The following is a 109,121-nucleotide window of genomic DNA, read 5'->3' as shown; positions in this document are numbered from 1 at the left end:
TAACTATTTTAACAACTCGTCTGTCGAGACGCTTAGTGCGCGTGCAATTTTTTCAATGGTAGCAAGTGTAGGATTGCCTTTTCCTGCTTCAATATTGCTCATCTGGGCGCGGTCAAGCCCGACCGCGCGGCAAATGTCGCCCTGCGACATTTTTCTATACTCGCGTAATCGCTTGATGTTTCTTCCTAATTTTATTGATGGTGCTTTCATAACTACAGGATTAATATTAACAGTTTGTTGTATTGCATAACAATAATGTAATATATTACAATTCATATATGGACAAGGCGAAGCAAAACCAAAAATTTCCTTTCCATTTCTTTTTCCGCTTCGCGGTGGAGGGGTGGGGGGAGGAGACGCGAGAAAAATGCAAGGAAATTTTTTGGTTTTTGCACACGCGAGTCCGCGAGCGTGTCCGAGGCGCATTGGTTCGCTTCACCACGCAATCGGAGCGTACGATTCAGTTTCAAGTCACCACGCGCTCCGCGCGTGCGAAGTGGGTTCGAGCAAAGGCTAATACATCACCGCAGAAAGAAACTTCCGAATCCGAAAGGTGGGAAGAAGCCCGCGCCGAAGGCGCGGGAGTGGGCAAAAGAGCCCGTCGCTTCGCGACGAATTGGGATGGGGCGGGCGTGGCGAAATGCGCGGATTTGTCTCTTGTTTCGTATCTAAAAGCAATATGAATATCAAACCAAAATATTTTCTATACGCGCGGAAATCGTCGGAAGATGACGACCGACAAGTGATGTCCATTGAGGCACAGCTTTTTGAATTGCGAGAATTGGCGCGTAAAGAAAATCTTGAAATCCTAGCGGAGTTTCAAGAGTCAAAAAGCGCAAAGACACCAGGACGCGAGGTCTTCGGCGAAATGTTTGCGAAAATTGAAAAGTTAGATGGGGTCGGCATATTGGCGTGGCATCCTGATCGCCTCGCGCGTAACAGTATTGACGGTGGACGAGTAATTTACGCCGTGGACACTCGCAAGGTTGTGTCTTTGCGCTTTCCGACATTTTGGTTTGAACCAACCCCGCAAGGGCTCTTTATGTTGCAAGTGGCGTTCGGGCAATCTAAATATTACAGCGACAATCTTTCCGACAATATCAAGCGCGGCGTCCGCCAAAAATTGAGACGAGGCGAATGGTTGAATTTAGCTCCCTTTGGCTACATCAATAATCCGAAGGTGAGAAATATTGAGCCTCATCCGACAAATGCTCGCGTGGTTACTCTAGCGTTTCAAGAATACGCCAAAGGGTCGCATACTTTTATTTCCCTCGCTCAATTTTTGGCGGACTTGGGCGTGGTGACGCGGAACCAAACGCCACTTGCCAAAGTTTCCATCAAACGGCTACTTACTCATCGGGCGTATCTCGGCTTCGTCAAACATGGTGACGAATGGTTTGATGGAAACTTTGAGCCAATTGTTACTCCCGCATTGTTTGAAGCCGTGCAGAAAGTATTGCAAACGAAAGAAAGGCCGCGCAAAAGGAAAATCAAGCATGATTTTCCTTTCACTGGACTTTTTCGATGTGGCGAATGTGGCAGTATGATTTCCGCACAGTGGGCTACTGGAAAATCTGGCGGTCGTTATCGCTATTATCGGTGCTCGAAAAAGCGCGGCCACTGTTCGCAAGCGTATGTGCAAGAAAGCGAGCTTACACGACAAATCTGTGCACGGCTTCAAACAATCTCGCTTTGCGATCGCTATACAAACTGGATGTTGGACAAAGTGAAAATGTTGGAACGCGAGGAAATTGGAGCGTCGCAAAGCGAGGTTCAAAATCTTTCCAGTGGAATCAAAGCGAACGAGGAGCGCATGGAAAAACTGCTCTCGGCGTATCTTGACGGTGATGTGCCGAAAGATGTTTACTTGAAGCGAAAAGATGTTCTCATGCGCTCTCTCGCTGCTTTGAAGGAGAAAATGAAAGATTTTGAACGCGGGAGAAACAATTGGGTCGAACCCTTGCGGGAATGGATTTTAGATACGAAACAAGCCAATTTTTTGTCCTCCTCCTCTGATTTGTACCAAATCAAGTCGTTCGTCCAAAAAATCGGAACGAACCCCTTGGTTCGTGACAAATCCGCGCATTTCGCCACGCCCATTCCGTCCCAATTCGTAGCTTCGCGACGGGCTCTTTTGCCCACTCCCGCGCCTTCGGCGCGGGCTTCTTCCCACCTTTCGGATTCGGAAGTTTCTTTCTGCGGAGGGGGTGAGATTCGAACTCACGGTGCCTTGCGACACTCTTGTTTTCAAGACAAGCGCGTTAGACCACTCCGCCACCCCTCCGTGCGCTTTGTTGTACCACAGTACGTTCATCTGCGCATGCAAACCATAGTAAAATGACGTTTATGCCCGAAGAAATTTCGGCCCCTTTGCGTTGGAGTGCCTACGAGCACGAGCACATCGAGCGTGGCTCGGATTGGTTTTGGGCACTCGGAATCATCGCGGTTTCCGCGGCCCTCACCAGCATCCTCCTCGGCAATGTCCTTTTTGCCGTTCTCATCGTGGTCGCCGCAGCCACGATCGGCCTCATCGCGAATCATCCGCCACAGCTCCATGAATTCGAACTCACCGAGAAAGGCATCCGCACCGGTGTCACGATGCATCCGTACGAGAACATCATTTCATTCTGGGTAGATGAGGAAGTCGATGAACCGGTTCTTCTTATCGACACGATCGCATTCATGGCACCCAATCTCATCATCCCTCTCGGGGAAACGAAACCGGAAGCGGTGCGTGAATTCCTCAGCCAATACGCACAAGAGGTCCCGATGAAGGAACCTCTCGCGCACAAGGTCATGGAATTCTTCGGGTTCTAATCAACGGTCACTTCGGTTTTTGCACTCTTCGTGTCTCCTGATTTCGAGACACAGGTAAGCTCGAATTCGGTGTCTTCGACAAGTGTCGGCGTCTTCGCGACACCGGAGACCGCGGTGTTCCCTGCATTCTCGGTGGTGAAGCTCGCGAGTGTCGGGCTTGATACGGTGCACTTTTCCATACCGCTCGTGATCCAGCCGATGTTCGCCTGCCTGCCGCTCTCGACATTCTTCGGATTCGCGATGAGTACGATGGATGTCTTATTGATAGCCACGGTGCATTGTGCCGTATCGGTCTTCCCTTCCTTCGAGCAGGTGACGCCGAAGATGACGTTCGTCGTACCGATCGTCGGCGCTTCGATGGTCGGCGTTGCCGAACCACTGAGCTGGTTGTTCGTCGAGAAACCGCTACCCGCGCTTACCGATGAATTCGCACACGCGAACGACACTGCGACTTTCATTCCTACGTCGGCAACTTCCGGGCGGCACGAGATTTCTGCCTTAGGCGCACCGGTTCCGCCGCCCTCTCCATCGACGATCACCTGGGTGCTGCACTCGCTGCGCAGCTGTTCACCCGTGCGACTGTGTACCGCGCCGTTGACTTGAAGCGTATACGTCGTCGTAGTTTCTGGATTCACCGTCTTGCTGCCGCTCGGCGCGACTGAACCGGTGCTCGAAAGCGTCGCGGTATACGCACGCTGCGATTCCCACGAAAGCGTGACTGCTTGCCCTTTTCCTATGGTACGCGGCGTTGCCGTGATGGTACATGATGGCGTCGGCGCATCACTGCCATTACCGTTACATCCCCCATTAGTATTCCCGCCGATGCCACGCATCACGAGCGAGATGATGGTGCCGAAGATTCCGCCGCCACCGCCCATGCCTTGATTTGAGTTACATCCTGACTGACCGCCAGAAGGGCGTGCGCCATAAGCGCCGTAGGCTCCGACGCCACCAATGCGCGCGCATGCGGCTTGGTCATTGTTGTACTGACATGCATACGTATCAGCTGAATTCTGATCCGGCTGTCCTGCTTGTCTTTTTAACCAACAATCAAGGAGGCCATTACACGCTGGCGGAGGCGGTGCCTGCCTGTCGTCGGTAAATGTTGGACCTCGCGGAAGCGCTTTCTGGCATTCTGCATCGCAATACCCTTGCCCAAATTTTTTCTCTATGTTCCCCTGATCTTCAGGACTTATAGGTCTCAACTGACTCTCCTGTCCCTGCAAGGTCTGGGCATATTTCTGCAGTTGGAGTTTTTGCTGATCGAGTTTCTGCTGCGCTGTAGTAACCGCGGTCATCTTGCTCTCGCATGATGACGGATCAACGAATGAAGTTTCGCCCTGGCACTCCTGTAACTCGAACATCTTCCTATCAAGATCAGCCTGAGCATCAACTACGCTTTTATTTAGAGTGGTCACTTCATTATTCGACCCCGCGAGAAGTGCCTGCGAGAACTGAGACTCTCCCGTCGCCACACCAAAGGTTTCGCCACCCGATGATTTAGAGGCTATTCGTGAAAAATCCTCCGCAGTCAATTCAGATGCCGCTTTTGTGATTACTTTTTTAGAACCGAACGCTTCTCCCTCCTTGGCGCTTCCCATAAGACGACAACCCTCTTTGTATGCATCCGAACAATGATAGAATTTGCACTCCCAATTCGCCTTTTCGAATACGCAGGATCGTCCGTGAGGGTTAAGAGACGAGGAGAGCTTGTCTGCGTATTGTTTCGGCACATCGGTATCACATTTCACCAACGATGTCTTTCCGTCCGCTCCAGGAGTAGTCAACACGGGAAGGACAGCGTTCGTATCGTATCCCGAGCATTGCGACGTCGCCTTACACGCAATCGAGACCTTACCCTCCTTTTCGTACACCGCAAAATCATACCCCTTGAGACACTTGGTGGTGATTTCCCCGCTCGAAGTAGTCTGTGCAGGTTGAGAAGCTGCGGTCTTTTCTGCGGTCGCACTCACCTGTGCAAATTGCGCATCGGTCAGCACCGATGATGAATCAATCATCACCGCGGCCGCGCTGAGAAGCGCCACAACAAGCACGGCGCCGACGACGGAACCGCCGCGCATGAAAAAGGAACGGCGCGAATGCATGTGCACATGATGCGCCCCAGATGACGCCGTGGCAATGCGGGCTTTGTGGAGAGTCAGGAATTTCTGCACTCACGGATTCGTCGCGCCAGCATTATGCGGAAAAACCAGCCGCAGGGCTGGTTTTTACCGTCTCTGTGCTCTCGGCAGGAATCGAACCTACATTACATCCTCCGCAAGGATGCGTCCTATCCGTTGAACGACGAGAGCGTGCGACTCACGATAACCGGAAAACTATTTCGTCGCCACCTGGCGTGCGAGGCGAGCCTTCATACGCGAGGCGGTGTTCTTCTTGATCAGGCCGCGCTTTGCTGCCTTATCGATCGCCTGCTGCGCCTTGGAGAGGACTTTGACGTCCTTGGACTTCATCAGCTCCTTCACTGCATCCTTCATAGCCTTCGCGCGGCGCGCGTTGAACACGCGGCGGCGGAGCTCGACGCGGTGGGCTTTCTTAGCTGACGATGTGTTTGCCATCGCGACGGATACTACTGTAAATGCCGCAATCTGGCAAGTATTCCCTTGCTGGATGGGCGGTCGGCCTCCATACTTACCCAATGATCGGCTTTCTCGAAGGGGTTGTCCGGGCGCATCACTTGGGCAGCCTTATCCTCCTTATTAATGGAGTCGGTTATAAGGTGGCCGTCACCAAGGAAGCCCTCCTTAAGTACTCCCCCGGCAAGGAGGCAGCCCTCTTCGTCCACACGGTCGTCCGCGAGGAAGCGCTCGATCTCTATGGCTTCGAGACGAGCGACGAACTACGCTTCTTCGAGATGCTCCTCACGGTTTCCGGCGTCGGCCCGAAGTCCGCACTTGCCATCCTCGACATCGCGTCGACGGAAACGCTGCGCACGGCGATCGCACGAGGAAATTCCGAGTACCTCACGAAAGTCTCCGGCATCGGCCGCAAGACCGCCGAGAAGATCGTCATCGAACTGCGCGAGAAAGTCGGCGCATCCAGCGAAGAAAGTTCGCAGGCCCTGAAGGGTGATGAGGAAGCGCTCGAAGCGATGCGTGCGCTCGGCTATTCTCAGAACGAAGCGCGCGATGCGTTGCGCAAAGTTTCCCACGAGATAACGGGGGGCACCGCGCGACTGCGCGAAGCGTTAAAGATCCTCGGCGGCGCTTGATATGCTCACTTCTCTCAAGAACTCAGTACCCGCTCCGATACGCACGGCGTATCACTTCGTGATGTCGTTTCTCTCCGCGCTTCTGAGTGGCTTCCCTTCTCGTCGCATCATCGTTGTTGGAGTCACCGGCACCAAGGGAAAATCTTCAACGCTCGAATACCTCAACGCCATTTATGAAGCCGCGGGATGGAAGACGGCACTTCTTGGCACCATTCGCACCAAGATTGGCGACAAATCAAAACCAAACCGCTCTCGCATGACGATGCCGGGCCGATTCGCGATCCAGAATTTCCTCAAGAACGCAGCCGACAACGGATGCCGCATCGCATTCATCGAGATGACGTCCGAAGGGGCACGCCAGTATCGCCATCGATTCATCGAGCTCGACGCGCTTCTTTTCATCAACCTCGCCCCTGAACACGTCGAATCTCACGGCTCTTTTGCCGCATATTCGGATGCGAAATTCGAACTCGGCAAACAATTGGCACGCTCAAAGAAGCGTCCGCGCTACATGGTCGCCAACGCCGATGATCCAGAGAGCGGTCGCTATCTTACGCTCGCCGTCGAACACCTTCTCCCCTTCTCGCTCGCACATGCGCAGCCATGGAAGGCCGGAGAAGATGGCGGCACATTCACCTTCGACAATCTGACGATGCAGATCAATCTGCCCGGAGAATTCTCCCTGAAGAATGCACTCGCTGCCGCGATGCTCGCGCACGCAATGGAAATACCCACGCAATCGATCGCTCGCGGGCTCTCGGCACTTACAACCATTGCCGGCCGCGCGGAAGAGATCGATGAAGGCCAATCATTCACGGTCGTCGTCGATTATGCGCACACGCCGGACTCGTTGCGCGCGATTTATGACGCCTATCCGACACGCCGCAAAGTATGCGTCCTCGGTTCGACCGGTGGCGGTCGCGACACCTGGAAGCGCGCGGTCATGGGCTCTGTCGCCGAAGAGAAATGCGACGCAATCATCCTCACCAATGAAGACCCGTATGACGAGGATCCGCAATCGATCGTGAATATGATCGCGAGCGGCATCAAGGCGAAGACGCCCGAGATCATCATGAATCGTCGCGATGCGATCAATCGCGCGCTCTCCCTCGCCCGCGCAAGCGATGTCGTGCTCATTACCGGGAAAGGCACCGATCCCACCATGCAGGGGCCGCGCGGCACGAGCGTGAAGTGGAATGACGCACAAGTCACTCGCGAAGAAATCCGCACGTTGCTCGGAAAGTAAGACGCTGAGCGCGAAAAAGATACTATAATCCAAGCATGTTTCGTCAGGTGATCCTCGCGCTCGTCGCGTTCATCGTGATCGTGCTTCTCGTCATGTGGATCATCGGTGGGGGTCCGCGCCGTGCGTACGAGGACGTGACCTCGGTCGAATTCTTCCCCTTCTCCCACGACACCGCAACTGGTTTCCGCCTCCCCTGGCAGCCAGCCCAGCTATTCCCCACGATCGACATCACCGGCGCATTCCAGGTCACCGAGGGTGATTACTCGAGTTCTGAATACGAACTTGCAGAACTTGAAGCAGAGTACGAACGCCTGAGCCGCGAAGCAGCCACGTCGCGCACCATCGGTACGCCATCACCGTATCGCGGAAGCGTGTCCATCGTCTCGGATGTCTCCGGCGTCCGCGGAGAGAGCGCCAATGATGAATACGTGCAGATCGCCGTGAGCTACGAGGCTAAAGAATCCGTGGATATGACCGGCTGGGTGTTGGAGAGCGCGCTTTCAGGCTCGCGCGCATACCTTCCTGCGATCGCATCGCCATTCTATATGGGTGCAGCAAACGTATCGAGCAATACCCTCGTCGCACCAGGGGGTCTGGCAATCGTGACGACCGGCGCATCACCTGTCGGCGCGTCATTCCGCGAAAACATGTGCAGCGGATACCTGGACCAATTCCAGCAGTTCCAGCCGCAACTCGGTAACGAATGCCCTTCTCCTTCGACGGTATTGCCACTCACACAGGAGAATCTCGTACAGTACGGCGATGCATGCTTTGACGTCATCCAGAATCTTTCATCGTGCCGCTTCCCACAAGACATCCCCGATACCGTGAATTACGCGTGTCGCGCATTCATTACCGATGCCCTCTCCCACAACGGGTGCGTGAACCGCAATCGCACGAACCGCGGATTCGAGACGAACCGCTGGAGACTCTTCCTCGGCGGGCAGGCTGAAATCTGGCGCAACTCACATGACGCCATCCGTCTCCTTGACCGAGAAGGACGCACGGTCGACGTGTACGTGTACTAATTAGTCCCGAAAAGCACGATCCCGGCAGTCACGGCAACATTAAGGGACTCCTTCTTCCCTCGCATCGGTATCTCAATAAGAGAATCGCACGCATCGCGCAGCGATTTGGATACCCCGCGCACCTCATTGCCGAAGATGTAGAGCGTCTTCTCCACTGCTTTAAATGTACGAAAATCAACAGCACGGGCATCCTGTTCGACACCAACGATATGCCAACCCTCGCTGCGCAATCGACGAATGAGTCGCATCGGAGATGTGTGTTGTTCCCACGGAATAAAACTTTCAGCACCAAGTGCGGTCTTCGCGATCTCTTTATTCGGTCGCTTGAACCGATCGAGTGGCGTGGGTGTATATCCTGTGAGATATACCTGCGAGACTCCCGCAGCATCGGAGGTGCGGAAGATGGAGCCCACGTTATGCGAACTCCGGACGTTATGTAAAAGCACAGCCCTCATGTGCAGTGAGGCTACCACCTTGATATACTCTGCGCCATGTCATCCTTTTTTCGCGAGATTCTCTTCCTCGCTCCGATGGCCGCATTCATCCTCCGCATTGCCGCCGGCTCCGCACTCGGACTCATCGCATATCGTCACGTCTTCGTGCCCCAAAACTCGTTCCGAATGATAGGAATCGTCGAAGGAGTCATCGCGGTCTTGCTCATCGCCGGCGCCTACACGCAGCCAGCTGCGCTTATAGGAGCGATCGTGCTCGCGATCATTCTCAGCATTCCCGCGTACCGCGCGCTGCCGCGTAGTACACTCGCACTCCTCATCGTGATGTGCCTTTCGCTCGTGCTCACGGGAGCGGGCCCATTTGCGTTCGATTTGCCGCTCTAGAAACGACGATGCTATAGTGCGCGGAATATCCGCCCATATTCCATATGGACGGGTCAGTCGGGGGACGTGTAGAGAAGCTCCACGTCGCCCCTCGTTTCCGCCCATAGCTCAGTCGGTAGAGCAGCTCCCTTTTAAGGAGAGGGTCGTTGGTTCGAATCCAACTGGGCGGACATGTAAAGAAAAACGGTGCCAAACGGCACCGTTTTCCTGTATGCGCTTTTGTAAGGTTAAATCGCTATCTGCACAGTCACACTGTCCTTGATGGTCGTGCTCGCCGTCGAAAGACACTCGATAGTGAACGTGGTCGGGCCGGTGATCGGAACCGTCGACGCACCGCCCGAGAGCGTATTCTGCGAGAAGCTCGGACCCGATCCCTTGCAGGACGCGACACCGCGAGCGTTCCAGAAGATGTAGGTACGCGTACCGAGGCGTACCGATGCCGGCTCAGCCCAGATATCAACCTCAGGAGGAACGTTCGATGCACTCGGTTGCAGCGAGATTCCCTGCTGCTGCGATGCAGTGCTTCCGGATGTCGGCGTGATGGTCGAGGTTTTCGACGTATTGGTCGGCATTGCGACACCCGCCTGATACCCACGCCATTCGCAGAGACCATCGAAGAACGAGGTCGGGATCACATTGGAGACGAATGACCCTGCCCACGGACGCGAGGCACACAACTTTCCCGCAGCAGAGAGCGCCTGCGATGCACCGCCGGTGGAACCCCCGAAGAAGCCGGCCACTTCACTCATACCCTGACGCAAGTTCGCGATGATGGTTGCTCCTGCGGAACCGATGCGCACATCACCCGAAAGCCCCGGAGCCGCCGCCTTCACGCTTGAAGATGCATTAGTCGTGGCTGCCGGAGTCTTCGTCGCGGTATTCGTCTGCGTCCCGCCGGTGGTGTTCTTAGTCGTATCGAGCAGCTTGTCGCTCACGTTCGATGGATTCTGCGATCCGCTTCCGCCGAGCGCATCGAGAAGTCCGTCAGCGACGCCCGATGAACCACCGGATCCGCCAGCAGCGTCAAGAACGCCGCTCGGATTGTAGATAGCGCACGGATCACTCGACGGAACCGTCACCTGATAGTAGGTCGTGCAGCCTGTCGCGCCTGAATCAGTTGGTGGCATACCACCCCCGCCGCCTCCGCCACCTTTCATTGCCCCCATGAGCTGATCGACAATTCCCTTGAGCATTCCAAGGCTTTCGGCACCCATGCCGCCGCTCGCAACATCGCTCTGGAAGGTCATACCTTCACATTTAAATTGCGCACCACACGTTCCGGCAATTTTTCCGCCATTTACCGTCTCAGAACACGGACAGAGATGCATATTTGCTCCACCCACACACTTGCCGTCGCTAGGAACCCTTCCACACGGACACTGTTTAAAAACTGGTGTACACATAGCATTCGCATCCCCCGGCGCCGCAGTCACGAACATCGGCACGCTTAACGCCACCAAAATACCGACACCGATAAAAAGGAGGGTCAATGAGATTCCCTTGTTGCTCATTTGCATGTCGTAATGATGCATTACTTCACTGAAAGCACAAACCGCTCGAGTGCATATTCGAGATCCTCTCCCCTGCGACGGGCTTCATGAGGAAGTTCTGCCAGAGCTGCTACTAGTTTCCCTGCACGCATATCCTTTCCTCCTGATTTCGTGAATGCATCTTTTGCTCCCCAGAAAAGAACTCCATGGATTGCTTCCGGCGCTCCGCCCTTGCCGATCTCCCGCATATACGAAACCCAGAGCTCCTTCTTATCTCCCGCACGCAGCGCATTGGCGATAGCGAAGATCGATGAATCACGCTCCTTCTTCGGCGCCTCAAAAACCTCTACCTTGTCTGCAAATTTCTCGTACTTCTTCTTATCTGCCGCAAGCAGCTTCTCCTCGAACAGGAAAACAGGATCTTCGATGCCTCGCCCGAGCGCCTCAAGCAGTATCTCGCGCATCTCGGCATTCGAATTCAGGTTTTCGAAGACAAGCACGCGCTTCGTCGCGAACATACCACCACCGCGCAACGCACTTACCAGATCCTCTCTCGAATGCGCGTCGGTGATGCGCACCACGTCAGCCCCCTTCGCAGCCTTCGCAATGTCGGATTGCATCTTAGCTCTCGCCTTTTCCCTGTCGCCGCCTATATAGAGGTGCATCATGCGCGTTTGATCTTCTCCATACTACCCCAGTCATTCCCGATTGCTGATTCTGCGAGAATAGGCACGCCCGCAAGCTCATTCGTTGGTGCGACGGATTCCATAACCTCCCGAATCTCTGCCGCCGCTTCTTCTGCAAGCCGTTTCGGCACTTCGTAGACGAGTTCGTCATGCACCTGCAGGAGCAGCTTCACCTCATCCCAGCCTTTTTCCGCAATAAGCTCATCCGCCCTTACCATCGCGAGCTTGATGATGTCTGCTTGTGTTCCCTGTATCGGCGCGTTCACGGCAAAGCGTTCTGCCTGCGCACGCAGGTGTGGGAGCACTGATTTGAAGCCGAGGAGGTATCGACGACGACCGAATACGGTCTCGGTGTATCCCTTGAGCGCCGCATCTCGTTTCGTGAACTCCACCCACTTGGCAAGTTGCGGATAATTCGCAAAGTAACTATCCAAGAAACTCGACGCCTCATCACGAGAGACACTCTCGCCGAGCGACGTGCGGAGTGCATTCACTCCCATGCCGTAGAGGATACCGAAGTTGATGATCTTCGCCCTGCGTCGCATCTCGCGGTCGACATGCTCCGGAGGAACGGCAAACACCTGCGCAGCAACCGCCGCATGGATGTCTCCGCCGCTCTTGAATACGCTGAGCAGCTTCTCATCGCCCGAGAGCCCTGCCGCGAGACGAAGCTCGATCTGCGAATAATCGAGCGCGATCAACACCTTCCCTTCCGGTGCAATAAACGCACTACGGATGCGTCGCCCGTATTCGGTACGGATCGGGATGTTCTGGAGATTCGGGTCCTTGCAGCCCATGCGCCCCGTCGTCGTACTCGCCTGCAGGAATTCCGCGCGTAGACGCCCATCCTTCTCCACGATCTCGATGATCTTCTCCACGTACGTTGAAAGCAGTTTCGCCAATTCGCGGTACGAAAGGATATCTTCGATGATCGGATGTGCGTCTTTCAGCTTGGCCAATTCCTCTTCTTTCGTCGTGCGCGCGCCGGTCGCGGTCTTCTTCTGCTTAGCTACGGGTATCTTCAGCTCGTCGAAGAGGACGACGGCGAGTTGTCGGGGAGAATTGATATTGAATTCGCGCCCCGCATGCTGGAAGATGCGCCCGGCGATCTCTCCGAGTTCCTTCCGGTATTCCTTTGCGAGCTTCTCGAGCGCTGCTTTGTCGATGCAGACACCGGTCGCATTCATCTTCTGGACGACGGGAAGCAATGGCTTCTCGATGGTATCGAACACCTCACGTAATCGCCCGGTCTCGTTCAGTTTCGTAAAGATGAATTCACGTGCCTTCTCGAAATCATTGGTCTGGGCGTACTGCACGATGTCTTCAAGTGACGGGTTCGGTATATCTGAATTAAGCAGCCACAGCGCGAGCGAAGTCTCCCGCAACGATTCGGCATCAACATCTGCCTCATTCGGTGCCGGCTCGATCACTTCCCCTTCCCCTTCTTCGACGACACTCGCGCCGGCACCGACGCGACGAATGCGCTCCTTGATAGAACGGAATTCGTAGCGATCGCACATCGCCTCGATAGAAGCCAGATGATCAGTGATGCGCCACTCCTTTTCAGGAAGGGAGAACACGATCGGCGCATCACAGTGGATGGTCGCCAGCTGTTTTGAGAAAAACGCATCCTGTTCCCCGCCCTTAAGCAGTTCCACGACCCTCTTCTTGATGCCCGCCTTCTCGAACTCTTCCGGATCTGATTTGAGCACATTATAGATATCCTCGATCGAACCGAATTCAGTGATGAGCGCTTCTGCAGTCTTCTCTCCGATACCTTTGATACCCTTGATATTGTCCGACGGATCGCCGCGCAGTCCTTTATAGTCAGCGACGTGTTCCGGCCCGAATCCGTATCGTTCGCGCACCCGGTCCTCGTCGTAAATGATAGTGTCCGTAATCCCCTGACGCAGGGTGAACACCTGCACCTTCTTTCCTGAGACGAGCTGTAGCGTATCGAGATCTCCCGTCGCGATAATGATCTCGATGTCATTATTGGTCTCAAGCTTCTTTACGATCGTGCCGATCATGTCATCCGCCTCGAAGCCCGGTTCAGAGTAGACCGGGATGCCGAACGCCTCGAATATCTCCGGAGCTGCCTTCAGTTGGGAGACGAGCGCATCATCTGCCTCGACGCGAGCGCCTTTGTATTCTTCGAACAACGAATGACGGAAGGTTCCCCCTGGAAGATCCCGCGCAGCGATGAGGTAATCGGGGGAAAATTGGTCGATCGTCTTCAACAGCATCGTCGCGAGTCCGTAGAGCGCACCGGTCGGTTCGCCTTTGGACGTCGCAAAATCCGGTATCGCATGGAACGCTCGATGCAGGATCGCATGCGAGTCCAAGAGAATAAGCCGTTTCGTGCCTTTCGTTTTCTTAGCCATACACTATTTCGCGGGAGTCATCTCCACTATACCGAAAGGTGATGGGTCGCGCGCTTGCCGGAATTCCTCCCTCGATCTTCTCCGGCCACTCGACGATGATGAGATTTTTCGGATCACGCAGCAGCTCATTCCAGCCGAGCGCCCTCAGGTGCTGGTCCCCTTTCAGGCGATACGCGTCCATATGCACGAGCCGATCAAATTTCTGACCCGCGAGGTCGTAGATTTTCATGATGACGAAGGTCGGACTGGTTACATGCTCCGTCACCCCAAGCGCCGCTGCTACGCCTTGGACGAACGTCGTCTTTCCCGCCCCTAAATCCCCCGAAAGGGCGACAAGCGTCGCCGAATCTGATGGCAAAAGCCCCTCGACGAACGCCGTCGCTTCCGTTGCCATTTCTCCTACCACCAGCCTCTTCTGCATGGACCGCATTGTACGTGCAGTGCGCTACAATAGATAGACATGCCTTCGCAATTCAATGAGAAGAAGCAGGAGGAACGCCTCGATGAACTGCATCGACGCGAAGAAGAGCAGCTCGCGGAGATGCTCGCCGGCAGATACGGCGTCGAATACGTCGATCTCACGTCGAAATCCATAGACACCGACGCCCTGCGTTTGGTTCCTGAAAAAGAGGCTCGCGAGGCAGAGGTTGCCCCCTTCCGTAAGGTAAATAAGAAACTCTTCGTCGCCATGCGCGCACCCGAAAGAGATAATTCTGTCCGCGCCGTCGAGAATCTTGCACGCCTCGGTTACGAGGTCCGCCGATTCATCGTCTCGCGCGCATCCCTTGATCACGCATGGGATCGCTACCACGACATCTCGTTCGCGACGGAAACCGAAGCCGGCGTCCTCACTCTCTCGAACGAGACCATCCAGCGCATGCTGGTCGAGATCAAGACGCTCGAAGACGTAAAAACACATATCAACGAGCACATGGGCTCGAAGGATACGCATCGCATCTCGCGCGCGCTCGAAGTCACCATGGCCGGAGCGCTCTCGCTTGGCGCATCCGACGTCCACCTTGAACCTGAGGAGAAAGGTGTCCGCATGCGCTATCGCTTGGACGGCGTTCTCCTTGAAGTCGTCATGTTCGATGCAACGACCTACGGCCTCCTCTCGTCTCGCCTCAAGCTTCTCTCGGGATTGAAACTCAACATCAAGAACGCCGCGCAAGACGGGCGCTTCTCAATCGTGGTGAATGAGAAAGAGATCGAGATCCGCACTTCGGTATTGCCGGGCGCGTACGCGGAAACGATCGTCATGCGTATTCTCGATCCATCGACCATCGCACTCCCGATGGAGAAACTCGGCTTTGATAAGTACTTGATGGATATCTTCGATAAGGAGATCGAGAAGCCGAACGGCATGATCCTCAACACGGGCCCGACCGGTTCCGGTAAGACGACCACGCTCTACGCGTTCCTACGAAAGGTATCGAACTCCGAAAATAAAGTCGTCACCATCGAAGACCCGATCGAATATCATCTCGACGGCGTCGTGCAGACACAGGTCTCGAAGGACTACACCTTCGCATCGGGACTGCGCTCAACACTCCGTCAGGATCCGGACATCATCATGGTCGGTGAAATCCGCGATGCCGAAGTCGCCTCGACGGCGGTTAACGCATCGCTTACCGGTCACTTGGTCTTCTCGACGCTTCACACCAACGATGCTGCCGGCACCTTCCCTCGCCTCATCGACATGGGTGTGAATGCCGACATCCTAGGAGCTGCACTCACGGTCTCGATGGCACAACGTCTCGTACGAAGATTGTGCGAACACTGCCGCGTCGAAGCGAAGATTGAAGGCGATGATCTGAAGACCATGCAGGCCCTTCTTGCGAACATTCCGCACCCTGAAGGAGTCCCGGAGAATCGCGAACGTATGTGGATCGCGAAGGGATGTGATAAGTGCGGCGGTATCGGCTACAAGGGACGCATGGGCGTCGTCGAAGTCATCCTCATGGATAAGGCCGTCGAAGAAACGATCCGTAAGACGACCAGCGAACGCGAGATCTGGAGAGCAGCGAAGCCGCAGCAGATCCGTCGCATGGCACAAGATGGCGCCGTGAAGGTGTTGCAGGGCGTCACTTCCCTTGATGAGCTCGGTCGCGTCGTCGATCTGCACGACGAAGTGATGTTGGAAACACTTTTGTAGTCAAAAATTTAGAATTACTCTTCGCAATAGACAAGAAAACTCTCGCTTGCGCGAGAGTTTTCTTCGTTGGGTGAATCAGGACACGAAAAAAAGTTGTCGATTCGTTTCCGAATGCTATCGTGAGTGTAGGAAATTTTTGTCGGAGCAGCACATCCCCAAGCGATGCTTTCAATGGATCATCGAAAGTCGGACAAGGCCTAAGGATAGGGACAGTAAAACTACCCGGAGGTGGCCACCACCACCGTCCTTGGAAGAGTCCTGGTATCGCTTGGAGATGTGCGTCCCTGACAAAAGAAAAATGGCGTCAGGACGCCACTTCTGCCAGCTACTCTAGCATGCCAGAGTGCCGTTGTCAATATGTCTGAAAAAACCGCAGAAACGCTGGGTAAATCAGCCCGTTCCCTCGATCAGGCCCTCCGACCAGGGCTGTGGGACGAGTATGTCGGCCAGCAAACCATCAAGGAAAACCTTCGCATCCTCCTCAGCGCTGCGAAGGGTCGTCAGCAACAGCCGGAACACGTTCTCTTGTATGGACCACCGGGTCTCGGGAAGACTACTCTCGCGCATCTCATCACCAAAGAGATCGGTTCGTCGCTGCGCTCCACATCCGGCCCCGCTATCGAGCGCGTCGGCGACCTTGCGTCCATTCTCACCAACCTCTCACCCGGGGATGTCCTCTTCATCGACGAAATCCATCGATTAAACCGAACCATCGAAGAGATCCTCTATCCAGCAATGGAATCCGGCGTCTTGGATATCGTCATCGGAAAGGGCCCTTCGGCGCGCACCGTGCAGCTTGAGCTCCCTCCTTTCACGCTGATTGCGGCGACAACCCGCATCTCAATGCTCTCTTCCCCACTACGATCACGCTTCTCGGGTGGAACCTTCCGTCTCACCTACTACACCGAAAGCGAGATCGCGACCGTACTCAAGCGCTCAGCGAAGATATTGAACATCGAGATAGACAATGATTCTGTGACCGAGATCGCACGCCGCTCGCGCGCAACACCACGCACGGCGAACTATCTCTTGAAGAGATGTCGCGACTTCGCGGAGGTGAGCAACGAGAAATTGGATCTCAAGACCGTGAAAAAGGCCCTCGCGCTTCTTGAAATCGATGAACTCGGTCTCAATCAGATCGACCGCGACATCCTCTCCATTCTCATCGATAAATTCAGGGGCGGTCCGGTCGGACTCAAGACCATCGCTGCCGCACTTTCCGAAGAAGAGGCGACCGTCGAGGAAGTCCACGAGCCGTATCTCATGCAGCTCGGCCTCCTCGAGAGGACGCCGCGCGGTCGCGTCGTTACCGAAAAAGGCTATGCGCACCTCGGTGAAGAGTTCCCCCAGGCGGAACAGCCGAAATTGATTTAGCGAATCCCGTGAGGTACAACATCTTCCTATGGCAGGTCATAACAAATGGGCACAGATCAAACGACAGAAAGGCGCGGCTGATGCGGCGAAGAGCAATCTCTGGGGCAAGCTCGGCAAACGAATCGCCGTCGAGAGCAAGAAGGCGAACGGCGATGTGAATTCCGCGAACCTGCGCTCCATCATCGAGACCGCGAAGAAAGCGAACATGCCGAAGGACACCATCGAACGCGCAATCGCCAAAGGAACCTCTGCGGATGCCGCCTCGCTTGAACAGGTCGTGTACGAAGCGTACGGTCCGGGCGGTGCGGCAGTCATCATTCAAGCGGTGACCGACAACACCAACCGTACCCTTCAGGAACTGAAGACCATCTTTGCGAAGCATGAGATCGCGCTCGCCGCACCAGGCTCAGCGCTTTGGGCATTTGATAAGACCGATGAGGGCTATATCCCCAAGACAACCATTCCCCTCCCCGAAACGGAAGACGCAGCGCTCATGAAGATCATGGAACTCATCGATGCCCTGGATGATGTCGAAGAGGTATACACAAACGCCGAATAGTGCGGCTTGGCGCCGGCGGGTTTATAGTATCGATAGCCAATAGTGGCACAGACGCGAGACCGAAAGGAGGTTCGCGATGATTAAAACTGGAGCGATACTCCTTGCTGTAGTAGGACTCTGCAGCACGCTGCAGGAGACGACATCGCCGGTATTGCGGACATATCACGAGGTGCTGCCGGCAGCTGCAGCGATCGAGTTCTGTGAGGAATTCCCCACCGAATGCATCGCTTCTCCGGTGACGTATATGCCGGTGAATTCAGTGCGGTTTGCCGAACTCAAGACGGTGAACGATACCGTGAATGCACAGATGCGATACGGTAGTGACCAAGAGCTTTTTGGTGTCGATGAGAAATGGACGCTCAATGAGACCGCAGACGACTGCGAGGGTTTTGCGTTCGTGAAGCGAAAGCGACTTATCGCACTCGGGTGGCCGGCGAGCACGTTGCTCGTAACGGTCGTTCGCACGCCTGAAAAAACAATGCATGCGATCCTGATAGCTCATACCGCGAGTGGCGATTTCCTACTCGATAAAACCACACACGGCTCCGACCGCATACGACGCTGGTACGAGATGCCGTATGAATACATCGCTCAGCAATCGAAGGAAGACCCCCATCGATGGGTGTCACTGACCAAACGTGATCCTGACTTTCAGACTACTCGCTGGATCACGAGCAAGTAATGGATTGGCCGCTCTCATGCGGCCAATTTCTTTTTTATACCTTCCGTCCTACACTGAAGATATGCGCGTCATTGCCATTGATCCCGGATACGGCCGCTGTGGCATCGCAATCATCGAGAAGAACAGCGGCAAAGAGACGTGGATCTATTCGGATTGCATCGAGACATATCCAAAAGACGGTTTCGTCGAGCGCCTCGCTCAGATCGTCGCCGAATGCGAGCGATTGATTGCCGAACACAAACCCGATGCGCTCGTCATGGAGCGACTCTTTTTCAACACCAACCGCACGACTGCCATGCAGGTGGCTGAAGTACGCGGCGCGCTCCTTAACGCCGCTGCAGTTGCCGGCCTCCCTACTTTCGAATACACGCCAAGCCAAGTAAAGAGCGCGACGACCGGCTTCGGTAAGGCAGATAAGAAACAGATCATCTCGATGCTGCACATGCTCGTTAAAATCGACAAAGCCGTAAAGCACGATGACGAATACGACGCGATTGCAGTCGGCATAACCCATCTCGCTCACATTCGGTAAGCAAATTTCATGAAGACGTCTGTAGAGGTGGGGCAACGCTTTCGATTGCTCCCACCGAACGAGCACGATACAATTCACGAGATATCCGACTCAGGTCGGCTTTTCCATGGACGAAGAACAGCAATTGCACAAACGTGCGCAACGGAAAGCCCGTAGCGGCCCCCTTCCCTCGTGGACGCATCCCACCATGCGCTTCATGGTACTTGCCGGTATCGCCTGTGCGGGAGTATTTACCGCATGGGCTATCTTCGCTTCCATCCCAGCTGTGGATACGATCGAAAATCGTATCGTCGGGGAGAGCACGAAGATTTACGACCGTACCGGCGAAGTCCTTCTCTATGATGTTCACGGATCGATGCGCCGCACCGAGATACCTTTTGAAGATATTTCTCCCTACATCCGCAACGCAACCGTCGCTATTGAAGACGCGACATTTTATGAACACAACGGTTTTCGTCCGATGGCGTTCTTGCGCGCGATTCTCGTAAATCTCGGTCTCAAGGAAGGCTTCCGCGGCCAAGGCGGTTCCACGATTACCCAGCAGGTTGTGAAGAACACCCTTCTCACCGCTGACAAGACGCCGATCCGTAAGGCGAAGGAGATCATCCTCGCCATGAAGCTTGAGAGGATCGCGACCAAGGAGGAGATTCTGAACATTTACCTTAATGAGACCAGTTACGGCGGCACCGTCTACGGTGTCGAAGAGGCATCGCGCTACTTCTTCGGCAAAGCCGCCAAGGAAGTCACTCTGGCTGAAGCAGCGTATCTTGCTGCGCTTCCCCAGGCCCCGACACGTTATTCCCCGTACGGAAACCACACTGACGAACTCGAAGAGCGTAAGAATCTTGTTCTCGCCCGCATGAAGAACGCGGGATACATCAACGAATCAGAATACGATGGCGCTCTCGCCGAACACGTGCAGTTCCGCGAAGAGCTGGAGGCCGGTATTAAAGCACCGCACTTCGTGTTCTATATCCGCGAATATCTCGAAGAGAAATACGGTGCTGACGTAGTCGCGAATGAGGGCCTTAAAGTCATCACGACGCTCGACTGGGACCTCCAACAGAAAGCAGAAGAGATCGTCCGACGACGAGCACTCGCGAATGAGAAGCAGTTCAACGCTGAAAACGCCGGTCTCGTCTCGATCGATCCAAAGACGGGACAGATCCTGGCAATGGTCGGCTCTCGTGGTTACTTCGATGAGGACATCGACGGCAAGGTGAACGTCACTACATCCGAGCGCCAACCGGGTTCGTCATTCAAGCCGTTCGTGTACGCGACCGCGTTCGAGAAGGGCTACACACCGGAGACCATGCTCTTCGATGTGCAGACGCAGTTCTCGACCGCCTGCTCCCCGACCGATGTGGCGAACTCGAATCCTCCCTGTTACAGCCCAGGCAACTACGATCACACGTTCCGTGGACCGGTGAGTATCCGGAACGCCCTCGCACAATCGCTCAACATCCCTGCAGTGAAGACACTCTATCTCGCGGGCATTCCTGATTCGCTTGAGACCGCGCATGACATGGGCATCTCAACACTGACTGATCCTGATCGTTACGGCCTCACGCTCGTCCTCGGAGGCGGTGAAGTGACCTTACTCGACATGACGGGCGCATACAGCGTCTTCGCGAACGACGGCCTACGCAACGCACCGACCGGAATCCTCAGCGTCGAAGATAACCGTGGCAACGTGCTCGAACAGTATGAAAAGTCTGAATCGCGCGCGCTCGATCCGCAGGTAGCACGTCAGATTACTGACATCCTTTCCGACAACGTCGCACGCACCCCGCTCTACGGAGCAAACTCCCCTTTGAATTTCCCTGGCAAGGATGTCGCAGCAAAGACCGGTACCACTAACGACAACAAGGACGCATGGGTCTTGGGTTATTCGACCTCCGTCGTGACCGGCGCATGGGCAGGAAACAACACTCCGAGATCAATGAACCAGATCTCAGGCCTCATCGTGACGCCGATGTGGCGAGAATTCATGGATATCGCTCTTGAAAAGTACCCGCCGGACGAGTTCCCTGCCCCATCTCCTGACCCTGAACGCGACAACCTCCCTCCGGTGCTGCGTGGTGAATGGAACACGAACCCGTCGCAAGGACTCCACGACATCCTCTTCTGGGTGAACAAGGATGATCCGCGCAACGGTCGCCCGAACTTCAGCGACTCGCAGCTGAATAACTGGGACTATGCCGTCTCGATATGGGCACAACAGGCGGTTGGCTCATCGACCTCAAGCGGAGGCAATGGATTCACGATAACTTCTCCTCAGGCAGGATCACAAGTCTCCAGCTCACAACCTTTCGATGCGTCGGTAAGCTTCGATGCTTCGCTCGGATTCCGCAGCGTCACCTATTACCTCAACGGACAGTTCGTGGGCGTCTCCGCGCTTCCACCGTATGTCATTGCCATTCAGCCACGCGGTAGCGGCGCACAGACACTACGTGCAGTAGCAGAAACCAATAACGGAGAGATCCAGACACAGATCACGTTCACCGCGAACTAAAACTACCGATTGAGGGGCATCGCGAGATACGTGAATGACGCGTCAGACACCCCCTTCACGACGACCGGCTTCCCCGGGCCGGCAAACCCCAGCACGATCGAATCGGATTGGATCGACTGAAGACAATCAGCGATGTAGCCGATATGGAAATTGACGTCGATATCATCCCCTGAGGTCGCTGCCTCCAACGAATCCGACATCTCACCAATGGCTGCACTCTGCGCAGTGATATCGAACACCTTTTTCTTCGGATATACATGGAAACCGACATGCTGGTCGGCACCAGAAAACACACGGGCCTTGCGAAGGGCTTCGGTAAAATCACTCTTAAGGATCGTCGCTTCGGTCGCGAAGCTTTTGGGAATGATCTCCTTATAGTTCGGGAAATTCCCATCCACTACACGCGAGACGAAACGGATCGAATCAGCTACAAGAAGCAGTTGTGAATCATCGATGGATAGAGAAACTTCTTCGGATGCCGTTTTTTCGAGCAAATGTACGATCTCCTGCACGTGCTTGAGCGGAATGAGGACTTCGTCATTTCCTTTTCCTGATGCGTCTGAGACCGTTTTTTCGGCCAATCTGAACGAATCGGTTGCAACCGCAGTGAGCTTCCCTTCTTCCACCTTCAGATACACGCTTCCTAATTCCGGACGGATCATGGAAGTCGATGCGGCGTAGGCAACAGAATGCAGTGCCTGCACCAAGGTCTCTCGAGAGAGTGAAAGACTACGGGTCGTCTCCTTGGTCGCAGGAATAGCAGGAAACTCGTCATGCGGCACTGCTTTTATGAGGGTCTTGGAACCACGCGACTCGATGAGCAGATTTCCACCCTCTGCCTTCAGCGTCACCTTATCCCCCGAAACGGCTCGCAGGGTTTGCGAAAGGATCGCCGCAGGTACGGCGATAGTCCCTGTTTCCACTACCTCACCCGGAACCTGGATGTCGACACCCGCCTCAAGGTTTGTGGAGCGCATCGCAAGATCACGTCCGACATCGAGAAGGATGCAGGAAAGAACCGGGAGAGATTCTTTCTTCCCCACGATCCTCTCCGCAACCAACACGGCATTCAGGATCCTTTCTTTCGGTGTCGTGAATTGCATACGGGTATTTTTATAATTCTTTCTAAATAAATACTTATTATTACTATTAGCAGCGTGGATAGGTGGATAAGCCTGAAATATCCATATCTCGTGCCGTTTTTTCGTACATACCTCCTGTGGAATACCCTGTCGATTGCCCGGGATAGGCGGTGGGGATTACTGCGGAAAAGTCTGTAATAACGATATCCCCGCGTCTGTCCTTCTTTCGCGCATCGCTTATCCCCATTACCGATCCTTCACCTGTCCACAGGTTACCCACACCGGTATGCGCCATGTCTTCCACCTCAGCGGCCCTGGAATGGTGAGCCTGCTGAAGGTCGGTGGAGTTCATACTGCTAGGCGTGGACAAGCGTGCGGATATGCTCGAGCTCCTGTTCAAGCGAGTTGTTCCGCTTGATCTCTTCTTTGATCTTTTCGCACGAGTGGATGACCGTCGTGTGGTCGCGGCCACCCAGTTTCTCCCCTATCGAAGGATACGACACGCTGAACTCTTCCCGCAAGACGTACATGATGATCTGGCGTGGTTTGACCACTTCCTTCTTCCGAGTCTTTTCGTAGATGCTTTTCTCGGCGACTTCGTAGTACTGGGCAATGCGACGCACCACCTCTTCGACGGAGACTCCCTTGTTCGGTCGGACATTGTGCTTGATGAGTGCACGGACATCCGGAAGCGAAATCGCCTTCCCTTTAAGCTGGGACTTGCAGACGATCATGTTGAGGATACCCTCGAGTTCGCGGATATTGCCACGAACGCTCTCGGCGATGTGGCCTACGATGTCATCGGCAAGGCTGAAGCCGAGCTGTTCGACTTTCGCTTTGATGATCGCGGTACGACTTTCCACATCCGGTTCAGGAATTTCCATGATGACACCTGCCGAGAGGCGGCCGCGGATTCGATCTTCGAAGCCCGGGAGCAGCATAGGGTGCTTATCAGACGAGAAGATGATCTGCTTGTTATTGTCGTGCATCGCATTGAAGAGGTGGAAGAGCTCTTCCTGGGTGCGCTCCTTCTCCGCCATGAATTGCACGTCATCCATGATGAGGACGTCATATTGACGGTATTGATCCTTGAACTCATTTGCGCGACCACGAGAGACCGCATTGATGAAGTCCACCGCGAAACGTTCCGAAGAGACGTAGAAGACCTTCTTGTTGGTGTGCATCTTCTTGAAATGGTTCCCGATCGCCTGGATGAGGTGAGTCTTGCCGTGGCCGCTTGAGCCGTAGACGAAGAACGGGTTATACGCGAGGCCCGGGCGCTCGATAACCGCCTTTGCCGCCGCGTGCGCGAGCTGATTGAAGGGGCCGACGACAAACGTATCGAAGGTATATCGCGGGTTGAGGTTATCCCGCTTGTCGATGTAGAGGGTTCCCAGATCTAAGGCAGCATTCTGCTGTTGTGGTTGTGGCTTCTCTTGGCGGCGAGGCTCCCCTGCTGAGCGATGGACTACGTATTCGACGGAGCGGATGGTGTTATCGAGCGAGCGAAGGGTCCCTAAGATGAGCTTATGGTGCTTATCCATGAGCCACTCTTTGACGATCTTGGAGGGAACGGCGATCTGGACGATATTGGCGTCTCTCGAGACGATGTCCGTATTACGGAACCAGGTACGGAATGAGGCTTCGGAGGTGCCAAGCTCTATCTGGACGAGGGCGTTCTGCCACAATTCTCGATTAGTCATCATAGGTGTGGATATCCAAACAACCTCCCTCTATCGAGACGCACGCACGCATATATAGAAGCATTATACGCTCTCGGTGTCTGTCGGGAAGCGGTAGGGGGTATTCATCCACATGTTTATAACCTGTGGATAACTCACTTCTCCCCCACTTTGCCGCTTGAAAGGCAAGGAAATACGTGCTATTTTTCCGCCATGAAGCGAAACTACCAGCCGAAGAAGATCAAGCGTGTCCGCACGCACGGTTTCCGTGCACGCCTCAAGACCAAGACGGGTAAGCGCGTCATCCAGCGCCGTATGCGTAAGGGTCGCGCCCGCTTGGCACTCTAATGCCGGCACACTATCGACTTTCCCGAGCCGATTTCACGCGGATGCGGGGCTTCAAAAGGGTGCATGGCACCCTTTTCTCGCTGTCGTTCGGTACCTTGCCGGACAGGAGTAGTCCTGGATTTGCCTGCGTGGTCTCGGCCAAGATCGCTCCCCGAGCGAATACGCGCAATCTCATCAAGCGACGTGCGCGAGCTGCTGTGCAGCGGGCACTCCCTCGCCTCTCTCCCGGGGTAGCTCTTGTTTTCTATGCAAAAAAGCCGGCAACTGAGGCTGACGCAGCTCGGATCCGGAGTGAAATCTTCGCTCTGGCACGTAAGAGCGGCAATAGTATCGATTGAGGCCAGCCTGGGGTAGAATGCCACAATGTTCAAAGCTGCTTTCTTCAATTTCATCTACGAGCCGCTCTATAACGGACTCGTGTTTCTGGTGGATATCGTGCCGGCGCACGACATCGGCATCGCGGTCGTCATTCTTACTATTTTCGTCAAATTGATCCTCCTCCCCCTCTCTCGACAGGCAATCCGTACCCAGGCCCTGATGCGCGAGATTGCTCCCGAGGTAGAACGACTCAAGGAGAAATTCAAAGACAAGCCTGAAGAGCAGGCTCGTGCCATCTTCGCGCTCTATCGCGAACGTAACATCCGTCCGTTTGCGACGTTCTTCCTTATTTTCCTCCAGCTCCCGATCCTGTTCGGTCTCTACTGGGTCTTCTGGAAAGGCGGTTTCCCTGCCATCAATGCGGATACGCTCTATGCCTTCGTTCCTGCGCCGGAGCGTGTGAACATGGAGTTCCTGGGCATGTTCGACATGTCTGAGCGCAGTTTCTTCTTGGCGGCGCTTACGGGCCTCACCCAGTATCTCTATACCCGTCTTTCCATGGGCAAGCGTAAGCCACGTGTAAAGGAGGAGAACCCGACGTTCTCGTCGGACATGGCCCACAGTTTCGATCTGCAGGCACGTTATGTCCTTCCTCTTCTTTTTGCCGGCATCTCATCGACACTTGCGGCGGCGCTCCCGCTCTACTGGACTACGAGCAACGTCTTCATGATCGCCCAGGAGTTCGTGATGGGTCGCCGGTTCCGCGAACCTGCGAAGGAAACGGCTTCCGAAACAGCGAAATAGTAAGCAATAAAGCCGTTTTGAAGGAAACTAGCCGCGCTCCCGCGATAGTGATACAGTCTTTCCTATGGAAGACGTTGAGAAGACGCTCACTGAACTCCTTGATGCGACTGGCGTCGCCTATGACAGCGTCTCTCGCATCGATGTTGCAGGACAGATCGTCTACAACATCAGCGTGCAGGATCCGAAAGCTCTGATCGGTGCGCATGGGGATACGGTGCATGCCATCGATCTCCTTCTCAAGAAGATCGTTGAACAGCGTCACTCGAAAACCGAGAGTGGCGAAGAACCGATGTTCCTCGTCGATGTGAATGAGTATCGCTCCCGACAGATCCGTGATCTTCAAGCGAAGGCCCTTATGATGGCGGAGCGCGCTCGCTCGTTTCAATATGATGTTGAATTGAATCCCATGAGTGCCTACGAGCGGCTCATCGTGCACACGACGCTTCAGGACGCGCCGAACGTAAAGACCGAATCCCAAGGAGAAGGACGCAACCGACGTGTCGTTATCCGCTACGCTCCGGCCGCCTAGATTCTACGAAGTCCGTACGCTGCGGAGGATATCGAGGTTAAGAAGGTCGGGATTGATCTGGAAGAGGATAACCCAGATCGCCAAGAGGACGATGAGTCCCAAGACGACATCGGCGATCATCTGACGCGCATTCTGCTTGCTGGTCACGAGGTCGGTCGTCATATAGACGACGCCTGCATATGCGAGCCGGAGAACCGCAAGGATGGCACCGATAGATATGGCGACCGTAAAGAGGATATTGAAGAATGCCTGCAGGTCCGTATTGTTCGGATTGAACAGGTTCGACATATATACGGTGCGGCTTTCTGCGACGGTCCCGCAACCTGAATTCCCGGGTGATGTTTCCTGACAAGGCATACCTATTCAATTATACGCAGTAACCAGAGCGATTTATCGCGGGCATTTATGAATGCGATGTAATTCCCTCCTTCGTCGGTGATCGGGCGCTCCACATCGATAGCATCATCCTCGCGGATCTCGAAGAATTTCTCCGTCTTCCCTGCTCCGACATCGACAAGGTGCCACGAATCGCTGGTGTGTATCGTCCCGCGATGCCAGTTGGTGAGATATCCAAGCGGTTGCAGCGTGCGCGGTACGGCGCAGTATGCGGTGAGACTGGTTCCCGGCATCCAGACACACTTATCGGCGACGGTCGCGAGATCGAGCGGTACGAGTGAAGCGTCCCGAGTCGGGCGCACCGCGAGGGAGAGCTTGGATCCGTCATCCGCACCTATGATGACTGCCGTTGAACTTGCTCGTGCTGCGAGCGTAAGTCCCGGTACTGCGCGGGCGAGCGGGATGAGTGTGGTGCCTGCTTCATACGCATATCCCGGAATGCCGCTTGCCGGACGTTCAGTGAGGATGGTGCGGCCATCGACGAGGCTCTCAAGCTTGAAATCACCCGCGGATAATAGTCGTTTTTCGACCGGCTTGGATCCATCGATCGCTGCTTCTATCAATTGCGTGGCGCCGCTCTCAGTTGCCGAGAGGAAGACGATGCCGGATTTGGTGAATCCGATGTCGCGCACATCAGGTCCGAGATCGGTGCCGGTGAGCGGAGTGAATCCGTCGACGGTCGTCGTCGCGAGTTGTCCTACGAAAGTCTCGCGTTCCCCGTCTGCGGTAATCGTACGATGAATCACGGCATCGTGCGGCCCCACGATCGCCTCGTATACTTTAGGAATCAGACGATTGGTTCTGCGGGTGATCGTGCCGGTCATCGGATTCACATCAAATACATGTCCGGTTGAGCGTTCTACGTAGCGCAGCACCGGAACGGAATCGATCATTACGAAACCAGCGCCTGCAATAGGACTGGTGCTTACGCGCCAGAAACGTGGCGCACGAGGTTCTTCCCCTTCTTGGGCAGAGGGTTGTTCAGAAGACGGAGCGAGTCCGAAACCTCCCTCGATATTTTCTGCGGTTGAACCACGAGTGCCGCCGAATGACGGTACGCCGATGTCGAAACCGCGGGACTCTCTCAGGGTCTCGAGATCTGCGGTCTGACGGGAGATAAAGAAGTACCAACCTGCGAGGCCGACGAGAAGAAGCCCGATGGCCGCAAAGCCGATATACATGAACGTGGTCTCGTGTTTTTTCATATCTATTCGGGTCGCGCAAACGGATCATCACTTCCTGATCCCGAGAACAATGCTGATTCGCTGAATACCAATTCCCAGCTTCCTCGCGCTTTCAAGAAAAGATCGCTCGCGCTCGTGAGATCAAGTTCGATGCGTGCGGGTCCGGCGTAGCCATTGGAAGTGACGGTGAGGTTTTGCGGTTCATCCGGATTTGGTCGAACCGGTCCTCCGGCGACGGACCACGAGTATGAAAGGGCTTTCTCTTCAGGGGTACTGACGTGCGCGAAATACGGGACTGCGGTGACGCGCTGCTCTTTCTCGGCGGTAACCACGCTGCCGGTAAGCGCGCGATGATAGAGGACGCCGAAAAGCGGATGGTTCTCGTAGAGCTCAAGCGTCGGATCGACCCCTGAGATGCGCACCGATGCTCTGCCCACATACGCACCGTCAGTAGATTGTGCGGATACCGTGACCTCCTCGCTGCTGAATAATGCAGGACCGGCGAATTCCACACTTGAACGGCCCCTTCCCTGCAGGATGCGTGTCGTGCCGCGATGCCAGGTATAGATGATTTCGTTTGAAGGTATCATCGTACCATCGGCGCGCGTGAAGCGTACCAGTGCTTCCGCGCGGATCCGAGCGCTGCTTCCCGCGAGCTTCCTTCCTTTGAAATACGGCGGCGCGTAGGAATCCGAGCTCCATATAAGATCGACTTCGGTCGGGCGGATCCGAGCGCTACCGCTGCCGATGAGTCCATCCGTTTCTTCTGCGACGACGGTGATATTTATGAGAGAGCCCAATTTGCCGGCGGTTACCTTTGTTTCTGTGGTATTCCGGGCGATCTCTTTCCCGTCCGCGTACCAGATGATGGCGCTGCGATCGAGATCCAGTCCGTAGCTTGAGACACTCAGCCGCACTTCTTCCCCTGCTGCGGGATATTGCGGAGTCATTGAGACATCAAGCGGTCGCTCGAGTCCGGTAAGAAGTTGTGCGTGCGTAAAAAACGGGACAATCAGAAGTACGAGAAGACCCCATGTGCTCCTCCGGAGAGAGACCATCCCGGATATTATACCTCCCGAGAAGCGCGGTTATGCGCGATGACCGCAAGAATGATGGTGATGGTCCAGAGCGGTAATGCGTCGAGGCCGGGAATGAATTCAAGCGCGATGGTCATGAGGCGGGGGTTCTTACGTGGATCCGGGCTCTCTCCTTCGTGGCGGGCAAACCATTTCCAGAATCCATAGGCGGCGCCGGCGCTGAGGAGTGGTGCAAAAAGGATGCCCACATACGATGCGGTGAGGGCACCCTGCGCTGCGTCGACTGCCGCTGCCGTCGCGATCATCTTAATGGCGGTGTGTCGGTCGATGTACTTCACACTACTGGACGCTGGTCGGTGGAAGCGGTTCCTGTGATGCCTGTTGCGCAGTGCCGCTCGCTTCCTTGAGAGCCATCGCCTTCAGTGCTTCAGCGGCGCTTGCGCGGGCCGCCGGTGCGGCAGGGCCACCGGGGATTTCATTCGATGCAGCCAGTTCCTGCTTCGCTTTCTTGATTGCAAGGATCTGGGACGGGTCTGACGTGATGATCTGGTCCTCGGTATACGAGGCGATCACCTTGATCGCGACATGTTTGAGACCGGCGAAGAAGATTCCTTCCCCCACATCCGACTCGAGGAGGAGATACTTCTCTTCATCGGAGAGTTTGAAGGTCTGCTGGACGAGATCGACTGATGTCGGTGACTGGCGCAGGAGGATCTGGATCGACGAGTTGGTGATCATGGCCGTTCCATAGGGCGAAGTGAGGAAGTCGTTCACGTCCTGGGTGATCGTCGAGAGGCCGAGATAGTACTTACGGCCGCGCTTTGCGATACCGAAGAGGAAGGAGGCGGTGTCTTGGGATTTCATCATCCACCACGCTTCATCGATGACGAGCAATCTTTTGCGGAGTTCCTTGCGGACGGTATTCCAGATGTGGTGGGTGATGATGTACATCGCGACCGGCTTCAGATCGTCTTCCATGTCGCGTACGGAAAAGACGACAAGCTTCTTGTTCATGTCCACGTTCGTCGGGCGGTTCATGAATCCCGACCATGTTCCCTTCGTGTATTTCGAGAGTCGTTGCACGAGCGATTCCGAACCCTCCATGCCGCTGAGGACGAGCTCGAAGTCAGAAAGAAGCGGTGGTTCGATCGAGGCGAAGTTCGCATCGGCGGTGATGTCCTTGAGGGCGTAGGTCTCCGTGATCGCCTTGTCGATGATCGCGTCCTCTTCCGGAGTAAGTCCGCCGAGCATGATGCGGAAAAGACCCACGAGCGTAATGATGTTGTTACGGAGCACATCCGACGGAGCTTCGTCTTCGCGTGGGATCGGAAGGTCGAACGGGTTGATATGGTGCTCAGACGAGAGTGAGATATTGAAGTAGCGGCCGCCGACGGTTTCCGCAAGGTATTCGTATTCTCGTTCCGGGTCGATGACGATGACTTCGGTATCGAACATGAGGCTTCGCAGGATCTCCAGCTTCGTCGTATACGACTTACCGGAGCCGGACTTCGCAAAGGTCACCGAGTTGTAGTTTTCGAGCGAGAACCGATCGAAGAGGATGAGGGACGAGTTGTGACGATTGATGCCATAGAGGATTCCCCTATCCGACGTAAGGTCGAAGGAAATGAACGGGAAGATCGAGGAAAGCGGTGCGGAATTAAGCTTGGTGTGCACGCCCAGCTCGTCGCCCGCGAGCGGGATGACCGAGCGGAAGCCCTGTTCCTGCTGGAAGAGTGCGGGGCGGATGTACACGAGGCGTGACTCCAAGATGCTGCGGATCTCGCTCTCCGTCTTATCGATCTCCTCACGGGTGGACCCGTAGATGGTGAGATAGAGCCCGACTTCGAAGATGCGCTCTTGTGCCTGCTGAAGGCTGTCGCGGAGCTTTTCGAGGTCTGAATAGGCGGTGTCCAGCACCGGATCACGCACCATCCCCTTCTCCTCGCGAGCGCTGATCTGGCTCTGTACCTCCGCGACTTTCTTCTGGAACTTACGAAGCATGTCGTTCGTATCCATCGGATGGACGTAAATCGAGACGTCGATCACCTTGTCCATGTTGATGATCGGCGCAAACCAGCCGGTCGTGAGGAAGCGAGGGTACGAGATGACGAAAAAGGTGCGGGCGATCTTCTCCCCCAGATCGAGTTCGCGCGGAGAGATCTTCAGTGCGTGCGGAGCGATGACGTCCTGCAGGCCAAGGACGCCGGTGCGATAGATTTCTTCCGGCAAGACCGGTAAGACCGCTGCCGGCTCGTCGCTCTTTTTCGTAAGGAAATCAAAAAGTCCCATATCACTGCGGCGTGATGTTATCCACTGGCATCGGCTTCCCTTCTTCGCCCGGGTTGAAGAGCTTGTAGAAGAGCTCGATCGCCTCCTCGGTGCCTAATTGTACGGTGCGGACGCCGCAACGCACCAATCCCTGCTGCACGATACCGACGCGCTGTTCGAGCTGCGAGACCTTCTCTTCAAAGGTGCGATTGGCTTCGGCGGCGCTGGGAGAGGTCTTCTGTCCGAACGGGAGCTTGCTCGCGATACCGCCGCTATTGAGCGATTGGAGCGCTGCGGGAGCGTATGGCACGACCACGAAGAAGTTCTTCGTCATGATATTCGCTGCCTCCGTGAAACTCTTGATGAACTCGATGTATTCACGGATCTGGATACGCATGAGGTCGTCCATCTGTTTCTTGTACGCTACTTCCAAGGTCGCGATGTACGGACGGATGTCCAACATGCGGGACTGGACGAAGATCTGGCACGAAAAGTCCAATGAGTTAAGGAAATTCTGGAACTGGACGATGAAGGCGGTCTGTTCGTCCTCCGATTTGAGGGCGAAGTTGATGGATGAAGCGAGAAGGATTGCACGCAGGCTCCCATCCTTGAGGACCACGATGCCGTCACGGACCTCGCTGATCGGGACGAACTCCTGTGTCGAACGGCTGCTGACCTTCGAGGAGGCAGATTGTGCGGTGTCTTGTGGCATATCAAATGAGAGCGTCCTTCGCGGTGCGTACCGGAGCGACCAAGTCCTTCAGAGGCGAGACCTGTTCCCTATCCTCCGCGTCGGCGGTGCCGGCGTTGATGCGCTCCTGGATATCCAAGCTCCACGAAAGGTCGTGCAGTTTGCTGTCAGAGAGGTGCGGTACGTAGGGAGTTGCCGAGGCGGTGGTGATAGTTGCCGCCTTCTTACGGGTATTGATAGCTTCTTCGTTGCTCCAAAGGTAGAGCTTGTTGCGGGTGAAGTAGAAAAAGGCATGCTCAAGGGATTGGATGAACGGTTGGCCGTTGTATTGGAAAAAGGCCAGTGAGATCCCGAGGCCGCCGAAGAGTGCGATGAATGGGACGGCGACGTAGATCGGAAGCGATCGCCAGAGCATGTAGGAAATACCGGCTCCGCCCGTGATATAGACGAACTGCTTGAACGTCAGCGGACCGAAGATCTTGTCCTCCACCTCGATGAATTGAGGAACCTGGAACTGCATCCCCAGCAGTATACCAAGTATTTGTGCGCCACTACTTCATCTTTCAGAGTGGCACTTCACGATATGGATCGTCGGTAACCGATTTTCGTTGTGCAGAGGTCTCCCCCGGTTTATATGCCCCCGAAGCAGGCGCTCGCGCAGCAGTGGCGTCAGGTTTTGGAGTGGGTGGAGTCGGTGCGGGAGCTGCCGCCGCCGCTTCTTGTGAAATCGCCTGTGCTCGTGCGGCTTCGGTGCCGCTTACGGCAGCTTCCTGGGCCGCCGGGTGTTGTAGTTCTCTCTCTAGTTCTTGTCGAATTGGTTCAAAGACGATGCGATTTACATCTACCGCAAGCACATGAGCTACTTCGGCGGTAACTCCAACCGACTTTACGAGGTTTTTTTCCAACTCTGCTACGGGCTTGAAGCCCAGTAAGGAGAACATGACCTCGTTTTCGAGTGCCTGCCATTGGTCCACATGTAATTTTTGACCATCTGCCATGGTGCGGAGATTCTTCTCAATATCTGAAGAGGTAATCGCTTTCTGGACGACCGGCGGCAATGCCTTGAATCGTTCGGCAATGTGTTTATTTAGTTCAGGATCTTGCCCGGGCATAATGATTATTTAAGACCATTTTGTCTTGCAATGCTCATAACTCGCCCAACGTTCGGATTCTGTTTTTCAACCAGCTTCATAGCAATTTTCGCTGTTGCTGCATTATCATTCCCGCTTCGGGAAAGAGAGTCTTGAATTGCGCTCTGTAGCATATCAATGGCACCTAACTGCGCATTCTGACTAGCTTCAATCGCCTTTTGATTTGTCTCGAACTGATTCATTGTCATCCGGTTAGTGGCATTTGTTACGTCTGCATCGAGCATAGAGAGCGGACCTAGGGCGGCCTGCGCGTCATTGATTTCCTGTGCGATATTTCGGTTCACGTCGGTCTTAACTTCGGCAATCTTGTTAGTAACCTGACCGATCTCAGCTTTTCGTTCGGCATCCACTTCGCGTTTGTGTTCGATCTGGCGCTGCGCAGCGTTAGCGCCCGAAGAGCTGCCATCTTCAACCGCCTTGCGGATGGTGTCGGTAATCTGTTTCTGTTCAGTCCTCGTACCCGAACCTGATCCGCCCGCGGCTTCTCGTCGTGCGACAGCCGCATCACGATCACCCTTGAGAGATTCTGCGAGCGCCTTATTCCCCTCTCGAACCTCGCTTGCCGCCGCTTTGCTTGCAGAAGCGAGATCTTGAGCCGAAGGCTGAAGGTTCTTGAGCTCCTTCGCTGTTTCTTTTGCCGCGGCAGTCGCGATACCAGCAGCTCCGCCCAATTTCTTTTCTCCGCCCAGCATGCTGGGAACGCCAAGTGATTTCGTGAGAAGCTTCGAAACATTGGAATTCATCGCATTAAAGTCACGAGATGCCATTTTCGCAGCCTTCGAATAGTCTTTCTGAAGAAGTGCTGCTTGAGACCAGTCGCCTCGCGCTTTCGCTCGCTTGATGTCATCTTCGTACTGAAGTTGTCGTTCAAGCGCAGGCTGGCCGACGAAGCGACGAAGTGCAGGAGCTGCTGCGAAGCGAGAACCGAGAGTGACCGGCAGTAGTGATGCTACAGTCGCCCAGTTGAAGCCGCCGATGGACGCTGCGAATGAACTTGATGCGCGTATGCCGATAAAGAGAACGCCGGTACCGATCATGAGGAAGATCAGCTGCTGCCACGCGTTCACATCCATCTTGGATGGGTCATTCGCGAGTTTGCCGAGAGCCGCTCCTGCGTTTGCCACGCTCCCCCGGGCGATTATCTGCATCGCGATCCAGAGGAACACCATGAATATCGGGCCGAACATCGCCGCCTTGAGGAGGTTTGACCACCAATTGTTCCAACCGATATATGCCTGGTTTGACCATGTGGGGATTAAGAATGATGCGAACGCGATCGGTGCAGTAATCATCATGAACACCAGAAGCAGCGCGCGAGCGCTGATGATGACTATCCCATAGAGAAAGACGAGTGCGATGACTAAGAGCACGCTGCCCGCGACGACTCCATAGATGAGTGCCGCCCAGCCGCTATCCGTTTCCGTTGCGACGCGGCGCGTAAGCTCGTAGGTGCCGCTGATCGTGCCGTCGATACCAAATGCCTGCAAGAAGCTCTGCGCAACCCCAGCGGTGAGCGCATTGTTCGGCATAGACCGCGCGAATTGAGCTGATACGAAATTGGTGCTTTCAATGACGACGCGTGTGAAAAGGAGGCTGAAATTGATCAGGATCGCTACGATGAGAACGCGAGAGACAAGCCGTTTGGTCCCATACTCTGTGCTGCCGAGGATGGTCATGATGGCGACGAAGACGAAGACGCCGATAATGACGACGTTGGTGATATCGCGGAAAAGCTGCCAAGCGATCTGAATGCCACCGAGTATGTTGAGTGAGACGAGTGTGTCCTGAAAAGAGACGACCAGCGCCGAGAGGAATTGATCGAAGATTGCTCCCAGCACCACGAGTACACTGATACTGAACGAAAGGAGTAAGGTTCCCAACGCGCTCATGAATGGGTACCAGATGCCACAGTTGAATCCCCAGGTTCCGTTCCAGATACTGCAAGAATCATTAGGCTCGATGGTTGCCTGTGCTGCCGCTTCCTGGCCGAGGGCAATATGCGGCGTAATTATGGCAGCAATGAAAAGTGCCGAGACGAGAAAGACGAGGGCGAGGCGGAATGTTCGGGATGCGATCATATCCTCCACTCGTTAAGCCACTTCGTAACCACCTCCTGATTATTGACGTTGCACCATCCGACGTTCGGATCGGTGCTATCCCCCCAGGCTTTGACCGTGTCCTCGACAAGCTTCGTAAGCGCGCTCGCCACGTTGTCGCGCTGCGTCGACGCGTTTGTTGCATCCGTAGCGGTATGAAGCTGGCGGTTTGCAACCATGGTGTCGAGACGAAGGAGTGCCTGCTGCTGGTTCGCTTGCGAAGCGCTGTTCGATACGCTTGAGATGAGCTCGTTGAGAAGCGCGATAGCTGCGTCGGAATTGCGGATATCGCGAATGGTGCTGGTGGCGAGCGGTGCGATCTGCGCATCGATGATCGGCTGCGAGAAACGGGTCGAGGTTGCGATATTGAGTTGTGTTCCTGTTCCTGCAGCTTCCTGTACTTTCGGGATAATGAGTCCCCAGCATTGATTCTCCGCTGCACGGAGCTGCTCGATGGAATTAGAGAGCGCGGTCGCGATTCCCTCTTTCGCTTGGCGATAGGTCGTCTCGATCTGGCGAGCGGCCCCGATAACGCTGAGGGCGGTGTTGGCCGCCTGTTGGCGGACGCTTGCGGCGGTCTGTGCCGTCATGCGATCGATGTATGACGGCTGTCCATTGACCGACTGTGTAAGGCCCGAAAGGCCTCGAGTATCGGCGACGAGCTGGGTCGTAAGACCTCCCCAGAGATTACCTACCACCTGATCGATCTCATCTGCGCTTTCAAGTTGACGGAAACCGGAGCCGAGCATCTGATCAAGCGAGCGTTGCACGATAGAGCCGGGCGTGATGATGTTCGAGTTCATCGGGTCCTCGTTGCTGCTCGTCGTGTCGTAGAAACCTCCCGATCGTTGCCAGCGTTCGCGTTGGTTGAATTCGTTATATGAAAGCGTTCGTCGTCGCAATTCGTCGACGATTCGATATGCGCCGTATTCGTTATTGCGCGGATCGCGCAGTGCCGCGAGGCGTTCCCAGTAGCTGCTTCCCTCTCCCGGCATGGTGCAGGTAAACGGAGAAGCAGCCTGGTTTGTGTTCAGGACATACTGGCGTGCAATAGTGCTTCTTACGGAACCACGGAATGCCGAGCAGACCGCATTGGTGTTATCGGCGTTCTGGAGCATGTTCACGACGAGAATGTTGTTCTGTTGCTTGATCTCGTTGCGCTCATTCACGACGTATTGAGGGTTACCGCCGCGACCGTTTCCGATTGCGTTAATAACCTGACGCGCTTGTTCGGATGTGGAATTTTCAGCGATCTTGCGCGCAACCGCATCGAGAACGCATTCCTTATATACGAGATAGCCGGTATTGAGCGTTACCGCTGCGTCGTTGACGGGAACATACACTCCGCCGATCGCGGAAAGCGTACCGACGTTTGCGATATTAGCTCCTTGGCCGCGGCATCCGAAGATACCGTCATTTGAGAGCGTCGGGCTCGGAGTCGGGGTTGGTGTAGGGGCCGGCTCTTCTGCCTCTTGTGCGAAGACCGGAACGATAGAGAGGAGAAACAGCACGAGCGCTGCGCAAAGTATCGCCCGCACGACACGATCTTCCCTAGTTCCCGCTAGTATTCTCAGCATAGAATTTCGCCAATGCATCAAACGCGAGAAGGTATTCTCGCTCAGACTCATTATACGTTCTCAAAAGCGCCATGGTTGCGAGTGGGTCTTTCGCAAATCGGACAAGTCGCTCCAGTGTCTGGGCATAGGTACCGGTCGCGTTCGTTGCACGGAGGTGAAGATATGCGGCGGTGTCCGGGACCGTAACTTTCATGAGATTTGTCTCGGCGGTGCGATAACGTTCAGCGGCTTTACCGAGTTCCGTAAGCCACTTAGGGTCATTGGTCTGGATGTAGCGCGCAAACAAAGAGAATTCCGGTTCCGCTTCGAGATCGACGAGGCCTGCAAGCGCCACACGCATGTCGCTGCGGTACTCTAGGATGGCGCCAGATGAGGTATCGGGATCGACCGTGAGTTCATCAATCGTATGGGCCACCGTGGTGTCGGGTGCTTTGAAGTTTGCGGCCAAGGTCGTAGCCAGCTTCTCTGCCTGTTCGTCTGAATACATATTGAACTCCTTAAGCGAGGAGTAACCGCTTGCGAGGGAGTTGATTAAGGAAGTGCCGAGAGCAGTTACGGGGTCGCGTGATTCGGTCGTTGAGGCGCTGGTCGTACTGAACGAGACGCCACCGCGCATCAATTCGTCCTGCCAATCCGGCAGGCCATTCTTGTCCGCATCTTCTACTGATGCATATCGCTGTTCTTGTGCCGCTGTCGGAGCCGCTTTGGGCGCTTGAGTAGAAGGTCGACGAACGTGATCACCGATATATGACCCGATTGCCGCGAGAAGAAGCGCAACGGAAAGTGCGGCTGCAGTGGCAATGGGAGAAACCCCACGAGAGCGTCCCGAGTTCACGCGAAAATTATATCACTGCGCGAGCGAGAGATTCGGACTAAACATGAAGATACTTCCCGGTTCCGACTGGGAGAATGACACCTCATTGGTGCCGAAGAGTGCGACAAGAAGCTGGAATTGCACTGAGAGCTTCTCGACGACCGCGTTGTACTTGGTTATTGCGTCGACGAACTGTTCGTCGCTGGAGGTGTCCGCTATCAAAATGAGATTCGCACCCGCAGCGAAGTATGCATTTGCGTAGGTGCGGTGCATGCCAGCAATATCAGCCGGCACTTCTGCTAAGTCTTTAAGGTCATTCCCCAATTGCTGCATGTCGGTCCCGAGGATCTTGAGCGCACGTATCTTATCCGGATTCGTGCGGTCCTCCACGTGGTCCTTGAGGATCTGTGCGGAGCCAGCGTGCGTATCCTCATATCCTTTTATGTGGGTACCGACGGCGTTTCCGTAGCTTTTGAGCCTCTCTTGTTCAGCGCTTAATTTCTTGGTGGTTGGTTCGGTGCTCACCAATCCTTGTGGGATGAATGAATAACTATCGGGTGTTGCCGGTTCTTGAGTGGAGGCTGGGGTAACCGGCGTGTGTTGCACTAATTGCGCAAGGAGCGACGCGATGTCGTCGACGCCGGCTGGCACGTCGGTTTGTTCCGTTGGCTTGTAAATCGGCACCGCGGCATACGCATCATCAGGTGACTGAAGCCGTACCACGACGTCGCTTGTATTAACCCCTGTAGGAATGGCGTTCTTAATTGTTCCAAAGAACGCACCGCCTGCACCGCCCCATGCGCCACTGGAACTCGCAGGATTTACATCGATGCGATTAGCGACCAGGGCAATGCCGAGAAACAAAAGTCCGACGATGCCGAGGATGGTTGCAAGAAACGGATGGCGATGGATCCACCCTTCCTTCTTCGTGTCTGCGTCATCGGTGATGACAACGCTTTTTTTCTCGGCTTCGATGCCGGCGATCATGTCTTGATAGTTCCCGCCTTCGTTGATCACCATATTCGTACACACAGTATAGCTGGTGCATCACTGCGCGATGTTAGAATGTGCACATGCGCGCGCTTAGCGTATCTTCCATCGTCGGGGTCATCCTGCTTGCGGTTCCCTTCACGACGTACGCGTTTCCTTTTGGTGGGCAGATCACGACGATCCGTCCGTGCTACAACAATGCGATCTACGCGTTCCTCTCCCCTCCTCGTGGTGGTCCGTTCATCTGGACACCGGCGACGAAGACGTATCAGTTCGGCCCGCCGCGACATACGGGCCAATGGCTTCTCGGTCTCGCGAGCGCTCCGTATTACTGTGTTGTTTCAATCTTCCCTCTTATTGTCTGGCCAGGCACCAACATCGACATGATGGGCAGTAGCCAGTAATCAAAGAGCGCCTGCGCGCTCTTTGATACGGAGCTACTGAGACGGAGGCATGTTTCGCCAGAAGGCGAAACGGCCGAGTCGGGGTCGCGCAAAAATCCACGCGTCGGCGTGGATTTTATGTGTGACCGAGCAGAACAGCGAAGAAATTATCCGTGACGCAGCGTGCTCGCAATCTTCTTCCACTGGCTAAGCTGCACATCCTCCGCCCGCACCTTCACATCTATGCCGCACTCTTGCAGTATTTGGGCAGAATTTTCAAACAACCCCTTCAAATTCCCCGCGAGCATTTTTCGCTTTGATGCGAATCCCGTTCTTACTACTTTGAAGAAATTCTCCTCAGAAATAGTATCGAAGAATTCTCTTGATATGTCTTCAACGAGAAGGATCGCAGAGTCGACTTTTGGAGGAGGATTGAAACAGCCAGCGGGTACTTTGGCCACGATGGAAGGGTTTCCATATGCCTTTACCGAGAGCGAAAGGATGCTTTCTTTCCCATCCCGCGCGACGATACGCTCGGCCACTTCCTTCTGAATGAGGAGCGACATGGCGCGCGGCTGTTCGGGTGCCGTAAGGAAATGGCGGATGATCTCCCCGGTTATGTAGTACGGGATATTCGCCGCTACTGAGTAGCTCTCGATATCGAGCGTTGCTGGTGTCGTGTCGCGGATATCCCCCTCGATAAGCTTTAATTGCCCGCTGCTGAGTTCCTGCGCAAATGCTTCGCGTAAGACAGGAATAAGCGTCGGATCCTTCTCGATCGCAATTACCGTAGCGCCCTGCGCAAGTAATTCTTTCGTCAGGGCTCCCCTTCCCGGACCGACTTCGATGATTGTTTCCTTCTCTCGAATCCCAACACTTCGCACGAGATCTCGTGCGACCCATTGTGCATTGAGAAAATGTTGCCCGAGTTTGGCGCCGCGCATATCACCGGATGATACGGTCTCCTCCCAGATGGTCGTGTGCGTAGGTGATGAGACGGGAATCGATATCCTCTAGGAATGTCGAAGGGATGGTCATCTCCCGTGAGCCGTACCTGAGACGGCTGCCGGCGAGCGTGAGGTACAAGAATTTCCTCGCTCGTGTGAGGGCGACATAAAACAATCGGCGCTCCTCTTCGTTGTCCCGCTCCCCATCACTTTCTCTCTCTGACGGGAAAAGGCCATGTTCCATGCCGGTGACGAAGACGGCATCGAATTCGAGCCCTTTCGAGGCGTGGACGGTCATGAGGGAGACAGCTTCCTGTCGGTCTTGAAGTGCGTCCTGTTCCCCCATGAGTGCGGCATCTTCCAAAAGGCGCTCGATACCTTCGGGCGCAGGAAGCGTGTCATAGCGTGTCGAGTGTGCGACGAGTTCGAATACGTTATTGAGGCGCTCGCGCTCCTCTTCTGATCCATTGGCAAGCATGGCCTCGAGTCCGCTCCTTGTCAGCATGGATCGGACTGCTTCTGATGCCCGCAGGGTGTGAATGTCATTGCGGATACTCTCGAGCACTGATCGGAAGTTCGCGATTTTGGTTCGCGCGGCAGCGGCGAGGGTGTCCTCCTTTCCTGCCGCGATCTTCTCAAGAGTCGTCTTGCCGATGCCTCGTGAAGGAACGCCCGCAGCACGAGAGAAGTCGGTGAAGCTGGCAGGATTGAGGGCGCCGCGCAGATACGCGAGCGCGTCCTTCACTTCAGCGCGATCGAAGAATCGCACGCCGAGGACGCGGTACGGAAGTCCCACGGAGATGAAGGCTTCTTCGAGGGATCGTGACTGGAAGTTTTCCCTGAAGAGGACCGCGATTTCCGATGCTTTCACTCCTGAGCCAAGCAGTTCGCGCACCGATCGGGCGACAAAGAATGCTTCATCGCGATCAGTGTCCCCTGCGAAGAGGGTGATTGCTTCACCGGTCGGGTTCCCCGTGATGAGTCGCTTGTCGAAGCGGCGTGTATTTTTCGAGATGACGGCATTCGCCGCGGTGAGAATGGTCTGCGTCGAGCGGTAATTCTCCTCAAGGAGGACGACTTTGGTTCCCGGGAAGGTTTTCTCGAACGAGAGCAGGTGCGAGATGTCTGCGCCGCGCCAGCTGTAGATATTCTGGTCGATATCCCCCACGGCACAGATGTTGTGCCTATCTCCCGCGATAAGACGAGCGATCTCATACTGAGCCGCATTCGTATCCTGGTACTCGTCGATCGTGAGATGCTGCCAGCGATGCTGGATTTTGGCCAGGGTCTCCGGACTGTTCCTTAACAGGGAGAGTGTGCGCAGAAGAAGGTCATCGAAATCCAAAGCCCCTTCTTCTTTAAGGGCTTTCTCATAGCCAAGCCACGCCTCTGCAATGGATTGTGCGTAATGGGAAGATGCCTGGTTGAGGAAGGTTTCTGCGTTCATTCCGTTCCCCTTCTCCTTTGAGATGCGACTGAGGACCTGACGGGGTGGGAAGCGGTTCTCGAGACCGGCCGCTACCAAGACACGTTTGAGGGCGCGTATGCTGTCGTCGCGATCCCAGATCACGAACGCTCGCGGGATGCCGGCAGCATCCGAGAATTCCCTGAGGAGGCGGACGCCCAGAGAGTGGAAGGTGGTCGTAAACGGCGCCCCGGTCTTCTCGCCCGGCAGCAGCAGGCTGGAGATGCGATTACGCATTTCGGCTGCCGCCTTGTTGGTAAAGGTGACGGCGAGGATCTTGTGAGCGGGAATGCCGCTCTTGATCATGTAGGCGGCCCGGTTGGTGATGGTCTTGGTCTTTCCGGCACCTGCGCCGGCGACGATAAGAAGGGGGCCTTGGATGTGCAGGACTGCCTCTTTCTGCCGTTCGTTGAGTCCTGCAAGATATTCCACCGGCAAACTATAGCATGTGAGCTCAAAATATTGACAAAAATACTATCCACCCGTGTAATTTATATATTATTGACCCTCCACCCCCATGAGGATACAGTGAATCCCGTAGCAACACCTCTGTTCTTCCCCGGCTCTCCCTTCTCAAAATATCGAGACTTAGAGCCATATTTTACCGAAACTTCCTGCAGTGTTGCTCAAAAAATGGCTTGAAACCTAGCCGTAAGCTCGAATCCTGGCTAACCCCGGATTTCGAGGGCGGCAATGGGAGAAAGTCATCTAAATTTGGCTTATCGTACGTAAAAATCAGGATTTCCGCGCTGAATTGGCATCTCAGCAAGGAAAGACAAAGGCTTCTTTGACCCGCTTCACAGCGTTTTCAGAGACCATCCGCTTAACTCCTTCTTGGCACAAGGCTTTTGCGGTTTCCATGCTTTCAGTGGCGGTCCTTACGGCCCTCCCTGCCCCCACTCATGCTCTGACGCTTGGCGAGATGCAATCTTTCTTCCGTCCGAAGGCCCAGGCCCTCTCCGATAGCAAGCAGTCGGTCCAGACCATGCCCATCCTTGAGGCGAGCATGAGCCCGAATCCGGCTCGTGGCGGTGCAGAAGTCGTCATTGAAGACGGCATGGCAGTCCGTGCGGCTGGCGGTTTTGCTGGAGAGACCGTCATTCCATCCAAGGACGCGATCAGCATCTATATCGTCCGCGAGGGAGACACCCTCTCCCAGATCGCCGACATGTTCGAGGTCTCGGTCAATACCATCAAGTGGGCGAACAACATCACCGGCCCCATCAAGCCGGGTCAGATGCTCACGATCCTCCCGGTCTCCGGCCTCAAATACACCGTAAAGAAGGGTGATACGCTCGAGAGCATCGCGAAGAAGTACAAGGGAGATAAGGGCGAGATCTCCCAGTTCAACGGCCTCACCGGCCCCCTCGCTGCCGGCGATGTCATCATCATCCCGAACGGCCAGGAGACGTATGAGCCCGATCCGGCCAAGAGCGGCTCGAAGGTCGCCGCGACATCGCAGAGTTCGTCATATTCCGGCTACTACACCAATCCGCTTCCGGGCGGCCGCCGCACGCAGGGCATCCACGGCACGAACGGCGTCGACCTCGCTGCCCCAGTCGGTACCCCGATCGTCGCAGCAGCCGGTGGAGACGTCATCATCGCCCTCGAAGGTGGCTGGAACGGCGGGTACGGCTCCTATGTTGTCATCCGTCACGACAACGGAACCCAGTCGCTCTACGCACACATGTCATCGGTCGCTGCTGGTAAGGGGCAGCGCGTGAATGCAGGTCAGGTCATCGGATATGTCGGCAACACGGGTCGTTCGACCGGCGCCCACCTGCACTTCGAGATCCGCGGTGGCCCACGGAATCCGTTCTAGTCTATGAATACCCAACTCCTCACCCAGATACTTTTGATGATCCGTTTCTTTATCTAAAAGCCCCCCGTGGGGCTTTTTAGTTAGAGCTCGCGTGCACGATATTGGAGCGCTTCGAGCATGTGAGGGGTCTCGATGCTTTCGGATGAGGCAAGGTCGGCGATGGTGCGGGCAAGCTTGATGGTGCGATGAAAGCCTCGTGCGGATAACTTCATGCGCTCTGCCGCTTGTACGAGGGCTTTCTCGGCGCTATCGCTGAGTGCGGCATGAGTTTCGATGTCTCGAGCTCGCATGTCGGCGTTCATCCGTAACTTTGTCCCGAGGAAACGCGCATGTTGCCGTTCACGAGCATGGAGCACTGCCTCACGAGCCGCTTTCGATTCTGAATGTCCCGCCTTGCTTTTGCGCGTGAGATTTTCGAGCGGTATTTCAGGGACCGTCACCCACATATCAATACGATCAGCGATAGGGCCACTGATCTTCCGTCGGTATTTTTCGACCGCATGCGGCATGCATTCGCACCTATTCGATCCCCAGTATCCGCACGGGCAGGGATTGAGTGCGGCGATCAGCATGAAATTCGCGGGAAAAACCGACGATCCTTTGGAACGTGCGACGCTCACCACGCTGTCCTCGAGAGGTTCGCGGAGCGCTTGGATCACATCACGGTGGAATTCAGGAAATTCATCGAGAAACAGGACGCCGCGGTGTGCGAGCGTGACTTCGCCAGGTCGCGGACTGGAAGAGCCGCCGCCGATGAGCGATGCATAGGATGACGTGTGATGTGGTGTACGCAGGGGCGGGCGTCGGACCACATCGCCCTGAAGAGTGCCCGACAAAGAATGAATAGTCGTCACCTCGATCATCTCTTCTTCTGAGAGGTCGGGCAGAATTGAAACAGCGGCGCGCGCGAGCATGGTCTTTCCGGTGCCGGGCGGGCCGTAGAGGGCGATATTGTGTCCTCCGGCCATAGCGATGACGAGTGCGCGTTTCGCGCTTTCCTGTCCGCGCACATCATCGAGCGCATTGTCATCGTGAGTTGCTGCAATGACGCGTCGCCGATGCGGCGTCCCCTTCGATCGCAGAACCTCGAGTGTCTGTGAGAGGTCATCGAGTGGATGGATATTCAATCCTGAGATGAGTGCTGCTTCATCGGCGTTAGTGCGCGGCACGTACACATCAGTGAATCCTTCTTTCTGTGCGATAGAGGCGATGGAAAGCGTGCCGCGGATCGGTCGGATCTCGCCATCAAGCGCCAGTTCCCCTGCAAACAATCTGCCTGCTGGATCGAACTTCACTTGTTCGGACGCCAGCAGGAACGAGAGCGCCATCGGCAAGTCGAAGACCGCGCCCTCCTTCTTGAGTCCGGCGGGGGCAAGGGAAAGTACGATCTTCTTGTTGCTGCGTTTCGGGGATTCGAGACCGCTGTTCTTGATCGCCGAGGCAAGACGATCCTTCGCTTCCTCGACGGATTTATCAGGAAGACCGACGATGGTGAAGGCGTGCAGGCCTTTCACGATATCGCATTCGACGGAGACCGGCGCTGCATTCGGCAACGCGGGCTGGGCGCTGAATACGCGTGCGAAACCGGACGCGATCTTCTGCTTCATCGCCGCAATTGTACGACGGTTTTACGCGAGCGCGTTAGATGTTGGTGCGTGCAGCGGGGTTTGCCTGCAAGCGTTCGATGTCGATCGGCTCGCCGGTGTTCTCGTCGAGGCCATACTTCCCTTCCTTGATGCGATTCATGGCTGCAACGACCTCCTTGTAGCGACTCTCCAATTCTTCCACCAGCGGGATGTTTACGGCGAGTTCTTCCATCGAATCAGCGGCATCGGTTGCATCTGCTTCGTCTGACGAGACGCCGCCGGAAGTTCCCTGCCAATCGTCTCCTACCTTGCGGCCGTGCTCGGCAAGCTCCTCCTCCAGAGAGTCTTTCTCGGCGCCCAGCAGTGCTTTCAATTCTTCTAATTCGTCTGGTGTGAGGTGTTCCATACCGCAATGATACCAACCACCTTTTGGTGTGCAACCTAGAGACGACGATCGGCCCGTAAGCGACTCAGGATCTCATTGAACGAGTAGGGGCTCTCCGCGATTATGAGAACATTTCGCGTCGGGAACGAGTAATAGAGCTGGATCATGCCGCTGTCGTCCTTGAGCGCGCGCACGTCGTAGTTGCGCATAACGGTGTCCTCGAACTTCCTTTCCACGAGCGTGCCGTCCGGTCCAACTGCTTGCGGCGAGAGTACGGTGAAAAGCGGCTCAAGGTCGGCGTTCATACGTGGCTCCCATTCGAGCATGGCAGCGAATGCGCGTTCGTATGAAGTCACAGGGACGATCATGATGGGTGCATTCTCATCGACGGTATGGATGCCGAGGAAGAATTCATCACCGAGAGCGCGAGCAAGCTCGGCAGGGGCGCGAGTGCCAATTGCGGCGAGGAACTCCCCGAATGAGACCGGAGTGCCGGAGATCTGCCCTGTCTGAGGATCGGTCACTGTTTTCACCGGCATGATCTGGAGGATGGCGCCGAGGGTCAGTGCGCTTGAGGTTCGGGCGGATGCGAGGGTGCGCTTGATGTCTCCCGGCGCTTCGTTATCGATCGGGAACGGCACGCTCTGCTCTGCAAAGAGGATGCTTGAGCGAAGCGCGGCGTTCGATTCTCCGGTGCGCTGCTGCATCACCATGAACACGGCCCCGAGCGCGAGAAGACCGGTACCGATAAGAAGTATCACGATGAAAAGCGTGAACATCGAGCGTTTATTCACCTTCGGTACGGGGGAACGCTCCTCAATGCGATGGCGCTTCTCTTCCTCCAAGGCTACTGCTCGCACGTACGAGATCTTGTTCTCTTGCACGACGTGTTGGAGATCGTCTTTGAGTGTATGTAACGAACCGATGCCATCGGTTTTCGCCGGCTGAGGTGCTCCTGCAGGTTGTTCGGGCGGCGTGAATCCGGGAACGGCGCGCGGCATCTCGCGTGTCGGATCCGCGAGCGTCGTGTCGTATTTCTGTTGTGGAGCAGGTTCCTCCTTGATCTGATTGTGTCGTTCAGGAAGTTTGATGCCGCCTAAGATCTTCGAGATATCATTCTGCATTGATGCATCCGATGGCGGTGCAGACGATGTAACCGGCGTAGCTGCTGGAGGAGGCGTTACGGGCGATGTAACGGTAACTGGAGGCATTGGAGCAGGAGGAGCAACCGGCGCTGCAACAGGAGGCGGCACCGGTTTCGGAGCGGGCACAGGGATGGGATCCTCCGTGATAATCGGTTCCGGAACGCCGGGCGGCAATGCAGAACCCGCAGGTGCGGAACCTGCGGGTTGTGCGGAAGGAGCCCCGGTTTGCGGATTCTTAGATGCGTCGGCGGCGTTCTCCTTGGTGGCGTCGTCCCCCATGATCTTCTCGGCTACCTCCTCCTTCGCTTGGCACGAGTCCCTTTCGGGCTGCCCACTCCGGATCAGCTGCCTTGATTGAGAGATTATACCTTCCCTTGTCGTCGATTTCCTTCAAGAGGACCGGAACAACATCACCGACCTGTACCGCTTCGGAGACGTTGCCGATACGGAACGGGGCCACTTCCGAGACGTGAACCAAGCCTTCGGTATTAGGACCGATCTTCACGAATGCGCCGAAGTCCATAAGACGAGTGACTTCCCCGTCGAACTTCTCGCCGGGCATGTATTCGCGCGTAAGGTCTGAGATCTCCTTGAATGCGGCTTCTGCTGCACCGTTCTTGCCGGTGATGAAGATGGTGCCGTCCTCCTCGATGGTGATATCTTCCGCAAGCGTGCGCTCACGGATGCCGTTGATCATCTTGCCGCCTGGGCCGATGACGAGACCGATCTGGTCGGTCTTCACCTTGAGCGTAAGGATTTTCGGAGCGCGCGCAGAGATGTCAGCGCGTGGCGCTGCGATTTCCTTGGTGATCACATCAAGAATCTCAAGGCGCGCCTTCTTTGCCTGCACGAATGCTTCAGCCAGTGTCTTCAGCGGTACACCGTCTACCTTCACATCCATCTGGACTGCGGTGACGCCATCGCGGGTGCCGGCGACCTTGAAGTCCATGTCACCATGATGATCTTCCGGACCCTGGATGTCGGTCAATACTTTGTACACACCTGCTTTGGAATCCGACATCATGCCCATCGCGATACCCGCGACCGGCTTCGTGATGGGAACTCCTGCATCCATAAGCGCGAGCGTGCCTGCGCAGACGGTTGCCTGTGAGGTCGATCCGTTCGATGCAAGACACTCGGAAACGATGCGGATCGTGTAGGGGAATACATCTTTGTCCGGAAGCACTGCGCGAAGTGCCTTCTCAGCAAGTGCGCCGTGACCGATCATGCGACGATTCGCGCTACCGACACGACCGGTTTCCCCGACGGAGAATGGCGGGAAGTTGTAGTGGAGCATGAAGCGCTTCTTCGCTTCCTGATACTCGATGGTGTCGATGAGCTGTGCATCGCCGGGGCCGCCGAGTGTGAGTGCTGCGAGTACGTGTGTTTCTCCGCGGTAGAAGATACCGGTACCGTGGATCATCGGAGAGACGCCACCTGCCTGTGCGTAGAGGGGGCGGATCTCATCAAACTTACGGCCGTCGACACGCTTTCCCTGCTTGATTGCAAGGTCGTGCACATACTGATCGACACGATGTTCGTAGTAGGTGTCGATTGCGCTCGGGGTCGCATCAGGGAACATCTGTGCGGCATGCGCGATCCAGTCAGACTTCGCCTTACCGAGGTCCTTCTTCGTGAGGATGCCGCTCTTCGCATCGAATGCCTTCGTGACGACCTCATCGAATGCGGGAGCGAATTTCGTGTCGTCTTCGAACGGCGGGATAAAGTTGAATTTCTCGACGCCGCGTTCCTTGATGATCGAATGCTGCCATGCCTGGATCTTCTCGATTTCCTCGCTCGCCCTCTTCATTGCCTTCTCGAGGACAACTTCGTCTACTTCGCGCGCGCCGACTTCGATCATGTTGATGAGGCCGTCTTTACCGCATGCCAAGAGGTCGAGCTTCGCCTTCGGCGGAAGTTCTTCCTGACGCTGGAGGTATGTAGGATTCACCACGAATTCCTCTTTCTCTTCTTCCATGCCGATACGCACCGCTGATGCGGGACCATTCCATGGAATATTGGAAGTGCCGAGCGCGAGCGATGCCGCGATGACTCCAAGAACGTCCGGATCGTATTCATCGATCGCAAGAACGCTGAGGATGACCTGCACGTCGCGCTTCAAGCCCTTCGGAAAGAGTGGGCGGATGGTGCGGTCGACGATGCGACCTGAGAGGACCGCTTCGTCAGACGGGCGACCTTCACGGCGCATGAAGCGCGATCCAAGAATCGCGCCTGCTGCGTAGAATTTCTCCTCGTATTCGACGGAGAGCGGAAAATAATCGAGGTTCGATTCTTTCGAACCCATGACGGCGGTAGCCAAGATGGCGCTATTGCCGTAGCGAACGAGCACCGAACCATTTGCCTGATCCGCCCAGTCATTGAACTCGGCGGTCATCTTCTTTCCATCGATCTCGACGGAATATTCTTTTTTCTGCATGTTGTTAAGGTCTTACCGACCCTCGGATTTTAGGTTTCAAACTCCGCGTTTGAAGCCTACCTATCCGGGGGTCTTGGATAATGTTTTGAGTATATACCCCCTTCCCTAATTTCAAAGCGCGGACTTTGTCCGCGCTTTGAAGCTTATTCGCCCGGATTTTCCACCGGATCTTGAGGCGCGGCCTCTTGCTGCGGCGATCGTCCATTGCGTGGACGACGCGCAGGACGGTAATTGAGGAGATAGCGACGTGGATCCTCATCGAGATCGAGGAAATCGTCTGCCGCCTCCTTCAATTTTGCGGAAGTTGAGCGTCCGAAGGAGACCACTTCTACCTGACAGCCTCCATGGGTCTGCAAGTATTCAACCAGCGGGATGAAGTCACCGTCTCCGGTGACGAGAATGACGGTATCGAGCTTAGGGGAAGCCGTAATGGCATCCACGGCGAGACCGACGTCCCAATCGGCTTTCTTTGCACCGCCATAGAAGACCTGAAGGTCCTTGGTGCGCATCTCGATGCCGATTTTCCCCAGGGCCTCGAAGAAGCCCTTCTCTTCCCCGCTTTCCGTCGTGACGGAGTACGCACGGGCACGGATAAGGCGGCGACCAGCCACTGATTCCTTCAGGATGTTCCCGAAGTTGGCGCGTGCGTGATAGATGTTCTTTGCACTGTGATAGACGTTCTGGGTGTCGATGAAAACGCCGACACGCTGCTCCTGATGTTTGATAATAGACATATAAAAATACTAACAACGTTTAAAAAGAGGGATCGACTATCCCTAGTATAGCTGACGGACGAGGAGGCAGAACCCTGCCAGAGCCTACTTCTTGAGGCCGAGCTTCTTGGTCAAGGCGCTGTATGCGCGCTTGTTGGTCTCTTCGAGGTACTTCAAATGCTTGCGGCGGTCGGCAACGAGGCCAAGGAGTCCGCGGCGCGAGCTCTTATCCTTACGATTCTTATCCAAATGTTGAGAAAGCTCTTCGATGCGGCGCGTCAAAATCGCAACCTGCACCTCCGGCGACCCCGTATCGGTGTCGTGGCGAGCGGCTTTCGAGATTTCATTCTGCTTCTTTCGCTTTGTCAGCATGGGGGAACGATAGCACATTCCCCCACCTTTTGCAAGGTCTCCTGACCTAGACTTATTGTGCCGTTGTGGTCGAAGTTTGAGGTGTTGTGGAGCCTGCTTCTACCTTCACGAGGCGGATATCGAAGATGATGGTCGAATTCGCCGGGATGATGACCTTGCCCGCAGCATCTTTCACGTCCTGGTTGCCATAGGCAAACTCCGGTGGGATTGCGATGCGGCGCTCACCCCCTTCTTTCATGCCATTAACACCGATCTGGAAGCCAGGGATAAGGCCCTCAGCGCCCAGCTGGAAGCGGAGTGGTTGGTTGCCGTTCGCTTCAGAGCTGTCGAAGACCGTCCCGTCCTGGAGGCGGCCGACGTAGAGGACCGAGACAATAGAGCCTGGCGCTGCTTCCTTGCCGGTACCCACGGTGACGTCTTGGCCGGCGACCTGTTGCGTCGTGCTCGCGGTCTGCTGCGTATCAGATGGAGCAGGCTCTGAAGAGGGGGTCGCACCGAACTGCCAATAGAGAATTCCGCCGCCGATAAGAACTAAGATAATGATTGCTACGATCGAGATGGTTTTTCCGTTCATCGGATAACGATAACCTGTCAGATTTTTCGTGCAACTTCATTCGCTCGCTCTCGAGCGTGGAAAATGCATACTTAGACAATGGAGCCTCTTGCGTCACGTATCCGACCGTCAGAACTTCATGAATACGTAGGTCAAGAACACTTGGTAGGACCTGGAAAGCCGCTCCGGGTCGCCATTGAGAAGCACGAGCTCTTCTCATTTCTTCTCTGGGGACCTCCGGGAAGCGGAAAGACTACGTTGGCTCGTATCTATGCGAACGCAGTGGGCGCGGATTTCTTCGAACTTTCGGCTGTTGAGGCGGGTAAAGATGATATCCGACGCGTCTTGAATAAAGGCGGATCGCTGTTACAGAAGAAGCCGCGAGTGCTTTTCGTGGATGAAATCCACCGCTTCAATAAGGCGCAGCAAGATTATCTCCTTCCCTTTGTCGAGCGCGGAGACATCACGCTTGTCGGTGCCACAACGGAGAATCCGTCATTTGAAGTGATTGCACCACTGCTTTCCCGCTGTCGCGTATTCGTGCTCGAGCCGCTTTCAGAGAAAGAGATGGAGAAGGTTTTTTCCCGCACGAAGCTTAAGATTCCGAAGGATGCGCGCGAGTGGCTCATCCGTATGGCGCAAGGTGACGCGCGTCAGGCGCTAACGGTTCTCGAGACCGCAGATAAGCTGTATGGGAAGATTTCGGTCGAGACGTTGCAGGAAGCGATACAGTCGCGACACCTGCGCTATGACAAGAAAGGCGAAGAGCACTACAACACCATCAGTGCATTCATTAAATCAATGCGGGCCGGGCAACCTGATGCAGCGATCTACTATCTCGCTCGCATGGTGGAGGCGGGAGAGGACCCGAAATTTATCGCTCGTCGCATGGTTATCTTCGCGTCGGAAGATATCGGACTCGCACAACCGACTGCGCTTGTTGTTGCGAATGCTGTCTTTGAGGCGGTCTCCAAGATCGGATATCCAGAAGCTACGATTAATCTCGCCCATGGCGTGGCGTATCTTGCGACGTGTAAGAAGGGTCGAAGTGCCTACGATGCGATCTTCGCCGCGATGGATGATGTGCGCGAATTCGGCAACCTCCCTATTCCCCTGCATATCCGCAACGCACCGACAAAACTCATGAAAGAACTTGGGTACGGCAAGGGGTATGAGAAGTACGACGAGACGAGTTATCTTCCCGAAAAACTGAAGAAAAAGAAGTACCTGAAATAAGCAGTCCGGCTTGAAGCTCTGTCTGGAAAGTGGTACACCATGTGCTGGCCGTTTTGTTCTAAGAGGGCCATGTATAGGAGGACGTAATGTCTGATGATGTACAGGCACAGATGCGCCATGATCATGCGGTATGCATGCTGATGGCGGCATATGTGTATGCCGAACATGAAAAAGGCAGGGTCATGCTGGATTCGGAGGCATTCCGGAACAGGATGCAGACGATCAAGGACGAGTCCGACGTCGATTTCAAGTTCGTGACGAGCGCGTTCGCGCAGATCGTCCGGACGATGGGTTCGATTCAGTGTCGTGCGGCATGCGCGGCTCTCGGAGAACCGGCGCCGAGCATCGCTCTGACCCAGCTCACGGGCTCCATCGTGAAGACGGAGACGGCTGTCTTCAAGGAGGTGTGTATCGAGTTTATGCTCGAACACGATCGCGACAAGTTCGTCGTCTATGACCGTGGTTTCGAGCTGATGCTCGAGCGCATCGCGGCTGACTTGGGGTCTGAGTTCGATATCCGCAAGATTGCGAACACGATGATCGAGGTGTACGTCTCCGCGGAGCACCGTCACCTGCGCGAAGTCGCCGAGAAGGCGCTCGCGAATCTGAAGAAGGTTCCTGATTCGGCGGACGCGGAGACACCGCATCTCCGGCTTGCGTCGGGATAAGATTCTTCCAACTGGGTCGCGCCATGCGCGGCCCTTTCTTTTTGGTGCGGTACAATATTGTGCGACATGGCACAGGATCTGAAATCCCTCAAGACCCAGTTCCTCGAATACTGCGAGATCGAAAAAGGCCGCTCAGTTAAGACGGTCGAGAATTACGATCGCTACCTCACGCGGTTCCTTGATCACACGAAGGTCAACTCCCCTTCTAAACTAACCGAGCCCGTTGTGCGGGAATTCCGCATCTGGCTCAATCGTCAGCCGGGTGTTTCCGGCGACATGAAGAAAAAGACGCAGAACTACTATCTCATCGCACTACGTGCATTCCTTAAATATCTACGTCGACAAGGTATCGAGTCTCTTAATCCCGAGAGAATTGAATTAGCGAAAGTGGGCGGTCGCGATCTGGATCTCATCACGGCGGACGAGCTGAATCGATTAATGAAAGGCCCGACGGGAGAGAGTCTTCAGGCTTTGCGCGATCGCGCCATCCTCGAACTTCTTTTCTCTACCGGACTTCGTGTTTCGGAGCTCTGTTCCCTTAATGCAGATATCGATCTTACGCGCGACGAATTCTCGGTGCGCGGCAAGGGAGATAAGGTGCGGGTCGTTTTCCTCTCCTCTCAAGCCAAGAAGACTATTGCTGAGTACCTCAAGAAGCGGGGCGACATGGGAGAGGCGCTCTTCGTTGGCTACGGCCGAGGAGGTAAGAGCGGTAAAGGTAAAGATGCCGGCAGGCTCACGACCCGTTCAGTGGAACGCATCGTGAAGCACTATGCCGTGAAAGGCGGGATTACCCGCAAGGTTACACCGCACGTGATTCGGCACGCCTTTGCGACGGACCTCTTGGGAAATGGAGCTGATCTACGCAGCGTGCAGGCACTTCTTGGTCATGCGAACATCGCGACCACACAGGTATACACCCACGTTACAGATACGCATCTTCGTGAGGTTCATCGAACATTCCACGGTAAACGGCGTCGTTAATCTTCTCTCGCCGCAGTTCGTGCGTGAGACGGGTCTCGTATTCCATGTAGCCTATGCGCGTTTAAGGATAAGGAAACGGGCATTATTGGTGCCGAAGCGGACAATCTTGGGTGTAGATGGGGCCGGTGTACGGAACGTTGAAACCGTATATGCACCGGTATCCCTCTGCACCGCGTTGAAAGTCTGCCATTCAGACTGTCCCTTCTCACGGGGCTCGCCGAACATGTCTGGCATTAAGTTCTTCATGTGCTCTAGCATACGAGGGGGGGGTATGAGGTCACGGTGAAGCTTTTTGGTATCATTTCCCCATGAAACTGGTCTCATGGAACGTCAACGGCATCCGCGCAGTGCATAGAAAGGGCCTCTTTCTCCCCGCGGTGAGAAAGCTTGATCCGGACATTCTCTGCCTTCAGGAAACCAAGGCTGAACAGGGTCAGGCCGAGATCGATCTTCCCGAATTCGAGGAGTACTGGAATTCTTCCACCACTAAGAAAGGATATAGTGGTACCGCCATTTTCACTAAAGAGAAACCCCAGAGTGTTTTTTTAGATTTTCCGCCCGAAATACTCAAGAAATACAAGCTCGTAGACAGTTACGGTGACCCGAACGCCGAAGGGCGCGTCATAGCGGCTGAGTATTCGAAGTTCTTCTTGGTAAACGTCTATACACCCAATGCCAAACCCGACCTCAGTCGGCTCACCTTGCGTCATAAGCAGTGGGACCCGGCCTTCTTGGCCTACTGCCAGCACCTCGAGAGCAAGAAGCCTGTTATTTTCTGTGGAGATCTCAATGTCGCCCATACACCTGACGATCTGGCTAACCCCAAGGCAAATGAAGGCGAGCACGGCTTTACCCAGGAGGAACGTGAGGGGGTCGATAAGATCATCGCGTCGGGGTACGTCGATTCATTCCGCCTCTTCACTGAAGGTAACGGTCATTACAGCTGGTGGAGTAATTTCGGCAATGCCCGTGCACGGAATGTGGGCTGGCGCATCGATTACTTCTTCGTGAGCAAGAAACTGTCATCAAAAGCACACGGTGCCGCTATACACGCTGATATTATGGGGTCAGACCACTGCCCGGTATCCATTGAAATAGGGCTCTAAATCGGTGTCCTTTATAAAGGACAAAGGAGAATGCTGGCACTCATGAAGTTATCCACACGACGTCCTTTACAGTGTCCGATAGTGCAGTATCCTTCATCTCAGTGATCCTTCATTGGATCATATAAAGGTTCTTCCCCTAGGTAATAAGGGAAGCTGGCCTGAGGGAAAACCGATGTCAGGTACACCGTACTCGACATAAACCCGTATCCGTGTTCTTTAAGTGGATAAGTTTAGCTTAGATGAGCACTACCTTTGAAGTGGGGACTTCAAAGAAGTCCCAAAAATTGGAAAAAGTGCTTCAATAAAGCCAAACATCTAAATCCAAATGGCGTGAGCGGGAAAACAAAGCCGCCTTGATGTGACGTGAGGACAAGGGTCCGAACGTGACACCAAGGCGGCTTTTTTATTGTCAGCTGACGTGATGCTTCTTGCGTAACATGGCTACAGCCTCCTTCTCCTCGTCTTCCCTACGCTCCTTTCCCTCTTCTCCAAGCATGCGCAGCTCTGCATCAGGTAGTTCCAGGAGCTCACGTGTACGAATTTCAAGGTATTCTTCTGTGTTCTTTGATGGATCATCCAAAACCTCCTCTAAAAGGGCGTGCAGCACCCAGCCAATGCGAGGGCCGGGGGTAATCGACATCTTTTCCATAATTCCCCTGCCATCGATCTTAAGCATGCTGACGGAAATAGGGTCGCGAAGCGCCTCGTCAACCATAGACATGTACTTACGGAGCCTGAATGGGTGCGCTTTAGGTCTGCCGGTGCCGATTCGGTCACATACACGTAGATTCAAGAGGTCTTGGATGCTCTCCTTCCCTACACGGGTTATCACACGGCGCACTGCCGAGAGCGTAATGGTATCGGGGTCCGAGAAGAACATGTGCCATCGAATGAGAAGCTCTACTTTATGTGATAGGTCCTTCGGAAAACGTAAATCGGCAAGAATCTTCTTTGCCATGCGTGCGCTCACGACGTCATGGCCATAGAACGTCCAATCCCCTTTTTCGTCCGACCATCGACGCGTTGCTGGCTTACCGACGTCGTGTAAAAGAGCTGCGAGGCGCACATCCAGGGGCCAGTGTTGATCAGCAGCATGCTGCATGGAGCGGAGTAGATGCTCGAACACATCGAAAGAGTGTGCCTGATTCTGCGCGCAACCGATCCCTTCTTCGAGTTCCGGCACGATGTACTTCAAAATACCAAGCTTTTGTGCGACATACATCGCCTGCATAGGGCGATCGCTCTCCAAGATGCGTATGAACTCGTCGCGGACGCGCTCGCGTGATATCTGGGAGAGTTTAGCGGCATTTGCGGCAATTCCTGCGATGGTAGTGCCATCGAGTGCGAAATCGAGTTCTGCCGCAATACGTACCGCACGAAGCATGCGAAGCGCATCTTCAGCAAAGCGATCCTCGGCTTTTCCGACGGTAACCACGATTTTTCTCTCAAGATCCCCTGCTCCGCCGTGCTCATCGATCAGCGTATCTGTTGCGGGATCGTATGCGATCGCGTTAATCGTGAAATCGCGTCGTTTTAAGTCATCCGAGAGCGTATCGCTCCAAGCTACCTGGTCTGGATGACGTGCGTTCGTGTACTCCCCTTCGGTGCGGTATGGCGTGATCTCAACCACCTTTAAGCGAGGGTTTTCAGATTGTGTCACCACGCCGACGGTACCGTACTGGTTCTCGTAGAAGGTTTCTTCATAGAGAGGCTGGATCTCCTCTGGATTGGCATTGGTCGTAATGTCCCAATCCTTCGGAGTGCGGCCTAAAAGCATGTCACGCACACATCCTCCGACAAGATACGCTTCAAATCCGGCGGCCCGTAGCTTGGAATGAATATCCAACACCTCTTGAGGGACTGAAAGCCGCTGCATTCGGGCATTCTAGCACTGAGGGGCGGTTTGGCTGTATGATGCGCAGACGCTCCTGTGGTGAAATGGATATCACATCAGTCTTCGGAACTGACGTTCCAGGTTCGAGTCCTGGCGGGAGCACAAACGAGCGAAGCACGGTTTGTGCTCGTCGGAGGCGCGTCGGCGCCGAGACGGGGTCGGCGCGCTTTCAGCAGAAATCGACGGCTGACCACTAAGAGCGTCCTAAAATAAGGATAGATTGACTATTTGTGACCACAAAACCACCCCTTTGTGAAATTGCCCTCCCCTATTCTTCCTGTATAATCCCTGCGTTACATCGGGGGAACTTCTGGTGTACTGAAGCGGATATAGTTTAGTGGTAAAACGCCTCGTTGCCAACGAGAAAATAGGAGTTCGATTCTCCTTATCCGCACTGGAGCAGGCAAAAAGAAAGGCCCCGAGAGGGGTTTTTCTTTTTCCTGCGGCGACGTGTGGAGAAGCCTGAAAGGCTTATCGCACTGGGTCCCCTTCCCTACGACGTGCAGTCACGAGCGTAGCGAGTATCCGCCAGCGAGCGTTAAGAAGCTGAGCGATCTGAAGGTACGTATCTCCTGTCAATCTTTATCGTACCGGTGTCTCACTGAAATAAGACTTCGGACATATCCCCTGCCCTGTGTACGTATAAAACCCTTGTTTTAAGCCACATTTTATCAGTACATGTCCAAGATGTGGATAACCACGGGGATATGTGGATATAAGACAGTCTGAAAGCGGTACTATACCTAGAGAATATCGTTGATTTGAGCCAAATTTATCAGACACAAGCAATATGTTACATAAGCTACATACTTTTGCAGCTTTCACGTGAACCATGAATCAGACCACTTCAGGCATCGGGGCGCTTGGGGAAGAAATAGCTAGGAATTACCTAGTCAGGAAGGGGTATCGGATTATCGAAAGCAACTTCAGGAAGCCGTGGGGAGAGATAGACATCATTGCCGAAAAAGAGAGGGTAGTGCGGTTTGTTGAAGTAAAGGCCATATCCGGACGTTGGGATAACATTTCACGTGAAAGCTCCGAGCTTATGCCTGAGGAGCAGATTCATTCTGCCAAGCTGAGGAAGATCGCGCGGACCGCTGAGCTGTATATGGCTGAGAAGGGAGATGGGCGAGAATATCAGATCGACGCAGTGGGGGTGCTCATGGATATGAAGCTTCGTAAGGCGAAATGCAGGCTTTTCGAACAGATCCTGTAAAGGACGTCTTATAAGACGTGGAGCAGCCTGTGGTGTCCTTAATAGAATAGTGCTAGAATCCTGAGGATTTCGAGAGGGAAGGAGATTGCGGGGAGTCGTATAGTGGTAGTACGCATGGTTTGGGACCATGTAGTCCGAGTTCGATTCTCGGCTCCCCGAAACAATGAACAAAGAGGACGGTTCACGTGAACCGTCCTCTTTGTAGTAAGTCTGGTGCCGAATACTCGCTTCGCGATAGGCTGCGCGTCGTTAGAACAAATAAGCGCCCAGAACGGGCGCTTATTTGTTATTCACTCCTAGTGCGGGATAGGAGAATCGAACTCCTGTCCTCAGTTTGGAAAACTGATGTCTTACCATTAAACGAATCCCGCAGTACCCGAAGGTCTTCATACTCTACACGAGACCAGGGCATGCGAAAACCCGTCCACCCAAGGAAGACGGGTTTTCACGTGAAATGCCTTACTTGATTGCGTCCTTGAGGGTCTTCGAAGCGCGGAACTTCGGGACCTTCATAGCCTTGATCTGGATCGTAGCGCCGGTGCGCGGATTGCGGCCAGTACGGCCTGCACGCGTCTTTGCTTCGAAAATGCCCAAGCCAGCGATGGAAACCTCCTCGCCACGCTTCAGACAATCGGTGATGGTGCTGATGATCGCTTCAACAGCGCGCTCAGCGTCAGCCTTTGTAGAGCCGATCGTGGCGTGCACCTTATCCACCAAATCCATTTTATTTGCCATAGGTTGCGTTGGTTATTGATAATAAATCAAACAACCGACCAATCAAGCACCATTTTGAGCCGTATTTTGGCGATGTCAATGGTTGTCGGGGTGGGGGAATCGTTGTAGATTGAGCCTCATGAAAATCGGGGTAATGGGGGCAAAAGGATCATTTTCAGAGGAGGCGGCCCGAGTTTATGCGAAAAAGCATGCCCACCTGCGTCGGTATGACCCTCAGTACCTCGTATCTGCCGAGAATGTGCTCTCAGAACTTGAAAAGGGGACCATTGACCTTGCGATATTCCCGATTGAGAACTCGAACGGCGGCATTGTCATCGAAGCGGTGCACGCTATGGCCAGACATAACTTCCACATCAAGAAGATGTTTGAGATCGATGTGCATCACTGTCTGATCGTAAGAAACGGTACCAAAGCGGGGGACATAAAGACGATCGTCTCTCATGATCAGGCAATCAAGCAGTGCCGCATGTATCTGCGTCGTCTGTGGCCGAAGGTGAAAGTGCGGGAATATGCGGATACGGCAAAAGCTGCGGAGGATCTCGCGAAAGGGAAGTTACCGAAATCGACGGCGGTCATCGCATCAAGGAACGCTGCGCAGCTCCACGAACTCAACGTGCTCGAAGAGTCCATACAAGACCTCAAATTCAACTACACGACGTTCATCGCAGCAGAACGCGCATAATGACAAAAACCCGCCAGAAGGCGGGTTTTTGCTCGAAAGGGGAGGTATTTATCGTGCGTACTCGATGACGCGCGTCTCGCGCATGACGGAGACTTTGATCTCTCCCGGATACTGCATCTCCTTCTCGATCTGATCGGCGATGTCGCGTGCAAGCTTGCGCGCATCAAGATCATTGACGACGTCAGGCTTCACGATAACGCGAACCTCGCGGCCCGCGGAGATCGCGAAGCTCTTCTCGACACCTTCGTGGTTATTGGCGATGGCTTCGAGGTCCTCGAGGCGCTTGATGTAGTTCTCTACCGAGTCGCGGCGAGCTCCTGGGCGACCGCCAGAGACCGCATCGGCCACCTGGACGATCATGCTCTCCGGTGTCTCGTACGGATATTCCTCGTGATGCGCCTGCATCGCCTTGATCACGAGCTCATCGACGCCGAACTTCTGGAGGATGCGGCGGCCGATCTCGACATGGGTGCCGGGGACCTCATGGTCGAGCGCCTTACCGATATCGTGGAGGAGGGCGCCCGCGCGAGCGACCTGGACGTTAGCACCAAGCTCTTCGGCGAGCATGGCAGCGAGATTCGCCATCTCCACCGAGTGGTCGAGGACGTTCTGGCCATAGCTGGTGCGGAAGTAGAGGCGTCCGAGGATCTGGAGGAGCTTCGGATCGAGGTTGGTGACCTTTGCAGCGAAGGCAGCATCGGCACCCTTCTTTTTGATGATGTTATTGATCTCACCTTCAGCTTTCTGGACCGCCTCTTCGATTTTCGCTGGCTGGATGCGGCCATCGAGGATGAGGTTCTCGAGTGCGATACGTGCAATCTGGCGACGAACAGGATCGTAGCAGGAAAGGGTAATGGTGCCCGGAGTGTCGTCGATGATGACGTCCACGCCGGTCGCTTTCTCGAAGGTGCGGATATTGCGACCCTCCTTACCGATTATCTTGCCCTTGATCTCATCATTCGGTAGGGAAATGGTGGTCGCGATGACATCGGAGACCACCGAATTCCCGAGACGGTGGATCGAGGTGACGAGGATTTCGCGTGCACGCTCTTCAAGTTTCTCGTTACCTGAGATCTCAAGCTTGCGCATGCGGCCTTCAATGTCCGCTTCGTAGCGCTTCTCAATAGTAGAGATAAGCTCTGCCTTTGCTTCTTCGGCGCTCAGCCCTGCAATTTTTTCAAGTTTCTCCGCCTGTTGTTTGATGCCTTCTTCGGCCTTTTCCTTCAGACGCTGAAGTTCCTCAGCTTTTGCTTTAAGGGACTCGTTTTCTGCATCTACGTTCTGCTGGCGCTGATCGACCATCTCTTCTTTGCGGACGAGACGATCTTCAGTGGCTTTCAGTTCGCGTTCCTTCTCCTTGAATTCGTTGGTAAGGGTCTCCGTCTTCTCCTTAGCCTCTTTCTCAGCCTCTTCGATGATGCGCTTCGCGCTTTCCTGAGCATCGAGCTTCATCTGCTTGATCTCGAGCTCCATCGAGCCGCGCTTACCGAGCGAGATAATCCATCGGAGAAAGTATCCGAATCCGATTCCCGCCGCTCCCGAGAGGGCGAGGAGTACCAAGATTAATTTTAATGACATACGTGTCGGTTATGACCGTCCCGACCGTACACCAGCTGCGTCGTCAATCGATTATCGCATCGAAAATAGCACGGAAAACCTAAGCGATTCGGTTGGGAGGGCGTATGCGGCGTGCGGGAGGGATTGGATCAACATAATAGTAAGGTGTGAATGCACTATAGCACCGCCCTAAAAAAATGAAATGTCGTAAAAGGGCCCCAACTGTGGGCCCTTTTACGCACGTAATGAAGACTGGAACCCTACTCAAGGACCTTGTCAACGACACCGTATGCTTTGGCCTCGTCAGCGCTCATGAAGAAGTCGCGCTCGACGTCGGTTTCGATCTTCTTGATACTCTGGCCGGTGTTCTTGGCGAGGATGCGGTTGAGGCGGTCGCGGGTCGCGAGGATGTGTTTCGCGGTGATCTCGATGTCTGTAGCCTGGCCTTGAGCACCACCGGACGGCTGATGGATCATGACCTCCGCGTTCGTGAGAGCGAATCGCTTACCCTTCTTGCCCGCCGAGAGGAGGACCGCTCCCATGGAAGCTGCCATTCCGACACAGACGGTTGAGACATCCGGCTGGATGTGGTTCATGGTGTCGATGATAGCGAGACCCGCGGAGACGTGGCCGCCAGGGGAGTTGATGTAGAAGGAGATATCCTTCTTCGGATCCTCTGAGGCGAGGAAGAGCAGCTGGGCGATGACGAGGTTGGCGACGGTGTCATCGATAGGGCCGCCAAGGAAGACGATGCGTTCCTTGAGAAGGCGGCTATAGATGTCATACGCGCGCTCGCCCATGTTCGTCTTTTCGACGACCATTGGGACAAGCATCTGAGCGGTGATTGGTTCAATTTTCATATGAGCGGATGGTATCACAGCGGGTTTCTAATAGAAAACCGCCAGAGTAACCGGCGGTATTCAGGAGTTTTGCTTACTTACTGCTGTTCCAGCCACGTGATCACTGCCTCGTTGCGAAGCGCGTGCATGATGTGCGCTGAAAGATTGGATTCGTCGGCATTCGGGTAGTGCTGCTTTGCGTGCGCGAGTTCCTTCTGGAAACGTTCCGGATCGACATCAATCTTCTCCGCTTGGGCGATTTGCGAGAGGGCGAGGCGCATTTTCGCGCGGTTGTCTGCTGCTTCGTGCCAGCTTTCGCGGATTTCCGGAAGTGTCTTCTTGGTCTCGGTGAGGTATTTCTCCATCGTGAGGCCCATGCGCTGGATGTCATCCTTCATGCGACCCTCCATATCGTCGAGTTCGTAATCGAGAAGGATGGCAGGGTAGGAGATCTTCGCTTCTTTCACGAGCTCGTCGAGCATCGCTGCGCGTCGCTTCTCGACCTCACGAAGCTCCTTCTCATTCTTGATGTTGTTCCTGACTGCTTCAGTGAATTTCTCACTGTTCTCATAGCCGAGGGATTTGACGAATTCGTCGTCGAGATCAGGAAGATCTTTTTCTTCCATTGCGCGTGCCTGATCAAGTGCTTCCTGCGGGGAAAGGCCGAGTTCGACCTTCGTGATGCGGGCGCGCTCACGCTTGAGATGATTGAGCGTCTCCTTGTGCTCGTCGTCGGTGACGTCCACTTCCTTCTTATCTTTATTGTGCTTTGCTGCGATCTTTGCGTAGTCAGGGAGTTCGACTTTCGGTGCCATCGGTGCGCGGGCAGTGAAAACGATAGGTTCGGTAGCAGGAAAGGAGGAGGGGGCCTTCTCGACGGTGACCTGCGGGGCCGCCACGATGTTGACCTCTTCTTTGGCGAGGATTTCCGGCAGTTCGTGCTGGATCGCGTGCTCGATGGTGCGACGGAGGACTTCAGCCTCGCCGACGGCCTTCATTACCTGATCTTCGGGAGCTTTGCCCGGTCGAAAGCCAGGGAGATGGGCGTCCTTCTTAAGTTCGGCAAGGACGTGCGAGCGGTGCTCAGCAATAGCTTCCGGGGCGACTTCGGCCTGAACGATGAGCTCCCAGCGTTTCTCATCGCGGCTAATTGCAGGATTTTTTGACATGGGGCGGAGTTTACAAGCAAAAGCCGCCGTCCGCTAGTGCGGACGGCGGCTGAAGCGTGGCTTATATGCTGTTTAATTCGGCTTCGTTCTCTGCCTCCATCTGCTGCATGTTCATGGCGTTGAAGTCAGATTCTATTGAGCTGACCTCGTCGGAGCTGCCTTGTGGAGGAAGGCCGGCCGAGGTGTCGCTCTGCGGCTCGCTCACCGGCATCGAAGCCTCCGGCATCATGTAGCCATCGTCAGGGATGTACGGCATCTCCTGCGGCTGCATCTGTGAATTGAGCTTTGCTCCCCAGAAGTAGAGACCGCCGGCTATAAGGAGGACGATCACGATGATTGCTCCCGCGATCGGACCGATAGGCTTTCGCTCTGGAGTCATCGGCATCTGGGTACCGTTGGCGATGGGATTCTGATTAGCGACAGGATCCATATGATTATTGATTAGATGCTTCTACTTCTGCCTCAGCTTCGACGGAGGCTGAAACGTCTGCTTCTGGTTTCTTTTCTTTTGCTAATGCGACAAGAGTCTTGATGGTCTTTTGGAGTTCGAGATGCGCTTCCTTGATGCTCTCGTTCGCCGTCTTCACGAGCGCCTTGAGCTCGGTACGGACCTGTGCGCGGTCGGTATCCTCATCGATGCTCTCGACGAAATCGCTCACCGCCTGAATGTCAGCTTTTGCGGACGCCTGTGCCGTCTTTGCGATTTCGAGCTGCGCTTCGACGGATGCGGTGTCGACGCCGGCAGCTGCCATCTTATCGATACGGGTCTCGATACGATCGACGAACCGCTCGAAGTGACGAAGTGCGAGACCGAAACGCTGCTTGATGACGCCCGTATGTTGTGCGAGCGCCCCGCGCACTTTCTGCATGAGGTTGGTGGTAGAAGCCGGACGATCCTTGGCTGGCATCGGACGCTTTTCTGGGCCCGATGATGCATTCTGCCAATCGCCTTTAGCATTCGCGCCCTGTTTGAGCTCCATGGCCTTCTGGCGTGCAAGATCGAGCGGGCGAATCGGTGTGCCAGAACCCGGCGGCGCGGTTACCGTCACCGTTGCTTCGGCGTTCACATCGGCTTGTGCGAGCGTATGGTCATGGCCTTCATGTGCAAGAGCGAAGCCGACGAAGGCGAAGGAGATGATGATGACGAGTATGAGGGGGAAGTGCTTGGATCCGGATTTGAACATACGGCAGGAATTAAGGAGTATGGGTACAGCATAGCGCTTCGGAGATGAAGGCCGGTTCCGACCCATGTGTATAACCTTGGCAATAGTCATGCTTCATGGTCTGTGTTACAACGTCCGCAGAGGCGTACGGAAAAGGAGGATCCGATGACGCAAGCAGCAGTAGTTGCATTTGTTTCGACGGACGAGACGATGAAGCTGAGGCGTCTCCGTAAGGAGCTTGTCAGGCAATTGCTTGCAGGCTCGAAGGCTTTCATCGAGGCAAAATGGCTGAAGACATCGCGGACACATCCGATGTTTTCCATCGAATTCGATGAACCGCTCCATCGAGATGGGTTGCTCGAAGACGATATTGCCACCGTCGTGCGTGCCTGGGTATTCACCGAATACCAGGGCAGACTCCGCTACAGGAACTATTTCGAGAATTCGGTAGGTCGATGGGCGATCTGCTTGGAAAAAACATAATGACGAAAGCCGCAGACAGTAATGCCTGCGGCTTGTTTCGTGCAAAGGGGATTACTTCGCGAACTTCGCCGTGTAGAGCTCGACCGATTTCTTCACCGCCTCGAGCGCTTCCTGCTTGCCTTTGAATCCCTTGATCTCGACGACCGCAGCCTTTCCTTTCAAGGCCTTGTAGGTCTCGAAGAAGTGCTGGATCTCCTTGAGTGAGTGCTTGTTCACATCAGCCAGATCCTGTACATCTTCCCAGCGCTTGTCGTCGACAGGGACCGAGATGACTTTGTAATCGCTTTCCCCGGAGTCGATCATCTCCATGAGCCCTACCGGGCGCACTTTGACGAGGATGCCGCTCGGGATAGGGAAGGTCGCGAGGATGATGACGTCCAGCGCGTCGCCGTCCTCCCAAAGGGTCTGCGGCGCGAAGCCGTAATCACAAGGGAAAGCCGCGGCAGAATAGTTGGCACGATCGAGCTTGATGATGCCGGTATCTTTGTCGATCTCGTACTTATTGGGAGAGCCCTTCGGGACCTCCACGATGACGTTGATCTCATCGGGGGAGCTCTCTCCGAGCGGGATATCGTGCCAGAGGTTCATATATGGATGAATGATTACCTAATTGCCGCCACTGTAGCAGAGGCTGTGCTTTTTGCACGCGTTGACGCGCCGGGACGGTGGTGATTAAGTTGCGCGAGATGCGCATAAAGGAGGTGGTATATGGAAGTGCTTATCGCCCTGCTCCCAAATTTCTGCATTGGCACAGTCGGAATACCGCTTGCAGTCAGGTTCGTCGGTAAAATCAGCTTTCTCCATGTCATGGTCTATGTGGGCATATATATGCTTGCGGCCGTGGGTGTCGTCGTCTGGTTCATCGTGCGATACGGGACGCCTGAGGCGGGTGTCGGGGGATTTCTGCTTTCAATCCTCTCGACATTCGTAGGTCTCGGTGTAGGGGTGTTGATATGGATGCTCAATGCTGAGCGTGAACATCAGCAGCGTCATCGCTCCAGCCAGTAGGTCGCTAACACAGCGGGACCGGCATTGCCGGTCCCGCTGAAATTTTTTATAGGGAAGAGATTACTTCTGCTCTTCTTCTACCTGCACTGAAGGGATATCACGATCCTCGTTTCCGTCGGGATTCGCGAGCTCTTCACCTTCGGACTGCTTCTCTTCATCGGTCGATTCTTCAACTGCAGCATCAACGGCGAGTTCATCCACGGTTTCGGCAGGGGATTCTTCCTTTGCTGTTTCCGTAGTGCCGGTCGAGCGGATGTCGATCTTCCAGCCAGTGAGGCGCGCTGCAAGACGGACGTTCTGGCCGCCGCGACCGATAGCGAGCGACTGCTGGTCTTCAGCAACCGTGACGATCGCGCGGTTCTCGTCTTCTATGAGCTCGATATCCATGACCTGTGCCGGCTTGAGGGCTTCTTTCACGAATTCGTTCGCAGCCTCAGACCATTCGACGACGTCGATCTTTTCTCCACCGAGTTCAGAGGTGACGACGGCAACACGAACACCGCGCTGGCCGACGAGAGAGCCGACCGGATCGATGTGCTCGTCGTTCGAGAAGACGGCGATCTTCGCACGCGAGCCTGGCTCGCGGACGACGCCCTTCACTTCGACGACGCCGGACGCCATCTCCGGCACTTCTGCTTCGAAAAGCTTGGTGAGGAAACGTGGATGCGAGCGGGAAAGACGGATGAACGTACCGCGGACACCTTCGTCGACACGGAGGAGGAGTGCGCGTACGCGCTCGCCCTGACGATAGCGCTCGCCCGGGATCTGCTCGTCATACGGAAGGACGGCAGTCGCACGACCGAGGTCGATGTAGAGATTGCCGCGTTCGAAACGCTGGACGTGACCGGTGACGATCTCGCCTTCGCGTTCGCCGTACTCAGAGATGATGGAAGCGCGTTCTGCTTCGCGGATCTTCTGCATGATGACCTGCTTCGCGGCCTGAGCGGCGATGCGGCCGAATTCCTCGCGGGTCTCAAGCGGGAAGGAGATCTCCTCGTCGAGCTGCGCATCCTTCTTGATGCGCTGTGCGTCGGCGATCATGATGTGTTGTTCCGGATTGAAGCGGGAACGATGATCCTCGTCAGAGGTCGGTTCCTCGTCCTCCTTACGTACGAGTGTCTCGTCGACGACGATTTTCGCCTGGCGGAATTCCAAATCACCCATTTCAGGGTTGAAAGTCGCACGGATGATCTGGCCGCGCTTGCCGTACTCACGGCGATATGCCGCAGCGAGTGCGGTCGCAATAGCCTCGATCACGCTGTCGCGCGAGATGCCTTTCTCAGTCTGGAGCTCATCGAGCGCCGAGTTGAGGATCTTGAGGTCGAACAATGCCATATATAAATGAATGATTATGAGTGGTTTCCTTGTGTAAGGCAGCCGTTTTTATAAAAAACGTCCGGCTTCCGGCCGGACTGAATACATTGCTGTATGCAGCTGTAAGGGAATAGTAGGCCGTCCAAGAGGGTCTGTCAAGGGTTTGACCTCGCTATGGACGGCGGGTAGGGTGGGCTTAGTAGCGACTACGTAGGGAGGGGTGCATGAGCACCGACGATATGAAGATACCGCCTCGCAGGGGCTCGGTCCATGCCCCGCAGCCATGGGACATCGTGAAGCGCGTCTCCGATTATGTGAAAAACGATCACGACCCGTACCTGATCACGGCCGAAGCGTTCGGGCAGGCGGTGGCCGTACTCCTGAAGAAATTCAAAGGACGTACCATCCTTGAAGATTTCAAGCGCGGTTTCGACAAGGAGTGGCAGACCTGACAAAAACCCTCGGCACTGCCGAGGGTTTTCTCTTGGTATACTACGCGTGATAACGGCAGGGAAACCGTATGTACATCTCCGACACGCAATTGAAAACCTTCCTCTCGGATGCGAATCTCATTTCGCAGAAGGATTTCGACGCCGCTGATAGTGAGGCGAAACAGCGCAATCAGCCGATCGGCGATATCCTGATCGCGCGCTCGCTTATCGGCGAGGACGAGTTGCGTCGCACGTACGCCTACATTCTCGGCATTCCATTCGTTTCGCTGGTCGGTACCACGATTCCATTTGAGACCCTCTCCCTCATCCCGGAGCCGGTCGCACGACGCAACAACATCGTCGCCTACAACCATAAGGGCGACGATCTCGAAGTGGCAATGTTGGACACCGACGATCTCGCGGCGATCGATTTCATCAAGAAGAAGACGCGGCTTAAGGTTTTGCCGCGCCTTACCGACGGACCGTCCATCAAAGCGGCGCTCAAGCAATACCAGCGTGGATTGAAGGATAATCTCGGCGATGTCATCAAGCGCGAGACTGATGCGCTTGCGGCAAGCGGAAGCTCAGAAGGGGATGAGCGCAAGATAGCCGAGGGTGTGCCGGCAGTGCGCATCGTCGATACGCTCTTGCGTCACGCGAATGCGCAGGGTGCGTCCGACATCCATATCGAGCCTTTAGAGGAAGCGCTCCTCATCCGCTACCGCATCGACGGCATGTTGCATGACGCGATGGAGTTACCGAAGCATGCAGCTGCGGCAATTACCGCGCGCGTGAAGGTCTTGGCGAATATGCGCCTCGATGAGAAGCGTCTTCCGCAAGACGGCCGCTTCGGAGTTGAAGCGGGCGGTGAGAAGATCTCATTCCGTGTTTCCATTCTCCCCACGTACTACGGCGAGAAGATCGTCATGCGTCTTCTGCGCGACAATATTTCAGGCTTCTCACTTGAAGCACTCGGCTTCCACGGCGTCGCGCTCGAGCGGATGCATAACGCGATGAAGAAAACGACGGGCCTCATCCTCACGACCGGTCCGACCGGTGCCGGTAAATCGACCACGCTCTACACGCTCTTGGATATCGTGAATACGCCGGATGTGAACATCTCGACCGTCGAGGATCCGATCGAGTATCAGATGAAGCGGGTGAATCAGACGCAGGTCCGACCGGAGATCGGATTCACGTTCGCCAATGGTCTTCGCTCGCTCGTTCGTCAGGATCCGGACATCATCATGGTAGGCGAGATCCGCGATAAGGAAACTGCTTCGCTCGCGATCAATGCCGCACTCACCGGTCACCTCGTGCTCTCGACACTGCACACCAATTCCGCAGCGGGAGCCATACCGCGTCTTCTGGATATGGGGGTGGAACCGTTCTTGCTGGTCTCCACCTTGAAGGTGATCATCGGCCAACGCCTGGTGCGAAAGCTTACCAATGCGAAGGATAAATACGAACTCAATCGCGATGAGCAGGCGCAGCTCGAGCATGTCGTCGATGCGGGTGTCGTCTTGAAAGCGCTGAAGGATGAAAAGATCGTAGCTCCCGAAGCGACTTGGAAGAATGTGCCGTTCTGGCGGCCGAAGGAGGGCGAGGGAGGATTCTCGGGACGTATGGGTATCTACGAAGTCTTGGACGTCGCGCCGACGATCAAGGATCTGGTCATGAAAGGCGCGACGGCGGACGACATTCATATCCAAGCACGCAAAGAGGGGATGCTCACCATGAGCGAAGACGGTATCTTTAAAGCTTCACAAGGCGTGACGACGATAGAAGAGGTGCTGCGCGCGATCACGGAATAAAAGAAGAAGCCGCCCGAGGAGGGCGGCTTTGAGTCAGTGTTCGCGATGCATGAACGTGACCTGAACGTACTCCTCCGCGAAATTTACCTCGTCGATGTGAAGCAGCGGGCCGTGGGTCAGTTTGCGATCGTTACCGGTGGTACCGAAGCATTCATACGACGCGCTATGCAAGCCGCGTGTATGCGTATGAATGACGATCTTCACGAACTGATTGCCGCGATACTCTGCATGCATGCAGGCAATAAAGCGACAATCTGCATACCCGAAGATCGTGCGCAGTCTCTCGCCGTCCGCGTTCTTGGCGCTATCGAAATGACTGTCTTCTGCGAATGACAGCACGAGTGTCTCGCTCGCGAGCGCATTAGCATTCTCCACGGGCGCCGTTCGTACCATATCAAGCATGGTCTCCTCCTTTTGAAACTGGCCGTATCCTAGCTGTTCCCAGCATATTCGCAAGCTGCGTGTTCCGACACTATATAATTGTATGAATGGCTCGTTTTTCGTACACCGCCGAGAAGGCGGGCGGGGAAGTGTACAAAGGTGTCGCAAGTGCGCGCGACCGTTTCGAGTTGTATGAGATAGTCCGTCGCGAAGGCGGACGCATCATCTCCGTCGCCGAGGATAACAGCCAAAGCTACTTCAGTCTGCAGTACTGGAACTCGAAGATCTCCACGGTTCCTGAATACGAGAAGATCCTCTTCGCGCGCAACTTGGGAGCGATGCTCGGTGCAGGGCTTTCTCTGGCACGTGCACTTGCGGTCATCGAACGCCAGACCAAGAACGCTCGATTGGTGAGCGTAGTATCCGAGCTTTCGAGCGCGGTGCGCCGCGGTGAGACGCTCCACAGTGCGCTCGCGAAATTCCCGCACGTCTTCCCCAAGCTTTTCGTCGCGATGACGCGTGCGGGCGAAGAGGGTGGTCAGCTTTCGTCCGCTCTCGGCGTCGTCTCGGATCAGATGGAGCGCATGTACGTTTTGAAGAAGAAGATCCGCGGCGCACTTTTGTATCCGGCCATCATCGTTATTGCGATCATCGGCATCGGCGTATTCATGATGATCAACGTCGTGCCGACACTGGCGCAGACGTTCGAAGAAATGGATGCAGAATTGCCCGCATCAACGCAGGCGATCATCGCGGTCTCGAACTTCTTGGTGAAGTACACCATCGTTGCGGGCTCGCTCGTCGTCATCCTCTTCGGTGGCCTCTATGGATTCCTGCGCACCGAGCTCGGTTCGCGTATCAAGGATTTCGTCTTCCTCCACATCCCGCTCATCGGTCCTATCGTCAAAGAAGTGAATGCGGCACGCACGTCGCGCACGCTCGCATCGCTTCTTTCGGCGGGTGTTGATGTGATAACCGCGCTTGATATCGTCGCGGACGTCGTGCAGAACTCGTACTTCAAGCAGGTGATCGTGCAGGCGAAGGAGAATGTGGGAAAGGGTGAACCGCTCTCCGCTGCGTTCGTGCGTGCGGAGCATCTGTATCCAGCATTCGTCGGCGAGATGATGTCAGTCGGTGAAGAGACCGGCGCATTGACCGAAATGATGAAGAAGCTCGCGATTTTTTACGAAGACGAAGTCGATCGAAAGACGAAAGACATGTCGACCATCATCGAACCGTTCCTCATGGTCGCGATCGGCGGTGCCGTCGGTTTCTTTGCGGTGGCAATGATCTCACCGATCTACCAGCTTTCGGAGAACATCTAGGTTTGTTGAATACTCGGGCGAAGTTACACGACATCGCGTTACAATAGTTTGATGCAGTGCCCTCGAGGGGAACGAGGTTCTACTTTGCTTGATGCGGTCGTCGGGACCGCACTCATGCTCGTCGTGTTCGTCGGTATCGTCGGCGCGTTTCGACTGACGGTGATGGCGGTCTCGAACAACAAGGCCCGTGCAGGTGCGATCGCACTCGCGAACGAGCGGTTGGAATTCATTCGTAGTCTTCCGTACGCGTCGGTCGGAACAACGGGCGGTATTCCTTCGGGAAACATCGCACAGAGCGAGACGGTGAATCTGAATGATGTCTCGTACACACGTCGCACCTTTATCTCTTGGGAAGATGATCCGGCAGATGGTAGCGGGGCGGCGGACACGAACGGCGTGCGCACCGATTACAAGGCCGCGAAGGTCACGGTTTCGTGGGTGGTGCGCGACGGCACACACACGATCACGCTCATCTCACGCATCTCCCCGCCGGGTGTCGAAACATCAGTGCCGGGCGGCACGCTCTCGTTCAACGTCGTCGACTCGCGACTCGTTCCGGTTTCGAACGCACAGATACGCGTGGTGAATGCCGGTGTTTCTCCGTCGGTCGATCTCACGACGTACACCGATGCAGCGGGAACCGCCGTCATTCTCGGTGTGCCATCAGGATCGGGGTATCGTGTCACGACAACGAAGAGCGGATACTCAACGGCACAGACCTACGGTTCATCGGCAACAAACACGAATCCGATTCCCGCACATCTCGGTGTCGCACTCAACCAGACGACCGCCGCAACCTTCGCGATCGATGTCCTCTCCGACAAAACCATCGAGACCTATTCGCCGGTTTCGACGGGTACAACGACGGAGAGCTTCAATGATGCGAGCGGTATCGGATCTTCGTCGGGTGTCACGGTGTCCGGCGGAGCGGTGCGACTGACTGTTGGTGAAAATGGTTTTACATCTCCGGGAAGTTTCCTTACGACGAGTTTCTCAACATCGTCCCTTGTCGCATGGAAACGTCTCACGTGGGCGACGAGCACGCCATCAGGTACGAGCATCGCGTTTCGTGTGTATGACTCATCCGGCACGAATCTGATTCCTGATTCGCAGATTCCGGGGAACAGTGCGGGTCTTACGGTTTCTCCGGTCAGTCTCGCGAATGTTTCAACATCGACGTATCCATCACTGGTCATCGGCGCGACGCTTTCTACTTCGAACGCATCGAACACTCCTTCGGTTGATGCGTATTCCATCTCGGCAGATACCGGACCGCGTTCGCTTCCGAACATCGGACTCACGATGACGGGCGCAAAGACGATCGGCACGACGGTCGGCGGGGCGCAGGTGTACAAATATCAGAACTCATCGATCAATAGCGGATCGAGCGGCAGTGTCACGCTCAGCGGGATCGAATGGGATAGTTACACGATAGGCCTCGCGGCATCGACGACGTATGCGATCCAGTCGGTATGTAATCCGCAGCCGGAAACCCTTTCACCGAACTCGTCGCAGACGACGCGTGTCTTCGTCGCGCCGTTCACCACGAACTCGCTGCTTGTGGATGTGAAGAATGCATCGGGCACACCCATCAAGAACGCGAACGTGCGGTTGTACCGCACGACGCCGGCGTACAACACGACGATCGCGAGCGACGGTTGTGGCAACTCGTACTTCAGCGGCATCGCCGCCGGAACCGGCACAAGCCGGTATTCGTTACAGGTTTCCGCGAGCGGATACCAGATCTTCAATGCGACGAGTACCATCAATGTTTCAGGCACCTCACGCACGTCGGTCATCCTCAATAATTGATATGGAACGCGGTATGACATTAGTAGAGACGGTGGTGTGGGTGTCGGTGACGCTCGCTGCGATGCTCGCGATCGTGAATTCAGTGCAGTACTTCTATCGCACGAATAACTACACCGTCGAACAATCCGCCGCTGTTTCATCAGCGCAGCGCGGCATCGAAAGCATGGTGAAGACGATGCGCGAAGCGGCATACGCATCGGATGGCGCGTACCCCATCATCTCGATCTCGACGAGTTCCGTCGCGTTCTACGCGGATGTCGACAGTGACCCCTTTATCGAGAAACTCAGATTCTTCGTTGATGGTAATTCTCTGAAACGCGGCATCATCGATCCGGTGGGGGACCCTCCGGTCTACTCAAGTCCGGAAGTCGTATCGACCGTTTCGGATTCGGTGCGCAATATCGATCAGGGCATCGCGACGTTCAGGTACTATGATGTGAACGGGAATCTCATGACGAACCTGAACGACATAGCAGCACTGCGCTTCATCGAGTCGACGGTCGTCGTCAATATCAATCCGTTCCGCATGCCGAACCAATTCACGTTGCGTAGCACCGCTGCGCTCCGTAATCTCCGTTGATATGCGAAACGAACGCGGTGTCACGGTGATGCTCGTCCTCGCGTTCATGGGGATCTTCCTCTTTCTGCTCGGGACGATTCTGAGTTACGTGCTCACGCAAGGGAAGTATGGTCGCGCGCTCTACGCACGCGAACAAGCCGTGAACGTTGCGGAGGCAGGGCTCGAATACTATCGATGGTTCCTCGCGCGCAATCCGAACATCATGACGACAGGCGCCGGGCTTGTCTCGCCGGCAAGTTACACCGTAAGCGATCCTGAAGGAAGCACGATGGGAAGCGCATCGGTGACGGCGACACTCAACACCTCGTGCGGCCGCGTGCAGTCGGCGGATCTCGTCTCGCAGGGAACGGCGAACATCAATCCGCTCTATAAACGCACCTTGAATGCTCGTTACATGCGTCCGTCGGTTGCGGAATATTCGAACATCATCAACGCGAACGTGTGGGCGGGCGATGACCGCGTGATCACGGGTGCGTACCATTCCAACGGCGGCGTGCGCATGGATGGGGATAGTAACTCGATCGTCTCGAGCGCGCTTACGACATGGTCCTGCACCTCGTCGTTCGGTTGTTCGCCGACGCAGACGCAGCCGGGCGTGTTCGGATCCGGCGGCGGTTCCGCGCTCTGGAAATATCCGGCAGCGTCATTCAGTTTCGCGGGTATCTCGACTGATTTCCCGACACTGCAGACCTATGCGACGAACGACGGCATCATGCTCAATCCGACGAACGTACGTGTGAACGGCGTGCAGCAGGGCGGCACCTTCACGTCGGTCGGTGCGAGCGATCAGCGTGGATTCCATCTCGTGCTGCGCGCGGACGACACCGTGGATGTGTACCGTGTTACCGGCACCATCGGGGTCGATGCGCAACGTATCGATAACATCGGCACGTGGACGACCGATTACCACATCATCTCCAGCGAGACGTACGTCGGCCGATATACGATTCCCTCGGATTGCCGCGTCATCTTCGCGCAATCGAAAGTCTGGCTTGAAGGGACCGTCGGTACGAAGATCACGGTGATCGCGGCGGATACCGGAACGTTCCAGCCGGACATCGTCCTCTCCCGAGACATCGTGTACGCATCCGGCAGCGGATCATCCGGCCTCACGGCGATCGCCGAACGATCGATCCTTATTCCGCTGAATTCGCCTGATGCGATGACGGTGCGTGGCGTCTTTGTCGCGCAGAACGGCTATGTCGGTCGCAACTACTACACGACGACCGGGGAGAACGATGTGCCATCGCAGTACGACTCCTATGTGATCCAGGCATCCCTTACCACGATCGGCAGCGTCATTTCCAATAATCGCGTCGGTACGCAGTGGTCGAGCGGGGGAACAATGGTCTCGGGCTATCAGACACGAACCGATACCTATGACCGACTCCTCGCGTTCGATCCGCCGCCCTTTACGCCGTCGGCGTCTCCTGATTACAAATTGGTTCTCTGGAGGGAGCAGTAAGATATTGACTTTTTCTGAAAATGCATTATAATAACAATCAGTCCAATTTCCTCAGAACAAGGAGAAAGCAATGCTTGTGGAACCGTGGGCTTCAATTGCAAGCATCCCGGCGTACATGGTGAGCGCGCTCGTCGGAGTGATTATCGGCGTTCATTGCGCTCTCCCGGTGATTCGAGTGCTGGGCCGGCTCTCGATCGTCGCGATTGCGGCAGTTGTCTGGACCTATCTATTCGCGGCGAGCGGTCTCATCCAAGGAGAGTGGCAAACGTGGATGTTCATGGCATTTTTTGCCATGGAATTGATACTCGTTGGCCATCTACTGCTGGTCGCAGTCGCCAGCGGGATCACTTTCGGGATTCGGCAGGTTGTGCGAAACAGTTGAGAACAATCAAAGGCATTCATCCGTCAGGATGGATGCCTTTTCGTTTCAAAATGACCCGCATGCTACAATCGCCGCATGAAATCCCTCATTGTCGCCAACTGGAAGATGAATCCGGCGACTCTGAAAGAGGCAATAAAGCTCTACGAAGAGACGAAGAAAGCCTCGCTTGCCGCTAAGAATGTCTCCGTCGTCGTCGCTCCGCCGGCGATCTTCCTGCGCGACCTCGCGGCGGCGACCAGGGGTGCAAAAGTGCCGCTCGCCGCACAAAACGTACATTTCGAGAACGCGGGTTCCTATACGGGAGACATTTCCATCCCGCAGGTCGCCGATGCGAAGGCTGCCTATGTGATCGTGGGGCATGCGGAACGCCGCGCACTCGGGGAGACCAACGAAGAAGTGGGGAAGAAGGTCGCCGCGGTGCTTGAGGCGAAACTTACTCCTATCTTCTGTATCGGTGAGAAGACCCGTACGCCTGCGGGCGAGCACTTCGTGTTCGTGAAAGAGCAACTCCGCGCCGGCTTGCAGCATGTCTCTCCTGCGAAGATCGGAAAGGTCATCATCGCGTATGAGCCGGTCTGGGCGATCGGTGCAGCGCAACCGATGTCGCCGCGCGATATGCACGAGATGAGCATCTTCATCCGCAAGGCGATCGTCGAGAAGTATGGGGATCTCGGCATGAACATCACGGTGCTCTATGGCGGATCGGTGGATGCGGCAAGTGCGCCGCTCATGCTGCGCGACGGCGATGTGAAGGGGCTTCTCGTCGGGCGGGCCAGCGTAGATGCGAAAACCTTCACCGAACTCCTGATCGCGGCCTCTAAAAAGTAGTATGTTCACCTGCATCGATGAGATCCCAGCAGAGGAGCTGCGCGGCAAGCGTGTCATCGTCCGTGCCGGATTCGACGTTCCTCTCGACGAGAAGGGGGAGGTTGCAGATCTCTTCCGTGTGAAGCGTTCGGCCGAGACGCTGAAGTTCCTCTCGCAGCTCGGCGCGCGCGTCATCGTGCTCTCCCATATCGGTCGCGACCCTAAGGAGACGAATGCGCCGGTCTCGCGCGCGCTCATGCATCACGTGAAGCATACGTATCTGCCGGAAATCGACGGGCATGCGGCGCGCAATGCCATCCAGGTGATGGAGGACGGTGACGTCATCCTTTTGGAAAACCTTCGACAGGATCCACGCGAGGTCGCCAATGATGATGAATTCGCGAAGCAGCTCGCGAGCCTCGGCGAAGTGTACGTGGGGGATGCGTTCTCAGCTGCTCATCGCGCCCATACATCTATTGTAGGGATTCCGAAGTACCTGCCGCATTACGCAGGGCTGCTCCTTCGCGATGAGGTAAAAGCCCTCAAGGATGCACGCGTACCCGATCATCCGTCATTCGCCATCCTCGGCGGGGCGAAATTCGAGACCAAGGCACCGCTCATCAAGACACTTCTTGGCTCATATGATCATCTTTTCGTAACCGGAGCCTTGGCGAACGATGTCTATACGGCGCAGGGTCATCCGGTGGGAAGGTCGCTGATCTCCAAGGAGCAGCCGACTCCTTATATATTGAATCACCCGCACTTTATCGCACCGCGTGATGTAACGGCTCAGCGCAGTGATGGTCATGCGAGGGTAGTGAAGCCGGAATCCGTTGAGGCTGACGATAAGATCGTCGATATCGGACCGGATTCAGTCGCCGCAATCGCACCGCACCTCGAAAAAGCGAATTTCATACTCTGGAACGGTCCGACGGGTCTCTATGAGGAGGGTTTTACCTCGTTTACGCATGCGATTGCCGAGATGGTCAGTCGCCGTGTAGCCGCGGGAGCCCGCGCAGTCATCGGTGGCGGGGATACTATCGCTGCCATTATGGATAGCGGTATCGGGGAAGATAAGCTCGGATTCCTCTCGACCGGCGGCGGCGCCATGCTCGAGTATCTCCTCGATGGAACGCTTCCGGGTATTCAGGCGCTCGAGTAAGGGGAAGAGTGTAGAAACTCACATGCAGTGCTTTCTCGGGTCGCTATCTGACGCTGCTGCGCCAGCGCTCAGTCTCGGCCCCGTCGGGCCTGCGAAGACCCTCGTAAGCTCTGCATGTGAGTTTCTTGGGAAGGTGAATTAGGTATAGAATCACCGCATCTATATGTAACTTTATTTGATATGAAAATCTTATACGCGCTTATCGGTTTGGTGGTGGTTGGGGCAGGGGCGTGGTTCGTCATGAATCAGCAGTCTGCATCGGATACCGCCTCGAATGCATCAGGTTCAAGCGAGATGGTTTCTTCCGAGACGCAGGATTTCAAGGGTTCCATGCAGGAACTCATGGGGCGTGGCGGTTCCTGGAAATGCGACGTATCGGTAACCACAGAAGGCATTACCTCAACGGGCACTACCTATGTTGCGCAGGATATGGTGCGCGCAGATTTCGTCTCTGAGATCCCGCAGGTGGGGAAGATGGAATCGCACATGCTGATGCGCGATAAAACCGCCTACACCTGGACCAGTATGATGAGCAAGGGGTTCAAGTTCCCGATCTCCCGCAACGAGGGTGAGCCGGAAGTGAGTGCTGAGGTTTCGGCACAGCTCAATCAGGACTACGATTACCACTGCGTCGCATGGCCGACCGACGAGAGCAAGTTCGCACTCCCGAGCGGCATAACTTTCTAGCCTTCATCGGGCCTTCCCAGGCTCTCCCGCAGGCTATACAGTACCGCTATGCAAGCAGTCATACTCGCCGCCGGACGTGGCACACGAATGGGCGCTCTTACGGAGCAGCTTCCTAAGCCGATGCTTGAAGTCGCCGGCAAGACGCTTCTCGAGCATAAATTCGATGCGCTGCCGGATGATGTGCACGAGATCATCCTCATCGTCGGGTACCTGAAGGAGACTATCACCGCCAAATTCGGCGATTCCTATAAGGGGAAAAGAATAATCTACATCGAGCAGGCGAACATCGTGGGCGGTACGATGGATGCGCTTCTCCAGGCAAAACAATATCTCACTGAGAAATTCCTCGTCATGATGGGGGATGACATCTATGCGAAAGAAGATATCCGGGCGGTACTCGCGCATGATTGGGCGTTACTCGTGCAGCGCGTGCCGGACACGAAAGTCGGTGGCCGTGTCGTTATCGATATCGAGCATCATGTAAGCGATATCATCGAGAACGGCGAAGGGGAGGGTGCGGTGTCGACCAATATGTTCGCCCTCGATCCGCGCATCTTTGATTTTCCGGCCATTCCCAAGAAGGCGGGGTCGGACGAATTAGGTCTGCCACAGACCGTGGTCGCCGCATCGAAAGCGAGCGGTATCCCGCTCAACGTCGTCGAGGCGACGAGGTGGATCCAGATCACGAACCCCGATGACATCGCGAGCGCAACGAAGCTTCTATCCACACCAGTCGCCTGAGCCGCGATTCAGAGCATACATACTATAGGAATGCGTACCGCTGCTGTTTTTCTTATCGCACTCATCCTTATTCCTGCGGCATCTTCCGCTCAGACTGCGGAAGAGCTCCAAACGAAAATCAACGCGCTTCTCTCGCAGATCAAGGCGCTCCAAGACAAGATATCAGGAGCACCCGCCGCGCCGGCTAGCGCAACTCCGGTAGGTGCCGTAGGGTGTCCCGCCATTGCCCGCACTCTCAGTGTCGGTGCTCGGGGGAGCGACGTGACCGCGCTCCAGGACTTCCTGCGTGCCAAGGGCTATATGAGCGATGCTTCAACGGGATATTTCGGCGCAATTACCGAAGCGGCGATCAAGAAGCTCCAGGCAGCTAATGGTGTCGTCTCGAGCGGTAGCGCGGCCACGACCGGTTATGGAGCCGTAGGGCCTAAGACGCGATCGGTTATTCTCACCCTCTGTTCGGGTGTAGTCTCGACGCCGGTCACCACGACTCCCGTTACCGCGAATCCGCAGCAGCAATGCGCGCAGGTCACTACCGCGACTGCGCCGAACATCTCGTGCGGCGGTACCTGGGAGCGAATGATGAACAATACCTGTCATATCGGGTGGCGCTGTGTCGTTGCGCAGGGAAGCGGCAATAAAGCGCCGGTCATCACCGGCATCACCGGGCCGACCGAGATCGGTGTCGGAGAGTTTCGTAGCTGGCAGGTGCAGGCAACTGATCCGGAGGGTGGCGCACTCACGTACAACATCACCTGGGGCGATGAGGGATTCGAGGACATCCTGAAGACCATCGCGGGGATCAGCGGCACCTTTACTTCGGTTTCTACCGGCTCGCACTCCTATGCGAAGGCGGGTACCTATGCCGTACAAGTTACGGTGAAAGATGTCTCCGGCGCCACAGCCGTAGGAGCGCTCAGTGTGAAAGTAACTTCCGGCAGCGTAAGTGCGAACACCTCCTCGAATCCGCTGAATCCGACTGCCTCGCTCGCGAGCACGACGAGCGCTGCTGCGTGCATTACGCCATGGGGGAATCAGGTCGTCGCATCAGGTGCGACCGCCGTCTGGCAGCCCTTTTTCACCGAGGGAGTCTATCTTTCAACCACATCACCGATCATGAAATGCGATAACGGGGGATGGCAGAAGTGCAGTCCGACGGGTACGAATTGTCAGAACTATACGCATCCGACGTCTACTCCAGAGACGGCTGCGCTGCCGAGCTATGCGACACAGATCGGCGGCAAGTGCAGTCCTGAAGGTTCCACTAAGAAAGCCCAGGTTCCCCCGGGAACGCAGCTCTGCCAGTGGCTCACCTGCAGGACTACGACGGTCGTCGAAACCATCACGCTCAAGTGCACGCACTCGGGTTGGACTGATTACGCAGGATATTAATCATTACACGTAGCGAAATTTTTATGAAAAAACAATTCCTCACCGCGCTCGTCATCGTGCTCTGTGCCGCACCGTTCGCGACCTCGGCGCTTACCGGGAGCGACGTGCAGTCCCGCATCAATGAGCTCCTCGCGAAGATCGCCGAGCTTAATCTGCAGATCAGGTCCCTCCAAGGCCAGGCGGTGGTCACCACGCCATCGGGCACGACACCGAATGCGTGGGGGTTGAAGCATCGCGTTTGTACGGTGCTTGATCGCTCGATCACTCAAGGCCAGACGAACGATGATGTGAAGAGCGTGCAGGAATTCCTTAAGCAAGAAGGGTATCTCAACGCTGAGGCATCAGGATTCTTCGGTAATCTCACGAAGGAAGCGCTCGTGCGCTGGCAGGCATCGCAGGGAGTTATCGCGACCGCTGATGCCCGTATCGCCGGTGCAGGACTTTTCGGTCCTAAGACGAAAGATCGCCTGCGTGTCTGGTGCGGCGGTAACGGAACTTCCGGCACAGACCTGACCGCCACTCCACAGAAGGGAGGTGCACCGCTTACGGTGACGTTCACCTCGAAGATCGGCGATGGCACGACGCGTCCGAGTGCCTATGACGGACAGGACACGGTCCTTGATTTCGGCGATGGCAGCGAAGCACAGTGGATCTCCTGCGGAGAAACGGATAATGCCATGCAGCAGCGTTGTGCGAATCCGGTCTCGCTCCAGCACACCTACTCCAAAGACGGCACCTATACCGCGACTCTCAAGAAAGTAGGCGGTTTCTGTGCTCCACCGGGTTGTCCGGTGACCGTCATCGCGAAGGTGCAGATCACGGTCGGTTCAATCGCGTGCACCAAGGAATATCGTCCGGTCTGCGGCATGAAGCAGGTTGTCTGCATCACGGCGCCCTGCAATCCCGTGCCGACCACGTACAGCAATACGTGCATGATGGAGGCTGATGGGGCATCCTTCGCATACGAAGGACAGTGCCGAACCGGATCGACTGATCCGTCAGCGGACGCCCAGTGCAAGAGCTGGTATGACGGCTGCAATAGTTGCGGTCGCTCGGAGCCGGGAGGTCCTGCGTTCTGCACACTGAAGGCGTGTCCTGCAGCGACGATCGCTAAGAATGCGTACTGCACCGCTTACTTCGGCGGTTCAGGAAGCGGTAAGGCGCCAAGCATCTCGGGATTCTCAGGTCCGACGTCACTGACGACGAACCAGTCAGGAACCTGGACGGTAAAAGCATCTGATCCCGAAGGACAGCAGCTCAGTTACTACATCACGTGGGGCGATGAGAATAATTACGCATCTGGTCTCCAGACGAGCCTGCCGGTATTCACGCAAACAGCTACCTTTACGCATAGCTATGCCGTAGCGGGTACCTATACGGTACAGGTGATAGCTCGTGATGCAGAAGGGAAGGAAGCAAAAGCATCAATTACGGTACGCGTGAGTAGCGAATCAGGTTCGGTTGCCTGCACCATGGAGTATGCTCCGGTGTGTGGTCGTCCTGCCGGCTGTGCGAATACCTGCGCTCCCGGAATGATCTGTCCGGCGATCTGTCAGCTTCATGATGCGAAGACCTACGGTAACCGCTGCTCGCTCAACGCTGCAGGTGCTGAGTACCTCCACGACGGCGAGTGTCAGCAGTAAGAAACGGGAATATGCACACGAGCGCCGGCGGAAGCCGGCGCTCTTGGTATACTTTTCCCATGAGAAAACTCGCCGTCTCGGTCACGCTTACCCCGTTATTCCTCCTTGCATTATTCTCGGTAACGAACGCCCAGACCTCTTCTTCACTGCAGGCTGAGCTCAACGCGCTTCTCGCCCAGCTTGCGGCGCTTCAATCCCAGCTCCAGACGACGACCGGTTCGTCGAGCGGTATCCCGACTGCCGGCGGTGGCAGTGCATATGGCTCATGTCCGAATATCGTCCGTACCTTGAAGCAGGGCATGTCGGGTTCCGATGTGACAGCGCTTCAGGCATTCCTCGCGGCGGATTCCCGCATCTATCCTGAGGGGACCATCAGCGGGTACTTCGGCCTCCTGACGCAGTACGCGGTGCAGCGATTCCAGTCACGTCACGGGCTCGTCACGTCGGGAACGCCTGATTCGACCGGATACGGCCTTGTGGGACCTGGTACGCGCAATCTCATTACGAGCGTCTGTCGTTCCGGAGGAACACCGACTCCGCAGAATCCGACGACCGGTGGCGGATGTGTCGCTGGCGGGGTGCTCGTCGCGAGCGGCGCAACCGCGAATTTCTATTCGGTGCAGTATGTCCCTGCAGGCTCGAGTTGCGATTCATACCGTCAGACGAGGCAGTGTATCAACGGCACGCTCTCGGGTAGTCCGAGCTATCAGTACGCATCCTGCGGCGTCGGTGCTTCGAGTGTCCCCGGATCATGCACCTACAACGGTACTGTCATGATGAATGGGGAATCCCGTACGTTCTACCGCAAAGAGAGCCCGGTCTTCGGTGAACAATGCCAGAGTACGGTGCGTACCTGCTCGAACGGCATCGTCACCGGTTCGACGGACTACGCGTATCCATCATGTACGGTCGCGACATCGCCCGCATCGTGTACGCTCAACGGCGTAACGGTTGCCCACGGCCAGTCGCGCACGTTCTATAAGCGCGAGGATGTCCTCTTCGGGCAGAGCTGTTCGGCATTCGCCGGCACCCGCTCGTGCGATAACGGCACACTCAGTGGCGATAGCGATTACCGTTATGCGAACTGTTCGGCTGCAGGAGCAAAGTCCTGCACCGTCGTCACTACGGTCGGCACGACGACATCGACGACAACGGTCGCACACGGCACCAGCCGTAACTTCTGGTCGGATGATTCGGTGCCGTACACGACAAGCTGCGAAGCGCATCAGCTTGCCCGCACCTGCAATGACGGCGTTCTCTCGGGCTCTGCAAGCTATAAGTATCCGAAGTGTACGGTCGTGGCGGAGAAGGGATGTGATATCGACGGCATAACGGTCGCAGGAGGAGCGACGCGCACGTTCTATACCGCGCGCGTCAATGCGAATTGTGCGAACATCGATCAGCAGCGCAAATGCACCAACGGCGTCCTCAGCGGTACTGCGTCGTACCAGTATGCGTACTGCGCGCCATCCGGCCAGCGATACTGCGTACTCGATGGTGCGTACGTGAAGCACGGCGAGAGCAAGGCGTTCTACACCACTGAGAATCCCGCCTTCGGCAGCTCGTGCTCCCAATTCGATCAGATGCGGAAGTGTACCGATGGTACGCTCGATGGGTCAGCATCCTACTCGCATGCCTCATGCACCGAACCGACCGGACGATCCTGCACCCTCGACGGCAAGACCGTGAGCCACAACCAGAAGCATACGTTCTATTCACGCAGTACCTCCAGTAATTGCGCCCAGTACGGCCAGGAACGCACCTGCATCGACGGTACGCTCTCCGGCAGCGCTGATTTCAGCAGGAGCAGCTGTACTACCGCATCGATAGAGGGAACCAGTCAGGTCGCCGCAGCTCTTGCGGCGATGGAAGAGCTCCTCAAGGACGCGCTCGCGAAACTGGGTTCCTGGTTCTAGAGAGTAGAAGAAATCTTCGTGGAAATCTCGTCGCCTTCACCGGCGGCGATTTTTCGTGTGGGCCAGTGTTGGAGGTCGTCGCCCTTGTAACGGGGGATTATGTGGATGTGGAAGTGGTCGACGACCTGACCAGCGTGCTCGCGATTGTTCATGTTGATGTTTACGCCATCGGCCTGCATGGCTTTTTCTACCGCGTGAGCGACCTTGCGTACGGTTTCCTGCGCCAAGGACCATGTGTCGGGAGATGTTTCGAAGACGTTCGGTACATGCTCTTTCGGGATGACGAGCGTGTGACCCTTGCTCATCGGCTCGATCGTGAGGAATGAAAGCGTATTTTCATCCTCGTATACTTTGAATTTCGGGAGTTCCCCTGCGACGATCTTGCAGAAAATGCAGTTCGGGTCGGTCTTCATACGCCCTATAGTACAATCGCCTTTATGAATCGTGAAGGAATCTCGGAACTGGTAGCGAATCTCCTCGCGAAACGCGGATTGGCAGGGGAAGAAGCAGAGCGGTTCCTCAGCCCTGACTTTGCTCGTGATACACACGATCCTTTTCTTCTGGCCGATATGGACCGCGCCGTCGCGCGAATTCTGGCGGCGATGCGACAAGGAGAGCGGATTGCCGTATACGGCGATTTCGACTGCGATGGTATTCCGGGCTCGGCCCTCCTTTTTGATACGTTCCGCAAGATCGGATACGAGAATGTCGAAGTGTACATCCCGCATCGTGATCGCGAGGGGTATGGATTCCATACTGCGGCTATCGATGCGCTCGCTGAGCGACGCGTTCGCCTCATCATCACGGTGGATGTGGGAACGGTCGCATTCGAGGGGGTTGACCATGCGAAGTCGAAGGGGGTTGATGTAATCGTCACCGATCATCACGAGATCCAAGGCGCATTGCCGGAGTGCATCGTGATCAATCCGAAGCGTGAACCCTATCCCTTCAAGGATCTCTGTGGCGCAGCGACGGCATGGAAGCTCGCGTGCGCCCTTCTCACGGAGGGGAAGCGACAGAAACTCGAGAATTTCGCGGCCATTCCCGATGGTTGGGAGAAATGGCTCCTTGATTTAGTGGCGATCTCAACGGTCGCCGATCTCGTGCCGCTCGTGGGCGAGAACCGCGCGCTTGCGCATTTCGGCCTTACGGTGCTGCGCAAATCCATCCGACCGGGCATCCGTGCGCTCGCGACACAGACTCGGGCGCGTCTCGCAACGGTAACCGAAGATGATATCGGTTTCTCGTTCGCGCCGCGCATCAATGCGGCATCGCGTATGGACGAGCCCGAACTCGCGCTTCGTCTCCTCACGACGCAGGATGCCGATGAGGCGAGCACGATAGCGGCGCAGCTCGAATCGCTCAACCGGAAGCGGCGCGGTGTCGTCGCAGCGATCGTGCGCGAAGCGAAGGCGCGTGCGGCGGCCCGCTACACGGAATCAGATCGCGTCATCGTCCTCGGAGACACCGAATGGAAGCCAGCCCTCATGGGGCTTGCCGCGAACTCGCTTATGGAAGGTCGTGGCGGCGTCGTCATCATGTGGGGAAGGGATGCGAATGGAAAGCTGAAGGGTTCGGCGCGTTCAGACGGTACGATCTCGGTGGTTGAGCTCTTCGCTGCTGCCGGAGACGCACTCGAAGAATTCGGTGGGCATCACGCCTCGGGGGGCTTCTCGGTCTCGCACGAGGCGGTACACACCCTACAGGAGCGATTGGCTGCCGCACTTGTTTCTCTCGCGCCTGCGGGAAAAGTGAAAGAAGAGAAAGCGGCGGATGCGGAGATCCTCCTCTCCCAGGTCTCGACGACGCTGCTGCGTGATTTTTCTCGACTTGCTCCATTCGGTATGGGGAACCCGAAGCCGCTCTTCCGGGTCGTGCGTACGGTCATTACGAGCGCCCGAAAGTTCGGAAAGGAGATGAACCATACCGAGGTGATGCTGGTATGCAGCGAGACCGGTGCGCGCCAGAGGGCGTTCCAGTTCTTCCGATCCCCGAAGGATTTCACGCTTATGCCGGAAGCGGACCTGCAGGCCGATCTTCTCGCAACCCTCGAAAAAGACGCATTTCGAGGGGAGCATGCGCTTGCTCTCAGGATTGCGGATATCCTCCTTCCACGCGCCTGACCCGTGCTATAGTGGCGCCATGAAAACACTAGCGGTTGGCGAATTACTCCGTTTCGGATGGGAATCGTTCAAGAAGCGTCCTTGGTTCTTCATCGGGATTGTGCTTCTTATTGTCGTCATTTCCGGGATCATGGAAGGGTTTACTCCGGACCCGGTACAGACCTTCTCTGATTTTGTCCTTGCGGCGATTGCGCTTGTGGTAGGTATCTTGCTCGAGATGGGACTTGTAGCCTTTGCGCTCAAGGCACACGCTGATGTGGAGAAGGTTGAATTGAGGGATCTCTGGCATCCGCAGCATCTCTGGCAATACGCTGTAGTAAAGATTCTTACCGGCATCATTGTGGTGATCGGTCTCGTCCTCCTCATCGTCCCGGGCATCATCGCGGCCCTCTCTCTCATCTTTGCGACGTACCTTGTCATCGATAAGAATCTCGGCCCTATCGAGGCGATGAAGGAAAGTGTACGCATGACGAAAGGTCATCGCTGGCAGCTCTTCCTCCTCGCGCTTTCTCTCATCGGTATCAACATACTCGGCGCCCTTGCGCTCATGGTAGGACTTCTGGTAACGATTCCGGTCTCGCTCTTGGCGGTTGCGCACGCATACCGCAAGCTCTCGGCTGCTGCGTAAAATGTCGGTCGTTATCTACACCGACGGCGGAGCACGGGGAAATCCGGGCCCTGCAGGCGCGGGCGCGGTCATCCTTAAGGATGAGACCGTGGTCGCTGAGGTGAAGAAATACCTCGGTCCGGTCCAGACGAATAACTGGGCAGAATACGAGGCTGTGGTCCTCGCGCTTACGAAGGCGAAAGAAATCGGTCTCACGGGGGATATCGAATTCCGCTTGGATTCGAAGCTCGTCGTCGAGCAATTGATGGGGAACTGGAAGATCAAAGAGCCGACCTTGAAGCCGCAGGTAGCGAAAGTCCGCGAATTACTTAAGGATTTCGGGAATGTGCGCTTCGGCTATGTTCCGCGGGCAGAAAACAAGGAAGCAGATCGCTTGGTGAACGAAGCTATCGACGAAGCCTAATGTTGCTATACTGACGCTATGGCAGAAGAACTCACGGTAGTGCCGGAAGGGGAGAAGGAGCCGCGGAAGACCGGTCCCTTCATGGGGTTCGTGGAATTCGTGCGCGAGCGCGGCGTGGTGGGCCTCGCCATCGGCTTTGTACTCGGTTCTGCGGTGCAGAAAGTAGTCACGGCATTCGTGACCGACATCGTGAATCCGTTCGTCGGCCTCCTTCTGGGGCGTGCGGACGGCATCAAGACGTTTGCGGTCGGGAATTTCCTCATCGGCGATTTCATCGCGGTTCTCATCGACTTCTTCATCCTCGCATTCATCATCTATTTCGTATTCAAGCTGTTGGGCCTCGAGAAGCTCGATAAGAAGAAGGAGTAGTTTTGACACTCGCGTATGCCGGGTATATACCTCTTTGAGAGGCTCTTTGAATGCGAAAGGAGCATGTAATGAAGAGCGACTACGATACGACGTATCTCGCCCAGCGAGACGCGTTCCGGAATCTGTGTGCAGATTTCGCGCCTCCTAACAAGAAGGATCAGATCGCGCTCGCCGCCGCTGACGAGTTCGATCGGCTCGTTAAATCGCAGGTATTCCCTCAAGTGGCGATCCGAGAAGGTCTCGTGCTGGCGCGGACGAGGTTTGTGTGGATTCCTACGAAAGATAAAGTGTACCGCCTCGGCGAGTATCTCGTGGAGATCGGAGAGCATTATTTTTCTGCCCACAACCTCACGAAGACCGTATCTGAGTATCATCATCCGCATATCAACGCGGCAGGAAACGTGTGTATGCGCGATGGTCGGGAGGAAATCATGCAGATGATCAAAGAGGGATGGCTTGCACGCGCCATGTGGGGTGTAGAATCCGCCCTCTGGATCGTCGACACATCGAGTCAGTATCCGGCCGGCGGTCTTGAGAAATGGCCGGTCGAGCCGGATGGAAAGGAGAAGGGGAATGATTGATGTGACGCGGCATAGGCCGCTCTTTGATCCTGCGATGTGGGATGATCCAATCGTAATCATCGGTTGCGGCGGCCTGGGCAGCCATCTCGCATGGAGTATCGCCCGCCTCGGTGTGCGAGAAATCGTGCTCGTCGATGGCGATGTGCTTGAATCGCATAATCTCGCGAATCAGGCATATGCGTCGAGCGATGTGGGGAAGCTTAAGGTGGAGGCGCTCGCGTACGCGTTGCGGCGATCGCTGGATGTCGATGTCTCGATCGTGCCGGAATTCATCCGGGAAGCTCGTATGCTCGCGCCCGTCGTCTTCATGTGCGTGGATACCATGCGTGATCGTAAGCTCATCATGGACACGTGCCTGAAAGGAAATGCTGATGTGCGCTATGTGTTCGATGGTCGTATGGATGCGTCACATGGCGTCGTCTACTCGATCGATCCGAATAATCCTGCCCACATCGCGCTTTGGGAACATTACTGGTTCCCTGATGCGGATGCTCAGAACGACGGCGATGGCTGCGGCGGGAAGATCTCCGTGGTATACACTGCGGCGATCGTTGCGGGCATGATGGCGCATGAATTCGTGCGCTGGAACGCCTCACTGAACGGGGGTCTGCCTCCCGCACAGCGGCGAGACATCAGTCTTGCCGAGGATCGCATGCAATCCGATCGCTGGTGATCACCTCGCACCGCGCCGTCATCTTGACGACGCGGTGCATCTGTTTAAAGTACAAGCAGGCCTGTCATATATCTTCTTGTCATCCCGCCGATGGGTCTCTGATGCGGGATGATGCATGCAAGGAGAAGTTCCATGGCAACTATGCAAGATAAGTTGCAAGCGCTCGAAGGTGGCGTGCAATCAGGAAGGCATTCGGCTCCGGCTCCTACGGGCCGCGCCGGATCGCAGCGACCTGAAAGCGCTTCGCATCCTGTTCCGCGCGTCTCGCTCGGATAACCACATACTACCGGCGGCCTCTCATCGAGGCCGCCACCCTTTTGCTACGCTACAGTGGATGGCGATCCGCTTCTGGCTCGTACTCGTCTTTTTCGTACTCGGTGTCTTCGTGCGGACGTTTGTGATGTTCGGATGGTTTACGATTCTTTTCCTCCTCTTTGCCGCGCTTGTCGCGGCGGTTGCGTATTGGCGTGAGCATACTGCTCCATTTCTTTTCACCTGCGTGGCGCTTTCAGCTTTTGCTTTCGGCGCAGCGCGTATGCACACGGGTATCGTTGAACGTGAGCCGCAGCTCGATGCGGTGGTGGGGGAGAAGGTGGTGATCGAAGGGATAGTGCAGGACGAGCCTGATGCGCGCGAGAACAATGTACGCATTCCGGTGCGCGTGCGGATGGTGGCAAGTAGTACGGTCGATAGCGTCGCGGTTTTGGTTGTCGCACCGCTCCATACCGAAGTTGCGTACGGCGATGTCGTGCGTGCGGAAGCGAAGCTCGAATTGCCGGAAGCATTCGAGACCGGTGAGGGTAGGGTGTTCGAGTATCCGGGCTTTCTCGCAAAAGACCGGATTCTGTACCAAATGTCATTCGCGAAAGTGACGCTCCTTGGTGAGAACGAGGGATTCTTCCTCAAATCGTGGGCGATCCGTGCCAAAGAGAAGTATCTCGATGGATTGGCGAATGCGCTCAACGAACCACAGGCGGGACTGGCCGGCGGCATCACGGTGGGGGATAAACGCGGGCTTGGTGAAGAATTATCTGACACATTCCGCATCGTGGGCCTCACGCACATCGTGGTCCTCAGCGGATACAACATCATGGTGGTCGTCGATGCGTTGTTGCGCTGGATGGTGCGTACTCCGCAAGCGTTGCGACTCGGGTTTGCGGGATTCGTCGCGTTCTTCTTTGCAGCCATCACCGGATTCGCCTCGGCATCGACGCGTGCCGCAGCAATGGCGGTGATCGCGATAACAGGGAAAGCGACAGGAAGGACGTATCTCGCGTCGCGTGCGCTCGCGCTGGTGGCGACGGCAATGATCATCTGGAATCCGTATGTGCTCGTATTTGATCCGGGATTCCAGCTTTCAATCATCGCGACGGCCGGTCTCATATTCCTGACGCCGGTTATCGAACCGTATCTCGTCCCAATCACGGAGAGATTCGGGCTGCGCGAAATCGCTGCTGCCTCGATCGGTACGCAGCTCGCCGTCGTACCGCTCCTCCTCTATCAGAATGGAATGCTCAGCCTCTATTCTTTGCCGGCAAACCTTCTGGCGCTCATCGTAATCCCGTGGGCGATGCTTCTCAGTGCCATCGCCGCTCTCTTCGGGCTTTTCACCGGTATCGTCGCCCCGTTCTTCGGATTTCCGGCATATGTCCTCCTCTCCTATGTGATCTATGTCGCGGAAGCATTCGCGACGCTGCCGCTATCGAGCGTGCAGTTGCCAGCGTTCGGAGCGTGGCTGCTTTGCCTTATCTACGCTACGCTCGGGGTGGTATACAAAAAGAAAACGGCGGGATCCTGAGATCCCGCCGTGAGTATCTTCTACTGGTAGGCGAGGGCCGATTGGCCGAGGCCGTAGCCGAAGGGGTGTCCGATCGCGGAACCGCCGACTCCTGCTGCGCGCGGCTCTATGCACTGATGCTTCTGAGCCAGCTGTCGGACCAAGGCACGAACTTCGGCATGCGTATTCAATCGGAGTCCGATTGCGTCCCGCACGATCTCGCGACGGAGTTCACGCAGTTCGCTTTCCGTTCCGATGACTTCCTGCGCACGCATTTCGCCCACGAGCGTCATGAACGCTTCAGAGGGGCGCTCGTTCGTATAGAGCGCTGCACCGACTTTCTCTTTCATTTGCTTCAAGCAGTGGCTTGCAGCGACAGTCCGGGTCACCATTACTGGTTCGTCCTTCTGTAGTTGATACTGACCTTCAAACGAAGGTTCGAATATAGTACCACATCAAGCGGGAGTGCTCAAGATTTCGATGCCTGTGTATAGCGTGTTTCGATGACATTCCAGTTCAGATTCTTGAAGAATGCCTCGATATACTTCGCTTTTCCGAGGGCGCCGTAGTCCAAAAGGAAGGCGTGTTCCCATACATCGAGTGCAAGGATGATGGGAAGTGTCGCAAAGTGACCTTGGTGCTGTTCTCCGGCGAATCCGGTCTGGAATCGTTTGCCGATGGGATCGTAATAGAGGATCGCCCAGCCCGGACCGCGCATATTCCCGATAGCGGTGAAGTACTGCTGGAAGTATTCGTGGTATTCGGCTTTGAGGGCGTCGGCAAGGGGAGAGGCGCCGAGTGCCTGTGCACCGCCTTCAAACTGCTCGAAGTAGAGTTCGTGCAGGCGCATACCGTCGAACTCGAATGACTTGCGGCGGATGAGTTCGGAGAGTGCGTGCTGGTTCTTCTCGCTATCGGCCGCGTACTCGACGAGCTTCGTAGAGATGGTGTTGAAATTCTTTACGTAGCCCTGGTAAAGACCGAGGTGCTCATCGACAGACTTCTGCGAGATGCCATCGAGGGTAGGGAGGGTAAAGGTCCTTGCTTCGTAGGGGTTCATATACGTACGGAAGGGTACTAAGGGAGTCTGGTAACGAGGTGAAGTATAGCAAAACAGAGCGCCGCGTTCCCAGATGGAACGCGGCGCGCGGACATTTTCGAAGCGATCGCCCTCAGGCCCGCTTCGATTCCTCGTAGTATTTCTTGCCTTGATGGGCGAAGCCGTAGAGGCCTCCTGTGAAAGTGCCGGTCAGCGCTACGCCGACGAGGCCTGTCATTGCGATAAGCATGATTTTTCTCCCTGCAAAGTTGAATGAACGTGTCGGTTACCCGAAGGAGGTAGCATACTCTCGCTTCTTACGATTGGCAACATGAAAAAACACCCCGCGAGCAATGCTCAAGCGGGGTGTTTTGGTAAGAACGAAAGGTACAAGCAAACAGTTATGCCAGAGTCGCGTTTCCGCGCCTCGATGGGATAACCAGGCTTATACAACTGCTGTAAGTATAGCATGTCCATTCCCAGAGTCAAGGTCTCGAAAATGGCTCTATACTTGGCTGATGCAGCGCAGTTCTGCCATCCTCTTCATCACGATTTCGGTCCTTCTGGTGGTGGCGTTCATCGTCGGACATTCGCTCGTGAGGGGTATGCGGACGCCAGAGCTGCGGGTTTCGTTCCTCGATGTAGGGCAGGGGGATGCGATTTTCATCGAAGCTCCAGGTGGGCGACAGATGCTGATCGATGGCGGGAAGAACCGGTCAGTCATCCGACAGCTCGCCACGGTGATGCCGTGGTACGACCGCACGATCGACGTGGTTCTGGCGACGCATCCGGATGCGGACCATATCGGTGGTTTACCGGATGTCTTCAAGCGATATCGCGTGGGTCTTGTCATCGAATCGAGCGTGCGCGACGAAGAAGGGGCGGATGCTCAGGCGTTCGAGAAGGCGGCTGCCGCAGAAGGTGCAGAGCGGTTGGTTGCTGAGCGCGGACAGGTCATTGATGTAGGAGAGGGGGCTCGACTCGAGATCTTGTTTCCCGATAGAAGCGTGCCGGGAATCGAAACGAATACCGGCTCCATCGTCGCACGGCTTGTGTACGGCGAGACGGCTTTCATGCTGACAGGGGATTCGCCGAAAGAAATCGAGGATTATCTCGTGCGCCTCGATGGAAAGATTCTTGAATCGAGCGTGCTGAAAGCGGGGCATCATGGGTCGCGCACCTCCTCATCTTTCGCATTCGTCGGATTTGTTTCGCCGGAATATGCGGTCTATAGCCGCGGGTGCGATAACTCGTATGGTCATCCGCACGACGAGGTGAAAGAGATGTTCGCGAAACATGGCGTGCCGACATTGGATACCTGTGAAGACGGGAGCATTACATTCGTTTCTGACGGGAAAACAGTAGTGCGGAAGTGAGTAGACTTCCGCCGTGGGAGGCGTAGGATTATCCGTGGATCACCAAGAATCCGGATACAAGAATGGAGGAAACCATGTTCGACGTGCTGTTGAGCCGGTATCCGCGGCTCACGAGCCTGATCGGCGTCGCCCTGTGTGTACTTTTCATACTGGGCATCATGTTCGGCTACATCAAAGCTTGAAAACGAAAAGACCGCCCGATTTCTCGAGCGGTCTTTGGTTTTGAGAGGAGGGGTTACTTGACCAGGCCGGCGGCGCGGAGGGTCTTGTAGACGCCGCGCTTCTTCATGGTCTTCAGGCCCTTCGCCGAGACGTTGACGATGACCTTGCGGTTGAGCTCCGGGATGAAGACGGTCTTCTTCTGGATGTTCACCATGCGGCGCTTCGCACCGGTAGGGTTGAATTTGGTCGCACGAGTGCGATTCGAATAGCCACCGCCGACGCGGCTCTTCTTACCTGTGATGACGCATTCCCGTGCCATATGTGGGGGGAACTATACGATATAGGGCCAAAAAATGCAAAATCCGTCCTTCATAGGGCGTGGTACACTCCTCCCAATGGCTTTCATCGACGCACTCTTCCTCATTGCCATCATCATGTTCAGCGCGATCATCCACGAGGTGGCGCACGGGGTGGCGGCCGATAAGCTCGGGGACCCGACCGCTCGCTATGCGGGGAGACTGACTCTGAACCCGATTCCGCACCTCGACCCGTTCGGTTCGCTCCTCTTGCCGCTCATCCTCGCGCTCTCCGGGTCGCCGATCTTCTTCGGGTGGGCGAAGCCGGTACCGTATAACCCCTACAATCTGAAGGCCAGCCCACGCTGGGGGGAGGCGATCGTCGCCTTTGCAGGACCCTTGTCGAACTTCCTCATCGCCATTGTGGCAGCGATTACCATACGTTTGGGTGTCCTGCCAGAGGAGGTGGCCGCGGTGGTTTTCCTCGTCGTCCTCGTGAACGTCATGCTCGGCATCTTCAACCTCATCCCGATCCCGCCCCTGGACGGCTCAAAGATCCTCTCGGCACTCCTCCCGCATGGCGCACGCAGGGGCTATGACGAATGGCGTGCTCGCTTGGAATACAACCCCTTCCTAGGATTCGGGCTGGTCATCCTCTTTATATTGATAGCAGGGAGCGCATTCAGCTCGTTCGTCTATAGCGTGAGCCGTTATCTTGCCGGGGTCTGATGCTGGTGCTAGGGTGGCGACGGTTGTGCTACTCAATGGAGGAGAAGATGGGCGGTACTGAATACGTCCTAATGGTCTTGTTGGCATATGGGGGAAGTGGCAACTTAGCCGTCCCGCCGCCGACGCGAATACCGAAAGTGGAATGTGAAGCCGCTAAGGCCGCGCTTGACGGGAAGACGGACAAGATAGGCCAGGAGTTTAGTGGGCCGATCTACCACGGGGCTACTCGTGTCCACTGCATCCCCTTACCTCGGACGTAAGGTGTCGCGGAGCCCTAGGCTCCGCGATTTGCTTTGTATAGAGCGATATAGTACACTCACCGAGCGCTGAAAAGCGCGTTTTTTGTAGAAAACATGTCTACCATCAATCAGCTCGTACGTAAGGGACGCGGCAAGCGCGTCTACAAGTCCAAGACCGGCGCACTTGGTCGTGGTTTCAATACACTCGAAAATCGCCCAACCTATTTCAACTCGCCATTCAAGCGTGGTGTCTGCACCAAGGTAACCACCAAGACCCCTCGTAAGCCGAACTCGGCTATCCGTAAGATCGCCCGTGTCCGCCTCTCGAACGGCATGGAGATCACCGCGTACATCCCGGGTGAAGGCCATAACCTCCAGGAGCACTCGGTCGTCCTCGTCCGTGGTGGTCGCGTGAAGGACATCGGTCTTCGCTACACGATCGTGCGCGGCAAGCTCGACACCGCAGGTATCGAGAAGCGCCGCCGCGGCCGCTCCCTCTACGGTGCTAAGAAGCCTAAGGCAGCTAAGTAATCACTCATATGCGACGCCCTGTTAAGAATCGAAACATGCCAGCTCCGGACGAGATCTACGGATCGGTCAAGGTGCACAAGCTCATCAACTACGTCATGGAGCGCGGCAAGAAGGACACCGCGCGCAAGATCGTCTACACCGTCTTCGAGGAGTTGAAGAAGGACGGCGATCCGGTTGCGATCTTCGAGCAGGCGCTCGAGAATGCAGCTCCGTCGGTGGAAGTCCGCTCCCGCCGCGTCGGTGGTGCAAACTACCAGGTTCCGCGTGAGGTTCGTCCTGAGCGCCGCCTCGCCCTCGGCCTCCGCTGGATGGTGGATGCAGCTGAAAGCACCAAGGGTAAGCCGATGGCAGAGTCCCTCCTCAATGAGATCAAGGCAGCTGCGAAGGGTGAAGGTGCAGCCGTCACCAAGAAGGAGACGACGCACCGCATGGCAGAAGCCAACAAGGCATTCGCGCACTTCGCGTGGTAGTTCCAAGAAACCAAACGAGAAATCCCGCCGAAAGACGGGATTTTTCTTTATCACGTGCGCTTCATGCAGGGTCGATACGATGCGTACATGCCTATCATTTTATGGCTCCTCGGAGTCCCGGTCAGTCTTATCATCGTGCTCTGGCTTCTCGGTGTCATCGGAGGATAGTCATTCGCCCGCCTTCGCCGTACCATACAAGAATGACACGAGAGGTGAAGATCGGTGGCGGATGGAAAGAAAAATTGGAGAGCGAATTCGGTGAGCCCTACTTCGGGGGGCTCACCGATTTTGTGCATGCAGAATATGCGAAAAGCACGGTGTATCCGGCACCCAAGGATATCTTCCGCGCGTTCGATCTGACGCCTTTTAGTGAGGTGAAGGTCGTCATCCTCGGACAAGACCCGTATCACGGAGCAGGGCAGGCGAACGGGCTCTGCTTCGCCGTGAATCCCGGCGTGCGTCCGCCGCCTTCGCTGCAGAACATTTTCAAAGAGATCGAGAGTGATCTCGGGCACGAGGTCTCGCATGACACCGATCTTTCGCGCTGGGCGAAGCAGGGAGTGCTCCTCCTCAATGCAACACTCACGGTGCGCGCCGCGAGTGCGGGTTCGCACCAAGGTAAGGGGTGGGAGCAATTTACCGACGCGGCGATACGGAAACTGAACGATGAGCGAGAGGGGATTGTCTTCATATTGTGGGGGAATTACGCGCGGCAGAAGGGGAGTTTCATTGACCGCTCGAAGCATTTCGTCATCGAGAGTGCGCACCCGTCGCCGTTCTCGGCACACAATGGTTTTTTCGGCTCGAAGCCGTTCTCAAAGACGAATGAATACCTGAAAAAGAGGGGGGATACAGAGATCGAATGGTGAAGGAATTTCTTGCATTTCCCTCGATTTCCCGTACATTGTGGGGACGCCTTTGGCGGTTTTCTTTTTAATGAAGACTGCTGGAAAGGACGGGTCGGAATCGTCGCACACGTCGTCGCGGCAGAGCCGCTCCTTGAGAACCCTCGGTTCTCAACGGACGGCAACGCTTCGCTCGCCGCCCTGCTCTCCGACACGGGAAAACTAGAGTTTTCCCGACCCCTTTCCACCGCCGTGCGCCACACGTAGTTAATTACACGTTATTAAAATCATATGAGTCGAGACTATCCGTTGGAGAAAGTACGAAATTTCGGGATCGTGGCGCACGTCGACGCCGGAAAAACGACCACGTCGGAGCGCATCCTGTTCTACACCGGCATGAGCCACAAGATCGGTGAAGTGCACGACGGCGCGACGGTGACCGACTGGATGGAACAGGAGCGCGAGCGCGGCATCACCATCACCGCGGCGGCGATCACCTGCTTCTGGAACCCGACCTACATGGGAACCGACACCTCCGCGAAGGTCCGCTTCAACGTCATCGATACCCCGGGCCACATCGACTTCACCTCAGAGGTGAAGCGCTCCATGCGCGTCCTTGACGGCGCAGTCGTCGTCTTCGACGGCGTCGCCGGCGTCGAGCCGCAGTCCGAGACCAACTGGCGCTACGCTGAAGAAGCGGAAGTGCCGCGTGTCTGCTACATCAACAAGCTCGATCGTACGGGTGCTTCGTTCGAGAAGTCGTACGCATCCATCCTTGACCGTCTCTCCAAGAAGGCGGTCCGCCTCCAGATCCCGATCGGCGCAGAGGGCGATTTCAACGGCGTCGTCGATCTTCTTTCGATGAAGGCATATAAGTTCGAAGGCGAGATGGGTAAGGAAGTCATCGCCTACGACATCCCGGCTGAGCTCATGGATGATGCGAAGAAGTTCCATGGCGAGCTCGTCGAGCGCATCGTCGAGAACGACGAAAAGCTCATGAACGACTACCTCGAAGGGAAGGAGATTCCGCTTGATGTCTTGAAGGCGAACCTCCGCAAGGGCGTCATCGCCAACGAGATCTTCCCGGTCCTCACCGGCTCTTCTCTCAAGAACAAGGGCGTGCAGCTCGTCCTTGATGCGGTCGTCGACTACCTCCCATCACCGCTCGATCTTCCGGCAGCAACCGGTATCAACACCGACACCGGCGCAGAAGAGACACGTCCTGCGAGCGACGAAGGTCCGTTCGCGGCGCTCGTCTTCAAGCTCCAGGTCGACCCATTCGTCGGTGCGCTTACCTTCTTCCGCGTCTACTCAGGCTCGGTGAAGGCAGGAGACACTGTCTATAACTCGGCGAACAACAAGAAGGAGCGCGTCGGACGTATCGTCCGCCTCCAGGCAGATAAGCGCGAGGAAGTCGAAGTCGTGTACGCAGGTGAGATCGCCGCGTTCGTCGGCATGAAGGAAGTGAAGATCGGTAACACGGTCTGTGATCAGGCACATCCGATCGCACTTGAAAGCATCGTCTTCCCGACGCCGGTCATCTCCATGCGCGTCGAACCGAAGACGAAGGCCGACCAGGAGAAGCTTGGTATCGCGCTCTCCCGTCTTTCTGACGAAGACCCGACGTTCCGCGTTAAGTCTGACGAGGAAACAGGGGAGACCATCATCTCCGGCATGGGTGAACTTCACCTCGAGATTCTCGTCGACCGTATGAAGCGCGAGTTCGGCGTCGAAGCGACGACCGGCAAGCCGCAGGTCGCATTCCGCGAGACCATCCAAGGCACCGCCGATGTCGAATACAAGCACATCAAGCAGACGGGTGGTCGTGGTCAGTACGGTCACGTGAAGATCAAGATCAAGCCGCTCGAGCCGCTCGTCGAAGGCGAGAAGCTCAAGAACAACGTCGATCGCGAAGACCACTTCGAATTCATCAACAATATCAAGGGAGGCGTCATCCCGGCGGAATTCATCTCGCCGATCAGGAAGGGCCTCAAGGAAGCCATGGATCGCGGCGTTCTCGCCGGATTCCCGGTCGTCGATATCTCGGTCGACCTGTACGACGGTTCCGCGCACGATGTCGACTCCTCGGAAATCGCCTTCAAGCTCGCAGCGCTCAATGCGTTCCAGGACGCTATGAAGCAGGCGAAGCCGGTCCTCCTCGAGCCGGTCATGAAGCTCGAAGTCGTTACTCCGGAGAAATTCCTCGGTGACGTCACCGGCTCCATCAACGCGAAGCGCGGTCTCATCGAATCGATGGGTGAGCGCGGTCAGGCACGCGTTGTCGTCGCAAAGGTCCCGCTTTCGGAACTCTTCGGCTATACCACGCAGCTCCGCTCTCTTACGGAAGGTCGTGCGGTCCCGAACCTTGAGTTCTCGCACTACGCCGTCGTCCCGCGCAACGTTGCTGACGAAGTCATCGCATCCCGTCAGTAATCTCTGGATGCAGAATGAAAAACCCCGCTTTCAAGCGGGGTTTTTCATTAGATGGTAAGCGGTGTGGCGTTGCGTTTGAACCAGCTGAGCAGCTTCTCGACGTCGTTCTTACGCTCTTCGGAGCCGAGGATGACGATCGCGATGGTGCTGGTCGCACCGCGCACCGGTACTTCGAAGACGGCGGTCATCGTCTGGCGGGCTTCGTTGGTATAGCCGACTTTACCGCCCAAGAAGTCCTTATTGCCGGCGAAGTGATTGAAGTTGGCGAAGGTATACGTGCGACCGTTCTCCGCCTTGAGTTTCTTCTCCGGTTCGCGCGAGAGATTGAGGATGAAGGATTGGCTGTCCTCGATATAGCGCATCAGTTTAAAAAGATCGCTTGCGGTGGAGACGTTCTCGGGAGAGATGCCCGACGGGTCTTTCATGTGCGTCTTGTCCATGCCGATCGCTTTCGCTTTGTCATTCATCCAGCCGACGAAATTCTCCTGACCGTTGTAGCGCGCGAGCGTGTAGGCGGCGGAGTTGTTCGATTCCATGAGAAGGGGATAGAGCAGCTCGCCCACGGTAAAAGTATCTCCCTTCACGATAGAGCCTGGTGTGCCATCAGTTTGCGCGCGGTCGTCACCGTTGACGGTAAGCGTGCGATCGAAGTGGATGGTCTCGTTGGCGACGAGCGCCGTAAGAAGCTTCGACACCGATGCGATAGGGTAGGCTATCTCGGCATTCTTTTCCGCATATACATCTCCCGTATGAAGATCCGCCACGATGAATGCTTTCGCGTTTACGCGAGGGACCGGCGCCTTCGAGAGTGTCATTTCTGTGGTTGAGGCCGCTCCGTCTTCCCATACGAAAATCGGAGTCCCGCGCTTCACGAATTCGAAGACCTTTTCCGCATCCTCCGTCGAGAGACGGATGCAGCCACCGGAGTAGCCTTCGGGTACCGGCTCGCCACCCGGGTAGTACGGCCAGCCGTGGACGAAGAAATTGCCGAAGAACTGCATCGAGTAGGGCATGTGCACCTCGCCGATCGACGAGAAGTGGTCTTTTTCCTTGCTCTCTATCTTGTAGAGGCCGGTCGGCGTCTCCCAGCGGGAGCCGCGCTTTCCTTTAGAAAGGATATCTAGTGTTGCGGTCGCATGACCGTTCTCGAAGAGGTAGAGCTTCATGTTCGTGAGATCCGCGGCGATCATGCGTTCGTGCGCTTGGGCGATGGTGTCGATTGAGGCTGTGCCGATGGTGCGTGTTGAGAGGGTGTCTTCATACTTCTGAAGCTTCTCAAGCATCTCTTTCTCGTCTTGTGGCTGGTTCTGACGGCGCTCTTGGAGATATTTAAGCTCTGCTTCCGCTGCTGTCGTTCCGCTTTCATCAACGGCAACGAGACGATCCGAAGCGATGGCGGTCCCATAGTGTACCGCCGTGAATACAAACGCGAGCGTGATGAGGAACTTGCCCGCGAACTTAAGGCCCTGCATGTCGAAGGAGTGTCCGCGCTTCATCGCTCGGATTATATACGAAGTCGCGCGACGTCAGTTCATGAAAGAGATTAGTAATCCCCAGTCTTCATAAGGTGTGCGCAGAAGCGCGGTATTATTGCCAGATGGAAATCGGCTCTGATAAGAATGCACGACGCATTCTTGCTATCGGCGTTCTCTTTGCAACGGTCGGTGTCTTGGCGTTGGTCATAACGCTCATGCAGCCTACGGTGCAGGATGAGCGTGAGCGTCTCGCCAATCAAGTCTTTTCCGATGTGCCCGTGGAAGAAAAGGCGCGCATTCTCAATGAGCTCAGTGCATCGGACGAGCCGGATGAAATATCCGAAGAAGAGAAGCTCCGCGTCCTCGAGGCTCTGAGCCAGCAGTAATATATGCGATATCTCGCCGCGCAAGGGGAGAAGTACATCCTAGCGATTGCAGTCGTAGCTACGATTGCGGTCTCTTTTTTCATCGCGCCTGAGCCGACGCTCTCGCAAGCCGCATCGCCGCTCACAGGCTACGCCTGGAGCGACACGATCGGCTGGATCAGTCTCAACTGTTCGAATCTCGGTACCTGCGGCACGAGCAACTACGGTCTTTCGATCGCGGCAGACGGTGCCATCAGCGGTTATGCCTGGAGTGAGAATATCGGCTGGATCAGCGCGCAGAGCGCGAATCTCACCGGATGCCCGACGGCGCCATGTACGGCGCGCATGGATGAGTACGCACTCAAGGGATGGCTTCGCGCGCTCGCATATTCTGATTCCCAGAGCGGGGGATGGGACGGATTCATCAGTTTGAGTGGTACGAACTATGGACCGACGCTGAATCAGGCGGGGGATACGTTTACCGGCTATGCCTGGGGAGATATGAATATCGGCTGGCTCAGTTTCGGTGCCGGCACGACGCCGGTACAAACGACGTGGAATCCACAGTGCTCGACACAGTACAGCTGTGTCAGTTCAACGACGCGCCGGACGGCATGCCAGGGCGCGGTGCCGGTTGCGTGTGGAGGATCACTGATATGCAGCTCGGGTGCATGTGTCACCCCTCCGGCACCAAGTACGGCGCCAGGAGATGAGCTTTCCATCGAGCCACGCCTCGTGCGTCCGGGAGGCACCGTTGTTGTCCTCTGGAGTGTCCGCGATGCCACGTCGTGCTCAGTTACTGAGAACAGTCCTGATTTCAATAACACCTGGAATGCCACCTCTTCAGCAGCAGTTTCGTGCACACACTCAGGAAACGGTTGTGTGACCGGTGCCATCCGCGGCAGCGTCACGTACACGCTTTCGTGCACCGGACCGGGAGGCACGCTCACCCAGAGAGCGACCGTCTTCTCGAATCCATCGTGGAAGGAACTCTAATCGTTATTTATTATTTTTATACATAACCATCACGTATGACCCGTATCGCAACTCTCACCGCCAGCCACCTCACTGCTTCGGCAGTCGCGCTCGTTCTTTTCGGTACTGTTGTTGCGTACGCGTGGACAGGACCGACCGGTACGGCGCCGAACAGCAACGTTGCCGCCCCCATCAATACGAGTGCGACGGCGCAGGTGAAGAACGGTGCGCTCTCAGTGAGCACGCTCACAAACTATGGTGCGATCATGCAACAGATGAATGCATCGTACGATGTGTGGGTGCAAGGAGGGAGCACGACTGCCAGCGGCGATGCGCGCAACCTGGCGTTGCTCGGCGTCATCTCCACCGACCGCATCTATCTGAACTACAACGGCGAGTATGCAGGTGGGACCTATCTCGGCGGGAATGTCTATGCTGCAGGATACTTCCACACCTCGGATGCAAGTCTCAAGAAGGATGTCCGCCCGATCAAGGGACTCGATATCGTCAAGAAGCTGAGCGGCGTCCTCTTCACATGGAAGGAAAGCGGCAAGGCGTCCGCCGGTGTGATCGCGCAGGATGTCGAGAAGGTATTGCCCGAAGCGGTCATCACGGATGGCGATGGCATCAAGTCGGTTGATTACGACGCGCTCATCGCGCCGCTCATCGAGGCGGTGAAGGAGCAGCAGTCTGAGATTGACGGTCTTAAGGCGGAAATCGAGGCGTTGAAGGCGGCGCGATAGGCGTATGCGTGGGCACCTTCAAGCAGGCCTCACGATCGTGGCGATGCTCTCGCTCTTCGCAATCGCCATCGACGCCTCCGACAACTACACCGTGAATTACGGTACCAATCAGAGCATCACTGCACATACCGAGTGCCGGAAGGTAACAAATGCAAGCGCGACGGGGGCGAGTGTGTATGTTCCGACACAGACAGACGCCGAGTGGCAGTCGTTTTATACCAATCCTCCCGCAGGCGTAACGGCATCCGGGTGCGTAACACCCGGATCCCAGACCTTTAGCACTGCGGGCACATACTCCTTTACGGTTCCCGAGCATAATTCCATCACGGTGCAGGTGTGGGGTGGCGGCGGTGGCGGCGGTGGCAAAGATGGAGCAGCGAATATCGCGGGTGGAAGCAATGGCGGAACATCGAGCTGGGCTTCAGCAGTGATTGCGGGAGGCGGTGCTCGCGCAACTGTATCAGCAGGAGGTGCGGGCGGCACTGCTTCTGGCGGAACAACGAATACCTCTGGCGCAGCAGGCACCACCGCAGGAAAGGGGGGTAATGGCGCCAACGGCGGTGCTGGTGGGGCTGCACTCCCGAGCTCGGATCCAGGCCCGGGTAATCCTGGAAGTGCACCAGGTGGTGGAGGGGGAGGAGCTGCGCTCTATACGATGAAGACTGGCGTGTTTATTCCTGCCTCAGGCGGCGGCGGCGGTTCGTATTCGACACGTACTTATACCTCAGGCACCTATACGCCGGGTAGTTCGGTCACCATTGTAGTTGGGGCAGCAGGAGCAGGGGGAAATGGCACTGCACAGGACGGCGGCCGCGGGGGCGCGGGTCGCGTCATCGTGACGTGGAACTAATATGCACAACAGGCTGTCGGCAGCCCTCACTTCAATCGTCGTCCTCTCCCTCTTCGCGATCGTCATCGACGCGTCGGATAACTACACGGTCAACAATGCAGCGAGCTTGGATATCACGGCGCATACCGTGTGCCGCGACGTCACGAACAACAGTGCGACGGGCGCGAGTGTCTATGTGCCGACCGAGAGCGCCCTTGAATGGGAGTCTTTCTATACAAACCCTCCTGCGGGCGTGACGGCAGGTTCGTGTGCGACGACGGTTACGATCACTGCAGACAGGTCGAATGTGAATCTGTGCACGCTCGCCGGCAATCCGACTGCTCCCGGGGACTACATCTTCGTCATCGAGTCAGGGGTCGATGTTTATTCGACGAACACGTCGAATGCCGCACTGGTGACGGGTAGCTGCTGGCCGACGGGCACCACACTGACGGTCATAAATAAAGGGCGTATCTATGGCAAAGGCGGCAAGGGCGGCGATGGTAGCGATGCTAATTCATCGAATCCGCCGAGCCCACAGGCAGGTGCGGCAGGAGGTCCGGCGATTTCCATGTCGTATCCGCTCAGCATCAATAATTCGAGCGGATATATCTACGGCGGTGGGGGTGGAGGCGGTGGGGGTGGGGCATCGTACGGAAAAGGCGCTTCAACGGGAGGTAATGGTGGCGGTGGCGGGGCATCCGGGCCATCAAGCTCGGCGGGTGGCGCGGGCGGTTCTTCGCAGAACACAAGTGCTGGTGTGAAGGGGGCTTCGGGGACGACGTCTGGCGGCGGCGCTGGAGGTGAGAAGGGTATCTATGGTATGGGTGGCGACGGAGGGGCTTTCGGTGCGTCCGGCACGAAAGGTGGGACCGGTAGCGGAGGGAGCCATCCAGGAGCGAACGGCGGGGCCGCTGGCAAGGCGATCGACATGAATAATCGCGCCCTCACCTGGCTCGGCGGGAACACCTCTTCGCGCGTGAAGGGCTCTGTCAGCAATTAAGGGCTCAAATACAGGCTGAAATGGGCGGTTATTCACTTGCGCTCCATGGGAGTTTTGGTAGTATGCAGGCACGCACGCTCTGTGCGTATTTCTTTGCCTATTCTTTCTGTGCGGCGTAGCGACCCGCATATAAGCAGGGAGGGGAAAAGCGAAGAAAATACCGGAGCACTCTAACGCGTTGGCAAATTATTTAGCAGGTAATTATTCAATTCCATATGGCAGGAGAATTTGCACGAACGAAGCCGCACGTGAACGTCGGAACCATCGGTCACGTCGACCATGGCAAGACGACGCTCACCGCAGCGATCCTCACCGTCCTCTCGAAGGCTGGCAACGGCTACTCGGCGACGACGAAGGGTGTCGATGAGATCGACAAGGCACCGGAAGAGAAGGCGCGTGGTATCACCATCTCGCTCTCTCACTCGGAGTACGAGACGCCGACGCGTCACTACGCGCACGTGGATGCACCGGGCCACGCCGACTACATCAAGAACATGATCACGGGTGCCGCTCAGATGGACGGCGCCATCCTCGTGGTTGCAGCGACTGACGGTGTCATGCCGCAGACCCGCGAGCACATCCTTCTTGCGAAGCAGGTTGGCGTGCCGAAGATCGTGGTCTTCCTCAACAAGGTAGACATGGTTGATGACAAGGAGCTCGTTGATCTCGTCGAGGAGGAAATCCGCGACTTGCTCGACAAGCAGGGCTTCGATGGTAAGAATGCACCGGTCATCCGCGGCTCGGGCCTCAAGGCGCTCGAGAATCCGGATGCAGGTAACGAGTGGTCGGGTAAGGTCATGGAGCTCATCAAGGCACTTGATGAATACATCCCGGAGCCGGCTCGTGAACTCGACAAGCCGTTCCTCATGGCTATCGAAGACGTCTTCTCGATCGAAGGTCGTGGAACCGTCGTCACCGGTCGTATCGACCGCGGTGTCGTGAAGGTCGGCGAAGAAGTCGAGATCATCGGTATCAAGGACACTGCGAAGACCACGGTGACGGGCGTTGAAATGTTCAACAAGTCCCTTCAGCAGGGTCAGGCAGGCGACAACGCTGGTATCCTCCTTCGCGGTCTCAAGAAGGAAGATGTCCACCGAGGCCAGGTCCTCGCGAAGTCGGGCACCGTCAAGCCACACACCGAGTTCGATGCTGAGGTCTACATCCTCACCAAGGAGGAAGGCGGTCGTCACACACCGTTCTTCACCGGTTACAAGCCGCAGTTCTACATCCGCACCACGGACGTCACCGGCGAGGTTACCCTCGCACAGGGCGTCGAGATGGTCATGCCGGGCGACACTGTCACCTTCAAGGTGAAGCTTGTCGGTCCGATCGCGATGGAAGAGCAGATGCGTTTCGCTATCCGCGAGGGTGGCAAGACGGTCGGCGCAGGCGTCGTGACCAAGATCACTGCCTAATCCCTCTAGGATTCAGCACGAAAAAATCCGCCGAGAGGCGGATTTTTTCGTGCGCCATTCTCCCAATCTTCATGCGTGCGGTTCATGATGTATTGTTACGGCATATGTTGAAGTACCTTTTTGCGCTCGTGGCGCTCATTGCACTCGGGGGAGGTTACTGGTATTACTCGAATGGCTCGCAAACTATGAACAATAATTCTGACAGCACAGAGATCACGGCCGGAGACGTCGCATACTTCGGGAATGCGACCGGCTACTTCGCGCGTCCTGCAGACGATCGCACCTATCCGGGAGTCGTCCTCATCCACGAGAACCGCGGACTCAGACCGGAGATAAAGAAGACGGCAGAGGATCTCGCGAAGGAGGGATACATGGTGCTCGCTGTGGATCTCTACAAAGGTAATGTGCTCGAGACACAGGAGGAAGCGCGTGCGTATTCGTCGCAGTTCAATCAGGAAGAGGGAACCGCGAATCTCCGCGCCGCAGTGAAATACCTCCGCGATAACGGTGCTACGAAGATCGCCTCGTGGGGCTGGTGCTTCGGTGGCAGGCAGTCGGTGAATCTCGCCATCTCAGGCGAAAAGCTTGATGCAACGATTGTGTATTACGGCTCCGGCATCCCGACGACCACCGAACAGCTCTCTCCCATCAAGTGGCCGGTCATGGGCGTCTTCGGTGATGCCGACCAGGCGATTCCTACGACGACCGTGAAAGCGTTCGAGGATTCTTTGAATACTCTCGGCGTCGAGAACGAGATCTATATGTATCCGGGCGTCGGTCACGCGTTCGCGAATCCGTCGAATCCGAATCATGCACCGAAAGAAACCGCTGACGCATGGCAGAAATCCGTCGCGTTCCTCGATAAGTACTTGAAATAGGGAAGTAAGAAAAGTAAAAGGCCCTGCCAAAATGGCAGGGCCTTCGTCAGTACTGGTTGATGATATGCGTCAGGGATTTGCCTGTTTCCTGATTGATTACCTTCGCCGCAATCGCGATGCGATTGTCGGGATCAAGCGCCTGCCAGATCTGCAGGGCGATCCGTGCTGGCATGCGGCTCTTGATACGCATCAGGTACGGATGCTGCGAGAACGACGGCAACGGATCGCCGTCTCCGTCGTACGTATGGACGCAATACCCGTATCCGCGTCGCATGACTTCGTACTCGTAGTACGTACGGACGCACTCTCCCAAGAGCGAGCGCGAGAGTATTGCGATCTGGAATGCGGGCCGTCTGCCGCCGGCGAACCGGTCATACATCGCCGTGATGCGGGGAGTGTAATTCGGTTCATCCGGTTCGTATTGCCACTCGAACATCGCTTCGCGGAAACCGCTGCCGAGGTGCTTCTCGGCGTTGAAGATGGTGTCGGTCTGCTTGCCGTTCGAGACGACGTATCGATCGTCTTCCTCGCGCATCGCGTTGTAGATGATGAGCGAAGGGTCTTTGACTTTCTTAGGATCGATCGGCGCCGTCTTCACGAGATGATCTTCCTGCACCAGTTGCCGATTACGACTGTTGTCGCTGCGGCCCATCAGCCAGTACACCTGGACGATAGAGTCACCGTCAGGCGATCGGCCCATGATGAATCCGCGTCCGGGATAGGAGTTCGTCCTGAGGAACTCCATGTTCCTTTCGACTTCGGTATCAATGATGCGTTCCATCAATTGCTCCTTTCTGAACATTCCCGCGGGCACCCTAGCATAGGGGGAGGGGTTCTGCTATTGTCTGGCCAGTTTGAAATTGGAGGTCTGCATGGACATGTATACGTTCCTCGAGAGTGAGCTCGCGAAGCATGTGAAGTTCTACGCACAGAAGCTGCGCGAGACGAAGTCGTCGTTACGTCATCTGCGGATGCGTCGAAATACCGAGCGAGTACGTTTCTCGGTACATCTCCATGACGGTTGGTCCGACGAAAAGGAGGTCACGATACGATCGCGGCCCTCGCTCGAAAAAGCCATGAAGGCTGCGACAGCCAGCTACCGGAAGATCAATAATCGTTCCGATGTGCAGGCGCGATGCACCGTAACTGCGTTCGTTCCTGCTCCGGGCGGGAGTGCGCGAATAAATCTCCCGAGATCGATGTGGGGGCAGTATTTCGACGAGTACTCGAAAGCGCCTCCTCCGAAGCCACCACGTGGCGGCTCGCCGTTTCGTGACTGACCATCGCCCGCAGCGCTCACGCGCCGCGGGCTCTTTCACTTCGGGTTCATAGCCGGCCTATACAACTGGCGTATTACTCATATTCGAAATACGCATATGGCAACCACCAAGAAAAAGCAGTCCAACTATTCGACCCTCCACGATCTCCTCATCCTGAAGCTCAAAGCATTGCACTACACCGAGAGTGAACTCATGAAAGCGCTGCCGAAGATGGCGAAGGCTGCATCGGATACGCAGCTGAAGCAGGCGTTCACGACGCATCTCGATGAGACGCGCGTACAGAAGGATCGCCTCGCACAAGCGCTCGGGATGCTCGGTGCAACCGGCAAGATGATGGAGAAATCCGCCGCCATCGATGGTCTCATCGAAGACGCCGCATGGTGCATCGCCAACATCAAAGATGCCGAAGCGCGTGATGCCTCGCTCATCGCCGCAGCGCAGTACATCGAACACTACGAGATGGCCGGGTACGGCTCGGCGAAAGCGTGGGCGGAAGAGATGGGGCATAGGGAAGTCGTCGATCTCCTCCAAGAGACGCTCGATGAGGAAAGCGCGGCCAACGACAAGCTGACGACGCTTGCAGAGAGCGGCATCAACGACGAAGCCAACGACATGCATGAAGAAGGCTCGCTCGTCGAGAAGGTGAAAGACACGATCGAATCCGCGGTGCGGTAGTGTGTTTCCGTTGCGCCATCGCGCTGCATCTTTTCTGTCGCTACATGACCAATGGCTGGCAGGACTCTTGGGTGGGTATAAGTCACTTTTCAAATAGAAAACCGCCGCGCATTACTGCGCGACGGTTCCGATCTTCGTGAGCTCCTTATCCATGAGATGCATCAGCTTCTCTGTCGGAAAGAGGATGTACTTCCGTTTGTCTCGCGGATGATTCTCGACCCGTATGAGACCGGCGTCTGCTGCTTGACGGATGTACTTCGGTCCGCTGCTCGCCGGATCCGCATGCATGAATGCTGCAGCGTCACGCATCGTCGGGTATTTGCCGCGCCGGTGCCAGACGTACACGCCGAGCAAGAGGCTCGGAAGGAATCGCCGCGCTTCGCGAGACCATGAATAGTCCAGCCAAGTGCCACGCATGAAGTCGAGCAGATAAGCCGCAAGCGCGATATCAGGTTGCCTCATGTTGCCTCCTGCGAAGAACCTACCATGCGCTGGATCGATCGGGCAAGCAGCAAATAGGGGAAGGGGCACCCCTGTCAATGTGGCCTAGAACTTGCGTTTTTCCCTCGGGTAGGGCATACTCGCGAAGTTCTATGACAGCGACCAAGACAGCTAAGCGCGCGAAGAGCGCGAAGAAGGGGGACGGCGGAAGCCGCCTCCGCATCAAAGTACGTGCCTATGAGCACGCGGTCTTGGATCGTTCCGTCAAGCAGATCATCGATACTGCTTCCCGCTACAACGCAACCGTCATCGGCCCAGTCCCGCTCCCGATCGACATCAAGAAGTACACCGTGAACCGCTCGGCGTTCATCGACAAGGATTCCCGTGAACAGTTTGAGATGCGCGTCCACAAGCGCATGATCGACATCGTGAACCCTGAGGCGAAGGTCATCGAGGCGCTCACCAACATCGACCTTCCATCCGGCGTCTCCATCGACGTGAAGATGATGTAGTCCATCGGACGACCCCTGAAAAATCCCCAGAATACGGGGATTTTTCGTTTCTGGCCCCTGCAAGGGGATATACTGCTGCGTATATGGCTCTCACTCGTCGCCTCGCGCTCTTCTTCGTCATCATCGCCCTCATGCCGTTCTGGGCCGGAGCGCAACAGGATGACGCGGCGCTCCGCGAAGCTATCCGCGCGGACATCATGAATGATCCACGCTCTTCAAGCATGACGGAGGCCGAGGTGGAGGCGATGGTAGACGCCCTTGCGGTCGAGGCGCAAGAGCAGGGAGCTGCTTCGGACTACCTCGAGGCCCGCAGTTCGACCTTCAATACTCCTGAAATCCCAGTCTACGACCCGCCCCTCCTTACCACCAGCAACGCCCTCGCTATAGCAGCTTTGGCCCTGCTTCTCGTCTTGGGTGGGGTAGCGACCTTCCTCATACGCAACCGCCGGAAGGCGCAGCCGACCGAATAGGCCGGACATTTGCGTTTCCTAAGAGTGTGGTGTATATTTCGGCGACCTCAAACGAGGCACCCATGTCCCCATAGGGACCACTGGCCCGGAATTCCCAGAATCCCGCGCTAGTGCGCGGTTTTTTCATTCAAAAACTATGAAATTCATGCTCGGCGTGAAGGGTCGTATGACCCAGATATTCGATGACAAAGGCACCGTTTCTGCGGTGACGATCATCACTGCTACCCCGATGAAGGTGACCCAGGTGAAGACCATCGAGAAGGACGGCTACCAGGCTATCCAGGTAGGCGCAGGGGAGCGCAAGGAGAAGAACCTCTCCGCACCGGTAAAGGGCCATCTCAAGGATTTGGGCGCTGTCCGCCACATCCGCGAATACCGCACGACCGAAGCTTCGGAGCGCGGTGCAACCATCGACGTCTCGAACTTCACGGAAGGTGATGTCGTTGCGGTCTCTGCAATCTCGAAGGGTAAGGGCTTCCAGGGCGTCGT

116 protein-coding genes, 7 tRNA genes and 2 pseudogenes (1 of these 125 cut by a window edge) are annotated in these 109,121 nt (G+C 55.8%); 72 read left to right on the top strand and 53 right to left on the bottom strand.

Features of this window, described 5'->3' with window-relative positions; all coding sequences use genetic code 11:
* Positions 1-3: 3 nt before the first annotated feature.
* Entirely contained in the window at positions 4-210 is a 207-nt protein-coding gene (locus JNK62_02020; GenBank protein ID MBL8158288.1) for a helix-turn-helix transcriptional regulator, read from the bottom strand.
* Positions 211-278: 68 nt separating this feature from the next.
* Between JNK62_02020 and JNK62_02015 the strand changes: the two genes are divergently transcribed.
* From JNK62_02015 to JNK62_02005, 3 genes and pseudogenes are all read left to right on the top strand, one after another.
* Entirely contained in the window at positions 279-683 is a 405-nt protein-coding gene (locus tag JNK62_02015; GenBank protein MBL8158287.1) for a hypothetical protein, read from the top strand.
* Positions 641-1,141 (top strand): annotated as a pseudogene (locus tag JNK62_02010) (recombinase family protein). Before JNK62_02015 ends, JNK62_02010 begins: the two are co-directional and overlap by 43 nt.
* Before the next feature lie 402 nt (positions 1,142-1,543).
* Positions 1,544-1,678 (top strand): annotated as a pseudogene (locus JNK62_02005) (recombinase zinc beta ribbon domain-containing protein).
* Between the two features lie 521 nt (positions 1,679-2,199).
* Here JNK62_02005 and JNK62_02000 read toward each other — a convergent pair.
* A tRNA-Ser gene (locus JNK62_02000) sits at positions 2,200-2,284 on the bottom strand.
* A 62-nt stretch (positions 2,285-2,346) separates the two neighbouring features.
* Here JNK62_02000 and JNK62_01995 point away from each other — a divergent pair.
* Positions 2,347-2,817 (top strand): hypothetical protein, encoded by a 471-nt coding sequence (locus JNK62_01995; GenBank protein ID MBL8158286.1) that lies wholly within the window; start codon positions 2,347-2,349, stop codon positions 2,815-2,817.
* Here the strand turns inward: JNK62_01995 and JNK62_01990 are convergent.
* From JNK62_01990 to JNK62_01980, 3 genes are all read right to left on the bottom strand, one after another.
* Positions 2,814-4,922: a hypothetical protein gene (locus tag JNK62_01990; GenBank protein ID MBL8158285.1), complete on the bottom strand. Its 2,109-nt coding sequence runs from the start codon at positions 4,920-4,922 to the stop codon at positions 2,814-2,816. The genes JNK62_01995 and JNK62_01990 overlap by 4 nt on opposite strands.
* Before the next feature lie 135 nt (positions 4,923-5,057).
* Positions 5,058-5,129 (bottom strand) — tRNA-Arg (locus JNK62_01985).
* A gap of 24 nt (positions 5,130-5,153) precedes the next feature.
* A complete protein-coding gene (locus JNK62_01980; GenBank protein MBL8158284.1) occupies positions 5,154-5,393 on the bottom strand; it encodes a 30S ribosomal protein S20 in 240 nt (79 codons plus the stop codon).
* An 80-nt stretch (positions 5,394-5,473) separates the two neighbouring features.
* Here JNK62_01980 and ruvA point away from each other — a divergent pair, with 80 nt between their 5' ends.
* The 3 genes from ruvA to JNK62_01965 are packed head-to-tail and all read left to right on the top strand — an operon-like array spanning position 5,474 to position 8,320.
* Complete coding sequence (gene ruvA / locus JNK62_01975) at positions 5,474-6,046, top strand: Holliday junction branch migration protein RuvA (GenBank protein ID MBL8158283.1); 573 nt, start codon at positions 5,474-5,476, stop codon at positions 6,044-6,046.
* 1 nt (position 6,047) lies between these two features.
* Positions 6,048-7,292 carry a UDP-N-acetylmuramyl-tripeptide synthetase gene (murE, locus tag JNK62_01970; protein MBL8158282.1) on the top strand — a complete coding sequence of 415 codons (1,245 nt, stop codon included), beginning with the start codon at positions 6,048-6,050 and terminating at the stop codon, positions 7,290-7,292.
* Positions 7,293-7,327: 35 nt separating this feature from the next.
* Entirely contained in the window at positions 7,328-8,320 is a 993-nt protein-coding gene (locus JNK62_01965) for a hypothetical protein (GenBank protein ID MBL8158281.1), read from the top strand.
* Here the strand turns inward: JNK62_01965 and JNK62_01960 are convergent.
* Complete coding sequence (locus JNK62_01960) at positions 8,317-8,775, bottom strand: RNA methyltransferase (protein ID MBL8158280.1); 459 nt, start codon at positions 8,773-8,775, stop codon at positions 8,317-8,319. The two genes, JNK62_01965 and JNK62_01960, sit on opposite strands and share 4 nt — an antisense overlap.
* Positions 8,776-8,811: 36 nt before the next feature.
* Between JNK62_01960 and JNK62_01955 the strand changes: the two genes are divergently transcribed.
* Both JNK62_01955 and JNK62_01950 read left to right on the top strand, forming a co-directional pair.
* Entirely contained in the window at positions 8,812-9,156 is a 345-nt protein-coding gene (locus JNK62_01955) for a hypothetical protein (GenBank protein ID MBL8158279.1), read from the top strand.
* A gap of 97 nt (positions 9,157-9,253) precedes the next feature.
* Positions 9,254-9,326: transfer RNA gene (locus tag JNK62_01950), tRNA-Lys, on the top strand.
* A gap of 57 nt (positions 9,327-9,383) precedes the next feature.
* Here the strand turns inward: JNK62_01950 and JNK62_01945 are convergent.
* The 4 genes from JNK62_01945 to tsaE form a co-directional block, all read right to left on the bottom strand.
* Positions 9,384-10,403, bottom strand: coding sequence for a hypothetical protein (locus JNK62_01945; protein ID MBL8158278.1), 1,020 nt, complete (start codon positions 10,401-10,403; stop codon positions 9,384-9,386).
* 284 nt (positions 10,404-10,687) lie between these two features.
* The gene (locus JNK62_01940) at positions 10,688-11,266 is read right to left on the bottom strand and encodes a hypothetical protein (protein ID MBL8158277.1); all 579 of its coding nucleotides are present in this window, start codon (positions 11,264-11,266) and stop codon (positions 10,688-10,690) included.
* Between the two features lie 44 nt (positions 11,267-11,310).
* The gene (locus JNK62_01935) at positions 11,311-13,716 is read right to left on the bottom strand and encodes a hypothetical protein (protein MBL8158276.1); all 2,406 of its coding nucleotides are present in this window, start codon (positions 13,714-13,716) and stop codon (positions 11,311-11,313) included.
* Positions 13,709-14,110, bottom strand: a complete 402-nt coding sequence (tsaE, locus tag JNK62_01930) for a tRNA (adenosine(37)-N6)-threonylcarbamoyltransferase complex ATPase subunit type 1 TsaE (protein MBL8158275.1) — start codon at positions 14,108-14,110, stop codon at positions 13,709-13,711. The genes JNK62_01935 and tsaE overlap by 8 nt, the downstream gene beginning before the upstream one ends.
* 66 nt (positions 14,111-14,176) lie before the next feature.
* On the opposite strand from tsaE, the gene JNK62_01925 reads away from it, so the two are divergent.
* The 6 genes from JNK62_01925 (at position 14,177) to JNK62_01900 (ending at position 21,533) form a co-directional block, all read left to right on the top strand.
* Positions 14,177-15,871 carry a type II/IV secretion system protein gene (locus tag JNK62_01925; protein ID MBL8158274.1) on the top strand — a complete coding sequence of 565 codons (1,695 nt, stop codon included), beginning with the start codon at positions 14,177-14,179 and terminating at the stop codon, positions 15,869-15,871.
* A gap of 357 nt (positions 15,872-16,228) precedes the next feature.
* On the top strand, positions 16,229-17,245 hold the full coding sequence (gene ruvB, locus JNK62_01920) for a Holliday junction branch migration DNA helicase RuvB (GenBank protein ID MBL8158273.1): 1,017 nt from the start codon (positions 16,229-16,231) through the stop codon (positions 17,243-17,245).
* Between the two features lie 28 nt (positions 17,246-17,273).
* Positions 17,274-17,804, top strand: a complete 531-nt coding sequence (locus JNK62_01915; protein MBL8158272.1) for a YebC/PmpR family DNA-binding transcriptional regulator — start codon at positions 17,274-17,276, stop codon at positions 17,802-17,804.
* Positions 17,805-17,880: 76 nt separating this feature from the next.
* A complete protein-coding gene (locus JNK62_01910; protein MBL8158271.1) occupies positions 17,881-18,486 on the top strand; it encodes a transglutaminase-like cysteine peptidase in 606 nt (201 codons plus the stop codon).
* Between the two features lie 61 nt (positions 18,487-18,547).
* On the top strand, positions 18,548-19,018 hold the full coding sequence (ruvC, locus tag JNK62_01905; GenBank protein ID MBL8158270.1) for a crossover junction endodeoxyribonuclease RuvC: 471 nt from the start codon (positions 18,548-18,550) through the stop codon (positions 19,016-19,018).
* Positions 19,019-19,205: 187 nt separating this feature from the next.
* A complete protein-coding gene (locus JNK62_01900) occupies positions 19,206-21,533 on the top strand; it encodes a PBP1A family penicillin-binding protein (GenBank protein ID MBL8158269.1) in 2,328 nt (775 codons plus the stop codon).
* Between the two features lie 2 nt (positions 21,534-21,535).
* Here JNK62_01900 and dnaN read toward each other — a convergent pair whose 3' ends face one another.
* Genes dnaN through dnaA form a run of 3 tightly spaced genes read right to left on the bottom strand, consistent with a single transcriptional unit; the run spans position 21,536 to position 24,321 of the window.
* Positions 21,536-22,636, bottom strand: a complete 1,101-nt coding sequence (dnaN, locus tag JNK62_01895) for a DNA polymerase III subunit beta (GenBank protein MBL8158268.1) — start codon at positions 22,634-22,636, stop codon at positions 21,536-21,538.
* Positions 22,637-22,682: 46 nt separating this feature from the next.
* The gene (locus tag JNK62_01890) at positions 22,683-22,967 is read right to left on the bottom strand and encodes a hypothetical protein (protein MBL8158267.1); all 285 of its coding nucleotides are present in this window, start codon (positions 22,965-22,967) and stop codon (positions 22,683-22,685) included.
* Positions 22,968-22,971: 4 nt separating this feature from the next.
* The gene (gene dnaA, locus JNK62_01885; GenBank protein ID MBL8158266.1) at positions 22,972-24,321 is read right to left on the bottom strand and encodes a chromosomal replication initiator protein DnaA; all 1,350 of its coding nucleotides are present in this window, start codon (positions 24,319-24,321) and stop codon (positions 22,972-22,974) included.
* Between the two features lie 189 nt (positions 24,322-24,510).
* Here dnaA and rpmH point away from each other — a divergent pair, with 189 nt between their 5' ends.
* The 4 genes from rpmH to JNK62_01865 all read left to right on the top strand — a co-directional run bounded on the left by rpmH (position 24,511) and on the right by JNK62_01865 (position 26,296).
* Positions 24,511-24,645, top strand: coding sequence for a 50S ribosomal protein L34 (gene rpmH / locus JNK62_01880; GenBank protein MBL8158265.1), 135 nt, complete (start codon positions 24,511-24,513; stop codon positions 24,643-24,645).
* Entirely contained in the window at positions 24,645-24,983 is a 339-nt protein-coding gene (locus JNK62_01875; GenBank protein MBL8158264.1) for a ribonuclease P protein component, read from the top strand. The genes rpmH and JNK62_01875 overlap by 1 nt, the downstream gene beginning before the upstream one ends.
* Before the next feature lie 25 nt (positions 24,984-25,008).
* Positions 25,009-25,767, top strand: coding sequence for a membrane protein insertase YidC (locus JNK62_01870; GenBank protein MBL8158263.1), 759 nt, complete (start codon positions 25,009-25,011; stop codon positions 25,765-25,767).
* 64 nt (positions 25,768-25,831) lie between these two features.
* Positions 25,832-26,296 (top strand): hypothetical protein, encoded by a 465-nt coding sequence (locus tag JNK62_01865; protein MBL8158262.1) that lies wholly within the window; start codon positions 25,832-25,834, stop codon positions 26,294-26,296.
* Positions 26,297-26,299: 3 nt separating this feature from the next.
* Here JNK62_01865 and JNK62_01860 read toward each other — a convergent pair whose 3' ends face one another.
* The 12 genes from JNK62_01860 to JNK62_01805 all read right to left on the bottom strand — a co-directional run bounded on the left by JNK62_01860 (position 26,300) and on the right by JNK62_01805 (position 38,530).
* Positions 26,300-26,584, bottom strand: a complete 285-nt coding sequence (locus JNK62_01860; GenBank protein MBL8158261.1) for a hypothetical protein — start codon at positions 26,582-26,584, stop codon at positions 26,300-26,302.
* A 71-nt stretch (positions 26,585-26,655) separates the two neighbouring features.
* Positions 26,656-27,897 carry a hypothetical protein gene (locus tag JNK62_01855; GenBank protein ID MBL8158260.1) on the bottom strand — a complete coding sequence of 414 codons (1,242 nt, stop codon included), beginning with the start codon at positions 27,895-27,897 and terminating at the stop codon, positions 26,656-26,658.
* 2 nt (positions 27,898-27,899) lie between these two features.
* Complete coding sequence (locus JNK62_01850; GenBank protein ID MBL8158259.1) at positions 27,900-28,934, bottom strand: hypothetical protein; 1,035 nt, start codon at positions 28,932-28,934, stop codon at positions 27,900-27,902.
* 8 nt (positions 28,935-28,942) lie between these two features.
* Entirely contained in the window at positions 28,943-29,251 is a 309-nt protein-coding gene (locus JNK62_01845) for a hypothetical protein (GenBank protein MBL8158258.1), read from the bottom strand.
* A gap of 1 nt (position 29,252) precedes the next feature.
* Positions 29,253-31,202 (bottom strand): DUF87 domain-containing protein, encoded by a 1,950-nt coding sequence (locus tag JNK62_01840; protein MBL8158257.1) that lies wholly within the window; start codon positions 31,200-31,202, stop codon positions 29,253-29,255.
* Position 31,203: 1 nt separating this feature from the next.
* The gene (locus JNK62_01835; GenBank protein ID MBL8158256.1) at positions 31,204-31,893 is read right to left on the bottom strand and encodes a hypothetical protein; all 690 of its coding nucleotides are present in this window, start codon (positions 31,891-31,893) and stop codon (positions 31,204-31,206) included.
* A gap of 1 nt (position 31,894) precedes the next feature.
* The gene (locus JNK62_01830) at positions 31,895-32,392 is read right to left on the bottom strand and encodes a PrgI family protein (GenBank protein MBL8158255.1); all 498 of its coding nucleotides are present in this window, start codon (positions 32,390-32,392) and stop codon (positions 31,895-31,897) included.
* A gap of 43 nt (positions 32,393-32,435) precedes the next feature.
* The gene (locus JNK62_01825) at positions 32,436-32,984 is read right to left on the bottom strand and encodes a hypothetical protein (GenBank protein ID MBL8158254.1); all 549 of its coding nucleotides are present in this window, start codon (positions 32,982-32,984) and stop codon (positions 32,436-32,438) included.
* A 5-nt stretch (positions 32,985-32,989) separates the two neighbouring features.
* Positions 32,990-35,101 carry a hypothetical protein gene (locus tag JNK62_01820; protein ID MBL8158253.1) on the bottom strand — a complete coding sequence of 704 codons (2,112 nt, stop codon included), beginning with the start codon at positions 35,099-35,101 and terminating at the stop codon, positions 32,990-32,992.
* Complete coding sequence (locus JNK62_01815) at positions 35,098-36,630, bottom strand: hypothetical protein (GenBank protein MBL8158252.1); 1,533 nt, start codon at positions 36,628-36,630, stop codon at positions 35,098-35,100. The genes JNK62_01820 and JNK62_01815 overlap by 4 nt, the downstream gene beginning before the upstream one ends.
* 40 nt (positions 36,631-36,670) lie before the next feature.
* On the bottom strand, positions 36,671-37,531 hold the full coding sequence (locus JNK62_01810) for a hypothetical protein (GenBank protein ID MBL8158251.1): 861 nt from the start codon (positions 37,529-37,531) through the stop codon (positions 36,671-36,673).
* A gap of 12 nt (positions 37,532-37,543) precedes the next feature.
* A complete protein-coding gene (locus tag JNK62_01805) occupies positions 37,544-38,530 on the bottom strand; it encodes a hypothetical protein (GenBank protein MBL8158250.1) in 987 nt (328 codons plus the stop codon).
* Between the two features lie 53 nt (positions 38,531-38,583).
* Here JNK62_01805 and JNK62_01800 point away from each other — a divergent pair, with 53 nt between their 5' ends.
* Positions 38,584-38,904, top strand: a complete 321-nt coding sequence (locus tag JNK62_01800; GenBank protein MBL8158249.1) for a hypothetical protein — start codon at positions 38,584-38,586, stop codon at positions 38,902-38,904.
* A gap of 146 nt (positions 38,905-39,050) precedes the next feature.
* Here JNK62_01800 and rsmA read toward each other — a convergent pair whose 3' ends face one another.
* A complete protein-coding gene (rsmA, locus tag JNK62_01795) occupies positions 39,051-39,827 on the bottom strand; it encodes a ribosomal RNA small subunit methyltransferase A (GenBank protein MBL8158248.1) in 777 nt (258 codons plus the stop codon).
* A 1-nt stretch (position 39,828) separates the two neighbouring features.
* Positions 39,829-41,727 (bottom strand): UvrD-helicase domain-containing protein, encoded by a 1,899-nt coding sequence (locus tag JNK62_01790; GenBank protein MBL8158247.1) that lies wholly within the window; start codon positions 41,725-41,727, stop codon positions 39,829-39,831.
* A 490-nt stretch (positions 41,728-42,217) separates the two neighbouring features.
* Here JNK62_01790 and JNK62_01785 point away from each other — a divergent pair, with 490 nt between their 5' ends.
* A complete protein-coding gene (locus JNK62_01785) occupies positions 42,218-43,117 on the top strand; it encodes a peptidoglycan DD-metalloendopeptidase family protein (protein MBL8158246.1) in 900 nt (299 codons plus the stop codon).
* A gap of 80 nt (positions 43,118-43,197) precedes the next feature.
* Here JNK62_01785 and JNK62_01780 read toward each other — a convergent pair whose 3' ends face one another.
* The 7 genes from JNK62_01780 to JNK62_01750 form a co-directional block, all read right to left on the bottom strand.
* Positions 43,198-44,724 carry a YifB family Mg chelatase-like AAA ATPase gene (locus tag JNK62_01780; protein ID MBL8158245.1) on the bottom strand — a complete coding sequence of 509 codons (1,527 nt, stop codon included), beginning with the start codon at positions 44,722-44,724 and terminating at the stop codon, positions 43,198-43,200.
* Positions 44,725-44,758: 34 nt separating this feature from the next.
* Positions 44,759-45,109 carry a hypothetical protein gene (locus JNK62_01775; protein MBL8158244.1) on the bottom strand — a complete coding sequence of 117 codons (351 nt, stop codon included), beginning with the start codon at positions 45,107-45,109 and terminating at the stop codon, positions 44,759-44,761.
* A gap of 35 nt (positions 45,110-45,144) precedes the next feature.
* Positions 45,145-46,512 (bottom strand): hypothetical protein, encoded by a 1,368-nt coding sequence (locus tag JNK62_01770; GenBank protein MBL8158243.1) that lies wholly within the window; start codon positions 46,510-46,512, stop codon positions 45,145-45,147.
* Entirely contained in the window at positions 46,469-48,670 is a 2,202-nt protein-coding gene (locus JNK62_01765; GenBank protein ID MBL8158242.1) for a polyribonucleotide nucleotidyltransferase, read from the bottom strand. Before JNK62_01765 ends, JNK62_01770 begins: the two co-directional genes overlap by 44 nt.
* Positions 48,671-48,813: 143 nt before the next feature.
* Positions 48,814-49,404 (bottom strand): NYN domain-containing protein, encoded by a 591-nt coding sequence (locus tag JNK62_01760; protein ID MBL8158241.1) that lies wholly within the window; start codon positions 49,402-49,404, stop codon positions 48,814-48,816.
* Between the two features lie 84 nt (positions 49,405-49,488).
* Complete coding sequence (gene rpsO / locus JNK62_01755) at positions 49,489-49,755, bottom strand: 30S ribosomal protein S15 (GenBank protein ID MBL8158240.1); 267 nt, start codon at positions 49,753-49,755, stop codon at positions 49,489-49,491.
* A gap of 52 nt (positions 49,756-49,807) precedes the next feature.
* Positions 49,808-50,329, bottom strand: a complete 522-nt coding sequence (locus JNK62_01750) for an FKBP-type peptidyl-prolyl cis-trans isomerase (GenBank protein ID MBL8158239.1) — start codon at positions 50,327-50,329, stop codon at positions 49,808-49,810.
* A gap of 78 nt (positions 50,330-50,407) precedes the next feature.
* Between JNK62_01750 and JNK62_01745 the strand changes: the two genes are divergently transcribed.
* From JNK62_01745 to JNK62_01735, 3 genes are all read left to right on the top strand, one after another.
* Complete coding sequence (locus JNK62_01745) at positions 50,408-51,544, top strand: replication-associated recombination protein A (GenBank protein MBL8158238.1); 1,137 nt, start codon at positions 50,408-50,410, stop codon at positions 51,542-51,544.
* A gap of 86 nt (positions 51,545-51,630) precedes the next feature.
* A complete protein-coding gene (locus JNK62_01740; protein MBL8158237.1) occupies positions 51,631-52,212 on the top strand; it encodes a hypothetical protein in 582 nt (193 codons plus the stop codon).
* A gap of 66 nt (positions 52,213-52,278) precedes the next feature.
* Complete coding sequence (locus JNK62_01735; GenBank protein MBL8158236.1) at positions 52,279-53,196, top strand: tyrosine-type recombinase/integrase; 918 nt, start codon at positions 52,279-52,281, stop codon at positions 53,194-53,196.
* Between the two features lie 51 nt (positions 53,197-53,247).
* Here the strand turns inward: JNK62_01735 and JNK62_01730 are convergent, their stop codons facing one another.
* A complete protein-coding gene (locus JNK62_01730) occupies positions 53,248-53,442 on the bottom strand; it encodes a hypothetical protein (protein ID MBL8158235.1) in 195 nt (64 codons plus the stop codon).
* Between the two features lie 62 nt (positions 53,443-53,504).
* Here JNK62_01730 and xth point away from each other — a divergent pair, with 62 nt between their 5' ends.
* Positions 53,505-54,302 (top strand): exodeoxyribonuclease III, encoded by a 798-nt coding sequence (gene xth / locus JNK62_01725; GenBank protein ID MBL8158234.1) that lies wholly within the window; start codon positions 53,505-53,507, stop codon positions 54,300-54,302.
* 409 nt (positions 54,303-54,711) lie between these two features.
* Here the strand turns inward: xth and JNK62_01720 are convergent, their stop codons facing one another.
* Entirely contained in the window at positions 54,712-56,178 is a 1,467-nt protein-coding gene (locus JNK62_01720) for an HD domain-containing protein (protein MBL8158233.1), read from the bottom strand.
* Between the two features lie 48 nt (positions 56,179-56,226).
* Between JNK62_01720 and JNK62_01715 the strand changes: the two genes are divergently transcribed.
* From JNK62_01715 to JNK62_01700, 4 genes are all read left to right on the top strand, one after another.
* A tRNA-Arg gene (locus tag JNK62_01715) sits at positions 56,227-56,298 on the top strand.
* Positions 56,299-56,519: 221 nt separating this feature from the next.
* A tRNA-Gly gene (locus JNK62_01710) sits at positions 56,520-56,590 on the top strand.
* 438 nt (positions 56,591-57,028) lie between these two features.
* Entirely contained in the window at positions 57,029-57,412 is a 384-nt protein-coding gene (locus JNK62_01705; protein MBL8158232.1) for a YraN family protein, read from the top strand.
* An 88-nt stretch (positions 57,413-57,500) separates the two neighbouring features.
* Positions 57,501-57,571 (top strand) — tRNA-Pro (locus JNK62_01700).
* 141 nt (positions 57,572-57,712) lie between these two features.
* On the opposite strand, the gene JNK62_01695 is transcribed toward JNK62_01700, so the two are convergent.
* Positions 57,713-57,783 (bottom strand) — tRNA-Gly (locus JNK62_01695).
* Positions 57,784-57,871: 88 nt separating this feature from the next.
* Positions 57,872-58,147 (bottom strand): HU family DNA-binding protein, encoded by a 276-nt coding sequence (locus JNK62_01690; protein ID MBL8158231.1) that lies wholly within the window; start codon positions 58,145-58,147, stop codon positions 57,872-57,874.
* Positions 58,148-58,265: 118 nt separating this feature from the next.
* Here JNK62_01690 and JNK62_01685 point away from each other — a divergent pair, with 118 nt between their 5' ends.
* A complete protein-coding gene (locus JNK62_01685; GenBank protein ID MBL8158230.1) occupies positions 58,266-58,829 on the top strand; it encodes a hypothetical protein in 564 nt (187 codons plus the stop codon).
* 48 nt (positions 58,830-58,877) lie between these two features.
* Here JNK62_01685 and rny read toward each other — a convergent pair whose 3' ends face one another.
* The 5 genes from rny to JNK62_01660 all read right to left on the bottom strand — a co-directional run bounded on the left by rny (position 58,878) and on the right by JNK62_01660 (position 63,578).
* The gene (gene rny / locus JNK62_01680) at positions 58,878-60,407 is read right to left on the bottom strand and encodes a ribonuclease Y (protein MBL8158229.1); all 1,530 of its coding nucleotides are present in this window, start codon (positions 60,405-60,407) and stop codon (positions 58,878-58,880) included.
* Between the two features lie 239 nt (positions 60,408-60,646).
* Complete coding sequence (gene clpP / locus JNK62_01675; protein ID MBL8158228.1) at positions 60,647-61,219, bottom strand: ATP-dependent Clp endopeptidase proteolytic subunit ClpP; 573 nt, start codon at positions 61,217-61,219, stop codon at positions 60,647-60,649.
* Positions 61,220-61,323: 104 nt separating this feature from the next.
* Positions 61,324-62,394 carry a hypothetical protein gene (locus JNK62_01670; protein ID MBL8158227.1) on the bottom strand — a complete coding sequence of 357 codons (1,071 nt, stop codon included), beginning with the start codon at positions 62,392-62,394 and terminating at the stop codon, positions 61,324-61,326.
* Between the two features lie 61 nt (positions 62,395-62,455).
* Positions 62,456-62,824: a hypothetical protein gene (locus JNK62_01665; GenBank protein ID MBL8158226.1), complete on the bottom strand. Its 369-nt coding sequence runs from the start codon at positions 62,822-62,824 to the stop codon at positions 62,456-62,458.
* Between the two features lie 4 nt (positions 62,825-62,828).
* A complete protein-coding gene (locus JNK62_01660) occupies positions 62,829-63,578 on the bottom strand; it encodes a hypothetical protein (GenBank protein MBL8158225.1) in 750 nt (249 codons plus the stop codon).
* Positions 63,579-63,722: 144 nt separating this feature from the next.
* Here JNK62_01660 and JNK62_01655 point away from each other — a divergent pair, with 144 nt between their 5' ends.
* A complete protein-coding gene (locus JNK62_01655; GenBank protein ID MBL8158224.1) occupies positions 63,723-64,040 on the top strand; it encodes a hypothetical protein in 318 nt (105 codons plus the stop codon).
* A 51-nt stretch (positions 64,041-64,091) separates the two neighbouring features.
* Here the strand turns inward: JNK62_01655 and JNK62_01650 are convergent, their stop codons facing one another.
* The gene (locus JNK62_01650) at positions 64,092-64,628 is read right to left on the bottom strand and encodes an inorganic diphosphatase (GenBank protein ID MBL8158223.1); all 537 of its coding nucleotides are present in this window, start codon (positions 64,626-64,628) and stop codon (positions 64,092-64,094) included.
* A 120-nt stretch (positions 64,629-64,748) separates the two neighbouring features.
* Between JNK62_01650 and JNK62_01645 the strand changes: the two genes are divergently transcribed.
* Positions 64,749-65,048, top strand: coding sequence for a hypothetical protein (locus tag JNK62_01645; GenBank protein MBL8158222.1), 300 nt, complete (start codon positions 64,749-64,751; stop codon positions 65,046-65,048).
* Between the two features lie 60 nt (positions 65,049-65,108).
* Here JNK62_01645 and nusA read toward each other — a convergent pair whose 3' ends face one another.
* Positions 65,109-66,383, bottom strand: a complete 1,275-nt coding sequence (gene nusA / locus JNK62_01640) for a transcription termination/antitermination protein NusA (GenBank protein ID MBL8158221.1) — start codon at positions 66,381-66,383, stop codon at positions 65,109-65,111.
* Positions 66,384-66,586: 203 nt separating this feature from the next.
* On the opposite strand from nusA, the gene JNK62_01635 reads away from it, so the two are divergent.
* Both JNK62_01635 and JNK62_01630 read left to right on the top strand, forming a co-directional pair.
* On the top strand, positions 66,587-66,814 hold the full coding sequence (locus JNK62_01635; protein MBL8158220.1) for a hypothetical protein: 228 nt from the start codon (positions 66,587-66,589) through the stop codon (positions 66,812-66,814).
* Between the two features lie 68 nt (positions 66,815-66,882).
* Positions 66,883-68,607: a type II/IV secretion system protein gene (locus JNK62_01630; protein MBL8158219.1), complete on the top strand. Its 1,725-nt coding sequence runs from the start codon at positions 66,883-66,885 to the stop codon at positions 68,605-68,607.
* A gap of 33 nt (positions 68,608-68,640) precedes the next feature.
* On the opposite strand, the gene JNK62_01625 is transcribed toward JNK62_01630, so the two are convergent.
* On the bottom strand, positions 68,641-69,009 hold the full coding sequence (locus JNK62_01625) for a hypothetical protein (protein MBL8158218.1): 369 nt from the start codon (positions 69,007-69,009) through the stop codon (positions 68,641-68,643).
* An 86-nt stretch (positions 69,010-69,095) separates the two neighbouring features.
* On the opposite strand from JNK62_01625, the gene JNK62_01620 reads away from it, so the two are divergent.
* The 12 genes from JNK62_01620 to JNK62_01565 all read left to right on the top strand — a co-directional run bounded on the left by JNK62_01620 (position 69,096) and on the right by JNK62_01565 (position 82,897).
* Positions 69,096-70,313 carry a type II secretion system F family protein gene (locus JNK62_01620; GenBank protein MBL8158217.1) on the top strand — a complete coding sequence of 406 codons (1,218 nt, stop codon included), beginning with the start codon at positions 69,096-69,098 and terminating at the stop codon, positions 70,311-70,313.
* Between the two features lie 51 nt (positions 70,314-70,364).
* Entirely contained in the window at positions 70,365-72,125 is a 1,761-nt protein-coding gene (locus JNK62_01615; GenBank protein MBL8158216.1) for a carboxypeptidase regulatory-like domain-containing protein, read from the top strand.
* A 1-nt stretch (position 72,126) separates the two neighbouring features.
* Positions 72,127-72,705: a hypothetical protein gene (locus JNK62_01610; protein MBL8158215.1), complete on the top strand. Its 579-nt coding sequence runs from the start codon at positions 72,127-72,129 to the stop codon at positions 72,703-72,705.
* Between the two features lies 1 nt (position 72,706).
* Positions 72,707-74,170 carry a hypothetical protein gene (locus JNK62_01605; protein ID MBL8158214.1) on the top strand — a complete coding sequence of 488 codons (1,464 nt, stop codon included), beginning with the start codon at positions 72,707-72,709 and terminating at the stop codon, positions 74,168-74,170.
* A gap of 70 nt (positions 74,171-74,240) precedes the next feature.
* Positions 74,241-74,552, top strand: a complete 312-nt coding sequence (locus JNK62_01600; GenBank protein MBL8158213.1) for a hypothetical protein — start codon at positions 74,241-74,243, stop codon at positions 74,550-74,552.
* 75 nt (positions 74,553-74,627) lie between these two features.
* The gene (locus JNK62_01595) at positions 74,628-75,380 is read left to right on the top strand and encodes a triose-phosphate isomerase (GenBank protein MBL8158212.1); all 753 of its coding nucleotides are present in this window, start codon (positions 74,628-74,630) and stop codon (positions 75,378-75,380) included.
* A 1-nt stretch (position 75,381) separates the two neighbouring features.
* Complete coding sequence (locus JNK62_01590) at positions 75,382-76,521, top strand: phosphoglycerate kinase (protein MBL8158211.1); 1,140 nt, start codon at positions 75,382-75,384, stop codon at positions 76,519-76,521.
* 180 nt (positions 76,522-76,701) lie between these two features.
* On the top strand, positions 76,702-77,208 hold the full coding sequence (locus tag JNK62_01585) for a hypothetical protein (GenBank protein ID MBL8158210.1): 507 nt from the start codon (positions 76,702-76,704) through the stop codon (positions 77,206-77,208).
* 48 nt (positions 77,209-77,256) lie between these two features.
* Entirely contained in the window at positions 77,257-77,949 is a 693-nt protein-coding gene (locus JNK62_01580) for an NTP transferase domain-containing protein (protein ID MBL8158209.1), read from the top strand.
* Positions 77,950-77,979: 30 nt separating this feature from the next.
* Positions 77,980-79,338, top strand: coding sequence for a peptidoglycan-binding protein (locus JNK62_01575; protein ID MBL8158208.1), 1,359 nt, complete (start codon positions 77,980-77,982; stop codon positions 79,336-79,338).
* 23 nt (positions 79,339-79,361) lie between these two features.
* A complete protein-coding gene (locus tag JNK62_01570) occupies positions 79,362-80,981 on the top strand; it encodes a peptidoglycan-binding protein (GenBank protein MBL8158207.1) in 1,620 nt (539 codons plus the stop codon).
* A gap of 59 nt (positions 80,982-81,040) precedes the next feature.
* The gene (locus tag JNK62_01565) at positions 81,041-82,897 is read left to right on the top strand and encodes a peptidoglycan-binding protein (GenBank protein ID MBL8158206.1); all 1,857 of its coding nucleotides are present in this window, start codon (positions 81,041-81,043) and stop codon (positions 82,895-82,897) included.
* Here JNK62_01565 and JNK62_01560 read toward each other — a convergent pair.
* Positions 82,894-83,310 carry an HIT family protein gene (locus tag JNK62_01560; protein MBL8158205.1) on the bottom strand — a complete coding sequence of 139 codons (417 nt, stop codon included), beginning with the start codon at positions 83,308-83,310 and terminating at the stop codon, positions 82,894-82,896. The genes JNK62_01565 and JNK62_01560 overlap by 4 nt on opposite strands.
* Before the next feature lie 24 nt (positions 83,311-83,334).
* On the opposite strand from JNK62_01560, the gene recJ reads away from it, so the two are divergent.
* The 8 genes from recJ (at position 83,335) to JNK62_01520 (ending at position 89,472) form a co-directional block, all read left to right on the top strand.
* The gene (gene recJ / locus JNK62_01555) at positions 83,335-85,020 is read left to right on the top strand and encodes a single-stranded-DNA-specific exonuclease RecJ (protein MBL8158204.1); all 1,686 of its coding nucleotides are present in this window, start codon (positions 83,335-83,337) and stop codon (positions 85,018-85,020) included.
* Positions 85,021-85,039: 19 nt separating this feature from the next.
* Complete coding sequence (locus JNK62_01550) at positions 85,040-85,648, top strand: DUF975 family protein (protein MBL8158203.1); 609 nt, start codon at positions 85,040-85,042, stop codon at positions 85,646-85,648.
* 1 nt (position 85,649) lies between these two features.
* A complete protein-coding gene (locus tag JNK62_01545) occupies positions 85,650-86,051 on the top strand; it encodes a ribonuclease HI family protein (GenBank protein MBL8158202.1) in 402 nt (133 codons plus the stop codon).
* Between the two features lie 81 nt (positions 86,052-86,132).
* Positions 86,133-86,420 (top strand): MscL family protein, encoded by a 288-nt coding sequence (locus JNK62_01540; protein MBL8158201.1) that lies wholly within the window; start codon positions 86,133-86,135, stop codon positions 86,418-86,420.
* Positions 86,421-86,488: 68 nt separating this feature from the next.
* Positions 86,489-87,001 carry a hypothetical protein gene (locus JNK62_01535; GenBank protein MBL8158200.1) on the top strand — a complete coding sequence of 171 codons (513 nt, stop codon included), beginning with the start codon at positions 86,489-86,491 and terminating at the stop codon, positions 86,999-87,001.
* Positions 86,994-87,674: a ThiF family adenylyltransferase gene (locus tag JNK62_01530; GenBank protein ID MBL8158199.1), complete on the top strand. Its 681-nt coding sequence runs from the start codon at positions 86,994-86,996 to the stop codon at positions 87,672-87,674. Before JNK62_01535 ends, JNK62_01530 begins: the two co-directional genes overlap by 8 nt.
* Positions 87,675-87,806: 132 nt before the next feature.
* Positions 87,807-87,950: a hypothetical protein gene (locus JNK62_01525; GenBank protein ID MBL8158198.1), complete on the top strand. Its 144-nt coding sequence runs from the start codon at positions 87,807-87,809 to the stop codon at positions 87,948-87,950.
* Positions 87,951-88,008: 58 nt separating this feature from the next.
* Positions 88,009-89,472, top strand: coding sequence for a ComEC/Rec2 family competence protein (locus JNK62_01520; GenBank protein MBL8158197.1), 1,464 nt, complete (start codon positions 88,009-88,011; stop codon positions 89,470-89,472).
* A gap of 20 nt (positions 89,473-89,492) precedes the next feature.
* Here JNK62_01520 and JNK62_01515 read toward each other — a convergent pair whose 3' ends face one another.
* Positions 89,493-89,801 (bottom strand): hypothetical protein, encoded by a 309-nt coding sequence (locus JNK62_01515; GenBank protein ID MBL8158196.1) that lies wholly within the window; start codon positions 89,799-89,801, stop codon positions 89,493-89,495.
* Positions 89,802-89,920: 119 nt separating this feature from the next.
* Entirely contained in the window at positions 89,921-90,511 is a 591-nt protein-coding gene (locus JNK62_01510; protein ID MBL8158195.1) for a superoxide dismutase, read from the bottom strand.
* Between the two features lie 497 nt (positions 90,512-91,008).
* Between JNK62_01510 and JNK62_01505 the strand changes: the two genes are divergently transcribed.
* A complete protein-coding gene (locus JNK62_01505) occupies positions 91,009-91,866 on the top strand; it encodes an MBL fold metallo-hydrolase (protein ID MBL8158194.1) in 858 nt (285 codons plus the stop codon).
* Between the two features lie 235 nt (positions 91,867-92,101).
* Here the strand turns inward: JNK62_01505 and JNK62_01500 are convergent, their stop codons facing one another.
* Positions 92,102-92,347: a 50S ribosomal protein L28 gene (locus tag JNK62_01500; protein ID MBL8158193.1), complete on the bottom strand. Its 246-nt coding sequence runs from the start codon at positions 92,345-92,347 to the stop codon at positions 92,102-92,104.
* A 34-nt stretch (positions 92,348-92,381) separates the two neighbouring features.
* Between JNK62_01500 and JNK62_01495 the strand changes: the two genes are divergently transcribed.
* The 5 genes from JNK62_01495 (at position 92,382) to fusA (ending at position 97,571) form a co-directional block, all read left to right on the top strand.
* Complete coding sequence (locus tag JNK62_01495) at positions 92,382-93,053, top strand: site-2 protease family protein (protein MBL8158192.1); 672 nt, start codon at positions 92,382-92,384, stop codon at positions 93,051-93,053.
* Positions 93,054-93,406: 353 nt separating this feature from the next.
* Positions 93,407-93,823, top strand: a complete 417-nt coding sequence (gene rpsL / locus JNK62_01490; GenBank protein ID MBL8158191.1) for a 30S ribosomal protein S12 — start codon at positions 93,407-93,409, stop codon at positions 93,821-93,823.
* Between the two features lie 8 nt (positions 93,824-93,831).
* Positions 93,832-94,293 (top strand): 30S ribosomal protein S7, encoded by a 462-nt coding sequence (gene rpsG, locus JNK62_01485; protein ID MBL8158190.1) that lies wholly within the window; start codon positions 93,832-93,834, stop codon positions 94,291-94,293.
* 200 nt (positions 94,294-94,493) lie between these two features.
* Complete coding sequence (locus JNK62_01480; GenBank protein MBL8158189.1) at positions 94,494-95,162, top strand: uracil-DNA glycosylase; 669 nt, start codon at positions 94,494-94,496, stop codon at positions 95,160-95,162.
* Positions 95,163-95,429: 267 nt separating this feature from the next.
* On the top strand, positions 95,430-97,571 hold the full coding sequence (gene fusA, locus JNK62_01475) for an elongation factor G (protein MBL8158188.1): 2,142 nt from the start codon (positions 95,430-95,432) through the stop codon (positions 97,569-97,571).
* Between the two features lie 47 nt (positions 97,572-97,618).
* Here fusA and JNK62_01470 read toward each other — a convergent pair whose 3' ends face one another.
* Positions 97,619-99,067: a L,D-transpeptidase family protein gene (locus JNK62_01470; GenBank protein MBL8158187.1), complete on the bottom strand. Its 1,449-nt coding sequence runs from the start codon at positions 99,065-99,067 to the stop codon at positions 97,619-97,621.
* 101 nt (positions 99,068-99,168) lie between these two features.
* On the opposite strand from JNK62_01470, the gene JNK62_01465 reads away from it, so the two are divergent.
* The 7 genes from JNK62_01465 (at position 99,169) to JNK62_01435 (ending at position 105,254) form a co-directional block, all read left to right on the top strand.
* Positions 99,169-99,432: a hypothetical protein gene (locus JNK62_01465; protein ID MBL8158186.1), complete on the top strand. Its 264-nt coding sequence runs from the start codon at positions 99,169-99,171 to the stop codon at positions 99,430-99,432.
* 3 nt (positions 99,433-99,435) lie between these two features.
* On the top strand, positions 99,436-100,407 hold the full coding sequence (locus JNK62_01460; protein ID MBL8158185.1) for a hypothetical protein: 972 nt from the start codon (positions 99,436-99,438) through the stop codon (positions 100,405-100,407).
* 35 nt (positions 100,408-100,442) lie between these two features.
* Positions 100,443-101,129, top strand: coding sequence for a tail fiber domain-containing protein (locus JNK62_01455; GenBank protein ID MBL8158184.1), 687 nt, complete (start codon positions 100,443-100,445; stop codon positions 101,127-101,129).
* Positions 101,130-101,133: 4 nt separating this feature from the next.
* Entirely contained in the window at positions 101,134-101,979 is an 846-nt protein-coding gene (locus JNK62_01450; GenBank protein ID MBL8158183.1) for a hypothetical protein, read from the top strand.
* Position 101,980: 1 nt separating this feature from the next.
* Entirely contained in the window at positions 101,981-102,961 is a 981-nt protein-coding gene (locus JNK62_01445) for a hypothetical protein (GenBank protein MBL8158182.1), read from the top strand.
* Between the two features lie 215 nt (positions 102,962-103,176).
* Positions 103,177-104,376 carry an elongation factor Tu gene (gene tuf / locus JNK62_01440; protein MBL8158181.1) on the top strand — a complete coding sequence of 400 codons (1,200 nt, stop codon included), beginning with the start codon at positions 103,177-103,179 and terminating at the stop codon, positions 104,374-104,376.
* 104 nt (positions 104,377-104,480) lie between these two features.
* A complete protein-coding gene (locus JNK62_01435) occupies positions 104,481-105,254 on the top strand; it encodes a dienelactone hydrolase family protein (GenBank protein MBL8158180.1) in 774 nt (257 codons plus the stop codon).
* Positions 105,255-105,300: 46 nt separating this feature from the next.
* Here JNK62_01435 and JNK62_01430 read toward each other — a convergent pair whose 3' ends face one another.
* Positions 105,301-106,035 (bottom strand): inosine monophosphate cyclohydrolase, encoded by a 735-nt coding sequence (locus JNK62_01430; GenBank protein MBL8158179.1) that lies wholly within the window; start codon positions 106,033-106,035, stop codon positions 105,301-105,303.
* Between the two features lie 91 nt (positions 106,036-106,126).
* On the opposite strand from JNK62_01430, the gene JNK62_01425 reads away from it, so the two are divergent.
* Both JNK62_01425 and JNK62_01420 read left to right on the top strand, forming a co-directional pair.
* Positions 106,127-106,534, top strand: a complete 408-nt coding sequence (locus JNK62_01425; protein ID MBL8158178.1) for a hypothetical protein — start codon at positions 106,127-106,129, stop codon at positions 106,532-106,534.
* A gap of 96 nt (positions 106,535-106,630) precedes the next feature.
* The gene (locus tag JNK62_01420; GenBank protein MBL8158177.1) at positions 106,631-107,209 is read left to right on the top strand and encodes a DUF892 family protein; all 579 of its coding nucleotides are present in this window, start codon (positions 106,631-106,633) and stop codon (positions 107,207-107,209) included.
* A gap of 111 nt (positions 107,210-107,320) precedes the next feature.
* On the opposite strand, the gene JNK62_01415 is transcribed toward JNK62_01420, so the two are convergent.
* A complete protein-coding gene (locus tag JNK62_01415; GenBank protein ID MBL8158176.1) occupies positions 107,321-107,671 on the bottom strand; it encodes a hypothetical protein in 351 nt (116 codons plus the stop codon).
* A 131-nt stretch (positions 107,672-107,802) separates the two neighbouring features.
* Here JNK62_01415 and rpsJ point away from each other — a divergent pair, with 131 nt between their 5' ends.
* The 3 genes from rpsJ to rplC all read left to right on the top strand — a co-directional run.
* Positions 107,803-108,162 (top strand): 30S ribosomal protein S10, encoded by a 360-nt coding sequence (rpsJ, locus tag JNK62_01410; protein ID MBL8158175.1) that lies wholly within the window; start codon positions 107,803-107,805, stop codon positions 108,160-108,162.
* Positions 108,163-108,245: 83 nt separating this feature from the next.
* Positions 108,246-108,632 carry a hypothetical protein gene (locus tag JNK62_01405; protein MBL8158174.1) on the top strand — a complete coding sequence of 129 codons (387 nt, stop codon included), beginning with the start codon at positions 108,246-108,248 and terminating at the stop codon, positions 108,630-108,632.
* Between the two features lie 136 nt (positions 108,633-108,768).
* Positions 108,769-109,121 carry the 5' portion of a 50S ribosomal protein L3 gene (gene rplC, locus JNK62_01400; GenBank protein MBL8158173.1) on the top strand. 256 nt of this gene lie beyond the right edge of the window, so the window shows 353 of its 609 coding nt (coding positions 1-353); it begins with the start codon at positions 108,769-108,771; the stop codon falls past the right edge of the window.

The organism is bacterium (genome assembly GCA_016789445.1).
GTDB lineage: Bacteria > Patescibacteriota > Minisyncoccia > Phycocordibacterales > UBA2100 > UBA10103.
Note: the sequence above shows the minus strand (reverse complement) of the source record. Positions and strands in the feature narration are given on the sequence as shown.

Excerpts from the sequence above, each read along its gene's own strand:
- JNK62_02020 (MBL8158288.1), bottom strand. The coding sequence starts at position 210 with ATGAAAGCACCATCAATAAAATTAGGAAGAAACATCAAGCGATTACGC.
- JNK62_02015 (MBL8158287.1), top strand. The coding sequence starts at position 279 with ATGGACAAGGCGAAGCAAAACCAAAAATTTCCTTTCCATTTCTTTTTC.
- JNK62_01995 (MBL8158286.1), top strand. The coding sequence starts at position 2,347 with ATGCCCGAAGAAATTTCGGCCCCTTTGCGTTGGAGTGCCTACGAGCAC.
- JNK62_01990 (MBL8158285.1), bottom strand. The coding sequence starts at position 4,922 with ATGCATTCGCGCCGTTCCTTTTTCATGCGCGGCGGTTCCGTCGTCGGC.
- JNK62_01980 (MBL8158284.1), bottom strand. The coding sequence starts at position 5,393 with ATGGCAAACACATCGTCAGCTAAGAAAGCCCACCGCGTCGAGCTCCGC.
- ruvA (MBL8158283.1), top strand. The coding sequence starts at position 5,474 with ATGATCGGCTTTCTCGAAGGGGTTGTCCGGGCGCATCACTTGGGCAGC.
- murE (MBL8158282.1), top strand. The coding sequence starts at position 6,048 with ATGCTCACTTCTCTCAAGAACTCAGTACCCGCTCCGATACGCACGGCG.
- JNK62_01965 (MBL8158281.1), top strand. The coding sequence starts at position 7,328 with ATGTTTCGTCAGGTGATCCTCGCGCTCGTCGCGTTCATCGTGATCGTG.
- JNK62_01960 (MBL8158280.1), bottom strand. The coding sequence starts at position 8,775 with ATGAGGGCTGTGCTTTTACATAACGTCCGGAGTTCGCATAACGTGGGC.
- JNK62_01955 (MBL8158279.1), top strand. The coding sequence starts at position 8,812 with ATGTCATCCTTTTTTCGCGAGATTCTCTTCCTCGCTCCGATGGCCGCA.
- JNK62_01945 (MBL8158278.1), bottom strand. The coding sequence starts at position 10,403 with ATGACCTTCCAGAGCGATGTTGCGAGCGGCGGCATGGGTGCCGAAAGC.
- JNK62_01940 (MBL8158277.1), bottom strand. The coding sequence starts at position 11,266 with ATGCAATCCGACATTGCGAAGGCTGCGAAGGGGGCTGACGTGGTGCGC.
- JNK62_01935 (MBL8158276.1), bottom strand. The coding sequence starts at position 13,716 with ATGGCTAAGAAAACGAAAGGCACGAAACGGCTTATTCTCTTGGACTCG.
- tsaE (MBL8158275.1), bottom strand. The coding sequence starts at position 14,110 with ATGGCAACGGAAGCGACGGCGTTCGTCGAGGGGCTTTTGCCATCAGAT.
- JNK62_01925 (MBL8158274.1), top strand. The coding sequence starts at position 14,177 with ATGCCTTCGCAATTCAATGAGAAGAAGCAGGAGGAACGCCTCGATGAA.
- ruvB (MBL8158273.1), top strand. The coding sequence starts at position 16,229 with ATGTCTGAAAAAACCGCAGAAACGCTGGGTAAATCAGCCCGTTCCCTC.
- JNK62_01915 (MBL8158272.1), top strand. The coding sequence starts at position 17,274 with ATGGCAGGTCATAACAAATGGGCACAGATCAAACGACAGAAAGGCGCG.
- JNK62_01910 (MBL8158271.1), top strand. The coding sequence starts at position 17,881 with ATGATTAAAACTGGAGCGATACTCCTTGCTGTAGTAGGACTCTGCAGC.
- ruvC (MBL8158270.1), top strand. The coding sequence starts at position 18,548 with ATGCGCGTCATTGCCATTGATCCCGGATACGGCCGCTGTGGCATCGCA.
- JNK62_01900 (MBL8158269.1), top strand. The coding sequence starts at position 19,206 with ATGCGCTTCATGGTACTTGCCGGTATCGCCTGTGCGGGAGTATTTACC.
- dnaN (MBL8158268.1), bottom strand. The coding sequence starts at position 22,636 with ATGCAATTCACGACACCGAAAGAAAGGATCCTGAATGCCGTGTTGGTT.
- JNK62_01890 (MBL8158267.1), bottom strand. The coding sequence starts at position 22,967 with ATGAACTCCACCGACCTTCAGCAGGCTCACCATTCCAGGGCCGCTGAG.
- dnaA (MBL8158266.1), bottom strand. The coding sequence starts at position 24,321 with ATGATGACTAATCGAGAATTGTGGCAGAACGCCCTCGTCCAGATAGAG.
- rpmH (MBL8158265.1), top strand. The coding sequence starts at position 24,511 with ATGAAGCGAAACTACCAGCCGAAGAAGATCAAGCGTGTCCGCACGCAC.
- JNK62_01875 (MBL8158264.1), top strand. The coding sequence starts at position 24,645 with ATGCCGGCACACTATCGACTTTCCCGAGCCGATTTCACGCGGATGCGG.
- JNK62_01870 (MBL8158263.1), top strand. The coding sequence starts at position 25,009 with ATGTTCAAAGCTGCTTTCTTCAATTTCATCTACGAGCCGCTCTATAAC.
- JNK62_01865 (MBL8158262.1), top strand. The coding sequence starts at position 25,832 with ATGGAAGACGTTGAGAAGACGCTCACTGAACTCCTTGATGCGACTGGC.
- JNK62_01860 (MBL8158261.1), bottom strand. The coding sequence starts at position 26,584 with ATGTCGAACCTGTTCAATCCGAACAATACGGACCTGCAGGCATTCTTC.
- JNK62_01855 (MBL8158260.1), bottom strand. The coding sequence starts at position 27,897 with ATGAAAAAACACGAGACCACGTTCATGTATATCGGCTTTGCGGCCATC.
- JNK62_01850 (MBL8158259.1), bottom strand. The coding sequence starts at position 28,934 with ATGGTCTCTCTCCGGAGGAGCACATGGGGTCTTCTCGTACTTCTGATT.
- JNK62_01840 (MBL8158257.1), bottom strand. The coding sequence starts at position 31,202 with ATGGGACTTTTTGATTTCCTTACGAAAAAGAGCGACGAGCCGGCAGCG.
- JNK62_01835 (MBL8158256.1), bottom strand. The coding sequence starts at position 31,893 with ATGCCACAAGACACCGCACAATCTGCCTCCTCGAAGGTCAGCAGCCGT.
- JNK62_01830 (MBL8158255.1), bottom strand. The coding sequence starts at position 32,392 with ATGCAGTTCCAGGTTCCTCAATTCATCGAGGTGGAGGACAAGATCTTC.
- JNK62_01825 (MBL8158254.1), bottom strand. The coding sequence starts at position 32,984 with ATGCCCGGGCAAGATCCTGAACTAAATAAACACATTGCCGAACGATTC.
- JNK62_01820 (MBL8158253.1), bottom strand. The coding sequence starts at position 35,101 with ATGATCGCATCCCGAACATTCCGCCTCGCCCTCGTCTTTCTCGTCTCG.
- JNK62_01805 (MBL8158250.1), bottom strand. The coding sequence starts at position 38,530 with ATGGTGATCAACGAAGGCGGGAACTATCAAGACATGATCGCCGGCATC.
- JNK62_01800 (MBL8158249.1), top strand. The coding sequence starts at position 38,584 with ATGCGCGCGCTTAGCGTATCTTCCATCGTCGGGGTCATCCTGCTTGCG.
- rsmA (MBL8158248.1), bottom strand. The coding sequence starts at position 39,827 with ATGCGCGGCGCCAAACTCGGGCAACATTTTCTCAATGCACAATGGGTC.
- JNK62_01785 (MBL8158246.1), top strand. The coding sequence starts at position 42,218 with ATGCAATCTTTCTTCCGTCCGAAGGCCCAGGCCCTCTCCGATAGCAAG.
- JNK62_01780 (MBL8158245.1), bottom strand. The coding sequence starts at position 44,724 with ATGAAGCAGAAGATCGCGTCCGGTTTCGCACGCGTATTCAGCGCCCAG.
- JNK62_01775 (MBL8158244.1), bottom strand. The coding sequence starts at position 45,109 with ATGGAACACCTCACACCAGACGAATTAGAAGAATTGAAAGCACTGCTG.
- JNK62_01770 (MBL8158243.1), bottom strand. The coding sequence starts at position 46,512 with ATGGGGGACGACGCCACCAAGGAGAACGCCGCCGACGCATCTAAGAAT.
- JNK62_01765 (MBL8158242.1), bottom strand. The coding sequence starts at position 48,670 with ATGCAGAAAAAAGAATATTCCGTCGAGATCGATGGAAAGAAGATGACC.
- JNK62_01760 (MBL8158241.1), bottom strand. The coding sequence starts at position 49,404 with ATGTCTATTATCAAACATCAGGAGCAGCGTGTCGGCGTTTTCATCGAC.
- rpsO (MBL8158240.1), bottom strand. The coding sequence starts at position 49,755 with ATGCTGACAAAGCGAAAGAAGCAGAATGAAATCTCGAAAGCCGCTCGC.
- JNK62_01750 (MBL8158239.1), bottom strand. The coding sequence starts at position 50,329 with ATGAACGGAAAAACCATCTCGATCGTAGCAATCATTATCTTAGTTCTT.
- JNK62_01745 (MBL8158238.1), top strand. The coding sequence starts at position 50,408 with ATGGAGCCTCTTGCGTCACGTATCCGACCGTCAGAACTTCATGAATAC.
- JNK62_01740 (MBL8158237.1), top strand. The coding sequence starts at position 51,631 with ATGTCTGATGATGTACAGGCACAGATGCGCCATGATCATGCGGTATGC.
- JNK62_01735 (MBL8158236.1), top strand. The coding sequence starts at position 52,279 with ATGGCACAGGATCTGAAATCCCTCAAGACCCAGTTCCTCGAATACTGC.
- JNK62_01730 (MBL8158235.1), bottom strand. The coding sequence starts at position 53,442 with ATGAAGAACTTAATGCCAGACATGTTCGGCGAGCCCCGTGAGAAGGGA.
- xth (MBL8158234.1), top strand. The coding sequence starts at position 53,505 with ATGAAACTGGTCTCATGGAACGTCAACGGCATCCGCGCAGTGCATAGA.
- JNK62_01720 (MBL8158233.1), bottom strand. The coding sequence starts at position 56,178 with ATGCAGCGGCTTTCAGTCCCTCAAGAGGTGTTGGATATTCATTCCAAG.
- JNK62_01705 (MBL8158232.1), top strand. The coding sequence starts at position 57,029 with ATGAATCAGACCACTTCAGGCATCGGGGCGCTTGGGGAAGAAATAGCT.
- JNK62_01690 (MBL8158231.1), bottom strand. The coding sequence starts at position 58,147 with ATGGCAAATAAAATGGATTTGGTGGATAAGGTGCACGCCACGATCGGC.
- JNK62_01685 (MBL8158230.1), top strand. The coding sequence starts at position 58,266 with ATGAAAATCGGGGTAATGGGGGCAAAAGGATCATTTTCAGAGGAGGCG.
- rny (MBL8158229.1), bottom strand. The coding sequence starts at position 60,407 with ATGTCATTAAAATTAATCTTGGTACTCCTCGCCCTCTCGGGAGCGGCG.
- clpP (MBL8158228.1), bottom strand. The coding sequence starts at position 61,219 with ATGCTTGTCCCAATGGTCGTCGAAAAGACGAACATGGGCGAGCGCGCG.
- JNK62_01670 (MBL8158227.1), bottom strand. The coding sequence starts at position 62,394 with ATGTCAAAAAATCCTGCAATTAGCCGCGATGAGAAACGCTGGGAGCTC.
- JNK62_01665 (MBL8158226.1), bottom strand. The coding sequence starts at position 62,824 with ATGGATCCTGTCGCTAATCAGAATCCCATCGCCAACGGTACCCAGATG.
- JNK62_01660 (MBL8158225.1), bottom strand. The coding sequence starts at position 63,578 with ATGTTCAAATCCGGATCCAAGCACTTCCCCCTCATACTCGTCATCATC.
- JNK62_01655 (MBL8158224.1), top strand. The coding sequence starts at position 63,723 with ATGACGCAAGCAGCAGTAGTTGCATTTGTTTCGACGGACGAGACGATG.
- JNK62_01650 (MBL8158223.1), bottom strand. The coding sequence starts at position 64,628 with ATGAACCTCTGGCACGATATCCCGCTCGGAGAGAGCTCCCCCGATGAG.
- JNK62_01645 (MBL8158222.1), top strand. The coding sequence starts at position 64,749 with ATGGAAGTGCTTATCGCCCTGCTCCCAAATTTCTGCATTGGCACAGTC.
- nusA (MBL8158221.1), bottom strand. The coding sequence starts at position 66,383 with ATGGCATTGTTCGACCTCAAGATCCTCAACTCGGCGCTCGATGAGCTC.
- JNK62_01635 (MBL8158220.1), top strand. The coding sequence starts at position 66,587 with ATGAGCACCGACGATATGAAGATACCGCCTCGCAGGGGCTCGGTCCAT.
- JNK62_01630 (MBL8158219.1), top strand. The coding sequence starts at position 66,883 with ATGTACATCTCCGACACGCAATTGAAAACCTTCCTCTCGGATGCGAAT.
- JNK62_01625 (MBL8158218.1), bottom strand. The coding sequence starts at position 69,009 with ATGCTTGATATGGTACGAACGGCGCCCGTGGAGAATGCTAATGCGCTC.
- JNK62_01620 (MBL8158217.1), top strand. The coding sequence starts at position 69,096 with ATGGCTCGTTTTTCGTACACCGCCGAGAAGGCGGGCGGGGAAGTGTAC.
- JNK62_01615 (MBL8158216.1), top strand. The coding sequence starts at position 70,365 with ATGCAGTGCCCTCGAGGGGAACGAGGTTCTACTTTGCTTGATGCGGTC.
- JNK62_01610 (MBL8158215.1), top strand. The coding sequence starts at position 72,127 with ATGGAACGCGGTATGACATTAGTAGAGACGGTGGTGTGGGTGTCGGTG.
- JNK62_01605 (MBL8158214.1), top strand. The coding sequence starts at position 72,707 with ATGCGAAACGAACGCGGTGTCACGGTGATGCTCGTCCTCGCGTTCATG.
- JNK62_01600 (MBL8158213.1), top strand. The coding sequence starts at position 74,241 with ATGCTTGTGGAACCGTGGGCTTCAATTGCAAGCATCCCGGCGTACATG.
- JNK62_01595 (MBL8158212.1), top strand. The coding sequence starts at position 74,628 with ATGAAATCCCTCATTGTCGCCAACTGGAAGATGAATCCGGCGACTCTG.
- JNK62_01590 (MBL8158211.1), top strand. The coding sequence starts at position 75,382 with ATGTTCACCTGCATCGATGAGATCCCAGCAGAGGAGCTGCGCGGCAAG.
- JNK62_01585 (MBL8158210.1), top strand. The coding sequence starts at position 76,702 with ATGAAAATCTTATACGCGCTTATCGGTTTGGTGGTGGTTGGGGCAGGG.
- JNK62_01580 (MBL8158209.1), top strand. The coding sequence starts at position 77,257 with ATGCAAGCAGTCATACTCGCCGCCGGACGTGGCACACGAATGGGCGCT.
- JNK62_01575 (MBL8158208.1), top strand. The coding sequence starts at position 77,980 with ATGCGTACCGCTGCTGTTTTTCTTATCGCACTCATCCTTATTCCTGCG.
- JNK62_01570 (MBL8158207.1), top strand. The coding sequence starts at position 79,362 with ATGAAAAAACAATTCCTCACCGCGCTCGTCATCGTGCTCTGTGCCGCA.
- JNK62_01565 (MBL8158206.1), top strand. The coding sequence starts at position 81,041 with ATGAGAAAACTCGCCGTCTCGGTCACGCTTACCCCGTTATTCCTCCTT.
- JNK62_01560 (MBL8158205.1), bottom strand. The coding sequence starts at position 83,310 with ATGAAGACCGACCCGAACTGCATTTTCTGCAAGATCGTCGCAGGGGAA.
- recJ (MBL8158204.1), top strand. The coding sequence starts at position 83,335 with ATGAATCGTGAAGGAATCTCGGAACTGGTAGCGAATCTCCTCGCGAAA.
- JNK62_01550 (MBL8158203.1), top strand. The coding sequence starts at position 85,040 with ATGAAAACACTAGCGGTTGGCGAATTACTCCGTTTCGGATGGGAATCG.
- JNK62_01545 (MBL8158202.1), top strand. The coding sequence starts at position 85,650 with ATGTCGGTCGTTATCTACACCGACGGCGGAGCACGGGGAAATCCGGGC.
- JNK62_01540 (MBL8158201.1), top strand. The coding sequence starts at position 86,133 with ATGGGGTTCGTGGAATTCGTGCGCGAGCGCGGCGTGGTGGGCCTCGCC.
- JNK62_01535 (MBL8158200.1), top strand. The coding sequence starts at position 86,489 with ATGAAGAGCGACTACGATACGACGTATCTCGCCCAGCGAGACGCGTTC.
- JNK62_01530 (MBL8158199.1), top strand. The coding sequence starts at position 86,994 with ATGATTGATGTGACGCGGCATAGGCCGCTCTTTGATCCTGCGATGTGG.
- JNK62_01525 (MBL8158198.1), top strand. The coding sequence starts at position 87,807 with ATGGCAACTATGCAAGATAAGTTGCAAGCGCTCGAAGGTGGCGTGCAA.
- JNK62_01520 (MBL8158197.1), top strand. The coding sequence starts at position 88,009 with ATGGCGATCCGCTTCTGGCTCGTACTCGTCTTTTTCGTACTCGGTGTC.
- JNK62_01515 (MBL8158196.1), bottom strand. The coding sequence starts at position 89,801 with ATGAAAGAGAAAGTCGGTGCAGCGCTCTATACGAACGAGCGCCCCTCT.
- JNK62_01510 (MBL8158195.1), bottom strand. The coding sequence starts at position 90,511 with ATGAACCCCTACGAAGCAAGGACCTTTACCCTCCCTACCCTCGATGGC.
- JNK62_01505 (MBL8158194.1), top strand. The coding sequence starts at position 91,009 with ATGCAGCGCAGTTCTGCCATCCTCTTCATCACGATTTCGGTCCTTCTG.
- JNK62_01500 (MBL8158193.1), bottom strand. The coding sequence starts at position 92,347 with ATGGCACGGGAATGCGTCATCACAGGTAAGAAGAGCCGCGTCGGCGGT.
- JNK62_01495 (MBL8158192.1), top strand. The coding sequence starts at position 92,382 with ATGCAAAATCCGTCCTTCATAGGGCGTGGTACACTCCTCCCAATGGCT.
- rpsL (MBL8158191.1), top strand. The coding sequence starts at position 93,407 with ATGTCTACCATCAATCAGCTCGTACGTAAGGGACGCGGCAAGCGCGTC.
- rpsG (MBL8158190.1), top strand. The coding sequence starts at position 93,832 with ATGCGACGCCCTGTTAAGAATCGAAACATGCCAGCTCCGGACGAGATC.
- JNK62_01480 (MBL8158189.1), top strand. The coding sequence starts at position 94,494 with ATGACACGAGAGGTGAAGATCGGTGGCGGATGGAAAGAAAAATTGGAG.
- fusA (MBL8158188.1), top strand. The coding sequence starts at position 95,430 with ATGAGTCGAGACTATCCGTTGGAGAAAGTACGAAATTTCGGGATCGTG.
- JNK62_01470 (MBL8158187.1), bottom strand. The coding sequence starts at position 99,067 with ATGAAGCGCGGACACTCCTTCGACATGCAGGGCCTTAAGTTCGCGGGC.
- JNK62_01465 (MBL8158186.1), top strand. The coding sequence starts at position 99,169 with ATGGAAATCGGCTCTGATAAGAATGCACGACGCATTCTTGCTATCGGC.
- JNK62_01460 (MBL8158185.1), top strand. The coding sequence starts at position 99,436 with ATGCGATATCTCGCCGCGCAAGGGGAGAAGTACATCCTAGCGATTGCA.
- JNK62_01455 (MBL8158184.1), top strand. The coding sequence starts at position 100,443 with ATGACCCGTATCGCAACTCTCACCGCCAGCCACCTCACTGCTTCGGCA.
- JNK62_01450 (MBL8158183.1), top strand. The coding sequence starts at position 101,134 with ATGCGTGGGCACCTTCAAGCAGGCCTCACGATCGTGGCGATGCTCTCG.
- JNK62_01445 (MBL8158182.1), top strand. The coding sequence starts at position 101,981 with ATGCACAACAGGCTGTCGGCAGCCCTCACTTCAATCGTCGTCCTCTCC.
- tuf (MBL8158181.1), top strand. The coding sequence starts at position 103,177 with ATGGCAGGAGAATTTGCACGAACGAAGCCGCACGTGAACGTCGGAACC.
- JNK62_01435 (MBL8158180.1), top strand. The coding sequence starts at position 104,481 with ATGTTGAAGTACCTTTTTGCGCTCGTGGCGCTCATTGCACTCGGGGGA.
- JNK62_01430 (MBL8158179.1), bottom strand. The coding sequence starts at position 106,035 with ATGGAACGCATCATTGATACCGAAGTCGAAAGGAACATGGAGTTCCTC.
- JNK62_01425 (MBL8158178.1), top strand. The coding sequence starts at position 106,127 with ATGGACATGTATACGTTCCTCGAGAGTGAGCTCGCGAAGCATGTGAAG.
- JNK62_01420 (MBL8158177.1), top strand. The coding sequence starts at position 106,631 with ATGGCAACCACCAAGAAAAAGCAGTCCAACTATTCGACCCTCCACGAT.
- JNK62_01415 (MBL8158176.1), bottom strand. The coding sequence starts at position 107,671 with ATGAGGCAACCTGATATCGCGCTTGCGGCTTATCTGCTCGACTTCATG.
- rpsJ (MBL8158175.1), top strand. The coding sequence starts at position 107,803 with ATGACAGCGACCAAGACAGCTAAGCGCGCGAAGAGCGCGAAGAAGGGG.
- JNK62_01405 (MBL8158174.1), top strand. The coding sequence starts at position 108,246 with ATGGCTCTCACTCGTCGCCTCGCGCTCTTCTTCGTCATCATCGCCCTC.